The sequence below is a fragment of the Paraburkholderia sp. EB58 genome (genome assembly GCF_050436665.1).
Lineage (GTDB): Bacteria > Pseudomonadota > Gammaproteobacteria > Burkholderiales > Burkholderiaceae > Paraburkholderia.
This window is the reverse complement of sequence record NZ_JBNDMQ010000030.1, coordinates 1-112,944: the sequence shown is the minus strand read 5'-3', so window position 1 is coordinate 112,944 and position 112,944 is coordinate 1. Positions and strand designations below refer to the sequence as shown.

Genomic DNA, 112,944 nt, shown 5'->3' with positions numbered 1-112,944 from the left:
GGGGCGTGGAAGAGACCAACCAGGCCAACCAGGCCAACCAGGCCAACCAGACCGAAGCTGAGGCGCCGCGAACGCGCGCGCCTCGTTCACGCGAGCGCTGCCCGCATGCACGTCATCGGTGCGTGAGGCGTGGACTCAGGTGACCGGGGCCACCATCATGATGGCGATGACTTCGCCGGCCGTGGCAATCGCCACGGCGGACTCGACCGGGTTGGTGTTGAGGAACGTCCACAGGTCGATATCGTCGCGGAACTGACTCCAGGTGCCGAAAAAACCCAGCGACAGAATCAGTCCGAACAGCAGGCTAAAGCCGAGCGTCACGGATAGCCATTTGTCGTGGGTCAGGAGATTGGCTGCGAACGAAAAGGCGGCGAGGCAGACGACCTGGGCGGCCAGAACGATGAGCATGCCGGGATGGTACTGAATGCCTTTATAAGTGAACGAACGCGACAGGCGTGAGCGTTCATAGCGGTTGCCCATGGTCTTTCCTTGCGAGTCCAGGCTCGGCAAACGTGCGGTGGTTCTGTTTACGGTACGCCCAAATCCAATGAAGTCAAGGCACACCGGGTAAGGGTAAGCGAGTGATGGCAGGCTATGGTTCGGCGCAGGCAAAACTGCTCGCGTGGTTGACATTGCCTTTGCCGAGATAGCGCGGAAACATCGGATACCTGCACAACGGTCGGGTGCGTCCATTCGTGGGTAAGGCGATATCGGTTGCGGTCAACGTCTCTGGGGATACGCCGTGCGTGACCCAGTTATCGAGCGCGCTCAGCAGATCGACCGAGGGAATGAATACGCCATTGCCGTGCTGATAGCCTGGCACCATGTAAAGCCGCATGAACGAATCGACCTTGTCGTTGCCGTAACGCGCGATTAGCCCGTCATGGTACGCAATGGTCTGATTCGGGCTGATGACTTCGTCCGCGAGTCCCTGCAGCGTGATCAGTTTGCCGCCGTGCGCGATGTAGCGGGACAGGTTGGTGTCCAGCGCGCCGATCGTCTGGGATAGCGCGAACAGTTGCCGCAGGTAATGGCCCGGATGCATCAGGTTGAAGTTGATCGAATTGAACGTCCCGTCCTGCGTGACGAAATAACGGAGGTAGCTGTCGCCCTGGGTGAACAGGTAGCCGTTCGCCACGAAGGTCGGCGCCGGCGCGCGCACCGGATCGTGCGCAAGGCCGAGCATCCCGGTCAGGCGCGTGCCCTCGAATACGTTGTAGCCGGCATAGCGGTTCGCGTTCCATGCGAGCGGGTAGGGTAGCGAGAGGCCGTCGCGCAGGACGAGCAGCGTCGCAATCTGCGGCTCCGTGAGGCACTCGTCGTTTCTGGCGGACGGCGCGGTTGGCGCGCTTGCCATGTCCGCCGGACAGCGCAGCGAGTCGATCACTTCCTGCTCGTGCTGGCGGCATCCTTCCACGTCACTCACGATACCGTCGGCCACGCCGTCCAGTTTGTCGCAGACTTCCTGGGTGCGTTGATAGACCCGCTCGAGCAGTGCCGGCGGCACGTAACCGCCAGGCACGCCATACTCGGCGTGGCCCAGGGCGACGCCGAGCAGGCGCACGCCCGAGAAGTTGAGGGCGGGCGAGTTCGCGATCACGCCGTCATAGTCGTCGCCAAAACGCTGCATGACCGTGTAGCCTTCGCGGCCCCCGGTCGAGCCGCCGGCAAAGTACATCTTCTCGGGTGGCCGCCCGTACACCTGCTCGATCAGTGCGAGCACGGCGTCGTGGGTTTTCTTCAGATGCGCGTAGCCGAAATTGATCACCGCTTCGTTGACGAGACCGAACTCGGCGAAGGCGGAATTGCCTGTATGGCCGGAGTCGTCGCCGAATGTCGCATACCCTTCGGCGAGCGGTGCGTGGACCGGCGAAAATGGCATGACGCCGAGGCCGCTGACCACCACGCCGTCGTACCCGCCGCCACCCAGTTGCAGCGCCCGGCCGTTCCAGCGCACCGGCAGGTTCAGGTCGAAGTGGATATCGGGCGTGCTGGGCTCGACAGCTTTGATGCTGCCGGTGATGCGGCAAAATTCGCCGCTCTGGTTACCGCTTGCAGTGGCGGGAATCATCGTCGCGCTGTCGATATGCGCGCCGCGGGTCGGCAAGGCGATGAGCTGGGGCGCAAGCAGGGTGCCGGCAAGCGGCGCGCATTGGGCGGCGAGCGGCGCCGCTTCTTTCGACAGCGCCATCGCACCGATAGGCGCAAGCAGCAGCGCTGCGCCTAGCAGCGCGCACGTCATGCGCGAGCGCCGGCGTGTTGCGGCGCTCGCGACCTCCGCCGCCCTCGCGCTCATCCGCACCCGGCGCCGTTGACCGCGGCGCGTGACGACTCTCCTTTCCAGCCGCTCCAGCCGCGTGCAATCACCAGCATCGCGGTGATGGCGACAAGATCGCCGCTCAGCGCCACGAGCACGCCGGATACGCCGTGAAAGGCGCGCGGTGTGGCCGTATCGACGAGCAGCGATACGAGCGTGCCGGTCACGAAGCAGACGAGACCGGTGCGCCCGACTCGCACGACGGCCGGCAGGCGCTGGGCGAGCCAGGCGACGCTGCCGAGGCGCACCAGCCTGGCGGTGACGCAGAGAATGGCGAGGAAGTTGATCACGCGATCCACCGAGAGATTCTGTTTAAGTGTGCCGGGCAGCGGCTGGGTTAGCACGAAAAGTTTAAGCACCGCGAAGGCGAGCACGGCAGCGAGAGCGGCACGCACCAGCCAGCGCGCCGTATTCGACGCATAGACGTCCTCGCTCACCGGACGCACGCGGCACACGATACCGAGCACGAACATCAGCTGCCATGCAAACGGATTGAAAGCCCAATCGCGCACGTCGTCAATACTGAATAGGCCTGCCAGCGGGCGCGCGGCGGCCCAGATCGCGACACTCATGATCAAGGCGGCCGCCGCAGAACGCCGCGCGAGCGGCACGGCGAGCGGCACGCATAGCGCGAAGATCACGTACATTGGCAGGACGCTCGACAAGTAAGGCTGACGGCGCAAGACGAGAATATCTAGCGCTTCGCGCAACGGTTGACTGGCGAATGGTGGCCAGCCGGTGATCTCGACCATCGGCTGGTTGAGATGGAAAAGGGCAAGCAGCGCGCCCGATACCAGCGTCAGCAGGGCGGTCAGCAGATACGCGCGATAGATCTCCCAGCAGCGTTTGATAAAACGCAGTTGCGCGGCCCCTGGGCCGCGTTTGGCGAGCACCGCCGTATAGGCTGCGGCCGACGCGTAACCGCCAAGAAACACGAACACTTCGGCCGAGTCGCAGAACGCATACGCGTGCAGCATCAGATGCGACAGCGCGCTGCCGGGGATGTGATCAAGCACGATGACAATCAGCACGATCCCGCGGAAGAAGTCCACTTCGATCGAGCGTCCTCCGCGTGATTCCATGCTGATCCTCGAGAGATGCCAGGTATGCGCAGATGTGCGCGGGCAGGTGTCGTACGGGCAACGCGCAACAGGTGGGCCTGATCGCGGCGTTTGCTTTGACGCGGGCCAATGCGGGCTGACGCCTGCGCAGTTGCACCGCGGCAATCGGGTCTTCCTCATAGGAGAGGCGCCACAGCGGAATGTTCCCACCGAAATGTCGTGCAACGCCGCACGGATTCGCAAAACTGAATTTGGCTTTTCGAGGGAGCGCTGGCGCCTGCTGCACGGCGTTGGCTGGACCGACTGGCCCGCAATTTGCTCGGACAGTGGCGCCGGTGGGTAAACGAGTGGAATTTTTGACTCGTCACGGCCGGACCATTTCCACTATTTACGTCAATTCATGACGTCACATCATGTTTGAAAATATAGCGAAGCAGCGTGCGGGGCGTCTTTCTTCGGGGATCGATGGGATCGACGACATTCTGGGCGGCGGTTTGACGCCGCAACGCATGTACCTCGTCGAAGGCGCGCCTGGCACTGGCAAAACGACCCTGGCGTTGCAGTTTTTACTGAAAGGCGCATCTGAAGAGCAGGCTGGCCTATACATCACGCTCTCCGAAACCAAAGCGGAATTGATTTCGGTTGCGGCCAGTCACGGCTGGGACGTCAGCAAGTTCAGGATCGTCGAATTGCTCTCAGACGAAGGGCTCGATCCGCGCTACGAGCAGACTGTCCTGCAGCCCGCTGAAGTCGAGCTGGGCGAGACCGTGCGCGACGTCATCCAGCAGGTCGACGAACTCAAGCCGGTGCGGATCGTACTCGACAGTCTGTCCGAATTGCGGCTGCTCTCGCAGAATCCGCTGCGCTACCGGCGCCAGATTCTCGCCTTGAAGCGCTATCTGGCGACGCGCGAATGCACCGTGCTGCTGCTTGACGACAACTCGTCGGAACCGGGCGACCTGCAACTGCATAGCATTGCGCATGGGGTGATCAGCCTCGACAGCCTCGCCCACGACTATGGCGGCAACCGGCGCCGCCTGCGGATCGCCAAGATGCGGGGCATCAAGTTTCGCGAGGGCTTTCACGACTTCACGCTGGATACAGGCGGCATCAACGTCTACCCACGTCTGGTGGCGGCCGAGCACCATACGGAGTTCGATTCGCGGCCGCGCAGCACGGGCACCGCGCGCCTCGACACGCTGCTCGGCGGCGGCCTGATTCCGGGCACCAGTGCGCTGATGATTGGGCCTTCGGGCGTCGGCAAGACCACCACGGTGGTGTCGTGCCTCCTCGCTGCGCTCAAGCGCGGCGAGCGCTGTATTTACTACCTGTTCGACGAAACGCTCAATACGCTGTTGCTGCGCTCCGTGAATCTCGGTATGGATCTCTCGCCGCATATCGAAGCAGGACTGCTAACCGTGCGCCAGATCGATCCGGCGGAAATGTCGCCGGGCGAATTCGCCAGCGACGTGCGAGATGCCGTCGAAAACCGGCACATGAAGTATGTCGCGATCGACAGTCTGAACGCTTACCTGCAGGCAATGCCCGGCGAGCGCTACCTGCTGCTGCAAATGCACGAACTGTTGGGATATCTGAACCAGCAGGGCGCCATCACGATGCTGGTGCTCGGCCAGCACGGCATCATCGGCGAAGTGCAGAACGATATCGACATCAGTTACCTGAGCGATGTGGTGGTGCTGTTCCGCTACTTCGAACACCGCGGCGAAGTGTTGACCGCGATCGCCGCCGTCAAGAGCCGGGCGAACGCCCATGAGCGCTCGATTCGCCAGTTCCGCCTCGGCAACGACGGCGTGGAAGTGGGCGAGGCCTTGCGCGATTTCGAAGGTGTACTGACCGGTTTGCCGTCTTATAAGGGCAATGCCGCGATGCTCTCTCCTGTGGAGGGTGTGATTGCTCGTGCAGGCTAACCGGTCCATGGAACGCCGCATCCTGATTCTGGCGCCGTTTGGCCGCGATGCCGACGTGATTGCCGAGGTGCTCAACAACGACGGCCGCGAGTGCGAGCGTTGCGGTGATACGCATGCCTTGACCGCGGAGTTGAGCAGTGGGGCGGCCGCCGCGCTGATCACCGAAGAGGCGCTTGCCGATGACCGGTCGGCGCCACTGTTCGCCTGGCTCGAAGGCCAGCCCGCGTGGTCCGATTTTCCCATCATCCTGCTGGCGGGCGACCGCGCGAGGCGTTCTGCGCGCAGTCTCGAGGTACTCGAGCGGCTCGGCAACGTTGTCGTACTCGAGCGGCCGCTGAGTTCCGAAACGCTGCGCCGCGCCGTCACGTCGTCGCTACGCGCACGGATCAGGCAGTACGATTCGCGGCAGCACCTGGACGTATCGCGCCAGCATCTCGCGCAACGCATCGAGGCCCAGGCGGCGCTCGTGCAGCTCAACGATTCGCTCGAAAGCCGGATTGCCGAGCGCACGCACGAACTCGCGTCCGCCAATGACCGCCTGATGAAGGAGATTCACGAGCGCGCCAAGGTGCAGGCGGTGCTCGTGCAGTCGCAAAAGATGGAAGCGCTCGGCCAGTTGACGGGCGGAATCGCGCACGATTTCAATAACCTGCTCAATGTCATCATGGTCAACGCGGAGCTGATCGCGCGCATCAGTGACGACGAGCGCGTGCGGACCATGGCCGCTACCGCGAAGCGGGCCACCGAGCGGGGTGCGAAACTGACCGGCCAGTTGCTGACCTTCTCGCGTACCAGCAATTTCGATCTGAAAGCGGTGGACGTGGTGGCGTTGCTGCAGGGCATGCGCGACATCATCACCGTCTCGCTCGGCTCGACGATCCAGTTCATCACGCAGTTCGATGCCGAGGAACTATGGACCGAGGCGGACGCCAATCAGCTTGAACTGGCGATTCTGAATCTCGCCATCAATGCGCGCGACGCCATGCCTGGCGGCGGCTCGCTCACGGTGCGCGTCGGCCGGCGCATGGCGCCGGATCCCACGCTCGCAGACGGCCAGTACGTCGTGGCCGAATTCAGCGACACCGGCTCAGGCATTCCGGCCGACGTGATTTCGCGTGTGTTCGATCCGTTCTTTACCACCAAGCCGATCGGCAAGGGCACCGGACTCGGCTTGAGCCAGGTGTATGGCATCGCGCGCCAGACCGGCGGCGCGGCGCGGGTCGAGAGCGAAGAAGGGCACGGCACCACGGTACGGTTGTGGTTGCCGATGCGCGAACCCGTCGTATCGGAGTCCGAATCGGTGTCGACAGTCGAGCAGAAGGTGGAGGGCATCAAACGGATTCTGGTCGTCGAAGACGACAATGAAGTGCGCAGCATGCTCGTCGATTCGCTCAAGATGCTCGGCTACGTGGTGACGGAAGCGCATGATGGCAAAACGGGCTTGGGACGGCTCACGGACGACCGGCCCGATCTGATGATGGTCGACTTCGCGATGCCGGGCATGAACGGCATCGATGTGATCGCAGCGGCGCGCAAGGTGCGAGATGACCTTCCGGTCATCCTCGCGACAGGTTACGCTGATGTCGATATTTCGCGTCTGGCGGTGCGGCGTTGCAGCATTCTGCGCAAGCCGTTCCAGCTCGACGAACTGGCGCGAACGGTGCGGTTGAGTCTGATCGGATAGCGCGCGCGGACGACAGGAAAGCCCTCGCGCGTACGCGTCCTCACCATCTGCTGGCGACACACAGGAGCCATGGCGATGAGTAACGGTAGCGGAAACGGTAGCGGAAACGGACCCCGAAGCCACGGCGGCTTCGACCGGCGCAGTTTTCTTGCAGGCGTTGCCGCCGCAGCCGGCAGCCTCGCGCTGCCCAGTTGTGGCGGCGGTGGCCCCGATGTGCCGAACGGCAGTGCCGCGGCGCCATCGATCCTAAACGTGCCGTCGCCCGACGGCGGCAACCGCTACAGCTTGCCGCGGCCGGCCTTGCCCGATCCGGCCAGCTCCGGCATCGACTTTATCGTGCTGGTGACGATGGAGAATCGCTCGTTCGACCATTTCCTGAGCTGGGTGCCAGGCGCCGAGGGGCGGCCTGCCAACCAGCAGTTCACCGACGCCTTCGGCACCGTGCAAACGCCGTTTCTGCTGTCGGCGAACCCGTCCTACGGTTACCAGGCGTGCGCGTATCAGGACCCCAATCATAGCTATCAGGGCGCACGTACCCAGCTCGCCTCCGGTGCCATGAACGGCTGGCTGCTGACGCCCGATACCAGCGAGGTACGCGGCGACCTGCTGCCGATCGGCTACTACGCGCAAGCCGACCTCGATTTCTTTAGCGGTGTCGCAAGCAACTATACGATCGGCGATTTCTATTTCAGCGGTGTGCTGACCAGCACGTACCCTAACCGCATCTATCTGCACAGCGGCGCGACGGATCGGCTCGACGACAGCCTCGATACGTCGACGCTACCCACGATCTGGGATCACCTGAGCGCGGCCAATGTGGGCTGCAATTACTACTATCACGACGTGCCGTTCACGGCGCTTTACGGCACGCGGTATCTCGGCATCTCCCATCTGTTTGCCGATTTTCTCTCGAATGCCGCAGCCGGCACGCTGCCGCCGTTTTGCATGGTCGATCCGAGTTTTACCGGGGAATCGCAAGGCATTTCTACCGACGATCACCCGCACGCCGATATCCGCAACGGCGAAGTGCTGCTCGGGCAGATTTACAACGCGCTCTCCAGTGGTCCTAACTGGAACCGCACGTTGATGATCGTCGTCTATGACGAGTGGGGCGGTTTCCTCGAACATGACGTGCCGCCGATCCGGCCGATCAGCAATAACGAACTGGCGCTCGGCAACGATGGGCGGCTCGGTTTCCGTGTGCCGTGTGCGCTGCTCGGCCCGCGTGTGGCCGCGGCGAATGTGACACGCTATCCGTTCGATCCGAGTTCAATTCATCAACTGTTGCAATGGCGTTTCGGCCTTGCGCCGCTTGGCGTGCGCGGCAGCGATCCCGCCACCGTCAACCTTGCCTATGCGCTCAATCTCAGTGGCGCTGCGCGTACGGACGTGCCGGCCATTTCGGTTGCGCAAGGGCCGTTCGGCGGCCTATGTGCAGGAGCCACGGCTCCGACGCCATCCAGTTCCGTGTCGGGCGTGGACAACTCGCAGGTCGCGCCGGTGCCGTCCGACCGCTTTGCGGATCTTCGAGCGAAGGCCGATGCATTGGGGTTTCCACGCCCCGCTGGCTAATGCGCTGGTGCTGCGTGGAGCGCGTGCAATACTCGGTAAACAGAAATACAGAAATCACTTTGCCGCTAGCGTTCGGACGACTACTCTTTGGCTACCTGAGCGAATTGCCGCTCAAGCGTCGATGATCCGCATTGACCCGTATAGGGTTACTCGTTAAGGGGAGCGTTCATGGAGATTGAGACCCGTACTCTGGCACGTGTGACGACAAGGCTCGTCCCGTTCCTGGTTGTCTGTTATTTCGTGGCTTATCTGGACCGCGTCAACGTAGGTTTTGCCGCCTTGCAAATGAACAAGGATCTAGGGCTGTCCGCGAGTGCATTCGGCTTCGGCGCTGGGATATTTTTCATTGCGTACTTTTTCTTCGAGGTGCCGTCTAACCTGCTGCTGGAGAAGTTCGGCGCGCGGCGCTGGATTGCGCGGATCATGTTCACGTGGGGCTTGCTTGCTGGCGCGATGGCGTTCATTCCCGATATCGCGAGATATACGGGCATGTCGGCCGCGCACGTGTTCTATACGTTGCGGGTGCTGCTGGGCATTGCCGAGGCCGGGTTTTTCCCAGGCATCATCTTCCTGCTGACGCTGTGGTTTCCGGCTACGTACCGCGCGCGCGTGGTCGGCTATTTCATGGCCGCCATTCCACTTTCCACCGTGATCGGCTCGCCGATCTCGGGCGCCTTGCTCGGCCTGAATGGAATGGGCGGCATGGCGGGATGGCAGTGGGTGTATCTGCTCGAGGCAGCGCCTGCGCTGGTGTTGTCGATCGTGGTGTTCTTCTATCTGACCGACCAGCCCGCCCATGCGACGTGGCTGAAGGCGGAGGAGCGCGACTGGCTCGTGAGCCGGCTCGCCCAGGAGCGCGCCAAGCGCGAATCCGTGCGCAAATTCAGCGTGCGTGAGGCTTTGTTCAACCCGCGTGTGCTCGCCATCGCCCTGATCTATTTTGGTGCAAACGCAACCAATTACGGCCTGAGCTTTTTCTTGCCGCAGATCGTCAAGGGGTTTGGTCTCACCAACCTGCAGACCGGTTTTGTGACCTCGCTGCCGTATATCGTCGGTGTGATCAGCATGGTGGTATGGGGACGGCACTCGGATCGCAAGCTCGAACGCAAGTGGCATGTGGCGATTGCGCTGCTGGTTGCGGCGGGTGGGATCGGCGCAGCGGCAGGGCTGGATAACCCGGTGCTGAAGATGGCGGCGCTGTCGATTGCAGGCTTTGGCATCTTCGGCTGTCTGCCGATTATCTGGACGTTGCCGGCGGCGTTTCTGTCTGGCGCGGCGGCCGCGTGCGGCATTGCCGCGGTGAATTCGCTGGGTAATCTGGCAGGGTTCTTCGGTCCGTTTGCAATGGGCTGGATCAAGGATAGTACCGGCGGCTTCGGCGCCGGCCTGCTGTGTCTCGCTGGAGCTGGACTGGTGGGTGTCGCGGCGGTGTTGCTGCTGCATCACGACACGGCGTTGGAAAACGCGCCCGACACGTTAACGGATTCGATGGGGACGGGTGGCGAGGTGGGGCACGTGTGAGCGATTCGTTTGGTTGTGGGTGAGTGGCTCACGCCGCCAGCCATCGCGGCGCAACCCAGGACGGGCGACACAAGACATGGCCATTCGCATCGTGCAGCTCGGATCGAAGCGGGCGGAAGGAGAGGGGCTGCGCATCGGCACGGTGCGCCGGCCTCCGCGTGGCGTACCGAAGGCGGAGTTCGGCACGCGCGACTACTACGATGTCTGGTTGCCCAATCTCTCGCCGAGCGCGCCGCTGGTCACACTAGCCAAAGAAGCGCAACAAACTGGTAGCAAGGCGGAGTGGAACAAATTCGCACGCAGCTACCGCGCGGAGATGAACGATAGCGACGCCAGCAAAGTGCTGGATCTGCTCGCCGCGTTGTCACACACCACGAATTTTTCGGTCGGTTGTTATTGCGAGGACGAAAGCCGCTGCCATCGCAGCATTCTGCGCCAGCTACTCAGCGAGCGCGGCGCATTGATCAAATAACGCGGCCGAGCTGTGGCTTAATTTGCAACCCAGTTGGCAACCTGATTTTGCAGCCTGAGCGCGTGTTATGCTTGAACGAGCCCCCACACGCTATAACGAGCCGGGCAAGGTACGTCGCGGCAATGGGGCAGGGGTAGTTCTCAAGCGCTGAATCGGTCGCGTCACGACTGAAGCGTTCACAGTCCGCGATCTCTTCATATGGATTATCGTCATCTTCAACAACGCAAGAGCCTGCACGGACGTATCGTGCAGGAACTCGGCATGGATATCGTCAGCGGCAAGGTTCAACCGGGCCAGCGCCTGCCTGCCGAAACCGACCTGTGCGAGCGCTATGGCGTGAGCCGCCCAGTCCTGCGCGAGGCGACGCGCGTACTGGTCGCCAAGGGACTGGTGGTGTCGAAGCCGCGGGTGGGCAGCGTCGTGAGGCCGCGTGAAGACTGGCACATGCTCGATCCCGACGTGCTGTACTGGACGCTGAGCAGCGTGCCGGAAGGCGAGTTTTTCCGCTCGCTGCTTACGGTGCGCCGCGTCATCGAGCCGGCCGCGGCCGCGCTCGCCGCGACTGCGGCGACCAGCGAAGACCTCGCCCGCATCGCGTCTGCCTACGAGCGCATGGCGCACGCGCCCACCGCCAGCGCGCTGCTCGAACCGGACCTCGATTTTCACCGCGCCATCATGGCGGCCACGCACAACGATCTGCTCGCGCATATCGGCAATATGCTATCGCTCGCGCTCTCGGAGTCGATCAAGCTGACGAGCCGTCATCCGGACACGCATGCGCTGTCGTTGCCGCGTCACAAGGCGATTCTTACCGCGATCCAGAGCCGCGATGCGCTCGGGGCGCGCCAGGCCAGCCTGGTTCAACTCGAAAACGCGAGCGCCGACGCCGAGAGCATTCTCGAAGTCGTGCGCAGCCATCCGGCCTGAGCCGGTTAAGCGGTGGCGCCCGGCTGGCGTTTGACCCCGGTCAGTGCGAATGGCGTGGCACTTCTGCGCCCCGGCAGCCCACGAGGAAATCGAAGTCGCATCCCTGGTCCGCCTGCAACACGTGTTCGACGTAGAGGTTGCGGTAGCCGCTTGCATCCGCCGGCACCGGTTGTTTCGCCTGTTCCCATTCGGCGAGACGTGCCGCCAGTTCGGCCTCGCTGACGTCGAGGTGCAGCCGTCCGCCGTGACAGTCCATTTCGATCCAGTCGCCGTCGCGCACCACCGCGAGCGGGCCGCCAGCGCGTGCCTCGGGCGCGATATGCAACACCACGGTGCCGTAAGCGGTGCCACTCATGCGGGCATCGGACAGGCGCACCATGTCCGTCACGCCTTGCGCGAGTAATTTCGGCGGCAAGCCCATGTTGCCGACCTCGGCCATACCTGGATAACCCTTCGGCCCGCAATTCTTCATCACGAGCACGGAGTCGGCCGTTACGTCGAGGTCGGGGTCGCCGATGCGCGCCTTGTAGTCGTCGAAGTTCTCGAACACCACGGCGCGGCCGCGGTGCTTGAGCAAGGCGGGCGTGGCGGCAGAGGGCTTGAGCACCGCGCCATTCGGCGCGAGGTTGCCGCGCAGCACGCATAGGCCGCCGTCGGCGACGAGCGGCTTGTCGAGCGGCCGAATCACTTCGTCGTTATACAGCGGGGCTTCTTTACAGTTGTCCCACAGCGTCTTGCCGTTTGCGGTCAGCGCCGCAGGGTGAGGCAGCAGGGCGGCCTCGCCGAGGCGCCGGATGACGGCCGGCAAGCCGCCGGCGTAATAGAACTCCTCCATCAGGTAGCGGCCCGAGGGTTGCAGGTCGACGAGCGTGGGCGTGCCGCGGCCTACGCGCGTCCAGTCGTCCAGTTCCAGCTGAACGCCAATGCGCCCCGCAATCGCCTTCAGGTGGATCGCCGCATTGGTCGAGCCCCCGATTGCTGCATTCACGCGGATGGCGTTCTCGAACGCCTCGCGCGTCAACAGCTTCGACAAACGCAGGTCTTCGAGTGCCATCTCGACGATGCGCATGCCAGACATATGAGCAAGCACGTAGCGGCGCGCGTCAACGGCGGGAATCGCCGCGTTGTGCGGCAACGTGACGCCCAGGGCTTCGGCCATGCAGGCCATCGTCGAGGCGGTGCCCATCGTGTTGCAGGTCCCAGCCGAACGCGACATGCCAGCTTCCGCGGACATGAATTCATGCAGCGAAATCTTGCCGGCCTTCACCTGTTCGCTAAGCTGCCAGACGACCGTGCCCGAGCCGATATCGTGGCCGTGATGCTTGCCGTTGAGCATCGGACCGCCGCTTACCGCGATGGCGGGCACGTCGCAACTCGCGGCGCCCATCAGGAGCGCCGGGGTGGTCTTGTCGCAGCCGACGAGGAGGACCACTGCGTCGATCGGATTGCCGCGGATCGACTCCTCCACATCCATGCTCGCGAGGTTGCGCGTAAACATGGCAGTGGGGCGCAGATTCGATTCGCCGTTCGAGAAGACCGGGAACTCGACCGGAAAACCACCCGCTTCGAATACCCCGCGTTTGACGTGCTCGGCGATCTTGCGGAAGTGCGCGTTGCACGGCGTCAACTCCGACCACGTGTTACAGATTCCGATGATGGGTTTGCCGTGGAACTCGTGATCGGGAATGCCCTGATTCTTCATCCAGCTGCGGTACATGAAGCCGTTCTTGTCGGCGCTGCCGAACCATTGGGCTGAACGTAGCGGTCGTTTGGCGTCCTTCATGGGGCTGTCTCCTTGGGCTTTAATGATAGTAATACTATTTGTGCGAGGTGGAGTGCCGATATAGGTCTGGAGTGTGGGACGTACAAGCGCTGAGCCATTTGCGCGTGTCGCGTCTCGTGATTTTGCTGCATTGCAAGACGTCGGATGGTTCGAACGAAATGCCGAAACATGTCACGTGTTCGCCATGCGGTGCGCTCAATCTGAAAGGTCAACTGAACAATGCAGCTGGATAGGAATGCATGGCGCAAGAAATAGTCCGACTAGTTAAGGGTATACATCGATTATTCGGCGTAGGTGCCTGATATAGCATTTTCGGTGGATTGTCATACGGGTGCGCGTGCGTTTGAGAAAGCGCGTCCGTCGGACGCGGTAATGCCCGGCAACGGCGCTTTCCCGGCCTATGCCGTCATGAGCAGTGAGTTCGAACAACTGACATACGGGAGAATGACATGGCCGAGGAACGGGAAGACAAGCAGGACGAAGGACGCGGTGAAGTGCAGGGCATGCGGCGCGGTTTGCTGCAAGGTGCGGGCCTCGCGGCAGCGATGGCCATGCTAGGTGGTGTGTCGACACCGGCATTCGCGGCTGATGCGGCGCCATTCCCCTCGCACAAGAAGTGGAAGATCGTTTTCGTCAACCACGTCACGACCAATCCTTTCTTTGTACCCACGCAATACGGTATTGAGGATGCCTGTGGATTGCTCGGCATGGATTACCAGTGGACGGGATCCGCGAACGCCGACGTCGGCGAGATGGTCAATGCGCTGAACGCAGCGATTGCCGCAAAGGCCGACGCTATCGCGGTGCCGATCGTCGATCCCAAGGCGTTTGATGGGCCGATCCAGAAAGCGCTGGACGCAGGCATTCCCGTGTTTGCCTACAACGCGGATGCACCACGCGGCAGCACCAACCCACGGCTCGCATACATCGGCCAGGACCTGTACCTGTCGGGTTATCAGATGGGCGAGCGCATCGCCAGTCTGGTCGACAGCGGGACCGTCGCACTCTTTATCGCCACACCAGGGCAGCTCAATATCCAGCCGCGGCTGGACGGCGCGGCAGACGCGATCAAGAAGTCCGGCAAGAAGATCGATGTGCAGACGATTGCAACGGGCGCCACCGTCAACGAAGAGCTCTCAAAGATCAAGTCGTTCTATCTTGGACACCAGGATGTGAAGGGCATGTTCGCGGTCGATGCCGGCAGCACGCAAGGGGTGGCCGAAGTGATGAAGGAATCGAACCTGCCGGCCAAGGGCGTGCATGGCGGCGGCTTTGACCTGCTGCCGCGCACGGTGCAGTTGATTCATGACGGCTTCCTCGACTTCACGATTGATCAGCAACCCTACGTGCAAGGCTTTTATACCGTGGTGGAAGCGTTCACGTTCCTCGCCTCGGGTGGCCTGGTGGGGCCGGCCAACGTCAACTCCGGCTTGAAGTTCGTCACCAAGGGCTCGGTCGATCCGTACCTGAACACCGAAACGCGTTACGAAGGCAAGAGCACCAAGCCGCAAATCGTGCCGCGTAACGGTGGGATCAAGTCGTAATGTCATCCGTGACGGATACGACGAAATCCGCCGATCGCGCCAGGCGCTGGCCTGGCGCGATCGGACGCTCCAGTGAGATTCGCATTCTGGCGGTCGCGCTGATTCTGGCCGCCTACTTCGAAATCGCCAATCACGATTTTCTGCTCACTAGCGCCAGCCTGGAAAACCTGTCGCAGTTCATCGCGCCGGTGGCGATCATCGCGTGTGGCGAAATCATGTTGATGATCGGCGGCGAGATTGATCTCTCCGCCGGCATGGTGTTCGCGTTTGCACCGTTCATCATGCATTTTGCGCACGAGGCGGGGGCGCCCACATGGATTGCGCTGATCGCGGGCGTGGTGGCGGCGGGCGTGGTGGGGTTGATCAATGGCGCGGTGACGGTGTACCTGCGTATTCCCTCGTTTGTGACGACGCTCGGCACGCTGTTCTTCATCAACGGTCTTACGTTGACCATCTCGCGCGGCACGCCGGTGTCCACACCGGAAGGCAATGATTTTGCTGCATTCATGGGTGCCTGGGGGTACAGCGAAATCATCTGGACGATCGCGATTGCGGTGGTCATGCACGTGCTATTGCGGAATACGCGCTGGGGCTTGCATACGATTGCGTCCGGGGCGAATCCATTGGGTTCGAGCGAAGCGGGTATCAACGTGAAGCGGCTGAAGCTCGGCAACTTCATTATCGCGGCAGTGCTTGCTGGCTTTACGGGCATTCTCGAAGGCTTTCGCATTACCTCGATCGATCCACAAGCCGGTGGCAACCAGATCATGTTCCTCGCCGTGGCCGCAGCCGTGATTGGCGGGACGCCGCTTGCGGGCGGGTCGGGCACGATCATCGGCGGCCTGATCGGCGCGGCGGTGCTGGGCATTCTGAACGATGGCTTCACGCTGATCGGTATCAACGCCTTCACGTTCAACATGATTCTCGGCGCTGCGATTCTCGGCGCGATGATCTTCAACATCCACGTCGTGCGTCTCGCGCGTAAGTAAGGGGGAGTCGTGATGTCCGAAGTGGCGTATGCGCTGCGCGGCGAAGAGATAGTCAAGCGCTTCGGTGCGGTTACCGCGCTGGATGGTGTGTCGTTGACCCTTAAGCAGGGCGAAATTCTCGGCGTGCTGGGTGATAACGGCGCGGGCAAATCGACACTGATCAAGATACTCACCGGCTTTCATCAGCAGACCGGCGGCAAGCTCTTTATTGGCGGCGAGGAAACGATGCTGCGCTCGGTCGACCACGCCCGTGCGCTAGGTATCGAATGCGTCTATCAGGACCTGGCGCTGGCGAATTCGCTGAGCATCTATCACAACATGTTCCTGAACCGCGAGATCATTTATCCGGGCCCATTCCGCCTGTTGAATAACCGGGCAATGCGCACTCGCGCGGCGGAATGTCTCGAAGAGATCGGCGTGCGGATACCTTCGGTCGACCTGCCGGTCGAGCAGCTCTCCGGTGGACAACGGCAGGCTATCGCGGTGGCGCGCGCGGTCAATTCTAATGCGAAGATCCTGCTGCTCGACGAACCGCTGGCCGCCATGGGGGCGCGCGAAGCTGGCCTGATTATCGACCTGATTCTGCGTCTGAAGGAGAAAGGCGGCCTGTCGATCGTGATGATCATGCACAACTATGCGCAGACGCTCGACATTGCGGATCGCGTCATGCTGATGCAGCGCGGCCGCGTCACCTATGAGAAGGAAGCCGCCAGCACGTCGGTGGCGGAGTTGATGGACATCGTGCGGCGCGAATACCGGGCCATGCGCGAGGCGGCGAACTGAGCTTCGTGAGCAACTAGCCGGACCGGCTGATGCATTAACGATGGAAGAACGAGATGCCCCGTGTAAGGCATATCGTTCGGTATGCAAAACATTGACTTGAGCGCTTGCTTAAACGGTGTCGGGCTATTGCGTGTCTGCAGGCAAAGTGTTGCTGAAGAACGCGAGCGCCTGTTCGACGGCCTGCGCATGAACGGTATCGCGGTCTACGCCGGGACCATCCTTGCAGTTGCCGGGAATTCGATCCGCCATGCCTGGCAAGCAGGTATCGAGGAAGGTGTAATGCGAGGCGCCCGGCACCATATGGACCGTCGCGTTGGGCAGCAGGCCGGCGATGCGCTGGATGTTGGTTTGAACCGGCGCGGTTGCATCTGCCGTGCCGGCCATCAGCGACACGGGAATATGCACGTCGGTGAACGAGGCTTGATTGAATGCCTCGCCCAATGCGGGAGCGATGGCGAACACAGCCTTGATGCGTGGGTCGCGATAGGAGTCGCTTGAGCGCGCCATCGATGCGGTCGTCGCCGGCGGTAGGTGGGCCGGCATATGTGGGCCGCCTGGAAGACCGTTCATCTCCGGTGGCCGGCAAATTGCGTCGGCCGCGGACGACGCACAGAAGTCCAGGAATTGCTTCTGGTCGGTTCGCGCGCCCGCCAGTTCGAGCACCGTATAACCACCGAGCGAGAACCCCACCGCGCCGATGCGGTTCGTGTCGATACGGGCACCGAGCGTCGGATCGGCGAGCAGGCTATCGAGCACTTCACTGACATCAGTGGCACGCTCCCACCAGAGGACGAAGCCCTCAAAAGTCACCGGTTCCATTGCGTTATTGCCCGGATGATTCACACCGGCCACGATATACCCATTCGCGGCGAGCGCAGACGCCAACCAGTCGAGACTCCCGGCGCTGCCGCCGGTGCCGTGCGACAACACAAGCAAGGGATACTTTGCGTGAGCGGGCGACAGCGGCGCGTCGACTGCGCGCGGATGCCCTATAAAAACAGGGTTGCCGGGAGCGCCGATATCATGCGCGGCCTCTGGAACAGCGGGTTCGACCGGATACCAGATGTTCGTCACGAGCGCTTCGGTCTGCGCACCGCGCCAATTGCGGGCGACAGGCGGGTGAATGACGCGCCTGGCCACGCCGACATGGTAGGGCGCTACGCTGCCGGTGTCCGCGGCAAGGGCGGCGCCGGTGCAACACGCAGCGAGTACCGCAAAGGCGGCGAGGAAACGACGCAACATACTCACTCCTTTCGAATGGGAATCATGAGGTCGGTGATGCATTCGTGTTGCCTGTCGGGCGCAGCCCGGTTCCGATAGAACTCGAGTGCGGGCCGGTCGTCGGGCTCATAGCCGCTTTGCGGCAGCCAGCCACCGAATAACGCCGTGAACGTGGGCGCAATCAGCGCATAAGGACCAACGAGGCGGTGCGCTGCGTACAGACCGCCTTCCACCCGCACGGCTTCGAGCGGACCCGTCGCCTCGACTGGCGCGGCCGGAAAGACGCCGGCGAGATAACGAAAATTGCCCCGCTCGTCGTCAGGATCGCCTGAAATGATGCCGATCCTGCCTTGGACCTGCCTGGACTTCGCACCGGAACGGAGCGTCTGCCAAAGCGTCCTGAACGTCTGGGTGATGGTAGCGGTAGGTCCTTCGTGGCGCAGGCAAAGGACGTCGAGCGGCGCGAGTTCGATGAGTTCGACGCACGGCATCTCCGCGTCGGCGGCGTTGGCGTCGATATTGGCGCCGACATCGCCATGTCTGCCTCGAAGACCCTCGGCGCCCGGCGTGGTGAGGCGTCTCTGCCGCGTCTGGAAGGCGCTTGGACTGACGCCCGTAAATCCGCGAAAGGCTCTTGAGAAGGCTTGCGGACTGTCGTAGCCCACATTGCCTGCGACGGTGGTGACCGAATCGCCCGCGACCGTCAGACGATAGGCGGCCTGGGCGAGCCGCAGGCGCTGCACGGTTTCGGCAATGCTTTCGCCGGTCATGGCGCGGTAGATGCGGTGGAAGTGGTACGGCGAGAGATGCGCGACCGAGGCGAGGCTATCCACCGTGTGAGGCGCGCCTGGGTCTGCGAGTATCGCCTCGATGACGCGGGCGATCCGTCGATGATAATCGCGTTCGGTGTTGGCTTTCATGATGGCCGTAGCATAGTCCGATCGCCGCCCGAGGGCAGTGCAGAGCTTGCTGAATTTTGACCAACGTGGCGCAATCTACCGAGGCGAGTTCGAGCCGTTCGACGGGCGCTTTGCGCACTGCATCAGAAGTGCCATCCTGCGGTTCCGGCCTCGGAGTTGTCCACATAATCTGTTCGCAAGGCTGTGGACAATTCCCGGGCAAACCACGCAAGTGGCTGAAACGATTGAATTTGTGCAGTGCGCGACGGGAGTGTGCATTTGACCTGTCGGCGACGCAGGACGGGGGGCTACGAAGTAAGTAACCACTGGATCGGCACCCGCACGGCGCGAAGATCTGGCCGTCGCGCGGGTGCGGATACGATGCGAATAACGCGTCGGTCGGTCAGCCTGGACAGACGATGTCGCGCTCGCGTGTGGCCGGTTCAGCAGTCGTTGCATGCGAGACCGCTGGCGTCGTGTAACGGGGCAACTCCATGAACAGCGTGACCCGGCGCACGATCTGCCAGAAGACCTTTTCGAACGAGCGGCCGCGCTCGTCCGGCGTCATGCCTTCCGCGAGCGGATCGGCGAAATCCCATTGAACGAACAGGGGTTTGCCCGGGAAGTCCGGCGCATGGTATTCGGCCACGCGCGCATCGAGCGCAACGATCAAGTCCATGTGCGGGGCCCATTCGCCCGTGAATTCCAGCCAGCTTTTGGGAGCCAGCAAGCCCAGGTCCGAGATGCCGGGCCGCAATTGCGCAAGGGCGAGTGCATGAACCCGTGCGGCCGGATCGGAGCCCGCGCTGAAGACTTCGAAGCGGTGGCCCGCCAGCTCGCGCAGGAGTGCTTCTGCAATGATGCTGCGTGCTGAGTTCTCACGGCAGAGAAACAGCACCTTATATTTACTGGTCACGCTCTTGCCCCGTTGCTTATATTTTCATTGTGATCGGGATTCTGACGATCCAGTCTTGCACTGACGTGACAGTACAATGTCTGGGTGCTCAGATGCGCTTCGACCGTCGTTCAACCGAAGTGCTTTCCCGCCCTTCCGATCTTGTCGCAAGTTCGAACGTTTCCTGCACATGCTGTGGTTGGGCAACAGTCGGAGACGTCCTGAAACGTGTTCGGGGATCCCAACATGCCAGATACCACGGCAAAACCGGCGCGTACGCCGGAGGCAATCGACAAGGACTTCACTGACCTGATGGCCTCGAGCCTACCCGTTACCCTAGCACGCGAAAAATTCGAGCGGCTATGGGATGAGACCAATACGGTCGCCGCGCAACTTGTCGGCACGGAACCGGGCAGGCCTTACCTCGCGCTACTCAAACGCATGCACGAAACTTTCGAGAACCATTATCGCGGTGCGTCGCAGCGCAATGCGGCGGGCGACCGACTTCATTGATACGCTGGCGTTGCGGGGGTTTTCCGTTCAGCGGTCGCAACATGCTGCACTTTGCCAGCAAGCAATCGTAAGGTTGGCTAACGTCCTCTAGAGAGGGTAACGGCAAACTTTGCAATACCTTTAGCTGTAAGCGGACTGTTGTTGCGCGGCATGTTGTTCGCCATCCGGAACAAAGACGTAGCCACGACCACGCACCGTCTGGATCAGTCGCGGGGCGGAGGGATTGCTCTCGAGCACTTGCCGCAGACGCCAGACCTGCACGTCGACCCCGCGGTCGGTGCGCTCGCCTTCCGGGCCGTACAGAAGTTCGATCAGGCGATCGCGGGTCAGGGTGCGCATCGAATGATTGATAAAGACTTTGAGCAGGGCGAATTCGGTCGCGGACAGCATCAGCGTGCGGTTTTCGACGCTCAACATGCGGGACTGGAAGTCCAGCCTGAAGCGGCCGAACGCGAACGGCTTGCGTTGTTCTGGCGCCGCGGGTGATGGCACGGCACGGCGGCGGCGCAAGATGGCCTCGACGCGTGCGACCAGTTCGCGCGGATTGAACGGCTTGCTGATGTAGTCGTCTGCGCCCATTTCAAGCCCGACGATGCGATCCACGTCATCGGAGCGACCCGTCAGCAGGATCACGGGGATTTCGTCGCCCGAAGTGCGTAACCGCCCCAGCGCGGTGAGTCCATCGACGCCCGGCATCAACACATCGAGGACGACCACGTCCGGACGCTCGCGTTCGAGTCGCTGTTGCAGCGTGCCCGCATCATGCAACGTCGAGACCTCGATGCCTTGGCGTCCCAGGTAATCGCACAGGAGCGTGCGTAGTTCCAGGTCGTCGTCAACGAGAAGGATTCGAGTAGTCATGGCCTCCAGATTCATGCGAAGAACAGGTTGCTAACGCAGGCGGTCGGGTCGGGTCGGCCGAGCGCCGGCGAAGTCGTCGGCGTGGCTGACTCCTTGAGTCGCACGCGCGCCGTTGTTGTCTTTAACGGAGCGGAAGACTGGAATCCGTCGCTGTAGAGGGAATTTTTTAGCGCAGGCGTAGAGGAGGCATGTCAGAGTTGCCAGGAGAGTTTCTGACAAAAACCTTTCTCTCGCGGGCTAGTCTGCACATGTGAGAGATTGAGCGTTGGCTGCGAACCGTCAAACCGTATATTTGGATTCCGAACGGTCTTGCTCGAGGATGAAGTCCACAAACGCGCGCAGCGGGCCGGGCATATGCGTCCGGCTGGGATAGTACAGAAACGGTCCACTGAATGACTGCCACCACCCGTCGAGCACCGGCACGAGTTTGCCGCTCTCGATTGCTGGCCGCAGAAATTCGTCGAATGTATAGATGATGCCGAGGCCGGCGATAGCCGCGCCCTTTTCCAGCTCGATCTCCGATGCGATCAGCGGTCCGTTCGGCTCGATCCGTATCACTTCATCGCCTCGGTTGAATTCCCATGTCGCCAGCACGCCGCTGACGAAGCGGTGTCCGATACATGCGTGGTTCACCAGTTCGCGCGGATGCTGCGGTGTGCCGCGAGTCGCGAGGTATGACGGCGCGGCCGCAGCGACGAAGCGTTGCATGCGCGGGCCGATCGGCACGGCGATCATGTCCCGCTCGAGGCGCTCGTCGTAGCGAATGCCGGCGTCGAAGCCCGCCGCAAGGATATCGATGAAGGTATCGTTGCTGCCGACATCCACCGTGATGCCCGGATGGGCGGCGAGGAAACGCGAGAGCAGGGCGGGCAGGATTTCCCGCGCCGCGATTGACGGCACGTTCAGGCGTAGCGTGCCAGTAGGGCTCTCGCGGAACAGGTTGACGGCATCGAGCGCGGTAGCGATTTCGCCGAACGCCGGCGCGAGTCGTTCGAAAAGCCGTTGCCCGGCTTCGGTGGGCGTGACGCTGCGCGTCGTGCGATTGAGCAACCTGACGCCCAGTTGGGCCTCGAGCCGGCGAATCGCTTCGCTGAGCGACGAGGCCGAAACCCCGCGGGTCGAGGCTGCATGGCGGAACCCGCGCGCCTGCGTGACGGCGATAAAAGCTTTCAGATCGGAAAGGTCGGGCTCCGGCATTGTTCGCATTTCCGCACGGGCTATTCGAATTGGGGGGGATTATCGCACGCCGAAAATGGATCGATACTTTGGGTCAAGCGCCTCCCATGTGGCGCACCTACCGAGGATTACCATGAAGCAACTTCAACTGGGTAAAACCGGCCCGCAAAGCTCGGCGCTGGGTCTGGGCTGTATGGGCATGTCGGGCATGTACGGTCCGTCGGATCGCGCCGAAAGCATCGCCACGATCCACGCCGCGCTCGAAGCGGGCATTACGCTGCTGGATACGGGGGATTTCTACGGCTCGGGTCACAACGAAATTCTGATCGGCGAGGCGCTGAAAAGTGCGCCGCCGTCGCGGCGCGACGCGGCCATCATCAGCGTGAAATTTGGCGCGATGCGCGATCCCGCGGGCGGCTGGTCGCTTTACGATGCGCGTCCAGCGGCGGTGAAAAACTTTCTCGCGTATTCGCTGCAGCGTCTGGGCGTCGATCACATCGACATTTACCGGCCCGCACGGCTGGACCCTAACGTGCCGATCGAAGACACGGTCGGTGCGATCGCCGACATGATCAAGGCTGGCTACGTGCGCCACGTGGGCCTGTCCGAGGTGGGTGCAGCGACTATCCGCCGTGCGGCAGCGGTGCATCCGGTGAGCGACCTGCAGATCGAATACTCGCTGATTTCGCGTGGCATTGAAGATGAGATCTTGCCGGCTTGCCGTGAACTGGGGCTTGGCGTGACGGCGTATGGGGTGCTGTCGCGCGGTCTGATCAGTGGGCACTGGACCAAAGAGTCAGCTGGGAAGGGCGATTTCCGCGCAGTGAGCCCGCGCTTTCAGGGCGATAACGTCGACCACAACCTCGCGCTTGTCGATGCGCTTCGCAAGGTGGCGGAAGGCAAAGGCGTGACGGTCGCGCAGATCGCGATTGCGTGGGTTGCCGCGCAAGGCAGCGATATCGTGCCGCTGGTCGGCGCGCGTACGCGTGGCCGGTTGGCGGAGGCGCTGGGTGCCGCAGACGTGCAGCTGAGCAAGGATGATCTTGCTGCGATTGCCGAAGCCGTGCCGAATGGTGCTGCGGCGGGTGAGCGCTACGCCGCCGCACAGATGGCGCATCTGGATAGTGAGAAGAGGAGTCATGGTCACGCGAGGTAAGCTTCGCTAACCTGATTTTCTAGCAGAATGTGGGCCGCCCGGCAGAACAGAATCTGTTCTGCCGGGCGGCCTTTTTCGTTTTCGACGCGTTACTCAAGTCACGATTGTATGTATCACAGCATGATATATAATGAAATCGAAGTCACGTTAGTGACCGGCAATACTGATCGAACCGCGCAGCGGAAGTCGGCCGCAAATCCGTTCGTCGGATGAATCGATCTGTTCGTCGTTAGTAGGCCTTAGCTGGAAGCGGCAGCTAGGAGAGCAACTAGCGGCAGAAGGAGGCATCATGTCTTTCGAATACGATTTTTCAACGGGATTCATGGTGGCAATCATGGCCATTCTCGGGATGGTTCTGATCGGCAATCTGGGGGCAGTCCTGAGGCTCGACCGCTGGCACCCCGCGCTAATCGGTGCGGCAGTCGGAGTATTGATGGGCGTTGCGCTGATCGAAGCGGTGCCGATGATTGTCTGAATGGCAGCCCCACCACCAACGCGGCTTCTTTGCGCGCCGGTGGACCGCAGAAAAGCATGCACGACTTTATATCACAATGAAATATAATCATGACAACACGTTCTTTCGCTTCGAGAGGGTTTGACCTTAAGGTGTGGTGCCGTGCCGCGTCATGCTATTCACCCACACTCCTGGCCCGATCTTGTCCTCCCATGCGGTTATTCGCTGGTTTTCCAGCTTCATTCCCAGTCCTATCGCCGTCCGCTGGCCGGAGCGCCTGAGGTCGTGTCTCGGCGCGTTGCTTGGGATCGCGTTTACTGGCGGGACAATGCACGTCCTGCTCGGACCAGCGGCGAACATCCCGCTGCTCGTCGCGCCGATGGGCGCGTCGGCCGTGCTGCTGTTTGCCATACCTGCTAGTCCACTTGCGCAACCGTGGTCCATCATTGGCGGCAATCTCGTTTCTGCGACCGTCGGCGTTGCGTGTGCTGGCTGGATTGCTGATCCGGTCGGCGCCGCCGCGCTCGCGGTCGCGCTGGCCGTCTGTCTGATGTTTGCGCTGCGCTGTGTTCACCCGCCGTCAGGCGCGGTCGCGTTGACAGCGGTCCTCGGTGGTCCGACCGTTCACGCTCTGGGCTACCATTTTGTCGCTGAGCCGATTGCCATGCAGTCTGCGGCGCTTCTGGTCGCGGCGATCGTGTATCACGCGGTCACCGGGCATCACTATCCGCACGTTGCACATCAGAGTCAGGCCAAGCGTGCAGCAGGATCTCCGGCCACGCCCAAGGAGGCTTTTACGCGCGCGGACCTCGAGGCGGTACTGAACCGGCGCGGTGAATTGCTGGACATCGACCTCGACGATCTGGAGTCGCTGTTACGCGATATCCAGCTGCAGGCGTATGCCCGTCAGTTCAACCAATTGATCTGCGCAGACATCATGTCGAGTCCTGTGGTCAGCGTATCGGTGACTGCCAAGGCGTCGGAAGCATGGGGTCTGTTGAAAAAGCACGATATCAAGGCGCTCCCGGTTACTGATGCGAGCCGGCGCGTCATCGGCATCGTGACCCGTGCAGATCTCGCCGATAAACAGGGCTTCAGGAGTGTGCCGGTTATGCCGCGCGTCCTGCAACGCTGGTTCAAGCCAGCGACGGATTCGCTACCGGCCGTCGGCGCATTGATGAGCCCCGACGTCCAGACTGTCGCGATGACGACGTCCTTCGTGGAACTGTTGCCTCTCTTCGCAAACGACGGACATCACCACATTCCGGTGCTGGATGCCGAGGAGCGGCTCGCCGGGATGATCACGGAGGCGGATCTGATTGCGGGCCTGTACCGGGAAGCCTATACCGGGCAGCGACGAGCGGCATAGTCGCTGTCTATGTTGCCAAGGCTGAGCGCAGGCAAAAAATATCATAAAGTGATACAGTTTGGTTTTTGCCCATCTCAGCGGAGTCCCGATGAAAACCCTCGCTCGCGGCTTGACCAAGGCGGACTTTGAGCAGCTATCCGAGTTTCGCTATCAGATGCGGCGCTTTGAGCGCTTTTCCGAACAGGCCGCCCAAGGCGAGGGCATTACGCCGTTGCAGTATCTGTTGCTGCTGCACATCAAAGGTTATCCGGATCGCGACTGGGCGACCATCGGCGAGCTCGCTGAACGGCTTCAGGCGCAGCATCATGGCGTGGTCGCGCTCGTATCCCGCTGCGAGGCGCTTGATCTGGTTCGGCGCAAGATCAGTGAGACGGATCGCCGCCAGGTTGAGGTCCATCTGCTGAAAGCGGGCGAGCAGGTGCTGTCCCGCCTCGCGGAAATGCACCGCGCCGAATTGAAATCGCTCAAGGGCGCCTTTAACGTTCCCCAGATTGATGTTGAGTAACCATGACGCACGACACTCACAAGCGTGACTTCTCGTCCAACGCTCGGCTTCCAGGTATTTCTGCGCTCGCGGCCGGAATCGGTGCGCTCAGCACGCTTGCGGCGTTTGTGCTGCTCGGTCTGATTCACCTGTTCACGAATCTGTTTTTCTTCGGCGCATTTTCTTTCGCGGATCGCTCGCCGGCACACAATACGCTCGGCGTCTGGGTGATCCTGATACCCGTTGCGGGTGGCCTGATTGTGGGCCTCATGGCGCGCTATGGTTCCGAAAAAATCCGCGGGCACGGAATTCCGGAAGCGATCGAAGCTATCCTGTTCGGCAAGAGCCGCATGTCGCCCAAAGTCGCGATCCTCAAACCGCTGTCGTCCGGCGTTGTGATTGGCAGCGGCGGACCGTTCGGCGCTGAAGGCCCGATCATCATGACCGGGGGCGCGCTGGGTTCGCTGATTGCCCAGTGCGTGAAGGTGACTTCGGCAGAGCGCAAGACACTGCTGGTCGCCGGGGCGGCAGCGGGGATGACGGCGGTGTTCGGCACGCCCGTGGCGGCTGTGCTGCTGGCCGTGGAGTTGTTGCTATTCGAATGGCGGCCACGTAGTTTTCTGCCGGTCGCCTTGGCCTGTGCGGTTGCCGGTTTTGCGCGCGCGGCGTTCTTTGGCGCCGGCCCGCTGTTTCCGCTCGAAACCGCGGCTCCCGATGCGCTGTCCCTTGTGTCGTGCGTCATTGCTGGTCTGTTGAGCGGGGCGCTGGCTTCGGGCCTTTCGGCAGCGTTGTACAAGACAGAAGATCTGTTCGGCAAATTGCCGATTCACTGGATGTGGTGGCCGGCCCTTGGCGGGCTTGTCGTCGGCATTGGCGGATTCATCGAACCTCGTGCGCTCGGGGTGGGCTACGACGTCATTGGGGATTTGCTGCACCAGCACATCGTGCTGCAGATCGCTGTCGCAATCCTGGTTGTGAAGGCGATTATCTGGGTGGTCGCGCTAGGCTCCGGCACCTCAGGCGGGGTGCTCGCGCCGTTGCTTATGCTGGGCGCAGGGCTTGGAACTGTGCTCAGCCACGTGCTGCCCGGCGGCGAACCGGCGCTGTGGCCGCTTGTCTGCATGGCCGCAACGCTGGGTGCGACGCTCGGCGCGCCGCTCACGGCAATCGTCTTTGCTTTTGGACTCACGCACGACAGCAACGCCTTGTTGCCGCTCCTCGCCGCCACGCTGGTGGCGCATGGCTTCGCGACGGTCGTCATGCGGCGCTCCATCATGACGGAGAAGATCGCCCGGCGTGGATATCACATTTACCGCGAGTATGGTGTCGATCCGTTGGAGCGCCACTATATCGACGAGGTGATGTCGTCTTCTGTTGAGACCATTGACGCGGACCTCTCCGTCCAGGATGCGCTAGTGACTTTCTTCGGCGTCACACAAACTCACCGCGCCTATCCCGCTGTGATCGGTGGGGCGGTGGCTGGCATGGTCGACCGGGGCGCGCTCGAACGTTTTCGTGACGACAGGGCTAGCCGGTCACCCGACGCGCGCATCGCCGATGTGTTGCGCGGCAACGCGCCGGTGGTGGCGTTACCCGATGAGACTTGCCGGCTGGTTGCCACGCGGCTTGCGGTTCATGGTCTGGAACGGTTGCCTGTTGTCGCCGACCGGGAAAGCCTGCGTCTGATCGGCATCGTCTCGCGTAGCGATCTGGTCAAGCCATCGCTCGCGCACTTTGAAGACGAGCACAAGAAAGAGCGGTTCCGGCGCGTGACTTTCAGCCGGAGCGCAAAGCGTTTCCCGCCGGTGCGGCGGGCGGGATAAGCGAAGTGGCGCCACTGTCGAGTAGCGCCCGGTTCCATAGCTGCTGGAATCGTGCATATATCACAAGTTGACATATACTGAATGTGAGGATCTGTTGACCCTGAAGCAAGTCCGTAGCGCACCCACGACGTATTGGTTGTAGCGGTCGCTCTTCTGCTGAATCACGTGTAAGCCGGCAGAGGCTATCGCCGTGCGTGCTTGAGGATATGGTTCCGATGCCGAATCTACGTGCGATCTGGCAAGGTGGAGTTGAGCATGGATGCTGACGATGCCTGGATGTGGCTGATTGCGATATTGGCGGTGTGGTGTGTGCTGGGCGCCGCTCTGTTCGACCTCCTCCACGACACCGATACCGATATCGATGGCGAACCTGTTTCGCGTTACCGCGAGCCAGGTTCGCCGGATACGCTTTATGGTACGACTGCGAGCATGACCGCGAAGGGCGTATCAAGCCGTCAGGCGCCGGCACTTCCATGGCGCAGATGTATCCGATCGCCCAAGGCACGACGCAGAATTCGCCATGCGAACCGGTTGCGCCGGTGACGGTGTGGCTGAACGCTACATCAGCACAATATCGTACTGCTCCTGGCTCAAATTCGACTCCACCTGCAACGACACCGGCTTGCCGATAAAGTCGATCAGCATCGCCAGATGCTGGGATTCTTCCTCGAGAAAAAGATCGATCACCTGCTGCGAAGCCACCACGCGGAACTCGCGCGGATTGAACTGGCGCGACTCGCGCAGAATCTCGCGCAGCACGTCGTAACACACGGTGCGCGGCGTCTTCACCTGCCCCTTACCTTGGCACACCGGGCAAGGTTCGCACAGCACATGCGCCAGCGACTCGCGCGTGCGCTTGCGCGTCATCTCCACCAGCCCAAGCTGCGAGAAGCCATTGACGGTGACCCGCGTGCGATCGCGTGACAGCGCCTTCTTCAACTCGCCGAGCACCTGGTCGCGATGCTCGGTGTTCTCCATGTCGATGAAGTCGATGATGATCACGCCGCCCAGATTACGCAGCCGCAATTGCCGCGCGATCGTATGCGCGGCTTCGAGGTTGGTCTTGAAGATCGTATCGTCGAAGTTGCGGGCGCCGACATAACCGCCGGTGTTCACGTCGATCGTCGTCATCGCTTCGGTCTGGTCGATTACGAGGTAGCCGCCCGACTTCAGATCGACGCGCCGCGACAAGGCCCGCTGGATCTCCGCCTCAATGTTGTACAGATCGAAGAGCGGCCGCTCGCCTGTGTAGTGATGCAGCTTCGACGAAACCGCCGGCGTGAACTCCGCCGCGAAATCGGACAGCATCTGGAAGGTCTCGCGTGAATCGACCTGGATGCGCGAGGTCTCGTCATTGACGAAGTCGCGCAGCACGCGCTGGGCGAGATTCAGGTCTTGATACAGCAGGCTCGTCGGCGGCATGCGCTGGCCTTGCGAGAGGATCGTCGCCCAGGTCTTGCGCAGGTATGCCACGTCGCCGGCCAGCTCCTCGCTGGTGGCGTCCTCTGCAATCGTCCGCACAATGTAGCCGCCTTTCTCGTCAGCAGGCAGCACGGCAGTCAGGCGCGCGCGAATCGCTTCGCGCTCGGCCTCGCTTTCGATCTTTTGCGAAATGCCGATGTGCGGTTCCTGCGGCAGATAGACCAGCGTGCGGCCGGCGATACTGACCTGAGTGGACAGGCGCGCGCCCTTGGTACCGATCGGATCTTTGACCACCTGGACCATCAGCGTCTGGCCTTCGAAGACGATCTTTTCGATTGGCTGATGCGCGACCTGATGCTGCGGTTCTCCCGCGATGCGCGGATGCCAGATATCGGCTACGTGCAGGAACGCTGCGCGCTCGAGGCCGATATCGATAAAAGCGGATTGCATCCCGGGCAACACGCGAACCACCTTGCCGAGATAGACGTTGCCGACGCGCCCGCGCGACAGTGTGCGTTCAACGTGAAGTTCCTGGACGGCGCCTTGCTGGACCAGCGCGACGCGCGTTTCCTGCGGCGTGACATTGATCAGGATTTCTTCATTCATGGTGTTGTTCTAGAAGTCGATGCGCGCCGCACGCAGGAGTGCAGCCGTTTCAAAAAGAGGCAAACCCATGATACCTGAATAGGACCCCTCGATACGCTCGATAAACTCCGCCGCACGCCCTTGTACGCCGTAAGCGCCCGCCTTGCCGAACGGCTCGCCGCTCGCCACGTAGCGTCGCAGCGCGTCGGCTTGCACTGCAGCAAAACTCACGCGCGAGACGGAGAGCGCCGCAGGCAGCAGCGCTCCGTCCGCAGCGACGACGGCGAGCGCGGTCAGCACTTCGTGCTCGCGTCCGACGAGACGCGTGAGCATGGCCACGGCATCGTCGGCGTCGACAGGTTTGCCGAGGATCGCGTCATCGATCGTGACCGTTGTGTCCGCAACCAGAATCGGAGCTTGAGCATGGCCGCCGGCGACGAGCCGTGCGCGCGCCGCGATGGCCTTGGCCTTGCACACCCGCACGACGTAATTGTGCGCCTGCTCGCCGGGCAACTCGGTTTCGAGCGCCTCGGCGTCTTCATCGGGGCGCGGCAGAAGTAGCTCGTAGCGCACGCCGAGCTGCTGCAGCAGTTCCTGACGGCGCGGGCTTTGGGATGCAAGATAGACGAATGGATGCAGTGCGGCAGCGGGCGTGGCCATAAAGAATCTCAGTGAAGCGTTTTGCGTGAAAGAGACGCGCGAATGACGCGCGTGAAAGGCGCACATCAAGGGCACATTTTGGGAAATCGCGTGCGAGCGCCGCGATAGCAGGCGCCATTTACGCAAGACGCGAGGCGCTAAACGAAACGCGCACCCGGACGTCCAGACAGTCCTGGGCGCTCGCTCCGTCCGGCGCCCAGCGGCCGTGGGCGCTTGGCTTCCGCTTAGGTATTCAGCGTCGTCGCGCGCTCACACGCGGTGATAGGGGTGATTTTGCGTGATGGTCCACGCGCGGTAAAGCTGTTCGGCGAGCAGCACGCGGACCATGGCGTGCGGCAGCGTCAGGCTGGAGACGCGCAGCAGCATGTCGGCGCGCGCCTTGAGGTCGGGATCGAGCCCGTCTGCGCCGCCGATCAGGAACGCGACGTCGCGTCCGTCCTGTTGCCAGCCGGGCAGGGCGGTGGCGAGCTGCATGGTGGTCCAGTCCTTGCCGCGTTCATCGAGCGCGACGATGCGCGCGTTCTTCGGCAACGCGGCTTCGATCTTCTGCCGCTCCGCAGCCATCACGCTCTCTGCTGGACGCCCCGACGAACGCTGCTCGGGCTTGATCTCGCGCAGCTCGATACGCAGCTCGGGTGGCATGCGTTTCGCGTACTCGTCGAAGCCGGTGGCGATCCAGTCCGGCATTTTGTGGCCGACGGCGAGGATGTGCAGTTTCATTCTGAGCGTTTGGACGGCGTTGCGTACGGCAAACCTGCGTTCCGCTTAACGACGACGTGCCGGCGTCTTGCGTGCCGGCTTGGCGGCCGGTTCGTCGTCCTCTTCGTCCTCATCAAGAGGTTCGCTGGCGCGGGCGCCGCCGAACGGGCTCGAACTCGTCAGCTTGATGCGCACTGGCTTGTCGCCCCAGATTTCTTCGAGGTTGTAGTACTGGCGCAGGGCCGGTTGCAGGATGTGCACGACCGCGTCGCCGCAATCGACCAGCACCCATTCGCCGACGTCTTCACCTTCGGTGCTGATGATCTCGCCGCCATTTTCCTTGACCTTCTCGCGCACGCTGGAGGCAAGCGCTTTGGTCTGACGGTTCGAGGTGCCGGAGGCGACGATCACGCGGTCGAACAGTCCGGTCAGGTGGCTGGTGTTGAACACCTTGATGTCTTGCGCTTTCACGTCTTCGAGGGCGTCGACGATCGCGCGTTGCAGTTTGCGAATATCCATAGGGTTACCGGTGGTACAGATGGTGTTGAAGAATATAGTCCCACACCGCGGTGGGGACATGGCTCGCGGCCTCGTTCTGTTGCTGGCCGCCGGCATGCTGGGCAAGACGTTCGCGCAGATTCCCGCGGATATCGGTGGCTGAAACGTCGAAGGCCAGCGTGGTATCGATCAGCAGATGACCACAGGGTGTTGCTTGCAATACCTCCGCGCTTGCCTCGCGTGCGGCGATCTCGGCGGCGACGGCCGGCGCGATCGAGGCGAGGTCGAAGCCGGGACGGGTCGACGCGCAGATATGCGCGAACTCGAACAAACGGCGCCAGTCGCGCCACGTGTCGAGCCGCACCAGCTGGTCGGCGCCGATCAGCATCGACAGCGAGGCCTGCGGGCCCTCGCGTTCGCGCCAGCGCTGCAGCGTCTCGACTGTGTAAGTCGGGCCGTCGTGTTCGATCTCGTCGGTGGCGACACTCACCTTGACGCCGGGCAGCACCAGCGAACTGGCGGCGACACGGGTCATGGCGAGCCGGTCGGCCGCCGGCGAGACGTCCGGCTTTTGCCACGGCTGGCCGGCTGGCAGCAGCACCAGTTCGGTCAGTTGCAGGACCTCGGCGAACCTTTGCGCAAGCGCGAGGTGGCCGTCGTGGATCGGATCGAAGGTGCCGCCCAAGAGGCCAATCCGGCGGGGCAGGGCAACGGGGTGAGCGTTCGGCTTCAGGTGAGAGTCCTTTGTCGTGACGGCGCGGGCAGGTCTGGGGTCTGGCTGGTGGCCAAACCCGTCAGACCCACTCGCGCGGCACGAGGAAGTCGCTGTAAAGGCGCGCTTCCGGCGTGCCGGGTTCCGGCTGCCAGTTGTAGCGCCAGTTCACCACAGGCGGCATCGACATCAGGATCGATTCGGTGCGTCCGCCGCTCTGCAGCCCAAACAGTGTGCCACGGTCGAAGACCAGGTTGAACTCGACGTAACGGCCACGCCGGTACGCCTGGAAATCGCGTTCAGCCTCGCCGTACGGCAGATTGCGGCGTTTCTCGATGATCGGCAGGTACGCTTTCAGGAATCCATCGCCGACGCTTTGGAGCATCGCAAACGATTGTTCGAAGCCGGGCTCCGAGAAATCGTCGAAGAAAATCCCTCCAATGCCGCGCGGTTCATTGCGGTGCTTGAGGAAGAAATATTCGTCACACCAGCGCTTGAAGCGCGGATACAGGTCGGCACCGTAAGGCGCCAGCGCATCGCGGCAGACGCGGTGGAAATGCTGCGCGTCTTCCTCGAAGCCGTAGTAGGGCGTCAGATCCATGCCGCCGCCGAACCAGAACACCGGCGCCTCGCCCGGCTTGGTGGCGATCAGCAGGCGCACATTCATATGCACGGTCGGGCAGTACGGATTGTGCGGGTGCAGCACGAGCGATACGCCCATTGCCTCGAAGCCGCGTCCGGCGAGCTGCGGGCGGGCGGCGCTGGCCGAGCCCGGCAGCGCATCGCCGGCAACGTCGGAAAAGCCGACTCCCGCGCGCTCGAAGAACTGGCCGCCTTCCAGAATCCGCGTCGTGCCGCCGCCGCGCAGCTTCTCGCCGGGCGCGCGTTGCCAGGAGTCGGTGGCGAACGCAGTGCCGTCGAACGCGCCGAGCGTGTCGGCGATGTCCGTCTGCAGGCCTTGCAGCCAGCTACGTACAGCCTGTACGTCGTAGTTCGAATCGGTCATGAATGCAGGTGCTGGGGGCGGCACGTCAGGCGCGCCGCGGGTTCATCGGTTTAGGGGTGCTCAGCTTCGGTTAATGTTTGCGGTTCAGCGCACGATAACCGATGTCGTGGCGATATTGCATGCCGTCGAACGAGATCTGGTTGATGGTCTCATAGGCCACCGATTGCGCGCTGCGCACCGAATCCGCCAACCCTACCACGCACAGCACGCGGCCGCCCGAAGTGGTCAGCTTGCCGTCGGTCAACGTGGTGCCGGCGTGGAAGGTCACCGAATCGTCGGCCTCGGCCGGGATATCGCTGATCCGGTCGCCCTTGCGCGGGCTGTCCGGATAGTTGTGCGCCGCGAGCACTACGCCGAGCGCGGTGCGGCGATCCCATTCCAGTTCGACCGTGTCGAGCGTGCCGGCGATCGCCTGCTCCACCACCTTCGAGTAGTCGCCCTTCAGCCGCGCCATGATCGGCTGCGTTTCGGGGTCGCCCATGCGGCAGTTGAACTCGAGCGTCTTCGGGTTGCCTTGCGCGTCGATCATCAGGCCCGCATACAGGAAACCGGTGAAGCGGATGCCTTCTTTCTCCATACCGTGCACGGTGGGCAGGATGATTTCGCGCATTACGCGGGCATGCAGTTGCGGCGTGACGATCGGCGCGGGCGAATACGCGCCCATACCGCCCGTGTTCGGGCCGTGATCGCCGTCGAGCAGCCGTTTGTGATCCTGGCTTGAGGCGAGCGGCAGCACATGCTTGCCGTCCACCATCACGATGAAGCTCGCCTCTTCGCCGGCGAGGAATTCCTCGATTACGACGCGCGCGCCGGCATCGCCGAGCTTGTTGTCCGACAGCATCATGTCGACCGCCGCATGCGCTTCTTCGAGCGTTTGCGCGACCACCACGCCCTTGCCGGCGGCGAGACCGTCAGCCTTGATTACGATGGGCGCGCCCTTGGCGTCGAGGTACGCGTGCGCTGCGGCGACGTCGGAGAAGGTTTCGTATTCGGCCGTCGGGATCGCATGACGCTTCATGAACGCCTTGGCGAAGTCTTTCGAGCTTTCGAGCTGCGCGGCTTCCTTCGTGGGCCCGAAAATCTTCAGACCACGCGAGCGGAACAGATTGACGATGCCGGCGGCGAGCGGGCCTTCCGGACCGACCAGCGTGAAGGCGATCTGTTCTTTCTCGACGAAATCGGCAAGCGCAGCCGGCTCGGTGATGTCGACGTTGCGCAGACGCTCGTCCTGGGCGGTGCCGCCATTGCCAGGAGCCACGTAGACGAGCTGGACCCGCGGCGATTGCGCGAGCTTCCATGCAAGCGCGTGTTCGCGACCGCCGGACCCGACGACGAGTAACTTCATGTGATTCCCCGAAGACTTAAAAACCATGAACGGCTGGCGCGTTGGCGCGAGCCGTGGATATCCACAACAAGGTTCGCCCAAGGCGACCAGCTAACCAAATGTTCTGACCATATAAAACGGCAGCCAGGCACTTGGTTTGCAAAAAAGGCTTTGCAAAAAATCAATCGCACAAGGACGGCACCCCAAACCAGTGCCATCCGCCGCGAACCGCCCGCGGGCGCCGCTTTTGGCGCGCCCGTGCGGGGCTTATTCGTCCGCGATCGCAGCGTTTGTATAGACTTCCTGCACGTCGTCCAGATTTTCGAGTGCGTCGAGCAGCTTCTGCATCTTCACCGCGTCGTCGCCGGTGAACTCCACTTCCGTCTGAGGTTTCATCGTCACCTCAGCCAGTTCCGCCTTGAAACCAGCGGCTTCCAGCGCGGTCTTCACCTTCGGGAAATCGTTCGGCGGGCAGAGCACTTCGATACTGCCGTCCTCGTTCGTCACCACGTCGTCGGCGCCGGCTTCGAGGGCCGCTTCCATCAGCTTGTCTTCAGCCGTGCCGGGCGCAAACAGGAACTGGCCGACGTGGTCGAACATGAACGCCACCGAGCCGTCCGTGCCCATGTTGCCGCCGTTCTTCGAGAACGCGTGACGCACTTCCGCCACGGTACGGATGCGATTGTCCGTCATGGTGTCGACGATCACTGCCGCGCCGCCGATGCCGTAGCCTTCGTAGCGGATTTCTTCGTAGCTTGCGCCATCGACGCCGCCGACACCACGCTGAATCGCGCGGTTGACGTTGTCCTTCGGCATGTTGGCGTCATACGCCTTTTCGACGGCGAGCCGCAGGCGCGGGTTCGAGTCGATGTCGCCCCCACCCATGCGGGCGGCAACCTGAATTTCCTTGATGAGCCGCGTCCAGACCTTGCCGCGCTTGGCATCGGCCGCTGCTTTTTTATGCTTGATGTTGGCCCATTTCGAATGACCCGCCATACCTTTCTCCATCGCGCGCGCCAGCCGGGCGCACGCATAGTGCAATTGTCGTTGCGATGTCGGGCGCTTGCGAAGGCGCGCCTCGATGTCAGACCGGTCCCACTGCCCGCAAAGGCGCGATGCGCCGGGCGATTGTGCAAGTTGGGGCGCTCGATGAGCGGATCCGAATTTTATCATGCCGCGGGGCGGCGGCAGTGGGGGAGCGCAGGGAAAGGCCGCGTCTGCGGGCGGCGCGGCGCCGTTTTTGTCGTCATGCGGCGCCCCCGCCCGCACCGCAATCTCAGTTCTTCGTCCCAAACAGCCGGTCGCCGGCGTCGCCCAGACCAGGGACGATATACGCGTGCTCGTTCAGATGCGAATCGAGCGACGCCACGTACAGCTTCACGTCCGCATGCGCGTCCTGGAACACCTGGACGCCCTCCGGCGCTGCCACCAGCGCGAGGAACATGATGTTTTCGCCCGGCACGCCGCGGCGCTTCAGCACGTCCACTGCGTGCACGGCCGAGTAGCCGGTCGCCACCATCGGATCGCAGAGGATGAAGGTCCGGTCTTCCAGATCCGGCAGCCGTACCAGATACTCGACCGGCCGATGGTCATCCGCGCGGTACACGCCGATATGCCCGACGCGTGCCGATGGAATCAGTTCCAGCAAGCCGTCCGACATGCCAACGCCGGCCCGCAGCACCGGCACGATCGCCAGTTTCTTGCCAGCAATCACCGGTGCGTCGAGTTCGACGAGCGGGGTGGTGACGCGGCGCGTGGTCATCGGCAGGTTGCGGGTGATCTCATAGCCCATCAGCAGCGTGATCTCGCGCAGCAGCTCGCGGAAGGTGCGCGTCGAGGTATCGCGGTCGCGCATATGCGAGAGCTTGTGCTGGATCAGCGGGTGATCGAGGATGAAAAGATTCGGGAAACGGCTGTCCTGTGTCATGGCGAGGGCGCTAGCGCGGCAAGAGGAATCGGTCGGCGGCCAGAATGACCGGAAGAACCGGCAGGCGGGCGCGCCACGGCTGCAAGTTTACCGAAAGTACCGCCTGAAGATACCGGAGATTGTGGCGGGTCCTCCGGCAGTCGGGCACTGATTCTTCTAGAATCGGGGGAAACTGCCCGCGCAGGCCGGCATTCGTCGTCACAGAAAAGGACCAAGACATGGACATGGGAATCGCAGGACGTACCGCGCTCGTTTGCGCGGCGAGCAAAGGTCTGGGGCGCGGCTGCGCCGAGGCGCTCGCCGCCGAGGGCGTGAATCTGGTGATCGTTGCCCGCACGGCCGAGACGCTCGAGGCCACCGCCGCCGAGATCCGCGCGCAAAGCGGCGTCGAGGTCAAGACGGTGGCCTGCGACATCACTACGCCGGAAGGCCGCGCGGCGGCGCTGGCCGCCTGTCCGGACCCGGACATCCTCGTCAACAACGCGGGTGGCCCGCCGCCGGGCGACTTCCGCAAGTTCACGCACGACGACTGGATCCGCGCGCTCGAAGCCAACATGCTGACGCCGATCGAACTGATCCGCGCCACCATCGATCACATGAGCGCACGCGGCTTCGGCCGGATCGTCAACATCACGAGTTCGGCGGTCAAGGCGCCGATCGATGTGCTGGGCCTGTCCAACGGCGCGCGCTCCGGGCTGACCGGGTTTGTGGCGGGCGTGGCGCGCAGCAAGGTGGCGCGCGACGGCGTGACGATCAACAGCCTGCTGCCTGGACTGTTCGATACGGATCGCATCGCCACCACCTTCGACGCCCAGGCCAAGGCGCAGCACATTTCCGTCGACGAAGCGCGCAAGCAGCGCATGACGACGATTCCGGCGGGCCGCTTCGGTAATCGCGACGAGTTCGGCCGGGCCTGTGCGTTTCTTTGCAGCGTGCACGCGGGCTACATCACCGGGCAGAACTGGTTGCTCGACGGCGGCGCCTATCCGGGTACTTTCTGAGCGGCCGCTTGCGGAGCCGTCTCGGCTGCTAATGCAGTCAAGGCCGGATTTTGCACTTTGCGCCGTCCGGCCACGGCGTCACCCCATAACCACAACAACACATCAAGATCTGGAGTCTTACGTCATGACCACCCGCATCGCACTGATTGCGCACGACCACAAGAAAGACGCCATCGTCGAACTCGCCGGCGAGTATGTCGACACGCTGCGCCGCTGCGACATCGTCGCCACCGGCACGACCGGCTCGCGGATTGCGGACGCGCATGGGCTGAACGTCGAGAGAATGCTGTCGGGTCCGCACGGCGGCGACCTGCAGATCGGCTCGCAACTGGCGGAAGGCCGCGTCGATATGGTGATTTTCTTGCGCGATCCGATGACGCCGCAGCCGCACGAACCGGACATCAACGCACTGGTGCGCGCGTGCGACGTGCACAACGTGCCGTGCGCCACCAACATTTCGACCGCACGGATGATTCTCGATGTGTTGACCTTGCGGCTCGCGGAAAAGGTCTGAGCTGATCGCCGCGCCGGTTTGGGCACGCCCTATCCAGGCTAACCAACCATTCAGGTATCAACTGGGAGACATGATGACCAAGGCAATTCGTTTCGATAAGGCAGGCGGCCCCGAAGTGATGAAGTGGGTCGACGTCGAGGTGGGCGAACCGGGTAACGGCGAGATCCGCATCAATCAGCATGCGGTTGGCCTCAACTATATCGACGTCTATTTCCGCACGGGCCTGTACCCGCTGCCGCTGCCGGGAGGCCTCGGCATGGAAGCCGCCGGCGAGGTCACGGTGGTGGGCGCCGGTGTCACGGATCTGAAGGTTGGCGACCGGGTCGCGTATGTAGCACGTCCACCCGGCGCCTACGCTCAGGAGCGGGTATTGCCGGCGGTTCAGGTGGTCAAGCTGCCGGATGCATTGAGCTACGAACAGGCCGCTTCAGTGATGCTGCAGGGCCTGACCGCGCAGTACCTGCTGCGCCGGACCTATCCGGTGAAGGCGGGCGACACGATCCTGATCCAGGCGGCCGCGGGCGGTGTCGGCCTGCTGGTGTGCCAATGGGCGAAGGCGCTAGGGGCGACAGTGATCGGCACGGTCGGCTCGGACGAAAAGGCGGAGATGGCCAAGGCCCACGGCTGCGACTATCCGATCGTCTACACGCGCGAGAACTTCACCAGGCGCGTGCGCGAGATCACCAACGGCGCGGGCGTGCCGGTGGTCTACGACTCGATCGGCAAGGACACGTTTACGGCTTCGCTCGACTGCCTCGCGCCGCTTGGCATGTTCATCAGCTTCGGCAATGCGTCGGGTCCGCTGCCGCCGATCGATTCCTCCGAATTCGCCGGACGCGGCTCGCTGTTCTTCACCCGGCCAACGCTGTTTACGTACATCGGCAAACGCAGCGATTACGACGCAATGGCGGCCGAGCTGTTCGACGTGTTGGTGTCGGGCAAGGTCAAGACCAGCATCAACCAGCGCTACCCTTTGTCCGACGTCGCGCAGGCGCATACCGAACTCGAAAGTCGCCGTACTACCGGTTCGACGGTTCTGCTGCCGTAAGCGCACCCAAGCCGTACAAAGGCCGCACAAAGGCGCAATAGTCACGCCATAAAAATTCCGCGCTGCAGCAGAGCCCGCGCGAGACCCGTCAATTCCCGCAACGCCAGCCTCCATGGGCCTCAGGCCGTTCCGCACCGCGCCGAACGGCCTTTTTCGTTTACGCGCTTTTTACACCACTCCTGCCATCTTTGACCAGGCCTTTACGCGGATCGGCATAACGTTCTACCCATCCAAAGTCCGCTACTGGAGAACACAAAATGGATGTGCTGTACGTCGGGGGGATGGTGCTATTTGCAGCGCTGACCTTTGCTTTGATTGCCGGCTGCGAGAAGTTGATGCAGTTCCGGCGTGGCCAGGGAGCACGCTCATGACCTGGATCCTGTGGTTATCGGGCGCTGCCACTGCGCTGCTATTCGTATACCTCGTCTATGCGCTGCTGCGCGCGGAGGACATTGAATGAACTCCAACAATGTCCTGCAAACGGTCATTTATCTGGTCGTGCTGCTTGCACTCGCCGTGCCGGTCTCGCGCTATATCACGCGCGTGATGGATGGCACTTCTCGTGTGGTCCGCTTCGGCGGCCCGCTCGAGCGCCTGCTGTATCGCATTGCGGGCGTCGATTCGTCGGCCGAGATGGGCTGGAAGCACTACGCGATCGCTACGATCGCGTTGAACGTGCTTGGCACGCTGTTCCTGTACGTGATACTGCGCGTGCAGGGCTGGCTGCCGGGCAATCCGCAAAGCTTCGGTCCGATGTCGGTGGACAGCGCCTTCAACACGGCTGTGAGCTTCGTCACCAACACGAACTGGCAGGATTACACGCCTGAACAGACCACCGGCTATCTGACGCAGATGCTCGGCTTCACGGTGCAGAACTTCCTGTCCGCAGCCACTGCCATCGCCGTGGTGATCGCGCTGATTCGTGGCTTTGCACGCCATTCGGCGCAGACCATCGGCAACTTCTGGGTCGACATCACGCGCGCAACGCTGTACGTGCTTATGCCGATGGCGGCCATCATTGCTGCATTGCTGATGAGCCAGGGCGTGATCCAGAACTTCAAGGCATATCAGGACGTGCCGACCTTGCAGACCACCACCTATGCCGCACCGAAGCTCGATGCGCAAGGCAACCCGGTGAAGGACGCGAAGGGTAACGCGGTGACGGTCGACACCAAGGTGACGACGCAGTCCGTCGCAATGGGTCCGGTGGCGTCGCAGGAAGCGATCAAGATGCTCGGCACCAACGGTGGCGGCTTCTTCAACGCGAACTCGGCACACCCGTATGAAAACCCGACGCCGTTCAGCAACTTCCTGCAGATCGTCGCGATCCTGATCATTCCCGCGGCACTGGCCCTGGTGTTCGGGCGGATGATCGCGGACCGCAGGCAGGGTATCGCCGTACTTGCCGTAATGACGATTGCGTTCACCGCCTGCGTGGTGGGTGAAATCAGCGCCGAGCAGGCAGGCAATCCCGCCTTCACCGCGCTGCACGTCGACCAGTCCGCTAGCGACCTGCAGTCGGGCGGCAACATGGAAGGCAAGGAAACGCGTTTCGGTATCGCTCAGTCGGGCATCTTCACGGTCGCCACGACGGCGGCATCGTGCGGTGCAGTCGACAACACGCACGACTCGCTGACCCCGCTCGGTGGCCTCTACCCGATGCTGCTGATCCAATTGGGCGAAGTGATCTTCGGCGGTGTGGGCTCCGGTATGTACGGGATGCTCGTGTTCGCGTTGCTCGCCGTGTTCGTGGCAGGCCTCATGATTGGCCGTACGCCTGAATATGTCGGCAAGAAGATTGAAGCGTATGAGATGAAGATGGTGTCGATCGTCGTGCTGCTCACGCCGCTGCTGGTGCTCGTGGGGACCTCAATCGCAGTGCTGAGCGATGCGGGCAAGGCGGGTATCGCCAACCCCGGGCCGCACGGCTTCTCGGAAATTCTCTATGCGTTCAGCTCGGCGGCGAACAACAACGGTAGCGCGTTCGCGGGTCTGTCGGTGAATACGCCGTTCTACAACTGGCTGACCGCCATTGCGATGTGGTTTGGCCGCTTCGGCACGATCGTGCCGGTGCTGGCGATCGCCGGCTCGCTGGCGGCCAAGAAACGCCTGGCCGTCACTGGTGGCACGCTGCCCACGCATGGTCCGCTGTTTGTTGTGCTGCTGCTTGGCACCGTGGTGCTCGTCGGCGCACTGACTTACGTGCCTGCGCTCGCTCTCGGCCCCGGCGTCGAACATCTGATGATGATCGCCGGCCATTGATACGGGCAAATAGGGAAAAACGAGGCTTCAATGACTGAACATAATGCAACGCGGTCCATGTTCGATCCGGCGCTAGTGCGCCCGGCGATCGTGGACTCATTCAAGAAACTCACGCCACGCACGCAGTTCCGTAACCCGGTGATGTTCTGCGTGTACGTCGGTAGCATCCTGACGACGATCCTCTGGATCGCCGCGCTGGGCGGTCAGGCCGAAGCGCCTGCGGGGTTCATCCTCGCGGTCACGCTGTGGCTGTGGTTCACGGTGCTATTCGCCAACTTCGCGGAAGCGCTCGCTGAAGGCCGTTCCAAGGCCCAGGCTGCGTCGCTGCGCAGTGCGAAGAAAGACGTGATGGCCAAGAAGCTCAACGAGCCGCATCCGAAGGCGCCGATCCGCATCACGACGGCAACCGATCTGCGCAAGGGTGATGTCGTGCTGGTGGAAACCGGCGACGTGATCCCGGCGGACGGCGAAGTGATCGAAGGCGTGGCCTCGGTGGACGAGTCGGCGATCACCGGCGAATCCGCACCGGTGATCCGCGAATCGGGCGGCGACTTTTCGTCGGTGACGGGCGGCACGCGTGTGCTGTCAGACTGGATCGTCGTGCGTGTGACGGCGAATCCGGGCGAAGCGTTCCTCGACCGCATGATTGCGATGGTCGAAGGCGCCAAGCGTCAAAAGACGCCGAACGAAATCGCGCTGACGATTCTGCTGGTTGCGCTGACGATTGTGATGCTGCTCGCAACCGCGACGCTGCTGCCGTTCTCGATCTTCTCCGTGGAAGCCGCCAAGGCTGGCCATGTGGTGAGCGTCACCGCGCTCGTGGCACTGCTGGTGTGTCTGATTCCGACCACGATCGGCGGCCTGCTGTCCGCCATTGGTGTGGCCGGTATGAGCCGCATGATGCAGGCCAACGTGATTGCTACGTCGGGCCGTGCTGTGGAAGCTGCAGGTGACGTCGACGTGCTGCTGCTCGACAAGACCGGCACGATCACGCTCGGTAACCGTCAGGCTTCGACCTTTGTGCCGGCGCCGGGCGTGACCGAAGAAACGCTCGCCGATGCTGCACAACTGTCGTCGCTGTCGGACGAAACGCCGGAAGGCCGCAGTATCGTGGTGCTCGCCAAGCAGCGCTTTAACATCCGTGCTCGCGACATGGCTTCGTTGCACGCTGTGTTCCTCGCCTTCACCGCCCAAACGCGGATGAGCGGTGTGGACCTGCCGGGCCGCGAGATCCGTAAGGGCGCAGCCGATGCCGTCAAAAACTACGTCGAAGCGAACGGCGGCCGTTATCCGGCTGAAGTGAACAACGCCGTAGCGGAAGTGGCACGTCGCGGCAGCACGCCGCTGGTGGTGGCCGAGAAGGGCGAGCACGGCGCACGCGTACTGGGTGTGATCGAGCTGAAGGACATCGTCAAGGGCGGCATCAAGGAGCGTTTCGCCGAACTGCGCAAGATGGGTATCAAGACCATCATGGTGACGGGCGACAACCGCCTGACGGCAGCCGCGATTGCAGCTGAAGCAGGCGTGGATGACTTCCTCGCGGAAGCCACCCCGGAAGCCAAGCTGACGACGATCCGTGCGCATCAGGCCGAAGGCAAGCTGGTGGCGATGACCGGTGACGGTACCAACGACGCTCCTGCGCTGGCGCAAGCCGACGTGGCAGTGGCGATGAACACCGGCACGCAGGCGGCGAAGGAAGCCGGCAACATGGTCGACCTCGATTCGAATCCGACCAAGCTGATCGAGATCGTCGAAATCGGCAAGCAGATGCTGATGACACGCGGATCGCTGACGACGTTCTCGATTGCCAACGACGTCGCCAAGTACTTCGCCATCATCCCGGCTGCGTTTGCGACGACCTATCCGGCACTGAATGCGCTGAACGTCATGCATCTGGCCACACCGGCCTCGGCGATCATGTCGGCGGTGATTTTCAATGCACTGGTCATCGTCGCGCTGATCCCGCTGGCGCTGAAGGGTGTGAAGTACCGGCCGCTCGGCGCCTCAATCCTGCTGCGCCGCAATCTGCTGGTGTATGGCCTGGGCGGGATCATCGTGCCGTTTATCGGCATCAAGCTGATCGACATGGTGCTGGCCGCGTTCGGCTGGGTTTAACAGGCTGCGGTCGGCAAACCTTGTCTGCCGGCCGCGTCTAAAAGGATTGCCAATCATGAAACTTTTTCGTCCGCTTATCGTGATCTTTGTCGTCCTGGCGGCGATCACGGGCCTCGCTTACCCGGCCGTGATGACCGCCATCGGCCAGACCGCGTTCAACGATCAGGCCAACGGCAGCATGATCGAACAGAACGGCAAGGTGGTCGGCTCGAAGCTGATCGGCCAGCAGTTCGACGCGCCGCAGTACTTCTGGGGCCGTTTGTCGGCCATTAGCCCGAAGCCGTACGACCCGACGAGCTCGGGTGGCTCGAACCTCGGCCCGACCAACCCGGCATTGTCCGATGAAGTCAAGGGCCGTCTGGACGCGTTGAAGGCGGCGGGTACCGACATGTCGAAGCCGGTTCCGGTCGACCTCGTGACTTCGTCGGGTAGCGGCCTCGATCCGGAAATCAGCCCGGCTGCGGCGGCTTACCAGGTCGCCCGGGTTGCCGCGGCGCGCAAGATGTCGCCGAGCGACGTGCAGGCGCTGGTCGACCGCTACACGAGCGGCCGCCAGTTCGGCGTGCTCGGTGAAGCCCGCGTCAACGTGCTGCAGCTGAATCTCGCACTCGACGCCGCGCATCAAGGCTAAGTGGTGCAGATGACAAAGACGGCGCCCGGTGTGGCGCCGTCTTTGCCTTTTGTGGCGCGGCGTTTTGTGGCGGCCATTTGCCGTGAAGCGGCTACCGTGCCACCATCTACCTGATGCGTCCCCGCGGACCCACGGTGGCTAGCATCGAACAGAACCATAAACAGAAAGCATGAACCGACCCGATCCAGACGAGTTGCTCGACAAGCTGCAACGCGACGAAGAAAAACGCCAGCGTGGCAAGCTGAAGGTATTTTTCGGCGCGTCGGCCGGGGTGGGCAAGACGTATGCGATGTTGCAGGCCGCCAAACGACGCAAAGACGACGGCGTGGATGTCGTGGTCGGCATCGCCGAGACGCATGGCCGCAGCGAAACAGCGGCCTTGCTCGAAGGCCTCGAGGTATTGCCGCTCGCGCATATCGAATACCGCGGCCGCAAGCTCGGCGAGTTCGATCTCGACGCCGCGCTGGCGCGCAAGCCGCAACTGATCCTGGTCGACGAACTCGCGCATTCGAACGTGCAGGGCGCGCGCCATCTGAAGCGCTGGCAGGACGTCTACGAACTGCTCGATGCGGGCGTCGACGTCTACACGACGGTCAACGTCCAGCACCTCGAAAGCCTTAACGACATAGTCGGGCAGATCACCGGCATCCGCGTGTGGGAGACGGTGCCCGACCGCGTATTCGATCGCGCCGATGAAGTCACGCTGGTCGACCTGCCGGCCGAGGAGCTGCTCGACCGCATGCGCGACGGCAAGGTCTACATGGCGCAGCAGGCCGAGCGCGCCGTGCGCAACTTCTTTCGCAAAGGCAACCTGATTGCGCTGCGCGAACTGGCGCTGCGCCGCACGGCGGACCGCGTCGATGCGCAGATGCGCGAGTACCGTGCAGACCGTTCGATCCAGCGTATCTGGCAGACGCGCGAGCGGCTGCTGGTATGCGTGGGCCCCGGTCCGGAAGCGCCCATTCTGGTGCGCGCAGCGGCGCGGCTTGCGTCGGCCCTGAAGGCCGACTGGCTCGCGGTGTATGTCGAGACGCCGAAACTGCAACGCTTGCCGGATGCGCGCCGCGAGCGCACGTTGAACGCTTTGAAACTCGCCGCCGAGCTCGGCGCGGAAACGGCCACGCTCGCGGGCACGGACGCGGTCGCGGCGCTGATCGGTTATGCGCGGGTGCGCAACGTCTCCAAACTGGTGGCGGGCGCCTCGTCGCGCATCGGCCTCGCGCGCTGGCTGCGCCGGCCGCTCGGCGACCGTATCGCGGAGCGCGCGGGCGACCTCGATCTGACCTTGATCCGCGCGTCTTCGGAGCGCGACGGCATCGAGCGCCGCACGACCCTCGACGAAGGCGTGAACGCTTGGCGCGAGGCACTTCAGGCGGCGCGCGAGCGACGTTCGCCGCCGCGTGCCTATGCCTGGGCGCTGACGATCTGCATCGGCATCACGGTGGTTGCGAGCCAGTTGTTCGCCCACATCGATCTGACCAACCTCGTGATGCTGTATCTGCTCGGGGTGATTTTCACCGCGGTGAGGCTGGGGCGTGGGCCGGGCGTGGTGCAGTCCTTTGTCAGCGTGGCGGCGTTCGACTACTTTTTCGTGCCGCCGCGCATGTCGTTCTCGGTGTCCGACACGCAGTACCTGCTGACTTTCTTCAGCATGTTGCTCACGTCGCTGGTGATCAGCCATCTGACTTCGAGCCTGCGCCGCGAGGCGAGCGTCGCGCGGCGCCGCGAGCAACGTACCGGAGCGATGTACGCCATGGCGCGCGAACTGGCCGCGGCGCTGACGATGGAGCAGATCGTCGGCATCGGCAGCCGGCATGTGAGCGAAGTGTTCGGCGCGCGCGTGGCGATCCTGTTGCCGGATAGCGTGGACCAGGTAAAGCAGAAGATCGAAGACCCCGATGCCGCAGTGACCCTCGAAGGTGAGGCGCTCGATATCGACGTCGGCCAGTGGGTGTACGACCAGCAAAAGCCGGCTGGGCACGGTACAGACACGCTGCCCGCAGCCGCCGCGCTGTATCTGCCGCTGAAGGCGCCGATGCGCACGCGCGGCGTGCTGGCGGTGGTAATGCGCGACGAGCGCGAACTCGACGTACCCGAGCAGCAGCGCATGCTCGACGCGTTTGCCGCACAGATTGCGCTGGCGCTGGAACGGGTGCACTACGTCGACATCGCTCGCGATGCGCTCGTCAACATGGAATCGGAGCGCTTGCGCAATTCGCTGCTGTCGGCGATTTCGCATGACCTGCGTACGCCGCTCACGACGATCGTCGGCTTTTCGTCGATGCTCGCCCAGACCCGCGAAGGACAAGCGGTCAAGCAACCCGGCGACGATCTCGTGGAGGCGATTCACGAAGAGGCGTTGCGCATGACCGGCATCGTCACCAACCTGCTCGACATGGCGCGGCTGCAGGCGGGCGGCTTGCAACTGAACCGTCAGTGGTCGCTGCTCGAAGAGACGGTCGGCGCTGCGCTTCGCGCGTGCAAACGTGTGTTGACGCGACATTCTGTGCAGACGAGACTGCCGGCCGATTTGCCGCTGCTGCAGCTCGACGCGGTACTAATGGAGCGACTGTTCTCGAACCTGTTCGAGAATGCCGCCAAATACACGCCGGCCGACACGCCGCTCGTCATCGGCGCGGACGTGATAGAAGAAGACGGCAAGCCGTTCGTCCGCGTGACCGTCGACGATACCGGCCCTGGACTGCCGGTCGGCATGGAAGCGCGGGTGTTCGAGAAATTCACTCGCGGCGAGAAAGAGTCGGCCAAGCCTGGCATCGGTTTGGGCCTGGCGATTTGCCGGGCCATTGTTGAAGCGCATGGCGGTACCATCGGCGCACTGAACCGGGTGGCGCGCGATGGCCATATCGAAGGCGCGCGTTTCTGGTTCAATTTACCCGTGGAGACGCCTCCGCCCGCGCCGGACGTGCTGGAAGACGACGAAGCGGCGATGAGCGATGCAGCCGGCCGGTTGCCGGACGTAGCGGCAGGCGAGGTGTTGCCCTTGTTGCCCCCCGAGTCGTCTCCCGAGCCGTCAACTGAGCTGTCCCCCGAGTCTTACCCTAAGCAGACTTTGAAGCCCACCCATGAGTGACCCGAGCATTACCGTCGTCCTGATTGAAGACGAAAAACAGATTCGCCGTTTCGTGCGTGCCTCGCTGGAAGGCGAGGGCATCGTCGTCCACGATGCCGAGACCGGCAAGCAGGGGCTCGTCGAAGCCGCGACGCGCAAACCTGACCTCGTGATCGTCGATCTGGGTCTGCCCGATACCGACGGGCTCGACGTGATCCGCGAACTGCGCGGCTGGAGCGACCTGCCAGTGATCGTGCTGTCGGCCCGCACCCAGGAAGCCGAGAAGGTGGCCGCGCTCGACGCCGGCGCCGACGACTACCTGACCAAGCCGTTTGGCGTGTCCGAATTGCTGGCGCGGATCCGCGCCCATATGCGCCGGCGCAACCAGGGCGGCGCGAACGAATCGCCGCAGGTGCATTTCGGCGCGGTGACGGTCGACCTGGCGTTGCGCCAGGTGACGCGCGACGGCGCGGCGATCCATCTGACGCCGATCGAATACCGGTTGCTCGCCACCCTGGTGCGGCACGCCGGCCGTGTGCTGACGCACCGCCAGTTGCTGCGCGACGTGTGGGGCCCATCGCATGTGGAGAGCCACCACTATCTGCGTATCTACATGGCACACTTGCGGCAGAAGCTCGAGCGCGATCCGGCGCAGCCGGAGCATATCGTGACGGAAACAGGGGTCGGCTACCGGCTGGTGGGAGCGGTCTGAGGTACCTTGGCCTAATCTTGATATAATTACAGTTCGTAAGGACGACCTTACGCATTCGCATCGAACGGGGACTGCCCCATCTCAACAATGGAGTCGTCTCATGTCCTGGATTCTTCTGCTGATTGCCGGTTTGCTCGAAGTCGCGTGGGCGGCCGGTCTCAAGACCTCCGAAGGCTTTACCCGGCTGTGGCCGTCCGTGTTCACGGTGGTGACGGCGCTCGGCAGCTTTGTGCTGCTCGCCATGGCGATGCGCCAGTTGCCGCTCGGCACCGCGTATGCCGTGTGGACCGGGATCGGCGCCGTGGGCGCGTTTATTTTTGGCATCGTCATAATGGGTGAGGCACTGACGGTGGCACGGGTGGCGAGCGCGGCACTGATCGTGGTCGGCCTGATCGGGCTCAAACTGTCTTCCGGCCATTGACCGCGCGATAGGGCGGAATCCGTTGTCTGCAGGGCTTGCAGCGCAATTGAAGGCCGCCTGCGCAGCCAACTGCACCGCAACGGTGCGGCTCCTTTTAGAGCCTCAAATTGCACTCCGCTCTGCGGTCTGCGAATTAACGTGGCTATAATGAAGTCGATCTCAATTTGAACTTGTCCCGCGTCCGGCTTGGCGCGGGTCTGGCGGCTTTGCTGCGGTGGGCATCTGCTGCAGCACAAACCGCCCGGCACGCGCAGCGCGCCTGGAGGCGGCCATGCTTGAACCACTTTCGCTTGCAGCGGGCCTGTCCTGGGGCAGTGGCTTGCGCCTCTATCTCACGGTACTGTTAGCCGGCGTGTTCGCGCGTTTCGGCCTCGTCCACCTGCCCGACACCTTGTCCGCGCTGGCTTCGCCATGGGTGATCGGCGTGGCGGCGGTCCTCACGGTCACCGAGTTTCTGGCCGACAAGATCCCCGCATTCGACTCGCTCTGGGATGCCATCCACACCTTTATCCGTATCCCGGCCGGCGCTGTACTTGCTGCTGGCGCGCTCGGCCACGCCGATCCGGCCTTCCTGACCGTAGCGGCGCTGGCCGGCGGCACATTGGCCGGTACCGCGCATCTGGCGAAAGCGGGCACACGCGCGCTGATCAATCTCTCCCCTGAGCCGGTGTCGAATGTCGTGACGTCGATCGCCGAGGATGGACTGGTGTTCGGCGGACTGTTACTGGCGCTGTTCGTGCCGGTACTGTTCCTGCTGCTGATGATAGGTTTTCTGATGCTGGCGGCATGGGCCTTACCCCGTCTGTGGCGCGGCGTGCAGGGCGGTTTTCGCGGCATGGCGACGCATATGGTGTCGCGTTTCGCGAGGAGTCGGCACGATTGAGCGATTCGGCAGGGGTTTCGTCGGCGCCGGCCGTGCCAGCCGCGCGCGTTGCACCGGGGCGTCGTTTTAGCGGGGCCGATCTGTTGCGCCAGTCGGTGCGGATGGCGGCGCGCGACTGGCGTGCGGGCGAGTTGACGATGCTGCTGCTCGCGCTGGTGCTGGCCGTGGCCGCGCTGTCGAGCGTCGGTTTTCTGGCCGACCGTCTGCATCAAGGGCTCGAACGCGATGCGCGGCGCATGATTGGCGCCGACTTCATCGTGCGGGCCGATCATCCCGTCGATCCCCAATTTAGCAACGAGGCCAAGGCGCTTGGCCTGCAGATGGCGAGCACAGCCATTTTTCCCAGCATGATCAGTTCGACGACTGATCAGCCCGTGTCGCGGCTCGCGGCGCTCAAGGCGGTGTCGGCGTTGTATCCGCTGCGTGGCGCGCTACGCATCGCGACGGCGCCAGGCGCGCCGGATCATCCGGCGCAGGGGATTCCCGCGCCTGGTACGGTCTGGGTCGACCAGGCGCTGCTCGACGCGCTGAAAGTGCGTGTCGGCGATACGGTGAGAGTCGGCAGCCGCACCTTCAAGATTGGCGCGATCATCACGCGCGAACTGGACCGTGGCTTCGGCTTCGTCAATTTCTCGCCCCGTCTGATGCTGCGCGACGATGAAGTCGCGTCCACCGGCCTGATCGTGTTCGGCAGCCGCGTGACGTACCGGCTGCTGGTGGCCGGCGGGCGCGCGCCGGTCGAGAAGTTCGCGGCGTTTGCCCACGCTCGTGTCGACGACGGCAAGATGCGCGGCGTCGCCCTCGAGTCGCTGAAGGACGGTCAGCCGCAGGTACGCGAGACGCTCGATCGCGCGGGTCATTTTCTGACCCTCGTGTCGCTGCTGACGGCGATGCTGGCGGCGGTCGCCATTGCGATGGCCGCGCACCGCTACATGCGCCGCCATCTCGACGGTTGCGCGGCGATGCGCTGTCTCGGCGTCAGCCAGCGCACGCTTCGTTCGTTGTTCCTGCTGGAGTTTCTTGGGCTGGGCCTGATCGGCGGGGCGGTCGGCGTGCTGCTCGGCTATGCCGGACATCTGGCGTTGCTGAGTTGGCTCGGCAGCCTGATCGATGTGGTGCTGCCGTATCCCACCGCATGGCCCGCGCTCGAAGGGATTGCCGCGGGTCTCGTGCTCTTGCTCGGCTTTGCATTGCCGCCGCTGTTGCCGCTGACCCGGGTGCCGCCGGTGCGCGTGCTACGCCGCGAGTGGGGCGAGGAAGCGCGTACGGCCTGGGCCGCTTATGCCCTGGGGATTGTGCTGTTCGCCGCGCTGCTGGTTGTAGCGGCGGGTGAGGTGAAGTTGGGCGGCATCGTCGCCGGTGGTTTTGCTGCCGGTTTGTTGGTGTTTGCTGTGATCGCCCGGTTCGCGCTATGGGGCGCCGCGCGCATCGTGCGCAGCGAGCGCTTCAATGTGGGTATCGGCTGGCGCTACGCGCTGGCTTCGCTCGAGCGGCGCAGCAGCACCAGCGCGTTGCAGATCACGGCGCTTGGAATCGGCTTGATGTGTCTGTTGCTGATCGCGATGACGCGCAACGACCTGGTGGACGGCTGGCGTAAATCGACGCCGCCGGACGCGCCGAACCAGTTCATTATCGACATCCAACCCGAGCAACGCGCGGGTGTCACGCAGTACCTCACGACCCACGGCGTGCCCGACGCTGTGCTTGAACCGATGGTGCGCGGGCGTCTGATCGCGATCAACGGCAAGCCGGTCAACCCGGACCAGTACAAGAGCGACGAAGCCAAGCGTCTCGTCGACCGCGAATTCAACCTGTCCTACACGACGAGCCTGCCCGACGACAACCGGGTCGTCGCGGGCGACTGGTACGGCGATACCAAGCAGCCGCAGATTTCCATCGAACAGGGGCTTGCGAAAACGATCCACGTGAAGACCGGCGACACGCTGCGTTTCGACGTGACCGGTTTGCAGATCGATGCACCGGTGACGAGCGTGCGCAAGCTCGACTGGGGTTCGTTCAAGGTCAACTTTTTTGTGCTGATGCCGCCTGCCGCGCTGCAGGACTTCCCGGCGAGCTTCATTACGAGTTTCCATTTGCCGCCCGAGAAAAGCGCGACGATCGACGGCCTGATTGCCGCCTATCCGAACCTGACGGTGATCGATGTCGGCCCGATTCTCGCGCAGATGCAACGCATGCTGGAGCAGGTGATCGGCGCGGTGCAGTTCCTGTTTGCCTTCACACTCGCGGCGGGCGTGCTGGTGCTGTATGCGGCGCTTGCCGGCACGCGTGACGAGCGTATGCGAGAATCCGCGCTGCTGCGCGCGCTCGGCGCGTCGCACCAGCAGGTGCGTGCGGTGCAGGTGGCGGAGTTCGTTGCAGTCGGCGCGCTCGCGGGGCTGATGGCAGCGATCGGGGCTCAGGTGGTGGGCTGGCAGCTCGCTACGCGCGTGTTTTTCTTCTACCTGAACTTCGACCCTTGGCTGCTGCCCGCCGGCATCGTGGCAGGCATCGCCTGCGCGGGTGTGGGTGGCTGGATAAGCCTGCGCCATGTGCTTTCGCGGCCCGCGCTGCAATCGCTGCGCGATGCCTGAGCGGTAGGCGGGCGTTGCACTTGCGGATAGCTCCCCGCGGCGTGAACGAGACCTGCCGGCACTGTGCCTGGCGACAAGATACCCGGGCGTTCGTCCCTTCGATTCCTTTTGCAGATTGCAGTTGACCGTATGACCGATCCAAACGATGAAGCGCCCGCCCAACCGACGGCGTTCGAACTGGTGGGCGGCGAGGCGCGCGTGCGCGAACTCATCGACCGTTTTTATGACCTGATGGACCTCGAGCCCGAATTCGCGGGCATCCGCGCATTGCACCCGCCGACCCTCGAAGGCTCGCGCGACAAGTTCTTCTGGTTCCTGTGCGGCTGGCTGGGCGGCCCGGATCACTACATCAGCCGCTTTGGGCATCCGCGCCTGCGTGCCCGTCATCTGCCGTTTACGATTGCTTCGAGTGAGCGCGATCAGTGGCTGCGCTGCATGGCGTGGGCGATGGAAGACGTCGGGCTGTCCGAGCCGCTGCGTGAACGCCTGCTGCATTCGTTCTTCGAGACGGCTGACTGGATGGTCAACCGACCGGGTTGATGGCGGGGCGCGGCGGTGCTGCTTGTGGTGGTCCCGCTCGGCGAGTCAATTGGCCCGGCGGCCCGGCCAATACAGTGACGCCTACGGGCTGTCCGATTGGCCGCTCGGCCAGCTTCCTGACAGCGGTGCGCGTCGGCATAATGACTCTCTACAGCAGGACTGGATAGGAGCCCCAACGATGACCACGCGCGCACTGTTCCGCGACGACGCTTATCTGACGCACTGCGAAGCCACGATTACCGCAATCGACGAGCAGGGCGTCCATCTCGACCAGACCGTGTTCTATCCGCTCGGCGGCGGCCAGGCGGGCGATGCCGGCGCGCTGAGCCTGCCCGATGGCACCCGTATCGAGATTGCGGATACCCGCAAGGCCAAATTCGAAGGCGCGACCCCCGACGATGCGGTGCACCTGCCTGCAGCCGGGCAGGAAGCGCTGTTGGCGCGTCTTGCGCCCGGCACACGCGTCACGGCGGAGATCGACTGGGCGCGCCGCTACCGCCATATGCGCCTGCACACGGCGAGCCACCTGATGTGCGCCGTGCTGCCTTATGCGGTCGACGGTTGCAGCATCACCAGCGACTACGCGCGCCTCGATTTCGCAACTGTCGAGCCAATTGAGCGCGAGCAGGTCGACGCGCGGCTCGCGGAACTGGTCGGCGGCGCGCACGGCGTCGTCACGGAATGGATCACCGACGAACAGATGGCCGAGCGTCCCGAACTGGTGCGCACGATGAGCGTGAAGCCGCCGATGGGGCTCGGCCGCGTGCGTCTGTTACGTATCGAAGGCATCGATTTGCAGCCATGCGGTGGCACGCACGTGCGCAACACGCGCGAGATTGGCGCGGTACGCGTGGCCAAGCTCGAGAAAAAGAGTGCGCGCACGCGCCGGCTGGTGCTCGAGTTCGCATGAACGGGTCGTCTGGGTCGTCCGGTTTTTCGGCCTATGACGCGGACGCGGATTACGCCGCGCTCGACGAGCATGCGCGAGCGATGCTCGACTGCTGGTTCGGCGCACCGGGTTCCGCGACATTCGGGAAGGACAGAAAACTCTGGTTTGCGCGCGATGCGGCGTTCGACGCCATGTTGCGCGAGCGCTTCGGCGGGTTACTCGAAGCCGCAGGGCAGGGCGCGCTGGATGCCTGGGCGCACACGCCGCTGGGTGCGTTGGCGCTGGTGCTCCTGCTCGATCAATTTTCGCGCAACATACATCGCGGCACGGCGCATGCGTTCGCGACCGACGATCATGCGCTGAGGATTGCCAGGCAAATGGTGGCAAACGGTTCCGATCTGCGCTTGCCAGGCCTGTTTCATCGAGCGTTCGCGTATATGCCGTTCGAGCATGACGAATCGTTCGATAGCCAGCGCGAATCACTGCGGCTTTTCGAACCGTTTCAAGGGCAGCCGGGGGCCGCGAGTTATTACCGCTCGGCGCTTCGGCATGCGGAGGTTATCGAGCGGTTTGGGCGGTTTCCGCATCGCAACGCACTGCTCGGGCGAGCGTCCACGGAAGAAGAGGTAGCGTTCCTGCGCGAGCCGGGCTCGTCGTTCTGATTGCGCGTGGCGCCTTAGCGCGCCGGTGGCAAAAGCAGAGAGCCGTACCGCTCCCGCTGCTTACGTGTCGGCGTAGCGCCAGACCGTCGGTCGGGTGAGGCGAAGGGCATCAGCGCCCGCCGCTCACATCAAGCAGCGCACCGGTCACATACGACGCGCCATCGCTCAGCAGCCAGACAATGGTCTCGGCGACTTCATCCGCGCTGCCGGGACGGCCCAGCGGCGTCTGCGTGCCGAGCACAGCGGCGCGGTCCGGACGGCCGCCGCTCGCGTGGATCTCAGTGTCGATCAGGCCGGGCCGCACCGCATTCACGCGCACGCCCTGCGGGCCGAGTTCCTTGGCGAGACCGATGGTCAGCGAGTCGACGGCGCCCTTCGAGCCGGCATAGTCGACATACTCGTTGGGCGAGCCGAGGCGCGAGGCCGCCGACGAAACATTGACGATCACACCGCCTTCGCCGCCGCGGTCTTTCGACATCCGGCGGGCGGCTTCGCGGGCGCACAGATAGGCGCCCAGCACGTTGACATCGAATATGCGCTGCAAACGCGCCACATCCATGTCGGCGAGTTGCATCGAAGGTGCGACGATGCCGGCGTTGTTCACCAGCGCGTCGATCCGGCCGAAGGCATGCGTCACGGCATCGAACATGGCGATCACGTCGGCTTCCTGCGAGACGTCGCCCGGGATCACGCGGGCATGGCCGCCGGCGCGGCCGACTTCGGCGGCGGTTTTCTGCGCGGCGGCTTCGTTGTGCGCGTAGTTCACGCCGACCGACCAGCCGCGTGCACCCAGCAAACGCGCCGTCGCGCGGCCAATGCCGCGGCTCGCGCCCGTAATCAGAACGACTTTCGTCATGGCTGCCTCGTCGATCAAACCGCTTCGCGGTTATCGGCCCACTTGTCTTGCTGCGGCGGGTGGTAAGCCTGGAGCCGCGCGATCAGCGCCGCCGGATCGGCATCCACTTGCAGGATGTCGAAGTAGGTCTGGCGCATGAAGCCTTCCTCAACCGTATGGGCCAGCATCGCGATCAGCGGATCGTAGTAGCCGTCGATGTTGAGCAGCGCCACCGGTTTCTGGTGATAGCCGAGCTGCGCCCACGTATAGACCTCGAATAGCTCCTCGAAGGTGCCCGCACCGCCTGGCATGGCAACGAACGCGTCCGAGAGGTCCGCCATCATCTTCTTGCGCTGATGCATGTCGGGCACCACGTGCAATTCGGTCAGACCGTTATGGCCGACTTCCTTGTTGACGAGCAACTCGGGAATCACGCCGATGGCACGGCCGCCGGCCTCCATCACCGCGTCGGCGATCACGCCCATCAGGCCGACCTTGCCGCCGCCGTAGACGAGTGCAATGCCGGCGTCGACCAGCGCCCGCCCGAAGCCGCGGGCGGCTTCGGCGTAGACCGGTTTGGCTCCGTAGGACGAGCCGCAGTACACACACACCGACTTCATGTTCAGGCGTCCTTCGTTTCGTTGCGTGGCGCAGCGCCTTCCTTGGGCGGCAGGTAGTCGTAGAACTCGCGCTTGGGCAGCTTGCCGGAGATCAGGTCGTCGAACAGTTCCCGCGAGCGGCCGCGCAGATACGGCGCCATCAGCGAGACGATCTGTACGCTGACCTGATGCAGTTCCGTGCGGATCGCTTCCTGTTCGTTGTACTTGCGCGGATTCATCACGAACTGGTACGACAGCCAGTAGGTACCGATCACGCCCACGTTAGTGGCAATCACATGCAGTTCGTCAGGCGTCGCCACCATTTCGCCGTCCGCGACGAGCTGGTCGCAGAACTGGCTGGCAAAGCGCACCTTGTGGCTGATGATCTGCTTGAAGTGCGTCTCCAGCGTGCGGTTGCGCGCCAGCAGATCGTTCAGGTCGCGATACAGGAAACGGTAGCGCCACGTGAAATCGACCATGTACTGCAGGTAGGACCACATTTCGTCGATCGTGGCGCGATGATCGTCCGGAAAACGCAGACGCTTTTCGATCTCCTGCTCGAACTGGCTGAAGATGCTGTTGATGATGTCGTCTTTGTTGCGGAAGTGGTAGTACAGGTTGCCCGGACTGATTTCCATTTCCTCGGCGATCGTCGTTGTCGTGACGTTCGGCTCGCCGATTTCGTTGAAAAGTTTCAACGACAGTTCGAGAATCCGTTCGCGGGTGCGGCGGGGAGGTTTGGCTTCCATGTCGTCCGGCCCAGGTAACGCCGGGCTGGCCGCGCGGCGGCGTGCCGCTGCTGCGTGATCCACCCTGGCGGTTGGTATTTTTGAGAGACTATCGGACGATTATAAACCGACCGTTCTCATACCAAGGCCGAAGTCAGGGTTTTCACGCCATAGCGGGGTGCAAGTACGTCGCCAGACGGCTATAGCTGCAGCCAGCCTCTGACCCAATGCACCACAAGCGGGCCGACGATCAGCACCCACGTCATCAGACACATGCCCAACGCCACCATCACCGCGGCGCTGCCGAGGTCCTTGGCGCGGCGCGACAACTCATGGCGCTCGAGCGAGATCCGGTCGATCGCCGCTTCCACGCTCGAATTCAACAGTTCGACGATCAGCACCAGCAGCACGGAACCGAGCAGCAGCACCCGGCTCACCGGATCGACTGGAACGATCACGCCGCAGGGCACGAGAATTGCCGCGAGCGTCAACTCCTGGCGAAATGCGCTTTCTTCGCGAATGGCGACCTGAAAGCCCGCCAGCGAATTTTTCAGCGCATGCCAGGCGCGCGTGATGCCGCGATTGCCCTTGTAGGGATTGAACGGCAGCGGCGCCAAGGGATCGTCGGGGCCGAGCGGCTCGTGGGCGTCGGCGGATGAATTCGCCGGCGCGCCAGCGGACGCGCTGTGGCGGGAAGACGGTACGGCCTGCGGTTGCCGCGCCGCGCCGTTCGCCCGCGCATCGGGCATGCCGTCCGCCGGCGGCGGCCCACCGGCTTCGTGCATATCGTCGAACGGCTCGATGCTGCTGGCGTCCGTCTCCACTGAATGCAGCGTGCCGCGCGGTGCACGCCGGACGCTGGAGGTTCTCGCTCGCATGGGCGGATTGGCGCGGCGCGTCACGCGGCCGCGCTCTCCTCGCTAAAGGAAGAGGGCCGTGGCAGCGGCTTCAGATGCGCGGCGAACTGCTCAGACGCGGCGGTCCACGAGAAGCGCTCAGCCCACGCGCGAGCGTGGTTGCGGTCGATTTTCAGCGCTTCGAGGCAGGCTTCGCGCAGGTCTTCGTGCATGGCGCCCGCGCCGCCGTCGCCCAGCACGTCGATCGGGCCGGTGACCGGATACGCCGCGACCGGCGTGCCGCAGGCAAGCGCCTCGAGCAGCACGAGGCCAAACGTGTCGGTGCGGCTCGGGAATACGAATACGTCAGCAGCGGCGTACACCTTGGCCAGTTCGGCCTGGGTCAGCACGCCCAGATAGTTCACCTGCGGATAGCGCGACTTCAGCTCGGCAAGCGCCGGGCCTTCGCCGGCGACCCACTTCGAACCGGGCAGATCCAGCTTCAGAAACGCCTCGACGTTCTTCTCCACCGCCACGCGTCCGACGTAGAGGAAGATTGGCCGCGCCGTGTTGAGGACCTTGGAATCCATCTGGTGGAAGATATCAAGGTCGACGCCACGCGTCCACAACACCACATTCGTGAAGCCGAATTTTTCGAGGTCAGTCTTGACGACCGGCGTCGGCGCCATCACGGCGAGCGAGGCCTTGTGAAACCAGTGCAGGAACTTGTAGGTAGCGGCGAGCGGAATGCCGAAGCGCGCCTGCACATATTCGGGAAAGCGCGTGTGATAGGCGGTGGTGAACGGCAGCTTGTGCTTGATCGCGTAGGCGCGCGCGGCCATGCCGAGCGGCCCTTCGGTGGCGATATGCAGCGCGTCCGGCGCGAACGTGTCGATGCGCCCGTGCAGCTTGCGCTTCGGAAACAGCGACAGCCGGATTTCGGGGTAGGTCGGGCACGGAATCGTCTTGAATTCGAGCGGCGTCAACAGGTCGACACGGTGGCCAAGTGCGGTCAGCTCGCGGGTCGTGTTCTTCAGCGTGCGGACCACGCCGTTGACCTGCGGCTCCCATGCATCGGTGACGATCATGATCTTCATCGGTTTTGGCCCAATAGAAGTTAAAAGGGATGACGCGGGAAGTTAAAAGGGATGACGCGGGAATACGTGACCAGCGAGCATGGTCATCAGGCAGTCGCCCGGGCCTTTTGCGCGCTGACTTCAGGCGAGCGCATCACGGTCCAGTAGATCACCTTGAGTTCACCTTCAAAGGTTTCGACGAGCGCCGACAGGCTTTCGACCCAGTCGCCGTCGTTGCAATACAGCACGCCGTCGATATCGCGAATCTCTGCTTTGTGGATGTGGCCGCAGACCACGCCGTCGCAACCGCGGCGGCGCGCTTCGTCGGTCATCACGCGTTCGAACGAGGAGATGAAATTCACCGCGTTCTTCACCTGATGCTTGAGGTACTGCGACAGCGACCAGTACTGGAAGCCGAGACGGCTGCGGATCCGGTTGAACCAGCGGTTCAGCACGAGGATCAGCGTGTAGAGGCTGTCGCCGAGGTAGGCGAGCCATTTGGCGTGCTGGATCACGCCGTCGAACAGGTCGCCGTGCACGATCCACAGGCGCTTGCCGGCGAGCGTAGTGTGGAAGGCTTCGCCGCGCACGTGGATGTCGCCGAAGGCGAGATCGCAGAACTGGCGCGCCGCTTCGTCGTGATTGCCGGGGATGTAGACGACCTGGGTGCCTTTGCGAGCCTTGCGCAGGATCTTCTGCACCACGTCGTTGTGCGCCTGCGGCCAGTACCAGCCTTTCTTCAACTGCCAGCCGTCGATGATGTCGCCGACCAGGTAGAGATACTCCGAGTCGTTGTGGCGCAGGAAGTCGAGCAGATACGGCGCCTGGCAGCCGCTCGAACCCAGATGGATATCGGACAGCCAGATCGTGCGGTAGCGATGCGGCTCCTCATGGTCGTCATCAGGACGGCCGCCGGGTTGGGTATCAGAGGAGAGCGGTGGCAGTGGCAGCGGCAGACCGTTGCCGAAGGGAGCGGAGTCCGGCCGGAAAGCGACGGGGTCGACGCTCGGGCCAGTCTGGCGGAACAAGGAAGTCGCGGACGTGTTGGGGTCCATGGCTCACGCGTCGAGTTGCAGTGAGCGTATTGCGCCATCCGCACATGACTGTGCCGTGACAGTCACAAGAAGTTCTTATTACGCGGGCTCCATTTGGACCGCGATCCTCAGGCCGCTACTGCTACCACCCGTGTCCCGGCAAGCCGGTCATGCAGAAACTGACGGTTGGCGTCGAAGCGGCTCGTGGCGGCCCACAGCACGAACCAGACGGCGGCAAGCACGAGCGTGTGCGGCACCGAGAGCCCAAGCAGCGGATGCAGCGCTAGCGGTGGCAGAAACCACAGCCACGCGAGCACATAGCGCGCGATGGCCCGCGGCGCGGAGAGCGGCGAGCCGTCTGTTGCGACGACTCGCAGCCGCCAGGTTTTCATCGGCAGGGTCTGGCCGCTGTGGGTCCAAAACCACACGAAATACAGGCCGACCACGAAGCCGATCCAGGCGGCCAGAATATTGTGGTGCGTCAGACCGCTGCGCTGCTGCGTCAGCGTGCTGAACAGGTAGCCGGCGAGGAACACCACACCGAACAGGATCACGCCCTCATAGAGCATGGTCGCCAGGCGGCGCCGGATTGACGGCGTCGCGGGGAGGGCGGTAGCGGATGGTTGCGGCGGGGTAAGCGGATTGGGCACGTTGGGCGCGGTAGGCACGTTCATGGGGAAGGTGGGCCGGGCGCGCCGTGCTCAGGAGCCGTTGTAGATCGACGGCGCTGCTTGCGGCGAGGCGGGAGTCGGCGTGGCAGGCATCATGTTGCCGGAGGCGGGAATGCCCGGTGCAACCGGCAGCGCCGCGCCAGTACCCGACGCACTCGCCGTGGCGACGACGCCGCTTGACGCACGTTCGCGTCCGTTGACGAGACGTTCGATGTCTTTTAGCTCAGTTCTGCCGGACGGCGGCGCGCTGACAACCGTGGGTCGCCGCTTGCGTTCGCTCGCGGCGAGCCGCTCCTTCTGCTCTTCCGGTAGTTGCTGATAGGCCTTCCAGGCCTTCTGGCGCGCTTCGCGCGGCAGTTCCTTCGAGACCTGATAGTTCTCACGGGCAACGCGACGCTGTTCCGGGGTCAGGTGGACCCATTCGGCCATGCGATCGTGCAGGCCTTTTTGCTGTTCAGGCGTCAACTTCGAATAACGTGACGCGATCTTGATCCATTTTCGCTTACGTTCGTCGCTGAAGGTATCCCACACGCTCGCAAACGGCGCGAGCGCGATGTGCTCGGCGTCCGTGAGGTGCGACCAGGAGAGGGGACTGGTGCTCGGCAGCCCCGGCAGTTCGACGTTGAGCGCCGGCGCGGCGGGCTTGGCGGGCGCGCCGTTAGCGGGGGCCGCGACCGATGGGGCGCTCGGGTAGAAGCGCGGATACGTTGCGGCAAACGACACGAGGGCCGCGATTGCGCATCCGAAAACAACGGCGAGGCCGCGCTTGTAACTCACCCGAAGAGCCTCCCGCTCAGTGCGCGCGCGAAAGATACGCGTTGAAGCCGTGATCGAGATAGGCGGTGAGCGGCAGATCGTCGCTCAGCATCGCGGCATCAATATCGGCGAGCTCAGCGGTGCGTTGCTGGTCTTCCCAGTAGGCGATCGCCACCAGGCTGATCACCAGCGCTGCCAACGGCCAGGCGAGCGCAAAGCGGCGCAGCGGCGAGCGGCGGCGGTGCGGGGCTTCGGCTTGCGGCATGCCTGACGGCGCTCCAGCGGCGCCGGCAAAGGCCGGCACGAACACGGACGCAGCCACCGTCTCGGGCTTTTTGCGGGCGAGCGCGGCGCGGCGTGCCGCGGCGAGCCGATCGACCGTGGCAGGAGAAATGCTGGCGGCGTTTTCGTCGAGCGCGCGGCGGACTTGCCTCGCGAATTCGAGTTCTTTCGTATCGAGAGAGGAGCTCATAGCGTGATTCCTTTGGCCTTGAGCGCGTGTGCCAGCGTATGAGTGGCCCGCGAGCAGTGTGTCTTCACACTGCCTTCGGAGCAACCCATCGCAGCAGCAGTCTCGGCGACATCCATATCTTCCCAATAACGCATGAGAAACGCCTCCCGTTGACGTGCCGGTAATTTTTGGATCTCGTCGTCAATCAACTGTAAGACTTGTTCCCGCTCCAGCTTCTGCTCGCTGCTCTCGGCACCGACCGAGCCTTCTTGTGCTTCGAATGTCTCCAGCGGGTCGAATTCGTCGTCCTCGGAGTTGCCGAGCGAGGAGAACAGGCTAACCCAAGTATTGCGCACTTTCTGCCGACGAAAATAGTCGTGCATTGCATTCTGCAGAATACGCTGAAACAGCAGCGGCAGTTCGGCCGCTGGACGGTCGCCGTATTTTTCGGCGAGCTTGATCATCGCGTCTTGCACGATGTCGAGCGAGGCGTCGTCGTCCCGCACGGCGTAGACCGTCTGCTTGAACGCGCGCCTTTCGACGCCCGCCAGAAAATCGGCGAGTTCCTTGTCTGATGCCATCCGTTGGGGGTCGGCGCAGCGAGCGTGCGCGTAATCGATCGAAATTGTCGTAAAACTGGCGGATGCTAACAAACTTTCGCCCCGCTGGGGAAAAACACGAAGCCGCATCGACACTTATGGCAACTTTTCTCGCCGTTGCGCGGGTTGCTACCGATGGCGCGGAAATATTTTCTTGACCATCGGAGCGTCAGCAGATATCTTCGACGGTTCGCAACATAAGTGACTTGTCTCATTTGAGGTGTGGCCCAAGAAGCTCACCTGTCAAAGTGGACGCGCCGCTTGAACCCGAGCCACAAGCCCGGCAGAGAGCACCCGATCAATTTTTTGCCGAAAATTCGAAAGGTGAATGAATGAATATGCCCAGCGCGGAATTCTCCACGTCGGATACGACTTCCCATCGCGAAACTGAATCAATCGGCGCCACCGTGCTCATGCGCGCATTGGCCGACGAAGACGTTGAGTTTGTGTGGGGCTATCCCGGCGGCTCGGTACTCTACATCTACGACGAGCTGTACAAGCAGGACAAGTTCCAGCACATCCTCGTGCGCCACGAACAAGCCGCAGTCCATGCCGCTGACGCCTATGCGCGTTCAACGGGCAAGGTCGGCGTGTGTCTCGTGACCTCCGGCCCCGGCGTCACCAATGCGGTGACCGGCATCGCTACGGCCTACATGGATTCGATTCCTCTGGTGGTGATCAGCGGCCAGGTGCCTACGGCCGCCATCGGCCAGGATGCGTTCCAGGAGTGCGATACGGTCGGCATCACGCGTCCCTGCGTGAAGCACAACTTCCTCGTGAAGGACGTGCGCGACCTCGCCGCTACCGTCAAGAAAGCCTTCTTCATTGCCCGTACTGGCCGGCCTGGTCCGGTGCTGATCGACATTCCGAAAGACGTGTCGAAGATGCCTTGCCAATACGAGCCGTTGAAGAGCGTTTCGCTGCGCTCTTACAACCCGGTGACGAAGGGCCACTCCGGTCAGATTCGCAAGGCGGTGTCCTTGCTGCTCGGCGCTAAGCGTCCGTATATCTACACCGGCGGCGGCATCATCCTCGCGGATGCAGCGCGTGAGCTGAACCAGTTCGCCGATCTGCTCGGCTACCCCGTCACGAATACGCTGATGGGGTTGGGCGGCTATCGCGCGAGCGACAAGAAATTCCTCGGCATGCTCGGCATGCACGGTACGTACGAAGCCAACATGGCCATGCAGAACTGCGATGTTCTGATTGCCATCGGTGCGCGCTTCGACGACCGCGTGATCGGCGACCCGGCGCATTTTTCATCCGTGCCGCGCAAGATCATCCATATCGACATCGATCCTTCTTCCATTTCCAAGCGCGTCAAGGTCGATATTCCGATCGTCGGCGACGTCAAGGAAGTGCTGAAAGAGCTGATCGAGCAGTTGCAGACGGCCGAGCATGGCCCCGACACCGCGGCGCTCGCCGACTGGTGGAAGGACATCGAAGCCTGGCGCGCCAAAGACTGCCTGAAGTACGACCGCAAGAGCGACATCATCAAGCCGCAGTACGTGGTGGAAAAGGCGTATGAACTGACCGACGGCAATGCCTTCGTGTGTTCGGACGTCGGCCAGCACCAGATGTGGGCGGCGCAGTTCTATCGCTTCAACAAGCCGCGCCGCTGGATCAACTCCGGTGGCCTCGGCACGATGGGCTTCGGCCTGCCGGCGGCGATGGGCGTGAAGATGGCGCACCCGGACGACGACGTGCTCTGCATCACGGGCGAAGGCTCGATCCAGATGTGCATTCAGGAACTGTCGACCTGCAAGCAGTACGAAACGCCGATCAAGATCATTTCGCTGAACAACCGCTATCTGGGCATGGTGCGCCAGTGGCAGCAGATCGAATACAGCAAGCGCTATTCGCATTCGTATATGGATGCGCTGCCGGATTTCGTAAAGCTCGCCGAGGCTTATGGCCATGTCGGCATGCGGATTGAGAAGACGGCGGACGTCGAGCCGGCGCTGAAAGAAGCGCTGCGCCTGAAGGATCGCACGGTGTTTCTCGACTTTCAGACCGATCCGACCGAAAACGTCTGGCCGATGGTTCAGGCCGGCAAGGGCATCACGGAGATGCTGCTCGGTTCGGAAGATCTATAACGACGGTTTTTAGCGCTGGCTTGGTCCTGCACGCCTCCACAAAAGGCGAGGGCGGACGAAGCGGCGCAAACCGGCTCGCATACATCACACATCTGGAAGAAGCGAAACATGAGACACATTATTTCCGTCCTGCTGGAAAACGAACCGGGCGCGCTCTCGCGCGTGGTCGGCCTCTTTTCCGCACGCGGGTACAACATTGAAACCTTGACGGTGGCCCCGACCGAAGACCATTCGCTGTCGCGCATGACCATCGTTTCCATTGGCTCGGACGACGTGATCGAACAGATCACGAAGCATTTGAATCGCCTGATCGAGGTGGTGAAAGTGGTCGACCTTACCGAGGGCGCCCATATCGAGCGCGAGCTGATGTTGATCAAGGTAAGGGCGGTCGGCAAGGAGCGTGAGGAGATGAAACGGATGTCGGATATCTTCCGCGGCCGCATCATCGACGTCACCGAAAAGACCTATACGATCGAACTGACGGGCGCGAGCGACAAGCTCGATGCCTTCATTGAAGGGCTCGACGCCACCGCGATTCTCGAAACGGTCCGCACGGGCAGCTCGGGGATCGGTCGCGGCGAACGCATTCTGAAGGTTTGACGCCATCGATCGAAGGCCGGGCAGTGCCTGCACCCACCCGGCCATGCAATACCCACGCACTATTTGAATTTCACCGATTTCACTGAATTTAGCCAAGGAACTGACATGAAAGTTTTCTACGACAAGGACGCCGACCTCTCCCTCATCAAGGGCAAGCAAGTCACCATCATCGGCTATGGCTCGCAAGGCCATGCTCACGCGCTGAACCTGAAGGAAAGCGGCGTGAACGTGACGGTCGGCCTGCGTAAGGGCGGTGCTTCGTGGAGCAAGGCTGAGAACGCCGGCCTCGCGGTCAAGGAAGTGGCTGAAGCCGTGAAGGGCGCAGACGTCGTCATGATGCTGCTGCCGGACGAGCAGATCGCCGAAGTCTATGCCAAGGAAGTGCATGGCAACGCCAAGGAAGGTGCAGCGCTCGCCTTCGCGCACGGCTTCAACGTGCACTACGGTCAAGTCATTCCGCGTGCTGACCTTGACGTCATCATGATCGCCCCGAAGGCTCCGGGCCACACGGTGCGCGGTACGTACACGCAAGGTGGCGGCGTGCCCCACCTGATCGCCGTGGCGCAAGACAAGTCGGGCGCAGCACGTGACATCGCGCTGTCGTACGCAGCCGCGAACGGCGGTGGCCGTGCCGGCATCATCGAAACCAACTTCCGCGAAGAAACGGAAACCGACCTGTTCGGCGAGCAAGCCGTGCTGTGCGGCGGTACGGTCGACCTGATCAAGGCTGGCTTCGAAACGCTGGTGGAAGCGGGCTACGCGCCGGAAATGGCGTACTTCGAGTGCCTGCACGAACTGAAGCTGATCGTCGACCTGATCTATGAAGGCGGCATCGCCAACATGAACTACTCGATCTCGAACAACGCTGAATACGGCGAGTACGTGACGGGTCCGAAGATCGTGACGGCTGAAACGAAGAAGGCGATGAAGCAAGTGCTGACCGACATTCAGACCGGCGAGTACGCCAAGAGCTTCATCATCGAAAACAAGGCTGGCGCACCGACCCTGCAATCGCGCCGCCGCCTGACGGCTGAACACCAGATCGAAACGGTCGGCGCGAAGCTGCGTGCGATGATGCCGTGGATCGCCAAGAACAAGCTGGTCGACCAGTCGAAGAACTAAGCGAGTTGCGTCGCTCATGACCGTCGCGGCGCTTCGGCGCAGGCGCCGGTAATGCAAAAAGCCGCCCAAGGGTGCTGAACCCTGGGCGGCTTTTGCTATCCTACGGTTTTACAAAAATACAGAAGCCAATCCATCCATGAATTACCCTCATCCGATCATCGCGCGCGAAGGCTGGCCGTTTATCGCCATCGCGGCCGTCGTTGCGTTGTTGATCCAAGCCTTCGCGGGATTCGGCTTTGCCTGGCTGTTCTGGCTGCTGCTCATCTTCGTCGTGCAGTTCTTCCGCGATCCGGCGCGTCCCATCCCCACACAAGCCAATGCCGTGCTGTGTCCGGCTGACGGCCGCATTGTCGCCGTTGAAACCACGCATGATCCGTACGCCAATCGTGAAGCGCTGAAAATCAGCGTGTTCATGAACGTGTTCAATGTTCACTCGCAACGCTCGCCGGTGGACGGCGCGATTTCGAAGGTCGAATATTTTCCCGGCGCGTACCTGAACGCCGCGGTGGACAAGGCCTCGACCGAAAACGAACGTAACGCGCTGGTGATCGAAACGGCCAGCGGTCATACCGTGACGTCGGTGCAGATCGCCGGGCTGATCGCGCGGCGCATTCTTTGCTACGTGCGTTCCGGCGAGCCGCTCACGCGCGGCCAGCGCTATGGTTTCATTCGCTTCGGTTCGCGCGTCGATGTGTATCTGCCGGTGGGCAGCCGTCCGCGCGTGTCGATCGGCGAGAAGGTTTCGGCCTCGTCGACCATTCTGGCTGAACTCGAACTATAAAGCGGCACGAAGGAGGTTTATCCGATGGCCGCATTCAAGCGTCGTCCCCGTAACACCGCTGCAGCGCAGCCGCGGCCGTTTCGCCGCAACAAGCCGATGGTGCAGGAAGCGGGGCCGATCGACAGCCGGCGCGCTGCGCGCCAGCAGTTTCTGAGGAAGCGCGGCATTTATCTGCTGCCCAACGCGTTCACGACCGCCGCGCTCTTCTGCGGCTTCTTCGCGGTGGTGCAGGCCATGAACGTGCGCTTCGAGGTCGCCGCAATTGCGATTTTCGTCGCCATGGTGCTCGACGGCATGGACGGCCGCGTCGCGCGGATGACACATACGCAAAGCGCGTTCGGCGAACAGTTCGATAGCCTCTCTGACATGGTCTCGTTCGGCGTGGCACCGGCGCTCGTCATGTACGAATGGGTGCTGAAGGACCTCGGGCGCTGGGGCTGGCTTGCGGCGTTCGTCTATTGCTCGGGCGCTGCGCTGCGGCTCGCGCGCTTCAATACGAACATCGGCGTGGTCGACAAGCGCTTCTTCCAGGGCATGCCGAGCCCGGCCGCAGCGGCGTTGATCGCCGGTTTCGTGTGGCTTGCTACCGACAACCGTGTGCCGGTCAAGCTGGTTTGGCTACCGTGGGTAGCGTTTGTGCTGACCATCTATGCCGGCGTGACCATGGTGTCGAATGCGCCGTTCTACAGCGGCAAGGCGCTCGACGTGCGGCACCGGGTGCCGTTCGGCGTGATCCTGCTGGTGGTGATGGCGTTCGTGCTGGTGTCGTCCGATCCGCCGCTGATGCTGTTCGGCCTGTTCGTCCTCTACGGCCTGTCGGGCTACGTGTTTTGGGGCTACCAGGCGCTGCGGGGCCGGGCCAATCCGGCTCGTTCGGTGCAGCGCGAGCGCTGACGCGCTGAGCGGCCAGCTTGCTGGCCCCGGCGCTCCCAGTCTCACGACGATCAAAACGGCAGCCTTCGGGTTGCCGTTCTTCTTTGGTGCGGCGCGCCGCCCGGGTTGGTTTGGGCGCGCGCAGTGGATGGCCGTAGCCGCGCCCGCACCGCCAATTGCACGATTTCCGGAATGCCGCTATAGTCGTTGAATGGTTACTTTTCAGTTCCCCTTCCAATCTCTTCAAGCCGGCGCGCCGTTATGCGTGCTAGCGCTAGCGCGCCTAACGCGCTGATCGTTTTCGCCCTCCGTCTGCCTCGTTCGTTGTTTGGCGTCGCCTGCGGTGGCGCAAACACCCGAATTTCGTTTTTCGATCCCCGTATTTGACCGAATCCTCCGAGGAGACCCGAGATGGCAGACAAACTGATCATTTTCGACACGACATTGCGCGATGGCGAGCAATCGCCCGGTGCGTCGATGACGAAGGAAGAGAAAATCCGCATCGCCAAGCAGTTGGAGCGGATGAAGGTGGACATCATCGAAGCCGGCTTTGCGGCCAGCTCGAACGGCGACTTCGACGCGATTCACACGATCGCCTCGATGATCAAGGACAGCACGGTCTGTTCGCTCGCCCGCGCCAACGACAAGGACATCCAGCGCGCCGCCGATGCGTTGAAACCCGCCGATCATTTCCGTATCCACACGTTCATCGCAACCTCGCCGCTGCACATGGAGAAGAAGCTGCGCATGACGCCGGATCAGGTGTTCGAGCAGGCGAAGCTCGCTGTGCGGTTCGCGCGCAAGTTCACCAACGACGTGGAGTTTTCGCCGGAAGACGGCAGCCGCTCGGACATGGATTTCCTGTGCCGCGTGCTGGAAGCGGTGATCGCCGAAGGTGCGACGACCATCAATATCGCGGATACGGTCGGCTATGGCGTGCCGGAACTGTACGGCCAGCTTGTGAAGACGCTGCGCGAACGGATTCCGAATTCGGACAAGGCGGTGTTCTCCGTGCACTGCCACAACGACCTGGGCATGGCGGTGGCGAATTCGCTTGCCGGGGTGCAGATTGGCGGTGCGCGTCAGGTGGAGTGCACGATCAACGGTCTCGGCGAGCGCGCGGGCAATACCTCGCTCGAAGAAATCGTGATGGCTGTGAAGACCCGCAAGGATTACTTCGGCCTTGATCTCGGCATCGACACGACGCAGATCGTGCCGGCCTCGAAGCTCGTCTCACAGATCACGGGTTTCGTGGTGCAGCCGAACAAGGCGGTGGTCGGTGCAAACGCCTTTGCGCACGCCTCGGGCATCCACCAGGACGGCGTGCTGAAGGCGCGCGATACCTACGAAATCATGCGTGCCGAAGATGTGGGCTGGAGTGCGAACAAGATCGTGCTCGGCAAGCTCTCGGGCCGCAACGCGTTCAAGCAGCGTCTGCAGGAGCTCGGCGTTTCGCTGGAAAGCGAAGCTGAGTTGAACACCGCGTTCGCACGCTTCAAGGAACTGGCCGATCGCAAGTCGGAGATTTTCGACGAAGACATCATCGCGATCGTTACCGAAGAATCGGCAGAAGCGCAGCAGAAGGAGCACTACCAGTTCCTGTCGCTCGCCCAGCACTCGGAAACGGGTGAGCAGCCGCATGCGCGCGTCGTGTTCACGGTCGAAGGCAAGGAAGTGACCGGCGAAGCACGCGGCAATGGCCCGGTGGATGCCACGCTGAACGCGATCGAAACGGAAGTCGGCAGCGGCTCCGAGCTGCTGCTGTACTCGGTAAACGCGATTACGACCGGCACCCAGGCGCAGGGCGAAGTGACCGTGCGGCTGTCGAAGAGCGGGCGCATCGTGAACGGCGTGGGCACCGATCCGGATATCGTCGCGGCGTCCGCGAAGGCGTATATCTCGGCGCTCAACAAACTGCATTCGAACGTGGAAAAGGTCAATCCGCAGCGTTCGGAAGGCGTGTAAGGCCAGCGGCGCGATCCGCGCCGCGGCACACAAAAAAGGCCCTCGCCACACAATGGCGAGGGCCTTATCACATCAGGCCTGAAAACGCGCGCCGGGCCTAGAAGAAGTTGCTGCGGCGGTCCGGATCGTGCAGCGGATCAGGCGTTTTCTGGGTGGTTCGCAGTATGCCCTGATCGTCGAAATAAAAGCTGTACATCATGTACCAGACGTTGTCTTCCAGGTAGCGATAGGTCCAGACCTCGCGCTTCATCAGCGGGTAATAGGAGGTCTCGACCGGACGGCCGAAATTGACCAGCACATCGCTCTTGGTCCACGTGCCGATTTGAGCCTTATAGAACTCGTTGGGCTGCAACACCTGGCGCACGTTGACGATCTTGCCGGAGCCGTCGATGTCGGCTGCGGTAGTGGTTTCACCCATTGGCTGGGTGGGCCACATCAGACGTTTGCCGCCGTTGGGTAGATCGTAGACTTCGCGCGGCGTGCCGAGCTTCGCGACGATGGTGGACTCGTCCTCGCCCTGCTGGAACTGCTGCCACGGCTGGGCGCAGCCCGCGAGCAGCAGCGCGCCGATGCCGGCGAGCGCGGCGTGCCGCAGATTCCCACGCCGCCGTGCCGATGCAACGGTCGAGGCGAACGCGGATGTGAGGCGGGTAAACATGACTTCCTCCGATGGCATTTGATGGCGGTTTTTATCATCGAAACACAATATTTTGACACGCGGGGCGGCAAAAGATTGTGCAACCACGATTACTTAACGCCGCAGGCGGCTTGCTTATTCCACACCGGCCGCCCTATGATCCGCGCTTCGGACGATTCAGAGGAGCTGCGCATGGCGGCGAAGTGGGGGCGCGTCGTGGCGGCGGCGCTGGCAGCGGTTGTGATGACGGGCACGTATGCGGCGGGCGAGACGGGCGCATCGTCCTCGAGTGCGGCACCGGGCGGCAAACCGATCCAGCTCGCGCTGATCGAAGGCATGTCGGGTCCGTTCGCGAACGCCGGAGCGGCGGTGGAGCGCAATCTGCGTTTTGGCGTCGAGACGGTGAATGCGCACGGTGGCGTGAAGCTGGCTGATGGCGAGCATCCTTTAGAACTCGTCGTGCTGGACAGCAAGGGCAGCCCCGAGCAGGCGCTGTTGCAACTGCGGGCGGCGGCGGACCGGCATATCGGCTACATCCTGCAGGGCAACAGTTCGGCCGTGGCGGCGGCGTTGATCGGCGCGATTGAAAAGCAGAACAGCCGCGAGCCCGACAACCGCGAGCTGTTCCTCAACTATTCCGCCGACGATCCCGCGCTGACCAACGCGGCCTGCAGCTTCTGGCATTTCCGTTTCGACGCGCATGCCGGCATGCGCATGGAGGCGCTGGCTGATGTGATCCAGCACGACCCGTCGGTCAAGAAGGTCTACCTGCTGAACCAGGACTACAGCTTCGGCCACGACGTCAGCGCCTTGGCACGCTCGGCGCTGGCGGCCAAGCGCCCGGACATCGCGATCGTCGGCGACGAGTTTCACCCGATTGGCCGCGTGAAGGATTTCGCACCCTACGTCGCGAAGATCCGCGCGAGCGGGGCGGATGCGGTCGTGACGGGCAACTGGGGCAATGACCTGACGCTTCTCGTCAAGGCCGCGCGTGAGCAAGGCCTCGACACCAAGTTCTACACGTTCTACGGCAACAGCCTCGGCGCGCCGGCTGCGCTCGGCGACGCCGGTGTCAAGCGGGTGGTCGCGGTGGCCGACTGGCATCCTAATGCGGGCGGCGCCGCCTCGGACGCCTGGTACAAGGCGTTCCGCGCCCGTTACCCGGCCGCTCAGGATGACTACCCCGTGCTGCGCATGGAACTGATGATCGAAATGCTCGCCGCGGCCATGAACAAGGCCGGCAGCGCGGAGCCGGAGGCGGTCGCCAAGACGCTGGAGGGGATGAAGTTCGACAACGGCTTCCACCCATTGTGGATGCGTGCCGACGATCATCAAATGATCCAGCCCCTTTATGTGATGGAGATGGACAAGGCCGGCACGCCGGGCGTGCGCTTTGATAACGAGGGTTCGGGTTACGGCTTCCGCACGGTGCTGGCGCTGCCGCCCGAGCGCACCGTCTTGCCGACGACCTGCCGGATGACGCGGCCCTGACGCGCTTTGAAAGGGGCAGGGCGCTACCCGGCAAGCCTTGGGCGCTCACAGCAACCGGTGGCTCAGGCTATCCGCGAATCCAGGCCGAATCGCGGCCCGAATCCCGGCCATAAGACCCGGGTTCGCGGGCTCGGCAGGCTGTGCTACAATACGCGCCTCGTTGTAACCCACGGCACGGCCTTTCTTCCGTGACCGCCTGTCTAGTTCCTAAGGAAATCGATATGACCGCAGTTGAAACAAGCAAGAAGTCCGAAGTCGTTGCGCAATTCGCACGCGCTGCTAACGACACCGGCTCCCCCGAAGTTCAGGTCGCTCTGCTGACGACCCGTATCAACGAACTGACCGTTCACTTCAAGGCCCACACGAAGGATCACCACAGCCGCCGCGGTTTGCTGCGCATGGTGAGCCGCCGTCGTAAGCTGCTCGACTACCTGAAGGGTAAGGACGCGGACCGTTACCGCGCACTGATCGAGAAGCTGGGTCTGCGTAAGTAATTGGGCGCGCAGTAAGGCGCTCTCAGCAAGATGCCTGTGTCAGTTTCACTGATACAGGCATTTTGTTTTTGAACGGTGCGCTTCATGTGAGGTGCGCCGATAGTTGTCCGCAGTAGCGTGACGGTTCATGCAGCGGGCAACACCCAACACAGCCGGGCTTCAGGGCAGAGCTTTGTGTCATTCCAGCGGTTCGCGCATCAGCGTGGTTCTCTGGAATGGCATAACACTCCTCTTCCCATGGGGCACCGGTCCTGGCGTTGCCGCGCCGCTTCTGGTCCGCGCGGCATAACGATGGAGCGAAAAAATGACTATGTTCAATAAAATCGTCAAAGAATTTAAGTGGGGCCAACATAACGTTCGCCTCGAAACGGGCGAAGTCGCTCGTCAGGCAAGCGGTGCTGTGATTGTCGACGTCGAAGATACCGTTGTGCTGGCCACTGTGGTCGGTGCCAAGACCGCCAAGCCGGGCCAGGATTTCTTTCCGCTGACCGTCGACTACCTCGAAAAGACCTACGCCGCCGGCAAGATCCCTGGTGGTTTCTTCCGTCGCGAAGGCCGTCCGTCGGAAGGCGAAACGCTGATCTCGCGCCTGATCGACCGTCCGCTGCGCCCGCTGTTCCCCGAAGGCTTCTACAACGAAGTCCAGGTGGTGATCCACGTCCTGTCGCTGAACCCCGAAATCCCCGCTGACATCCCCGCGCTGATCGGCGCGTCGGCGGCGCTTGCTGTGTCCGGTCTGCCGTTCAACGGCCCGGTCGGCGCTGCACGCGTGGCTTACATCAACAACGAATACGTGTTGAACCCGACGCGTCCGCAAATGAAGGAATCGGCGCTCGACCTGATCGTCGCCGGTACCGAACGCGCGGTGCTGATGGTGGAATCGGAAGCGCAACAACTGAGCGAAGAAGTGATGCTCGGCGCAGTGGTGTTCGGTCACGAGCAAATGCAGATCGCGATCGACGCGATCCATGAGCTGGTCCGTGAAGGCGGCAAGCCGGAATGGGACTGGAAGCCGGCTGCCAAGAACGAGCCGCTGATCGCTCGCGTGTCGGAACTGGCGCAAGCCGACCTGCTCGCGGCCTATCAGATCCGCGACAAGCAAGCGCGTTCGACCAAGTTGAAGGAAGTCTACGCAGCGACGTCGGCGAAGCTGGAAGAAGAAGCGGCTGCAGCCGGTACGATTGCAGCAGACAAGGCCAGCGTCGGCAACGTGCTGTTCGACATCGAAGCGAAGATCGTCCGTACACAGATTCTGGACGGCGAACCGCGTATCGACGGCCGCGACACGCGCACCGTGCGCCCGATCGAAATCCGTACCGGCGTGCTGCCGCGTACCCACGGTTCGGCGCTGTTCACACGCGGCGAAACGCAGGCACTGGTGGTCGCAACGCTCGGCACCAAGGGCGATGAGCAGAACATCGACGCGCTCGAAGGAGAGTACCGCGAACGCTTCATGCTCCACTACAACATGCCTCCGTTCGCGACCGGCGAAACGGGCCGCGTCGGTTCGCCGAAGCGCCGTGAAATCGGTCACGGCCGTCTGGCGAAGCGCGCACTGGCTGCCTGCCTGCCGAGCGCCGACGAATTCGGCTACTCGATCCGCGTCGTGTCGGAAATCACCGAATCGAACGGTTCGTCGTCGATGGCCTCGGTTTGTGGCGGCTGCCTCGCACTGATGGACGCCGGCGTGCCGATGAAGGCGCACGTCGCCGGTATCGCGATGGGCCTGATCCTCGAAGGCAACAAGTTTGCCGTCCTGACTGACATCCTCGGCGACGAAGATCACCTCGGCGACATGGACTTCAAGGTAGCGGGCACCGAGAACGGCGTGACCGCCCTGCAGATGGACATCAAGATCCAGGGCATCACCAAGGAAATTATGCAGGTCGCCCTCGCGCAAGCGAAGGAAGGCCGTCTGCACATCCTCGGCAAGATGACGGCGGCTGTGTCCGGCGCGAACACGCAACTGTCGGAGTTCGCACCGCGCATGATCACCATCAAGATCAACCCGGAAAAGATCCGCGACGTGATCGGCAAGGGTGGTTCGGTGATCCGCGCGCTGACCGAAGAAACCGGCACGACGATCGATATTTCGGACGACGGCATCGTCACTATCGCCAGCACCAGCAGCGAAGGCATGGCCGAAGCGAAGAAGCGTATCGAGAACATCACGCTGGAAGTCGAAGTGGGCCAGGTCTACGAAGGCACCGTGCTCAAGCTGCTCGATTTCGGCGCGATCGTGAACATCCTGCCGGGCAAGGACGGTCTGTTGCACATCTCCGAAATCGCCAACGAGCGTATCAAGGACATCAACGACTACCTCAAAGACGGTCAGCAGGTGAAGGTCAAGGTCATCCAGACGGACGAGAAGGGCCGCGTGCGCTTGTCGGCGAAGGCGTTGCTAAACGACGCAGCGTCGGGTGCACCGCAAAGCGAACCGACTCCGCAGTAATGCGGTAAGGTAGGAAACGGCCGGCAGCGTGAATGCGCGCCGGCCGTTTTTCATGCAGGGTGGATCGCATTGCAAACAGGGCTAAGGTCGGGTTTGCAGTCCAATCCAAACCTTGGAGGTGACGCAGATGAAAGCGATCGAAATTACCGAATTCGGAGCGCCGGAAGTCCTGAAGCTCGCGGAGCGGCCCACGCCGCAGTTGAAAGCGGGTGAGGTGCTGATCAAGGTGGCGGCCTCGGGCGTGAATCGCCCGGACGTGTTCCAGCGCAAGGGCGGCTACGCGCCGCCGCCGGGCGCGTCGGATCTGCCGGGGCTGGAAGTGGCGGGTGAAATCGTCGGTGGGACGATCGACGAGAAGCACAACCCGTTCGGCCTGAAGATGGGTGATCGTGTCTGTGCGTTGCTGGCGGGCGGCGGTTACGCGGAGTATGCGGCCGCGCCGCTCGCGCAATGTCTGCCGGTGCCGCAGGGGCTGTCGGATATTGAGGCGGCGTCGTTGCCGGAAACGTTTTTCACCGTCTGGAGCAATGTGTTCGAACGCGCGCAACTCGGCGCGGGCGAGGGCGCCCCGAACGAAACGCTGCTAGTGCAGGGCGGTTCTAGCGGTATTGGCGTGACGGCGATCCAGATCGCCCATGCGTTGGGTTTTCGCGTTTTTGCGACTGCGGGGTCGGACGACAAGTGCCGCGCCTGCGAGCAACTCGGCGCGGAGCGTGGGATCAACTATAAAACCGAGGATTTCGTCGAAGTCCTCAAGTCGCTGACGAACGATCGCGGTGTCGACGTAATTCTCGACATGGTTGCCGGCAGCTACGTACCGCGCGAGTTGACCGCGCTCGCCGATGGTGGCCGGATCGTGCTGATCGCGACGTTGGGCGGTGCGAAGGCGGAGCTGAGTCTGCACGAGATCCTGCGCCGTCGTCTGACGATAACCGGCTCGACATTGCGTCCGCGCCCTGTCGAATTCAAGGCGAAGATCGCGGCCCAGCTCAAGGCCAGGGTGTGGCCGCACCTCGAGGACGGCCGGATCAAGCCGGTGATCTACAAGGTGTTCCCGGCTGCGCAAGCCGCCGAAGCGCACGCGTTAATGGAAAGCAGCACGCATGTCGGCAAGATCATGTTGGATTGGGCCGGCGCGTAACTGGCCGGCTAACGGTGTGGGCGGTGGGCAGCATGGGTGTTGCAGGGCAGAGCAAGTCGTAAGTGGTTACGCGTGCTGGCCACGGACGGGTTGACACGGCCGGGTTGACACGGCCGGTTTGACCCGGTCCGTCTGCTCACAGTAAAATTGCGTGTTTTGCGTGCGCCGCATGATTCTGGAAGGCGGAGAGTAACGTTGCAAATGAGAGGTGCAAACCCGGCGCAAACCGGGTCCGCCGCCACTGCAAGACGAAACGGCAAAACGAGACGATGTCGAAACAACGAGCGAAGCTGGTAGTCGGTAACTGGAAGATGCACGGGCGGCTTGCCGGGAACGCGGTTCTCCTCCGGGGCGTCGCGCAGGGAGCCGATGCACTGCCGGACAACGTGCGGGTTGGAGTCTGTGTGCCGAGTCCGTATCTCGCGCAGGCGCAGGCACTGCTGGAAGGCAGTCGCGTTGTGTGGGGCGTGCAGGATGTTTCGGCCTACACCGAGGGCGCCTACACTGGCGAAGTGGCCGCGCCAATGGCAGTGGACTTCGGTTCGTCGCTGGCGATCGTCGGGCACTCGGAGCGTCGGGCGTATCACCGCGAAAGCGCGGAACTGGTGGCCGTCAAGACGCAGCGTGTGCTCGAAGCGGGTTTGACGCCAATCGTCTGCGTTGGTGAAACGCTCGAAGAGCGTGACACCGGCAAGACCCAGCAGGTGGTCGGCCTGCAACTGGATGAAGTGCTGGCGAAGTTGTCGTCCGAAGAGGCAGCGCGCCTTATCGTTGCGTACGAGCCTGTTTGGGCAATCGGCACCGGTAAGAGCGCCACGTCGCAACAGGCGCAGGATGTTCATGCGTTTCTGCGTGCGCGTCTCGTCGCGAAGGGTGCGCCAGACGTAGCACTTTTGTATGGCGGTAGCGTGAAGCCGGAGAACGCGGAAGAGTTGTTCCGTCAGCCGGATATCGACGGTGGCCTGATTGGCGGCGCGTCGTTGAAAGACCAGGATTTCCTGGCAATCTGCAGGGCGGCAGGCGCGGTGAGCGTCACGCAGTAAGCAGGGTGCCCGGGTGAGGAAGACCCATTGCGCGCGGTGCGCTTTGTACCGCGCGATTAAATAAAGACTCAGGTGAGTGTGATGCTGGTTTTGAAAACATTGATTATCGTCGTTCAGTTGTTGTCGGCGCTTGGGGTCATCGGCCTCGTGTTGCTGCAGCACGGTAAGGGCGCAGATATGGGCGCTGCTTTCGGCAGCGGCGCATCGGGCAGTCTGTTCGGTGCGACGGGTTCGGCGAACTTCCTTTCACGTACCACCGCAGTGCTCGCAGCGATCTTTTTTATCAGCACGCTGACCCTTACGTACCTCGGCTCGTATCACGCCAAGCCTTCTGCAGGCTTGCTCGGCACGGTAGCGACCGCTCCGGTTGCAGCGTCGTCCGCAGCAGCGCCGGCCGGTGCATCGGGTGCGGTGCCGGCAGCGCCCGCATCGACGCCGGGCCAGGACGTGCCGAAATAATTTTCGGAAAAAGTGGCTGTGGTGCGTTGAACAAACTGCTTAAACCAGTTACAATTCAAGTCTTGAAGCGATTCGCGGGTTTTACAAGTTGATTTCCCGGATTGCAGTAGTGCCGACGTGGTGAAATTGGTAGACACGCTATCTTGAGGGGGTAGTGGCGAAAGCTGTGCGAGTTCGAGTCTCGCCGTCGGCACCAATGTTATCTAAAAATGCCAGCCGCTTGCTTCGCTTCGGCTGGCATTTTCGCTTCTGCTTGGTGTTTGCGTTAAGCTTGCGGCGTCAAGCGCGCCGAAGTGATTTCGTGCCGGGTGATCCTGTCCCTGGCGGCACTCAGAACCAACCGATTGAGGATAGTCTTGAACCTCGCAGCCTATTACCCCGTCTTGTTGTTCCTCCTGGTGGGCACTGGTTTAGGCGTAGCACTGGTCAGTATTGGCAAGATCCTCGGTCCGAGCAAGCCCGATACCGAGAAGAACGCACCGTACGAGTGCGGCTTCGAAGCATTCGAAGATGCGCGCATGAAATTCGATGTGCGCTACTATCTCGTCGCCATTCTCTTCATCATTTTCGATCTTGAAACCGCGTTCCTGTTTCCTTGGGGCGTAGCCCTTCGCGACATCGGTTGGCCCGGCTTCATGGCAATGATGATTTTCCTGCTCGAATTCCTGCTGGGCTTCGCCTATATCTGGAAGAAGGGCGGCCTCGACTGGGAATGATGGATTAATCGCCGGTTTGCGTGGGTGGCGAGTGCTAGCCGCCCCGTCTGGAGTGGAAAGCAAATGAGTATCGAAGGGGTCTTGAAGGAAGGGTTTGTCACCACGACGGCTGACAAGCTGATCAACTGGACGCGCACCGGCTCCCTGTGGCCGATGACGTTCGGCCTTGCGTGTTGCGCGGTCGAGATGATGCATGCGGGTGCAGCCCGTTATGACCTCGACCGTTTCGGCGTGGTGTTTCGTCCGAGTCCGCGTCAGTCGGATGTGATGATCGTCGCCGGCACGCTGTGCAACAAGATGGCGCCCGCTCTGCGCAAGGTGTACGACCAGATGGCCGAACCGCGCTGGGTGATCTCGATGGGTTCGTGCGCGAACGGCGGCGGCTACTATCACTATTCGTATTCAGTGGTTCGTGGTTGCGATCGAATCGTTCCGGTCGACGTCTATGTGCCGGGTTGCCCGCCGACTGCGGAAGCGCTGGTCTACGGCGTGATCCAGCTACAGGCGAAGATCCGTCGCACCAACACTATCGCCCGTCAATAAGGCAGAACCTCCCCACAATATGGCAAGCAAACTCGAGACCCTGAAAGCGAACCTCGAGGCGGCCTTTGGCGGCCGCCTGCTGAGCATCACCGAAGCAATCGGCGAGCTCACGATCGTCGTGAGTGCTAGAGAATATCAAGATATTGCGACGCGGCTCCGCGACGATTTGTCGCTGCGCTTCGAGCAACTGGTTGACCTGTGCGGCGTCGACTACCAGACCTACGGCGACGGCGCGTACGACGGTCCGCGTTTCGCTGCGGTATTGCATCTGCTGTCGGTGTCGAACAACTGGCGTCTGCGTGTGCGCGTGTTCGCGCAGGACGACGACGTGCCGCTGATTCCGTCGATCGTCGATGTCTGGAATTCGGCCAACTGGTACGAGCGCGAAGCATTCGACCTGTACGGCATTGTCTTCGAGGGTCACCCGGACCTGCGCCGTATCCTCACCGACTACGGTTTCATTGGTCACCCGTTCCGTAAGGATTTCCCGATCTCCGGCTATGTCGAAATGCGTTACGACCCGGAAGAGAAGCGCGTCGTCTATCAGCCTGTGACGATCGAGCCGCGGGAAATCACGCCGCGCGTGATTCGCGAGGATCGCTATGGCGGTCTGAAACACTAAGAGAACGCCATGGCAGAGATCAAAAACTACACGCTCAACTTCGGCCCGCAGCACCCGGCCGCGCACGGTGTGCTGCGCCTTGTGCTCGAACTCGACGGCGAAGTGATCCAGCGCGCCGACCCGCATATCGGCCTCTTGCACCGCGCGACTGAAAAGCTCGCGGAAACCAAGACCTTCATCCAGTCCGTGCCGTACATGGACCGTCTCGACTACGTGTCGATGATGGTCAACGAGCACGGCTACGTCATGGCCATTGAAAAGCTGCTCGGCATCGACGTGCCGGTGCGTGCTAAATACATCCGCGTGCTGTTCGACGAAATCACGCGTGTGCTGAACCACCTGATGTGGATCGGCTCGCACGCACTCGACGTTGGCGCGATGGCGGTATTTCTGTATGCGTTCCGCGAGCGCGAGGACCTGATGGACGTGTACGAAGCGGTGTCCGGTGCGCGGATGCACGCGGCCTACTATCGTCCGGGCGGCGTGTATCGCGATCTGCCGGAAGCCATGCCGCAGTACAAGGCGTCGAAGATTCGCAACGCGAAGGCGCTGTCGAAGATGAACGAGACCCGCCAGGGTTCGTTGCTCGACTTCATCGACGACTTCTTCACGCGTTTCCCGCATTGTGTCGACGAATACGAAACGCTCCTTACCGACAACCGGATCTGGAAACAGCGTCTGGTCGGTATCGGCGTGGTGAGTCCGGAGCGTGCGTTGCAACTCGGCATGACCGGCGCGATGCTGCGCGGCTCGGGCATCGAGTGGGATCTGCGCAAGAAGCAGCCGTATGAAGTGTATGACAAGCTGGATTTCGACATTCCGGTGGGCGTGAACGGCGATTGTTACGATCGCTACCTGGTTCGCGTCGAAGAAATGCGTCAATCAACACGGATTGCGAAACAATGCATTGAGTGGTTGCGCAACAATCCGGGCCCCGTAATGATCGACAATCATAAGATTGCGCCGCCGTCGCGCGTCGGGATGAAGTCGAACATGGAAGAGCTGATTCACCATTTCAAGCTCTTTACGGAAGGCTTCCACGTGCCGGAAGGCGAGGCGTACGCGGCTGTCGAACACCCGAAGGGCGAGTTCGGCATCTATCTGATCTCGGACGGCGCTAACAAGCCGTATCGCCTGAAGATTCGCGCGCCGGGTTATGCGCATCTGGCCGCGCTCGACGAAATGGCGCGCGGTCACATGATCGCCGACGCCGTGACCATCATCGGCACGCAGGACATCGTGTTCGGCGAAATCGATCGTTGAGAGCGGTTTTCATCGTGTCGTGCGCGTCACAGTGGTTGTGAGCGCGCGTCAACAAAGGAACGCCGGGTCTGTCGCAACATGTAGCATGCGGCAGGTTTTCGTTCGGTAGGAATTGAAAGAGTCGTGTCTGAAAATGATCTCAGCTGAAGGCCTGAAAGAAATCGATCGTGCGATCGCGAAGTATCCCGCCGGTCTGCAACAGTCCGCCGTCATGGCGGCGTTGGCCGTTGCTCAGGAAGAGCATGGCTGGCTGACGCCCGACCTGATGCAGTACGTCGCGGACTATCTCGGCATGCCCGCCGTTGCCGTGCAGGAGGTCGCGACCTTTTACACGATGTTCGAGACGTCGCCGGTCGGCAAGTACAAGATCACGCTCTGCACGAACCTGCCGTGCCAGCTCGGTCCGGACGGCGGCTCGGAAAACGCTGCCGAATACCTGAAGCAGAAGCTCGGCATCGACTTCGGCGAAACCACGGCCGACGGCAAGTTCACCTTGAAAGAAGGTGAGTGCATGGGCTCGTGCGGCGACGCGCCGGTGATGCTGGTGAACAACCATCGCATGTGCAGCTTCATGAGCCGCGCGAAGATCGACCAGCTGCTCGAGGAGCTCTCGAAATGACGTCTCTCCACGATCGTCACATCAAACCGCTGATTCTTGCCGGCCTGAACGGCGACAACTGGCATCTCGAAGACTACGTGTCGCGCGGCGGTTACGCCCAGCTGCGCCGTATTCTGGAAGAGAAAATTCCGCCCGAGCAGGTGATTGCCGACGTCAAGGCGTCGGGTCTGCGCGGCCGCGGCGGTGCAGGCTTCCCGACCGGGCTGAAGTGGAGCTTCATGCCGCGTCAGTTCCCGGGGCAAAAGTACCTCGTCTGCAATTCGGACGAAGGCGAACCAGGCACGTTCAAGGATCGCGACATCCTGCGCTGGAACCCGCACGCGCTGATCGAAGGCATGGCTATCGGTGCGTACGCGATGGGCATCACGGTCGGCTACAACTATATCCACGGCGAGATTTTCGCTGAGTACCGACGCTTCGAAGAGGCGCTGGAAGAAGCGCGCCGCGCCGGTTTTCTCGGCGACAACATCATGGGCTCGGGCTTCTCGTTCCAGCTTCATGCGCACCACGGTTACGGCGCCTATATCTGCGGCGAAGAAACTGCGCTGCTCGAGTCGCTGGAAGGCAAGAAGGGCCAGCCGCGCTTCAAGCCGCCGTTCCCGGCGAGCTTCGGCGTGTACGGCAAGCCGACCACGATCAACAACACCGAGACGTTCGCAGCCGTGCCGTTCCTGTTGACGGTCGGCCCGCAGGCTTACCTGGAACTGGGCAAGCCGAACAACGGCGGCACGAAGATCTTCTCGGTCTCGGGCGACGTCGAACGGCCGGGCAACTACGAAGTCCCGCTCGGCACGCCGTTCGCGACGCTGCTGGATCTCGCGGGCGGCATGCGCGGTGGCAAGAAGATCAAGGCCGTGATTCCGGGCGGTTCGTCCGCACCGGTCATTCCGGGCGAGATGATGATGCATACCGACATGGACTACGACTCGATCGCCAAGGCGGGGTCGATGCTCGGTTCAGGCGCGGTAATCGTGATGGACGAGACCCGTTGCATGGTCCGTTCGCTGCTGCGTCTGTCGTACTTCTATTACGAAGAATCCTGCGGTCAGTGCACGCCCTGCCGTGAAGGCACGGGCTGGCTGTATCGCGTCGTGCATCGTATCGAGCACGGCCTCGGCCGCAAGGAAGATCTGGATCTGCTGAACTCAGTGGCCGGTAACATCATGGGCCGCACGATTTGCGCGCTCGGCGATGCAGCAGCCATGCCGGTGCGCGGCATGCTCAAGCACTACTGGGACGAGTTCGAATATCACGTCGAGCACAAGCACTGCCTCGTGGGCGGTCATGCCGGCGCAGCGCATGCTTCGGAAACGGTGGCGGCTTAAAAGTAACAAGCCAGCAATAAGCGGCCGATACACCAGAAGCGTCAACCGCGGGGTTCTTCGTCGTGTGACGAAGGAACGGGCGAACGATTGAGCGGTAACAGGTTAAGGAAGATTGACCATCATGGTTGAACTTGAAATAGACGGCAAGAAAGTAGAGGTGCCTGAAGGCAGCATGGTGATCCAGGCTGCGCATAAGGTCGACACGTACATTCCTCACTTCTGCTATCACAAGAAGCTGTCGATTGCGGCCAACTGCCGGATGTGCCTGGTCGACGTCGAAAAGATGCCGAAGGCCGTCCCCGCATGCGCCACGCCGGTGTCGGCGGGCATGATCGTGCGTACGAAGTCCGAGAAGGCCGTGCAGGGTCAGCAAGCCGTGATGGAATTCCTGCTGATCAACCACCCGCTCGATTGCCCGATCTGCGACCAGGGCGGCGAATGCCAGTTGCAGGATCTGGCGGTGGGCTACGGTAAGTCCGCGTCGCGCTATAGCGAAGAAAAGCGCGTGGTGTTCCACAAGAACGTCGGCCCGCTGATCTCGATGGAAGAAATGTCGCGTTGCATTCACTGCACGCGCTGTGTCCGTTTCGGCCAGGAAATTGCCGGCGTGATGGAACTGGGCATGCTCGGCCGCGGCGAGCATTCGGAAATCACGTCGTTCGTCGGCAAGACGGTTGACTCCGAGCTGTCGGGCAACATGATCGATCTGTGCCCGGTCGGCGCGCTCACGAGCAAGCCGTTCCGCTACAGCGCCCGTACGTGGGAACTGTCGCGCCGCAAGTCGGTGAGCCCGCACGATTCCGTCGGCGCAAACCTGGTGGTGCAGGTCAAGAACAATCGCGTGATGCGCGTGCTGCCGTTCGAGAACGAAGCCATCAACGAATGCTGGATCTCGGACAAGGACCGCTTCTCGTACGAAGGCCTGAATAGCCCGGAACGCCTTACGCAGCCTATGCTCAAGCAAGGCGGCAAGTGGGTCGAAACCGACTGGCAGACGGCGCTTGATTACGTCGTCAAGGGTCTGAAGGGCATCAAGGGCGATCACGGCGCAGACGCGCTGGCCGCACTCGGTAGCGCCCACAGCACCGTCGAAGAACTGTTCCTGTTGAAGCAACTCGCGCAAGCGGTCGGCACGCCGAACGTCGACTTCCGTCTGCGCCAGGCGGACTTCTCGGCGCCGGTCAACGGTACGCCGTGGCTCGGCGCGAAGGTCGCCGATCTGTCGAACGTCGATGCGGCGTTCATCATCGGCTCGGATCTGCGCCGCGATCACCCGCTGCTGGCCGCGCGTCTGCGCCAGGCCGCAAAGGGTGGCGCGCAACTGACTCTGCTGCAAGCGACGAGCGACAACGCGCTGATCCCGGAAGCAAAACGCGTGGCGGCAGCGCCGTCCGCTTGGCTTGCCGAGCTCGCTGGTGTCGCCGGCGCGGTTGCCGAAGCTCGCGGTGCGACCTTGCCGGAAGCATTCGCCGGCACGCAGCCGACCGACGCGCACAAGCAGGCAGCCGCATCGCTCGCAGCTGGCGAACTGCGTCTCGTACTGCTCGGCAACGCCGCGGTCCGTCACCCGGACTTCGCCCGTATTCACGCCGCGGCCCAATGGATCGCGGACACCACCGGTGCCACGCTCGGCTTCCTCACTGAAGCGGCGAACACGGTGGGCGCTCACCTCGCCGGCGCCTTGCCGGGCGAGGGCGGTCTGAACGCTCGCGAAGTGTTCGAACAACCGCGCAAGGGATACGTGCTGCTCAACGTCGAACCGGAGTTCGATACGGCCAACCCGACGCAGGCACTGGCCGCGTTGAACCAGGCCGAAATGGTGGTCGTGCTGTCGCCGTTCCAGACCGGTGCTGAGTACGCTGATGTGCTGTTGCCGATCGCTCCGTTCACGGAAACGGCAGGCACGTTTGTCAGTGCAGAAGGCACGGTTCAGACGTTCAACGGAGTGGTGCGCCCGCTCGGCGACACGCGTCCGGCATGGAAGGTGTTGCGCGTGCTGGGTAGCCTGCTGGGCCTGCCCGGTTTCGAATTCGATACCTCGGAAGAAGTGCGCACGGCAGCGCTCGGCGACGGTGACCTGAGCACGCGTCTGTCGAACAAGACCGGCGTCGCAGTGGCACGCGGTACAGCGTCCAAGGCGGCTGACGGTGCGTTCGAGCGCATCGCCGATGTACCGATCTACCACGCCGACCCGCTGGTGCGCCGTGCGGAATCGCTGCATCTGACGGCGGCTGCACGTGCGGCGAACACGGTCGGCTTGCCGGCTGCGCTGTTCGACAAGCTGGGTCTGAAAGACGGCGACGCAGTGCGCGTGCGCCAGGGTGAGCGCTCGGTCCAGTTGCCGGCCGTGCGCGATGCAAATCTTGCGGAGACAGTCGTCCGCGTATCGGCGGCCACGCCTGCCGGTGCAGCGCTGGGCAGCCTGTTCGGTGAACTGCTGGTGGAGAAGGCGTAAATGTTCGAATCGATCAACTCGGGCGGCACTCAACTCCTCGGTGTGGCATGGCCTACGGTGTGGGCACTCGTGCGCATCCTGGTCGTGGCCGTCGTCATCCTGCTGTGCGTGGCTTACCTGATCCTTTGGGAACGTAAGCTGATCGGCTGGATGCACGTGCGTCTCGGTCCGAACCGTGTCGGCCCGGCTGGTTTGCTGCAGCCAATCGCCGACGTGCTGAAACTGCTGCTGAAAGAAGTGATTCAGCCGGCGCAAGCCAGCCGCTGGATCTACCTGATCGCGCCGATCATGGTGGTGGTACCGGCCTTCGCGGTCTGGGCGGTGATCCCGTTCCAGGCGGGCGCGGTGCTCGGTGACATCAACGCGGGTCTGCTGTACGCGATCGCGATTTCTTCGATCGGCGTGTACGGCGTGATTCTGGCCGGCTGGGCCTCGAACTCGAAGTACGCGTTCCTCGGCGCCATGCGCGCCGCGGCCCAGATGGTGTCGTACGAAATCTCGATGGGTTTCGCGCTCGTCGTCGTGCTGATGACCTCCGGCAGCCTGAACCTGTCGGATATCGTTACGTCGCAAGAGCGGGGCATCTTCGCCGGCTACGGCCTGAACTTCCTGTCGTGGAACTGGCTGCCGCTGTTGCCGATGTTCGTCGTCTACTTCATTTCGGGCATCGCCGAAACGAACCGCCATCCGTTCGACGTGGTGGAAGGGGAGTCGGAAATCGTTGCGGGCCACATGATTGATTACTCGGGGATGGCGTTCGCGCTGTTCTTCCTCGCCGAGTACATCAACATGATCGTGATCTCGGCCTTGGCAGCGACGTTTTTCCTTGGCGGCTGGAGCGCGCCGTTCGGCTTCCTGTCGTTTATTCCGGGCATTTTCTGGCTGGTACTGAAAGTGTTCTTGCTGCTGTCGGTATTCATCTGGGCGCGTGCCACGTTCCCGCGCTACCGCTATGACCAGATCATGCGTCTGGGCTGGAAGGTGTTTATTCCGGTCAGCGTGGTGTGGCTGGTGGTGGTCGGCTTCTGGATCATGTCGCCGTTGAATATCTGGAAATAAAGGGCGGATGAACCTATGACCGCAATCCAAAACTTCTTCAAGACCTTCTTCTTGACGGAGCTGCTCAAAGGCCTCGCGCTGACCGGACGTTACGCGTTCCAGCGCAAGATCACGGTGCAGTTTCCGGAAGAGAAGACCCCGATTTCACCGCGTTTCCGCGGGCTGCACGCGCTGCGCCGCTATGAGAACGGCGAAGAGCGCTGCATCGCCTGCAAGCTGTGCGAAGCAGTGTGTCCGGCACTTGCCATTACGATCGAATCCGAAACGCGCGCGGACAATACTCGCCGCACGACGCGTTACGACATCGATCTGACCAAGTGTATCTTCTGCGGTTTCTGCGAAGAAAGCTGCCCGGTCGATTCGATCGTCGAGACGCACATTCTCGAATATCACGGCGAAAAGCGTGGCGACCTGTATTTCACGAAGGACATGCTGCTGGCCGTGGGCGATCGCTACGAAACGGAAATCGCTGCGAACAAGGCAGCGGATGCACCGTATCGTTGATCGAAACGCTTTTGTTTGACGTATCACGTTGTACCGGCCTGCAGTCAGGCCGTAGGCTGCTGCTTCACCGCTGTAGCGTGGCGCGCTTGCGCCAAAGAACAATGCCTGACGATGGCCTAACGATGAACCGGTAATCATGGAATTCACGACCGTACTGTTCTACATCTTCGCTCTGCTCCTGGTGGTGTCAGGGCTGAAGGTGATCACCTCCCGTAACCCGGTGGCGTCCGCGCTGTTCCTGGTGCTCGCGTTCTTCAACGCGGCGGCCATCTGGATGCTGCTGCAGGCGGAGTTCCTCGCGATCCTGCTGGTGCTCGTCTACGTCGGCGCGGTGATGGTGCTGTTCCTGTTCGTGGTGATGATGCTGGATATCAACATCGACGTGCTGCGGCGCGACTTCAAACGCTTCGTGCCGATGGCCACGATCGTGGGTGCGATCATCGTGATCGAAACCGCGCTGATCCTGTGGCACGGTTTCGGCGCGACGATCACGCCGCTGCGCGACTCCACGGTGGCAGCGGGTAGCGCCATGGCGGGCTGGTCCAATACGCGCGTGATCGGTAAAGTGATCTACACCGACTACATCTTCGCGTTCGAAGTGGCGGGTCTGGTGCTGCTGGTGGCAATCATCGCCGCCATCGCGCTGACCACGCGCCACGCGAAGGACAGCAAGCGCCAGAACGTGAGCGATCAGGTCAAGGTGCGTGCGCAGGACCGTGTGCGTATTGTGAAGATGCCTTCGGAAAAGACCGCGGCTACGATCGCGGCGGAAGAAGCAGCGGCTGCGGCTGCAGCGGCCGCCGCTGCGGATCCGGCAACTGCTAAAAATAGCTGAGAGGAGACAGGAGAAAAATTATGTTGACCCTTGCTCATTACCTTGTGCTCGGCGCGATCCTGTTTGCGATCAGCGTTGTGGGCATCTTCCTGAACCGCCGCAACGTCATCATTATCCTGATGGCCATCGAGCTGATGCTGCTGGCGGTGAACACCAATTTCGTCGCGTTTTCGCACTACCTCGGCGACGTCCATGGCCAGATCTTCGTCTTCTTCGTGCTGACGGTTGCAGCAGCGGAAGCGGCAATCGGGCTGGCGATTCTGGTGACCCTGTTCCGTAGTCTCGACACGATCAATGTCGAGGATCTCGATCAGCTCAAAGGTTAATTGGGGCAAGACATGTCAACCACACTCAACGAAAACCTGTTGCTGGCAGTTCCGCTTGCACCGCTGGCCGGCTCTCTGATTGCCGGGCTGTTCGGCAAAGCGGTAGGGCGCGCAGGGGCCCATACAGTCACGATCCTTGGCGTCGCGATTTCCTTCATCCTTTCGGCCATCGTCTTCTTCGACGTGATGAACGGCGCGAGCTTCAACGCGACGATCTACGAATGGATGTCGGTCGGCAAGCTGAAGTTCGAAATCGGCTTCCTCGTCGACTCGCTCACGGCGCTGATGATGTGCGTTGTGACTTTCGTGTCGCTGATGGTGCACATCTACACGATCGGCTACATGGCCGACGACGACGGCTACCAGCGCTTCTTTTCGTACATCGCGCTGTTCACGTTCTCGATGCTGATGCTCGTGATGGCCAACAACCTGCTGCAGCTGTTCTTCGGCTGGGAAGCGGTGGGTCTGGTGTCGTACCTGCTGATCGGCTTCTACTTCACCCGCGAAAGCGCGATCTACGCGAACATGAAAGCGTTCATCGTGAACCGCGTGGGCGACTTTGGTTTCCTGCTGGGCATTGGCCTGCTGCTCGCGTATGCGGGCTCGCTGAACTACGGTGACATCTTCGCGAAGAGCCATGAACTCGCCGCGCTGAACTTTCCGGGCACCAGCTGGGGCCTGCTGACGGTCGCGTGTATTTGCCTCTTCATCGGCGCCATGGGTAAGTCGGCGCAGTTCCCGCTGCACGTCTGGTTGCCGGATTCGATGGAAGGCCCGACGCCGATCTCCGCACTGATTCACGCGGCAACCATGGTGACGGCCGGTATCTTCATGGTCACGCGCATGTCGCCGCTGTTCGAACTGTCGGATACGGCGCTGTCGTTCGTGACGATCATCGGCGCGATTACCGCCCTGTTCATGGGCTTCCTCGGGATTGTCCAGAACGACATCAAGCGGGTGGTGGCGTATTCCACGCTGTCGCAGCTCGGTTACATGACGGTGGCGCTCGGCGTGTCGGCTTACCCGGTCGCCATGTTCCACCTGATGACGCACGCGTTCTTCAAGGCGCTGCTGTTCCTCGGCGCGGGCTCGGTGATCATCGGCATGCACCACGATCAGGACATGCGCAACATGGGCGGCCTGCGTAAGTACATGCCGATCACATGGATCACGTCGCTGATCGGTTCGCTGGCGCTGATTGGTACGCCGTTCTTTTCGGGTTTCTACTCGAAAGACTCGATCATCGATGCAGTGAAGTTCTCGCATCTGCCGGGTTCGGGTTTCGCGTACTTCGCGGTGGTGGCGAGCGTGTTCGTCACGGCGCTGTACTCGTTCCGTATGTACTTCCTGGTGTTCCATGGCGAGGAGCGCTTCCGCAAGCCGAAGCATCCGGATTCGCCGATGGGCATCGAAGCGGCAGCGCACGCCGCGCACGGTCACGCTCATGACGACAATGAGCATGGCCATGGTCACACTGCTCACGGTCATGACGATCACGGTCACGCGCATGAGCCGCATGAAAGCCCGTGGGTGGTATGGGTGCCGCTGGTGCTGCTGGCCATTCCGTCGGTCATCATCGGCGCAATCGCGATCGGCCCGCTTCTGTTCGGCGATTTCTTCTCGCACGGCGTGGTGTTCGACAAGGTGATCTACATCGGTGCGAACCACCCGGCCGTGTCTGAAATGGCCGAAGAGTTCCAGGGTTGGGCGTTGATGGGCCTGCACTCGGTGTCGGGCATTCCGGTCTGGCTGGCGCTGGCCGGTGTCGTGGTCTCATGGTTCCTGTACCTGAAGCGCCCGGATCTGCCGCCGGTGATCCGCCGCGCGTTCGGCCCGATCTACACGCTGTTGGATAACAAGTACTACCTCGACAAGATCAACGAGGTGGTGTTTGCACGCGGCGCGGTGGCAATCGGCCGTGGTCTGTGGAAGGAAGGCGACGTGGTGGTTATCGACGGTATCGTCAACGGCAGTGCCCGCTTTATCGGCTGGTTCGCCGGAGTGATCCGTTTCCTCCAATCGGGTTACATCTACCACTACGCGTTTGCCATGATCATTGGCATGCTGGGGCTCCTGACCCTGTTTGTAACGCTCGGCGGCAAATAAGGCTAGGGGACACCACACAATGCAAACGTATCCGATTTTAAGTATCGCGATCTGGTTGCCGGTTCTGTTCGGCCTCCTGATCCTTGCTATCGGTTCTGACAAAAATCCCGGTCCGGCTCGCTGGCTGGCGCTGATCGGTTCGGTTCTCAGCTTTATCGTTACGATTCCGCTGTTCACGAACTTCGATTCGAGCACGGCCGATCTGCAGTTCGTCGAAAAGGCGACCTGGATCGAGCGCTTCAACATTACGTACCACCTCGGTGTCGATGGCATCTCGATGTGGTTCGTGGTGCTGACGGCGCTGATCACCGTGATTGTTGTGATTGCAGGGTGGCAGGTCATTACGAAGAATGTGGCCCAGTATTTCGCCTCGTTCCTGATCCTGTCCGGCATCATGGTCGGCGTGTTCAGCGCGGCGGACGGGATGCTGTTTTACGTGTTCTTCGAAGCGACGCTGATCCCGATGTACATCATCATCGGCGTGTGGGGTGGCCCGAACCGCGTGTATGCGGCGTTCAAGTTCTTCCTGTACACGCTGATGGGCTCGCTGCTGATGCTGGTCGCGTTGCTGTATCTGTACACGCAGACGGGCACCTTCGATCTGGCGACGTGGCAAACCACGAAGATCGGCATGACCCCGCAGGTGTTGCTCTTCATAGCGTTCTTCCTGGCGTTCGCGGTGAAAGTGCCGATGTGGCCGGTCCACACCTGGTTGCCTGACGCCCACGTGGAAGCGCCGACCGGCGGTTCGGTGGTGCTGGCTGCGATCATGCTGAAGCTGGGCGCGTATGGTTTCCTGCGCTTCTCGCTGCCGATCACGCCGGACGCGAGTCACTTCCTCGCACCGGTCGTCATCACGCTGTCGCTGATTGCTGTCATCTATATCGGTCTCGTCGCGATGGTGCAGACGGACATGAAGAAGCTGGTCGCGTATTCGTCGATTGCGCACATGGGCTTCGTGACGCTCGGCTTCTTCATCTTCAACCAGCTCGGCGCGGAAGGCGCGATCGTGCAGATGATTTCGCACGGTTTTGTTTCGGGCGCGATGTTCCTTTGCATCGGCGTGCTGTATGACCGCATGCACTCGCGTCAGATCTCCGATTACGGCGGCGTCGTCAATACCATGCCGAAGTTCGCGGCGCTGGTGATGCTGTTTGCGATGGCCAACTGCGGCCTGCCGGGTACGTCCGGGTTCGTCGGCGAATTCATGGTGATTCTGGCTGCGGTTCAGTACAACTTCTGGATTGCAGGCGGCGCCGCGGTCACGCTGATTCTCGGCGCGGCCTACACGCTGTGGATGTACAAGCGCGTGTACTTTGGCGCGGTGGCAAACGACCACGTGAAGAAACTCCTCGATATCAACCATCGCGAGTTCTTCATGCTGATCGTGCTGGCTGCACTGACGCTGTTCATGGGCCTGTATCCGAAGCCCTTTACCGATGTGATGCACGTATCCGTGGAAAACCTCCTCTCCCACGTTGCGCAATCGAAACTGCCGTTGCCACAGTAACGCAGAGCGGAGGAATTAAAAGATCATGCAAAACGCACCTATGACTGCCCTGGCGCCTGACTCACTGTTGATGCTCGCCGTTGTTGTCGCGTGGCTCAACGACACGTTCTTCGGCCAGGCTGCTCGACGCACCACGTATCTGATCGCGCTGTTCTCGACGCTGATTGCTGGCGTCTGGTTCGCCGTGAACGCTTTCGACCCGCAAACGCATTACTTCTTCGGGCACATGTACGTGGTGGACGCCTTCGGCAGCATGATGAAGGCGGTGGTGTCGCTCGGTTACGCCGTGTCGATCATCTACTCGCGCAAGTATCTGGAAGATCGCGATCTATTCCGCGGCGACTTCTTCCTGCTCGGGATGTTCTCGCTGCTTGGCCAGTTGGTGATGATTTCCGGCAACAACTTCCTGACGCTGTATCTCGGTCTGGAACTGATGTCGCTGTCGCTGTATGCGGTGATTGCGCTGCGTCGCGATGTGGCGCAGTCGAACGAAGCCGCCATGAAGTACTACGTGCTGGGTGCACTGGCCTCGGGTTTCCTGCTGTACGGCATCTCCATGCTCTATGGCGCAACCGGCTCGCTGGACCTGAACGAAGTGTTCAAGGCGGTGGCATCGGGTCGCATCAACGACGTCGTGCTGCTGTTCGGCGTGATCTTCATCGTGGCGGGTGTGGCGTTCAAGATGGGCGCGGTGCCGTTCCACATGTGGGTGCCTGACGTGTACCAGGGTGCGCCGACCGCAATGACGCTGCTCACGGGCGGTGGCCCTAAGGTTGCCGCCTTCGCGTGGGGCCTGCGCTTCCTCGTGATGGGTCTGCTGCCGCTGGCAGTCGACTGGCAGGAGATGCTGGTGATCTTCGCGGCGCTGTCGCTGATCGTCGGCAACATCACCGGTATCGTGCAGCGTAACGTCAAGCGGATGCTTGCTTACTCGGCGATCTCCAATATGGGTTTCGTGCTGCTCGGCCTGGTCTCCGGCGTGGTTGACGGCAAAACGAGTATGGCTGCAAGCGCCTACGGTTCGGCCATGTTCTACAGCATCGTCTACCTGGTGACGACGCTCGGCACGTTCGGCATCGTCATGCTGCTGGCACGCCGCGATTTCGAAGCAGAGACGCTCGACGACTTCAAGGGCCTGAATCAGCGCAGCCCGGTGTTCGCGTTTGTGATGATGATCATGATGTTCTCGCTCGCAGGCGTTCCACCGGCGGTTGGCTTCTACGCCAAGCTCGCCGTGCTGCAAGCGACGATGAACGCGGGTCTCACATGGCTGGCCGTGCTGGCGGTGATCACCTCGCTGTTCGGTGCGTTCTACTACCTGCGTATCGTCAAGCTGATGTACTTCGACGAGCCGCTCGACACCAACCCGATCAAGGCGGACGTGTGCAACCGCGCGCTGCTGGCGTTCAACGGCGTGGCGGTGCTGGTGCTCGGTATTGTTCCGGGACATCTGTTGAGTGCTTGCCTGCAAGCGATCACCCATACGCTCACGCTCTGATGTCGGCTGCTGGCTGGTTTATTGTGTTGTTGGCGCTAGCTGGCGCCAACCTGCCGTTCCTGAATCAACGCCTCTTCGCCGTCATGCCGCTCAAGGCGGTGAAGAAGAGCACCTGGCTGCGCATCGCCGAGCTGATCGTGCTGTATTTCGTGGTGGGCGCCTTCGGCTTTATGCTCGAGGCGCGCGCGGGTAACCGCTTCGAGCAGGGCTGGCAGTTCTACGCGATCACCTTCAGTCTGTTTCTGGTGTTTGCGTTTCCCGGCTTCGCCTTCCAGTATCTCGTCAAACGCCGCTGACGGCTCAAGCCGTCGCGCACCACGCTGTCCTGAGGTTGCACATGGCTGAACTTCCCGATCACGACGCTGCGCTCACCGAGACCTGCCTCGAAAGCAAAACGATCCACCAGGGCCCGTTCCTGACGCTCAAGTGCGATACCGTGCGTCTGCCCGACGGCAAGAGCGCGACGCGCGAGTACGTCAAACATCCAGGCGCCGTGATGGTGATCCCGCTGCTCGACGACGGCCGCGTGCTGCTGGAATGCCAGTACCGCTATCCAATCGGCAAGGTGATGTACGAGTATCCAGCCGGCAAGCTCGATCCGAACGAAGACCCGCTTGTCTGCGCGAAGCGCGAGCTGCAGGAAGAGACCGGTTATACGGCGCGCGAATACGTCTACCTGACGCGTATCCATCCGATCATTTCGTACTCGACCGAATTCATCGACATTTACCTCGCGCGCGGCTTGACCGCCGGTGAGCGCAAGCTCGATGACGGCGAATTTCTCGAACTGTTCACGGCAACGGTTCCTGAGGTGTCGGAATGGGTGCGCACCGGCAAGATCAGCGATGTGAAGACCATCATCGGAACGTTTTGGCTGGAGAAAATGCTGTCCGGCACATGGCCGAGCGCTGAGCCCGAGCCGAACTGATACGGCGCCATTCGCGGCGCGGCGCAGTTGTAGCGCGCCACGTCACGGCACACGACACAAAACGGCAGCCCATTTGGCTGCCGTTGCCCTTTATGGCGTCCTGCGGGATCCACGGCCTTAACAAGCCCGTTGAGGCCCTTTATGGCACTTCGGCGGGTATCGGCGCGACGGGTTAGAATCGCGCACGCACGCTCGTTTGTTCCCGAACACGAAAATGTGCCAAAGTCGCCCACAGCAAAATTTACGAACGACCGTTCACAAATTTCTATTTTGCGCTAAACTCATACGCAAGCCCTGATTCCACATGAAGGTCCTCGATTTACAGTGCCCGCACGGCCATCGGTTTGAAGGCTGGTTCGCTTCCGCCGAAGAATTTGAGTCGCAGTTGTCCCGCAAGCTGGTCGAATGTCCGGTTTGCAGCGCGACCGAAGTGAGCCGCTTGCCGTCGGCGCCGCGGCTGAATCTATCCGGTGCGACCGCGACGCAAGCCCCTGCGGGCGCCGGTGAGATGCAGGCGCGCGTCATGCGCGCGCTGCGCGAGGTACTGGAAAAGACCGAGAACGTGGGCGACCGCTTCGCCGAGGAGGCACGGCGCATTCACTACAACGAAGCGCCTGCACGCAACATTCGCGGTGTTACGACACCCGAAGATGCGAAAGCCTTGGTCGAGGAAGGCATTGAAGTGATGCCGTTGCCGATTCCGGCCGCTTTGAAGGAACCGCTGCAATAGTGCAGTGGCTCACTGGCGGCGGGGCAGCCGCGGCCAGGAGACACTGCGCATGAATTTGGATTATTCCCCCGCTGACGACGCGTTCCGCGCCGACATCCGCGCCTGGCTCGAGGCGAATCTACCTCGCGAGCTGAGCGACAAAGTACTCAATCACAAGCGTCTGAATCGCGAAGACTTCGCGAACTGGCACAAGCTGCTCGGCACGCGCGGCTGGTCGGTGATCGCCTGGCCGACCGAATACGGCGGCCCGGGCTGGGACGCCACGCAACGGCACATCTGGGACGAAGAGTGCGCGCGTCTCGGTGCACCTTCGGTGCTGCCGTTCGGCGTCTCGATGGTCGCGCCCGTGCTGATGAAATACGGCAGCGAAGTGCAGAAGCGCCACTACTTGCCGCGCATTCTGGATGGCACGGACTGGTGGTGCCAGGGCTATTCGGAACCGGGTTCGGGCTCGGATCTGGCGTCGCTGCGCACGCGCGCCGAGCGGGTGGGCGGTCACTACGTCGTGAACGGCCAGAAGACCTGGACCACGCTCGGCCAGTACGCGGACATGATGTTCTGCCTCGTGCGTACCGACAGCGGCGCGAAAAAGCAGGAAGGCATTTCGTTCCTGCTGATCGACATGAAGACGCCCGGCATCACCGTGCGCCCGATCATCACGCTCGACGAAGATCACGAAGTCAATGAAGTGTTCTTCGAGGACGTGAAGGTGCCGCTCGAGAATCTGGTCGGCGAAGAAAATCGCGGCTGGACCTACGCGAAATATCTGCTCGGCCACGAACGCACCGGTATTGCGCGCGTCGGGCAGTCGAAGCGTGAACTGGTGTTCCTGAAGCGCCTCGCGCTCGAACAGAAGAAGCACGGCAAGCCGTTGCTGCACGACCCGGTTTTTGCCACCAAGGTGGCGAGCCTCGAAATCGAATTGATGGCGCTTGAAGTGACGGTGCAACGCGTGGTGGCCAACGAGACCGGTGGACGCGGGCCGGGACCGGAAGCGTCGATGCTGAAGATCAAGGGCACGGAAGTCCAGCAGGGGCTGACTGAGTTGATGGTCGAAGCCATCGGTCCGATGGCCGCGCCGTTCGATGTGCCGTTCCTCGAAGGCGAACGCGCACACAGCATTGCCAGCGACGACGATGCCGCGCCGCTGGCCGCATACTACTTCAACTTCCGCAAGACGTCGATTTACGGCGGCTCGAACGAAATTCAAAAGAACATCATCGCGCAGATGATTCTCGGACTCTGAGGAGCGGCGCATGGACTTCACTTTTACCGACGAACAACAGCAATTCGCCGACGCACTGCGCCGTTACCTGGACAAGAGTTACGGTTTCGAGGCGCGTCAGGCCATCGTGTATTCGGACGCAGGGGTATCGGCTACCCACTGGGCGGCGTTCGCCGAACTCGGGTTGACCGCGTTGCCGGTGCCTGAAGAGCAGGGCGGCTTCAACGGCACTCCGGTCGACATGCTGGTGGTGATGCAGGAACTGGGGCGCGCGCTGGTGGTTGAGCCTTACTGGGCGACGGCGGTCGGTATCGAGGCTTTGCGCATTGCTGGCTCGGCAGCCTCGGGCCATGTCGAAGACGCCGCGTTGCTCGAACGCGCCGCGCAAGGCGAGATCAAGCTCGCGGTTGCGTTCCATGAGCCGCATGCCCGTTACGATCTGTTCTCCGTAGAAACCACGGCGACGCAGCAAGGCGAGCATTACGTGCTCTCCGGCAAGAAATCCGTTGTGCTGCATGGTGCGCAGGCGGACCACTGGATCGTGCCCGCACGTCTGAACGGCGAGATCGCGTTGTTCATCGTGGCACGCGATGCCGCCGGCACGCAGGTCACCGACTACCGTACGATCGACGGCCAGCGCGCCGCGTCGCTGTCATTCGAAGGGACGACCGCGCGGCGTTTGGGCGGTCAGCACGCCGGTGCGGCGGCGCTCGAACAGATCGCCGACTACGGCACCGTGCTGTTGTGCGCCGAAGCCGTCGGCGCGCTCGACGCGCTGAATCACGCCACCGCCGAGTACACAAAGACACGTCAGCAGTTCGGCCAGCCGATCGCACGCTTTCAGGCGTTGCAGCACCGGATGGTCGAGATGTTGATTCACGCGGAACAGGCACGCTCGCTGACGTACCTCGCTACGGTGCGCTACGCTAGCACCAATGCAGACGAACGGCGCCACGCTGTCTCGGCAGCGAAGGTGCGGGTTGGCCAGGCCGCGCGTTTCGTTGGTCAGCAGGCTGTGCAGTTGCACGGTGGCATGGGTGTCACGAACGAAGTGGCGGCCGCGCATCTGTTCAAGCGTCTCGCGATCATCGAGACCACGCTGGGCGATGTCGATCATCATCTTGAGCGCTTTGCCACGCTGCCCGGTTTTGCTACCGCCGAAGTCTGATCGTACGGCTGCCCGAACGAGTGAGGTGTCACGATGGGATTGAGTTTCGAAGATATGGAAGTCGGCTCGGTCATGGAATGCGGCGAACATACGTTCACGCATGACGAGATCGTCGAGTTTGCCGAGCGGTTTGATCCACAGCCGTTTCATGTGGATGATGCCGCGGCGGCTGCCTCGCCCTTCGGTGGCCTGATCGCGAGCGGCTGGCATACCTGTTCGGTACTGATGGGACTGCTGGTACGCAACGCGCTGGCAGGGTCGACTTCGATGGGCTCGCCAGGTGTCGACGAAATCCGTTGGTTCAAGCCGGTGCGGGTCGGCGACACGATCCGCATGACGAGCTCGGTTCTCGACAAGCGCGTGTCGTCCAGCAAGCCGGACCGCGGCATCGTCTCAACCGAATGGGCAGGCATCAACCAGCACGGCGAGACGGTGATCATCGTGCGTTCGAAAGCGCTGTTCGGGTTGCGTCATCCGGGAGCGGCTGCATGAAGCGCGACGGGGTGGGGCTCGATGCTCAGGCGCTGCGTTCGCTGGCGGGCGGCGAGCCGCTCATCAGCGAATGGCTGACGATCGATCAGGCGAGCGTGAACGGCTTTGCCGCGGCGACGGGCGATCATCAATGGATTCACGTCGACCCGGAGCGTGCGCGGCGCGAATCGCCGTTCGGCGGCCCGATCGCGCATGGTTTTTTGACGTTGTCGCTGATTCCCGCTTTGCTCGGAAAGACCGTGATACTCAAGCAGCGGATGGGTGTGAACTACGGCTTGAATCGGGTGCGGTTCACTGCACCAGTGCCGGTTGATTCGCAAGTGCGCGCGCGTTTCGCGGTAGCGAGCGTGGACGATGTGGATGATGCCGGCGTGCAGGTGGTCTGGAACGTGACGCTTGAGCGGCAGGGCAGTGAGCGACCGGTGTGCGTGGCGGAATTCATCACGCGGCACTATTTCTAGCCCAGGCTGGACAAGCGATCGTTTCGTCAGCACTTCGACGCTGCGCGTCACAACTGGACGCGTAGCGCGGATTTCTCCGTGCCAGCGTTTCACATTCTTGCGTGAAAACACCGCCGCATCACGAGCGCGTAACCGGCATCTCCACCCGCGAAGCCGCACCGGCATCCATATGCCGCGCCAGTTCGAGCTTCGCGATGGCGTTGCGATGCACTTCATCCGGGCCATCGGCAAAACGCAGCGTACGTGCGGACGTGTAGGCATAAGCGAGCGGGAAGTCTTCGCTAAGGCCGGCCGCGCCGTGAGCCTGCATCGCCCAGTCGATCACCTGGCACGCCATATTCGGCGCGACCACCTTGATCATCGCGATCTCGCCACGCGCGCCCTTGTTGCCGACGGTGTCCATCATGTAAGCCGTCTTGAGCGTCAGCAGCCGCGCCTGTTCGATCATGCAACGCGCCTCGGCGATACGTTCCTGCGTGACGCCCTGTGCCGCCACCGGCTTGCCGAATGCGACGCGTTGCAGTGTCCGCTTCGCCATCAACTCGAGCGCGCGTTCGGCAAGGCCGATCAGGCGCATGCAGTGGTGAATCCGGCCCGGTCCAAGCCGCCCTTGCGCGATCTCGAACCCTCGGCCCTCGCCGAGCAGCATGTTCGAGGCCGGCACACGGACATTCTCGAGCGTGATTTCCATGTGGCCGTGCGGCGCGTCGTCATAGCCGAATACGGTCAGCGGGCGGTGCACGGTGATGCCGGTAGCGTCGGCCGGCACAAGAATCATCGATTGCTGCTGATGACGCGGCGCATCGGGATCGGTCTTGCCCATCACGATGTAGACCTTGCAGCGCGGATCGCCCGCGCCTGACGACCACCACTTGTGGCCGTTGATCACATAGTCTTCGCCATCGCGCACGATGCTCGTCTGGATGTTCGTCGCATCCGATGACGCCACTTCCGGCTCGGTCATCAGGAAGGCAGAACGGATCTGCCCCTGCAGCAGCGGCTCGAGCCACTGGCGTTTGTTGTCTGGGCTGCCGTAGCGCTCGATGGTCTCCATGTTGCCGGTGTCGGGCGCATTGCAATTGAACACCTCCGGCGCCCAGGGCACGCGTCCCATGATTTCGCACAACGGCGCGTATTCGAGGTTCGTCAGCCCGGCGCCGCGTTCGGAGTCCGGCAGGAACAGATTCCACAAGCCGGCGTCGCGCGCTTTCTGCTTGAGCTGCTCGATTAGTTCCGTCGGCAGCCAGGCATTGCCGTTTGCGCGGTTACGCGCAATCTCGTCCGAGAACGCGCGTTCGTTCGGGTAAATGTGTTCGTCGAAGAAGGCGAGCAATTTCTCACGCAGTGCCTGAACCTTCGGGGTGTAATCGAAATTCATGTAATACCTCGCGAATGACAGGAGTGTCGGTTAGCGTACTTTCTGCGCGTAGCGCCAGGCGAGTTCCGCCATGGGCTTGGCGCGCCGGCCAGCGTCGAGCGCTTGTGCGCTCGCTGCGGTGCCGTCGACGACGCGTTTCATGATGCCTTGCAGGATCGCGGCAATCCGGAACATGTTGTACGCCAGGTAGAAGTTCCAGTCGCCGTGGATTTCGAAGCCGGTGCGCTTGCAATAGCGTTCGACGTAATGCGCTTCGTCCGGGATGCCGAGCGCAGCCCAGTCGAGCCCCGCGATGCCGCGGAACTGCGCCGGGTCGACGTGCCAGGCCATGCAGTGATAGGCGAAGTCGGCGAGCGGATCACCGAGCGTCGACAGTTCCCAGTCGAGCACGGCGAGCACGCGCGGCTCATGTGGATGGAAGATCAGGTTGTCGAGCCGGTAGTCGCCATGAACGATCGAGACGCGTTCGCCGGTTTCGTCCGGCATATGCTGCGGCAGCCATTCGATGAGCCGATGCATCGCATCGATATGCTCGGTTTCCGAGGCGAGATATTGCTTGCTCCAGCGGCCGATTTGCCGCGCGAAGTAGTTGCCGGGCTTGCCGTAGTCGGTTAGGCCGATGCTCGCGACATCGACGCTATGCAGTGCCGCGATCACGCGATTCATTTCGTCGTAAATTGCAGCGCGTTCATCGGGTGTCATGCCGGGCAGCGACTGATCCCACAACACGCGTCCCTCGACGAACTCCATCACATAGAACGCGCGGCCGATCACGCTTTCGTCCTCGCACAGCGCGAGCATCTGCGCGACCGGCACGTCGGTGCCGGCGAGTGCATGCATGACGCGATACTCGCGCTCGATCGCATGCGCCGACGGCAGCAGCTTCGCCGTAGGCCCGGGTTTCGCGCGCATCACATAGGTGCGTGACGGCGTAATCAGCTTGAAGGTGGGATTCGACTGGCCACCGGCGAACTGCTCGATGGTGAGCGGCCCGGCGAAGCCGTCGACATGTTGCGCAAGCCAGGCGCCGAGCGCGTCGCTGTCAAAGCGTTGTCGTTCAGTGACCGGACGTGTGCCTTCGAATGCAGAGTAGTCCGGCTTCTGTTCAGGTTCGCCCGTCTGCGTGGCTTTGCCCATTGTCTCCTCCAGTTCAGTATTGGCTACGCCTCACGCTTGTATTGAATGAATTGGGCGTAGAGCATTTCCATTGTCGTATTCCGCACGTCGCGATGCAGCGGTGACGGCGGCGAGTAGTTGAGCGTGCGCAGCACCCAGTCGCGCGGCGCGGGGCCGACATCTAACGCGTTGATGCAGCCGGTGGCCTGCGACAGATGCCCGAAGAACGTGCGGCCGCCTGCCGTGATGGCGTGCGACAGGATGGCGCGATTCACGCCGCCATGTAGAACCAGCAACACGGTGTCCCACGAGTCATCTGCGCGCAGTGCTGCGACAGCCGGCAGCACGCGGTCGAACAGCTCGCCGATCGTCTCGCCGCCGAGAAAGCGTGTGCTGTCCGGGACCACGCCGTCGAACACGCTGAGGAACGCTGCTTCGATATCGGCGGCCGGGATATTGCTCAGCTTGCCGCCGCGAATTTCCTGTAGCGCCGGTTCAATCTCGAGTTCGATATGCTGATGAGTCTCGGCCAGCACGCGCTGTGCAGTTTCAACCGTGCGTGGCAAACCACTCACGATGACCCGGTCGAAACGGATCTGTTGCAGAGCGAACACCTGGCCCGCCGCGCTGGCCTGTTCACGGCCGTTGGCATTCAGCGGCACCGTTTCCGGATCGATGGCCCGGCCGGTGGCGTCGAAGTACGTCACGTCGCCATGACGCATCAGGTAGATGCGGCGGCGCTTCGGCAATTGGAATTCAGGCATGGCGGGCTCGCTCACTGGCTCGGTGTGTTGCTCATTTGTATTTCGGAGCGCGCTTTTCGAGGAACGCGGTGATCCCTTCGAGCGCGTCGCCGTGATGCAACGAGGCGACGAAGTTGTCGCGCTCGGCCACCAGATGATCGGCGAGCGGCTGCGCGCCGGCGGCGGCGATCAACGTCTTGATGCGGGCTGTAGCGTTTGGCGAGATTTTGCCAAGCTCTTCCGCCCATGCAATCGCACTGTCGCGCACCGCGCCCGGTTTCGCGAGACGATTCACGACGCCGAGTTCATGCAGACGCGTGGCGCCGATCAGCTTACCTTCCAGCAGTACTTCAGTGGCGAGCTGGCGGGGCAAGGCCTGCGCGAGGAACCATGAACCGCCGCCATCCGGCGTGAGACCGACGCGCGCATACGACATGACGAACTTCGCGTCGTCGGCCGCGACGAGCAGGTCGCACGCGAGCGCCAGCGAAAAGCCTGCGCCGGCGGCTGCGCCTTCGACGGCTGCGATCACCGGCTTCGACGAGGAACGCAGCGCGGCGATCCATTCGCCGAGCATGTCGATGCTTTGCGCCTGCACAGACGGATCCTTCGCGCGGTTCTCGAGCAGCCGGTTGAGGTTGCCACCGGCGCAGAAGAACTGATCTGCACCGGTGAGCACGATGGCGCGGACCGACGGGTCGCGCTCGGCGCTGTCGAGCGCCTCGATGCCCGCTGCGTACATGTCGGGATGCAAGGCGTTGCGCGCGCCGGGGTTCGACAGCGTGAGGACGAGGGTCGATTCGCTTTCGTCCGGGCGTGAGGTGAGCAGTTCGGCGCTCATGACTGGCTTCCCGGCTGTGCATCGACTGCATCGGCGGCGTCGCCTTGCGTGAGCGACAGACCCAGTTGCGCACGCCGCGCAAGCCACGGCGACGGACGATAGCGCGGGTCGCCCAGTACGCTGAACATATTGCGCAGGATTGTGAGCAGCGTTTTTGCGCCGAGTGCGTCGCCGAGCGCAAGCGGACCGCGCGGATAGCCAAGACCCAGCGTCACGGCGAGGTCGATATCCTCGGGCGTAGCAATCTGCTTCTGCGCGATCTCGCAGCCGATATTGACGATCGTCGCCACCACGCGTTGTGCCACGAAGCCGGTCGAATCGCGGATCACCGTAACGGGGATGCCGTCGGCGGCAAACAACGCGTGCGCGGTGTCGCGTGCGGCGCGTGTTGTGGCCGGCGTCGTCATCAATGTGCGGCGTTGCGCGGCGACGAGCGGGAACAGCGCATCCACAGCGACCACGCGGCTCGCATCGAGCGCTTCGTCCACCGCAGCGGTCGTGGCGTCGTGACCAAACGGCGTCACGATGATGAGCGAGTCCGCGGCGGGCGTGTCGCCTTCGTCGAGCGCCACGCCGGCCTTGGCGACGAGTTGCAGCACCGCCTCACGCGCTTCGGGATAGTGCTTGCTGACCCATACGCGCTTGGGCAACTCGGTCGGCGCGGGTGCTTCCTCGGGCACTTGCTGCTTGCCGTCGTCGTAGCGATAAAAACCTTCGCCTGTCTTGCGGCCGATCAGCCCACCCGCGAGGCGGGTACCGGTAATCGGCGACGGCGTGAAGCGCGGCTCTTCATAGAACTGGTGATAGATCGATTCCATCACCGGATGCGAGACGTCGAGCGCGGTCAGGTCGAGCAGTTCGAATGGCCCAAGGCGAAAGCCGGCCTGCTCGCGCATGATGCGGTCGATCTCGACAAAGCTGGCAACACCTTCACCCGCTACGCGCAGGCCCTCGGTATTCATGCCACGGCCGGCGTGATTGACGATGAAGCCCGGCATATCCTTCGCGCGTACCGGCGTGTGACCCATGCGGCGCGCGAGGTCCATCAGCGCGTCGCCGGCGGCGGGATCGCTGCGCAGGCCGTCGATCACTTCGACGACTTTCATCAGCGGCACGGGGTTGAAGAAGTGATAGCCGACCACGCGTGTTGGGTCGGTACAACCCGCGGCAATCGACGTGATCGATAGTGATGAAGTATTCGACGCCAGCACGCAGCGGCCGCTGACGACGGTCTCGAGTTCGCGAAAGAGGGCGCGCTTCACGTCGAGCTTTTCGACGATCGCTTCGATCACCAGATCGCAATCCGCGAGGTCTCCGACGGCTTGCGCACCGCTCACGAGAGCGAGCGCGGCAAGCGAGCGCGATTGCTCGAGCTTGCCTTTGGCAGTGAGCTTGGCGAAGGTGTCGGCGAGGTAGTCGCGCGCCGCGCCGACCGCAGCCGGATTGGTGTCGTACAGACGCACCGTCAGGCCCGCCAGCGCAGCGATCTGCGCAATGCCGCGCCCCATTGCGCCTGTTCCAACAATGCCGATAGTCTCGATGCTGTAATTGCGAGAGGTCATTGGGTTGCTCGACTCCATGGTTATTTTAGAATAGCACGATCGTACAATTTACTGGATGATTGATTCAAAGGCCGCCAGCGTGTTCCCGGTGAGCGGCTCCGACCACCCGTCAGAAGGAGACACCTGATGATCAAGCTGTGCGGCTTTGCACTGTCCAACTACTACAACAAGGTCAAGTTCGTGCTGCTCGAACACGGCATCCCGTTCGAGGAGGTGTTCGTGATGACGAGTCAGGAAGAGGCGCTGCTTGCGCACTCGCCGCTTGGCAAGGTGCCGTATATCCAGACCGAACACGGCGACCTGTGCGAGTCGCAGGCGATCGTCGAATACCTGCATGCGCGCTTTCCCGAGAAGGGGATTTTTTCCGCCGACCCGTGGGAAGCGGCGAAAGAGCGCGAACTGATCACCTTCGTCGACCTGCATCTGGAACTGGTGGTGCGCGATCTGTACAAGGAAGCCTTCTTCGGTGGCACCGTGACCGACGCGACCAAAGGGCGCGTCGAAAAGCTGCTGACGCGTCACATTGCCGGCTTCAGGCGGCTCGCGAAGTTCGACCCCTATCTGCGCGGCGCCCGCTTCGGGGCGGCGGATACGGCGGCATTCGTGAGCCTGCCACTCTTGGGCATGACGACGCAGATCATCTACGGGCGCGACTTTCTGCTCGACGCCGGCGTGGACTGGAAGCGTTATGTGAAGGTGGTGGGCGAGCGGCCGGCGGCACAGCGCGTGACGGCGGACCGCAAGGCGTGTATCGCGGCGACCAGCAAGCCTTGAGACGCCGCCGTGGCCCCAATGGCTTGCATAGCTTGAGCGGTCCAGGCAGCACGGCGCCGCGTCCGCGCACGCCGCTGCCCCATGCGATGGCGCAGAACGCGGACTCGTTCGCGGCATCGCGGGCGTCATCCTAGAGGCGCGCCAGCCGGTCGAGCGCGGTGGCGAGGGTGCTTTCCTGCTTGGCGAAGCAGAAGCGCACCACGCCCGATTCATGCGACTCGTGATAGAACGCCGAGACAGGAATGGCTGCGACGCCGATTTCGCCCGTCAGCCATTGCGCGAACTCCGCTTCCGGCAGATCGCTGATGGCCGAATAGTCGACGCACTGGAAGTAGGTGCCAGTGCACGGCAACAGCTTGAAGCGCGTATTCGCCAAGCCGGCACGGAAGAAATCGCGCTTCTGCTGATAGAACGCGGGCAGGTCCAGATAAGGCGCCGGGTCGCGCATGTACTCCGCGAGCCCGACCTGCATGGGCGTGTTCACCGTGAACACATTGAACTGGTGAACCTTGCGGAATTCGGCGGTGAGGGCAGCGGGTGCTGAGACATAGCCCACCTTCCAGCCCGTCACGTGATACGTCTTGCCGAAGCTCGACACCACAAAGCTGCGTTGCGCGAGTTCCGGATAACGGGCGACGCTCTCGTGCGGCGCGCCGTCGTACACCATGTGTTCGTACACTTCATCAGACAAAATCAACACGTTAGTGCCGCGCACGATTTCTTCGAGCTTGCGCATGTCCTCGGCGCGCCATACGGTGCCGGTCGGATTGTGGGGCGTATTGATCAGCAGCAGACGGGTCTTCGGCGTGATGGCCGCGGCCAGCTTGTCGAACGGGATTCGGTACTCAGGCGCGTCCAGCGTGACGAACACCGGCTTGCCGCCCGCGAGTTCGATGGACGGCAGGTAGCTGTCGTAGGTCGGCTCGACCACGACGACTTCATCGCCCGGATGCACCGCGCAAAGAATCGCGGTCAGCAGGGCCTGGGTAGCACCCGCCGTGACTGTGATCTCGCTGTTCGCGTCATAGCGGCGGCCGTACAGACTGGCGATCTTGTCGGCGATGGCCTGGCGTAGCGGCGCGGCGCCCGCCATCGGCGGGTACTGGTTGTGGCCGTCGCGCATGGCGTTGGACACCGCGTCGACGATACGCGGATCGCAACCGAAGTCCGGGAAGCCCTGGCCCAGGTTCACGGCCCCTTTTTCCGCGGCGAGCGCGCTCATCACGGTGAAAATGGTGGTGCCCACGTTCGGCAGACGGGACGGAAACGACGGGGTCATCGGCGTATCGTGCGGTGCATTCATGGCGCTATCGGTGCTTAGGCGGTGGTCTGGAAGACGGGAGTGAAGTTCGATTGTAGGGAATTGGGCCGCGGCGTGTGCATCAGGCGGGCGCAGGCTCCTCGGCTTGCAGCGCACAGGCGGCAACGAACGGCGCCGGCTGGGCGATCTGGAAACCGAAATCGCGAGCAATGCGGCGCGCGAGTTTCAGCACCGCGCGGTCCTTCGAGACCAGCCAGTCGGCCTTCGCGGCGTGCGCCAGTTCGAGGAATTTCTGGTCGTCGCGGTCCTTGCACTTCGGCAGCGGCCGCGCGTCTTCAGCGGGAGTGGGCGTCGGTCCGGGCGCCCCTTCGACGAGTTGCGCGAGGCGCGCAACCGTGGCGAGCGCCGCCGTCTTATCGATCTCGCGCTTCGCAAACTGCGGGTAATCGAGCACGTAGGTCAGTTCCGCGAGGCAGCGGGCGTCGATCAAGGCCTCGAGCGCGCCGCTTTCAAGGGCGGCGCGGATAGGACGCGTGTGCGGATCGTCGAACACGAGAATATCGATCCAGACGTTCGAATCGAGGACCACGCGCAGTGCGCGTGCGGCAGGGGAGGCGGGCATTCGTTACAATCTGGCTTTCGTCATTAACGCCAGGCACGGCGTGCCTGCAAGCCTCTATGATAATCGTTCTGTCGCCGGCGAAATCGCTCGACTACGAAACCCCTCCGCACGTCAAAAAGCACACGATCCCCGATTTTGTCGACGACGCTGCCGAATTGATCGGTGGATTGCGCCGTCTGTCGCCGCAGCAGATCAGTACGTTGATGGACATTTCCGATCCGCTCGCGCAGCTCAACTTCCAGCGCTACGCGGAGTGGTCCACGAAGTTCGACACCAGCAACGCCAAGCAGGCGGTGCTCGCATTCAACGGCGACGTGTACGAAGGGCTCGACGCAAAGACGTTGTCGTCGGCGGATCTGGACTTCGCGCAGAAGCACGTGCGCGTGCTGTCGGGGCTGTATGGTTTGCTGCGTCCGCTCGACCTGTTGCAGCCGTACCGGCTCGAGATGAAGACACGCTTTGCCAACGCACGCGGTAAGGATCTGTACGCGTTCTGGGGCGAACGCATCACGCAGGCCCTGAATGCGCAACTGAAGAAGAACGCTGGCGCGGCGCGAGTGCTGGTTAATTGCGCCTCGGGCGAATACTTTAAGTCCGTGAAGCCCAGGTTGCTGGATGCGCCGGTGATCACGCCCGTGTTCGAGGACTGGAAGGGCGGCCGCTACAAGATCATCAGCTTCCACGCGAAGCGTGCCCGCGGCCTGATGGCGCGTTTTGCCGTGGAGAACCGCCTTGACGTACCGGAGCAGCTCAAGGGCTTCGATACGGAAGGCTATGCGTTCGACGCCGAGGCATCGAACGATTCGACTTACGTGTTCCGCCGCCGTATCGCCGAGTAAGCGAGATAAGTAAGCGAGTTAACTGAGCGAGTTAAGTGATTTAAGCGTGCCGCACCGACTGCAACTGGCCAACAAGCCGGGAAAAACATCATGACACTATCCATTACCAGCAACTTCGACGCAGGCGCGATCGAAGTTCTGTCCTGCGAGCAGGCCGATAACATCCGTCTGCGTGTGCGCCGCGATAGCCACGCCGACTTTGCGCAATGGTTCTACTTTCGCCTCTCCGGTGCGCAAGGCGAGCGCTGCGTGATGACCTTCGAGAATGCCGCCGACTGCGCATTCGCCGAAGGGTGGCGCGACTATCAGGCAGCGGCGAGCTACGACCGCGTGAACTGGTTCCGCGTGCCGACCTCGTACGACGGCCGGGTGCTGACGATCGACCATACGCCCGACTTCGACCGTGTCTACTACGCGTACTTCGAGCCGTACGGCGAAGAGCGTCACTCGGAGTTTCTCGGTGCCGTGCAGCAAATGCCGCAGGCGACGCTGACCGAACTCGGCCTCACCGTCGAAGGCCGGCCAATGTCCTTGCTCACGCTCGGTACGCCGCAAACCGGCGCTACGCCGAAAAAGAAGATCTGGATCATCGCGCGCCAGCATCCGGGTGAAACGATGGCCGAATGGTTTGTCGAAGGCATGGTCAAGCGTCTGGCCGGCTGGGGCGATTGGGCGGGCGACCCGGTCGCGCGCAAGCTCTACGATCACGCGGTGTTCTATATCGTGCCGAACATGAATCCCGATGGCAGCGTGCACGGCAATCTGCGCACCAATGCGGCCGGCGCGAATCTGAATCGCGAGTGGATGGAGCCCGACGCGGCGCGCAGCCCGGAAGTGCTGCTGGTGCGCGACGCCATTCATGCGACCGGTTGCGATCTGTTCTTCGATATCCACGGCGACGAGGCGCTGCCATATGTGTTCGTGGCGGGCTCCGAAATGTTGCCGGGCTTCACCGAGCGCCAAGGCGAGGAGCAGAAGGCCTTTATCGAAGCGTTCAAGCATGCGAGCCCGGACTTCCAGGACAAATACGGCTACGCGGCGAGCAAATACCGTGAAGATGCGCTGAAGCTTGCGTCGAAGTACATCGGCAATAAATTCGGTTGCCTGTCGCTGACGCTGGAGATGCCGTTCAAGGACAACGCGAATCTGCCGGACGAACGGGTGGGCTGGAACGGCGAGCGTAGCGCGTCGCTCGGTGCTGCGATGCTGCAGGCGATCCTGCGCCACGTCGAGACGTTCGCCTAACGCGGGACTGGATGAGGTGCGGGATAAGTTGCCGCTACCACCGCCATTCGTCGCAGCAGCAAAAAAGCGAGGCATGCGCATTGAGCGTATGCCTCGCTTTGTTTTTGTTTTTGTTTGCCGGACGCTGCAATTGGCAGCCAAGTTCTCGTGCTAGTGCGTCATTGCTTCTTCTTGGCCGACGTTTTCTTGCTTCCTGATTTGCCGCTCGACTTACTCGAAGTGGATTTCTTCGAACTCTTGCCAGACGATTTGTTCGCCGACGACTTGTTGCCGGTTGAGTGCTTACCCTTGCCGCCTTTGTGTTTGCCGGAAGGCTTCGACACGCTCGGTCTGGCCGGCGGCACAGGATCATTCCAGCTGAACGCAAGCATCTGGTTGCCCACGTAGCCGCAGCGGAATTTCAGATCGGCAGGGTCGTTGCTGTCGCCATTCTGGCGGATGCCAAGGCCTTCCACCGTGACGATGTTGTCGACCTTGACGCGCTGCTTGCCCTCGTCGAACGAATCGTTCCACGGCGTGACCGACGCATGGGCGCTATCGAATGAGCTGGGCGGGAATTCGACGTGGTCGAAGGCGCTGGAGGTGCTGGCGACAAAATTGCCATGCGCTGCGCAGTCCGCCACGAGCGGATCGGCGTGCATGTCATTGACGAATTTATTGACGAGTTCGTTGTGCTGTTCGAGCTGATCGGCGAATGCGGGAGCGGTGCATATGAGCGAGACACTCGCTACACATGCCGCTAACCGGCCGACCACCCGCAGCAATCGGCGCGGTACGTTAGTGCGATCCATCTAGTTCGTTAGACGCTATTGAGACATCAGGCACGTAAGATGCCTGACGACTGGGAGGAGTTCAATCCTGACACAAATTATTTGCCTTGTCGCGGTTCGTGGTCTCGAATCGCGCACGCGTGATGGCGGCTGATTGCCGCGGTTCAGCAAGCAGGATGCGATGTATTGTCAGTGCTTTGAGTACTGAAACTGAAGCACTGAGTCTGATTGCTTCAGATGCGCGGGCCGCCTAGCCGATAGCGGCGTACATCGTACGTCGTGACCCACGCAGGCCGGTAGACCGCGATTAACGCTGTGGACATCCCGGTGAACCAGGCTTCGCCCGTTGCAAGCAGAAAGACGCTGAACGCGTAGCCAACGGGCACAACGGTCAGTGAGCCACCGGAGATCGCGATGTGGGTGCCCACCGCGGCGCCGGCTGTTAGCGCGACCGCAATAGCGGGCGACACGAAGCCCTGGCCAAAGATGAACATGAACAGGTTGCGCGGCAGCCACGCAATGCAGGCGCGCTGCAGCAACGCCGAGATGCCGACCGGCAATGCACCGTAGATAATGAACGTGAATGCGATGCCTTGCCATGGAGCATCGAAGACGACCGCCGCAAGCCCCGTGACCGCGGCCATTGCGACGAGCGCCAGCGCCCAGTCGAACAGCGTGACGACCAGTGTCGCACCAAGCAGATGCATCACGGTGCCGTCGTCGAGCCACGCGTTGCTGGCCCATAGCACCGAAACGGCAACGATGATGGCGAGCCAGACATGTTGAAGCGTCGCGTCTTGTAGTCTTTTGAAAGGATTTTTCCACAGCGCGAGCGCGAGCAGCAGCGCGGTGGCGATCCAGCCACCGACAGCGACCCATAGCGGAAGCGGTGTATAGAGGAAACCCATACGTCTCATATTACTCGTTGGACGGAAAAAGGTGTGAGCGGATTCCATGCCAGCATGCAACGGACGGGTGGGTTTCATGCCGGAGATGAAACACCGATAGCGAACGGGCCGGCGCGCCTTGGGCGGCTCGGCTTCGTCAGCTTGATTCCTCGGAACCGGGATCGCCAAATGGAACGGTAGGTTCGGCCGCCATCGGCAAATTCTCCGTGCTGTCGTTAGCCGGCAACGGGTACTTGAACGGCGGCGGGTTGCGGGGGCGCAACGGGACAGCTCCGGGCTGGCCCATGACCGGCCGCGGGGCGCTTTCATGGTCGCTGCGCAGCACTTCGAGATGGGCCGACAACCAGCCGTTGTAGAGCGCCACGGCGGCCGCCCGATTGGGAGCGCCCAGTTGCTGGAAGATGCTGGCCAGATGGATCTTGACGGTGCCCTCGCTGATACCGAGCGTGCGGGCAATCATCTTGTTGGTGCTGCCCATGTGGACGCAACGCATGATCTGCTCCTGACGCGGCGACAGGCCGCTCGCGAGCCGCGTGCGGCGGGGTGGCGGCTTGGTCGAGACCTCGGGTTGGCGAGGCGCGGGTTCGGGCTGCGGCGGTGGCGGAAGGGCCAACGCACCCGCCGGGACGTAGTGGCCGCCGAGCAGCACGATCTCGAGCGCCCGCACGATCAGGCGCGGATCAGTGTCCCGCAGAACCACTCCGAGCACGCCTTTATCCAGTAGATTGCGCACGCATTTCGGCGAGGTATCGTCGGTCAGTACGGCTACCCGCAGGCCGGGGTGCTCGGCCAACAGCCGGCGGATCTCCATGGGCGACATCCAGTCCTGCCAGTCGATAACCAGCAGATCAGGTAGTTGCCGGCGCAACGCGCGATCAACCTGGCGCCAGTCCTGTGCTTCGTTGAAACGTGCCTGACGGTCGATTTGCCGCAACAGCGCCTTGAGCCCGTCGCGTCGTTCCGCGTCGGAGTTGAGTACCGAGAAACGCATGCCTTGCCTCCAGATGAATCGGTCGTGGTGGTGCGATGCTCGCGAGCGGCAGATGAGGCCGGTTGCATTGCGATGCGCCACCGGCCCTAATGATGACAAATTCCAGGTGTCTTGACGGCCTGGCCGGAAGGCATAGGATGATTGGCATAGTCGGTGCCTCCCGGAAAAGCAAACGGCCCAATCAGCGTAAGCCGATCGGGCCGTTCCGTTTTGGCTGGTCAGCGCGCGGGGTCGCCCCTTGGGGCGGGGCCCGACGGCGGCCAGGCAGTGGCGGGTTGCGTCAGTGGAAATGCGGTTGCGCAGGTTCGGCGTCTTCCGGCATTTCGGCATGCACGATTTCGCCGAGCGGGTCGGCGTACAGCGGCACCCCGCAGTCATCGCAATATTCGGGCTCGAAGCGGCCCGCATGACGGCGGATGTCCATCACGCCGGTTTCCTTCAGCAGTGCGACGATTTCTTCGAGCGGGCCGTTAGAGGCCGCCGCTTCCTGCGGTTCCTCGTCGATGCCCGACTCGCCGTTTTCGCGGCCGTACAACGGCCAGACGACGCCATAGATCACATCGTTGCTGCCGCGGCGCGTGAACCCGACGCGATATTCGTCGATCCGGCGCTCGCCGAAGCCCGCGACCACGGCGCGCAGATCGGCCGGCGCCGCGCTGATGGTGTCGAACAGATAGCGTACGGCGGTGCGCACGGTGTGCGGGCGCACGCGTTCGTCGGCGTCGCGGCAAGCCGAGTAGTAGGCGTCCGGCAGTAGACACTCGAATTCACAGCCGGGCAATGCCAGAGACAGATTGGCGCCGCCTTGCGTGGCCCATTGTTCGAGGCACTGGCCGCGCTCGATGCGGTTGCCGTGTTCCTCTTCCTGCCAGCGGAACACCGGCGCGCCGACAGGCGCCGCGACCACGGCCAGCAGGAAGCGCGGATCGGCCAGAATCGGCGAGGTCTCGGGCAGTTCACCGAAGTTGATTTTCGCGGGGCCGCCGCCGAGCGCCGCCTGCGCGAGCTGTTGCGCGATGCGCCACGTTTCGACGTGATGGCGCGGCAACTGGTCGATGCTGTACAGGAACGGCGCCATCGCCACGCGGGTGCCGGCGGCGAGCACGTGCGCCTGCAGATGAGCGCGCAGCGCGTCCGCCGCGTCGCCCTTCAGCGGGCCCGACGGGATCGCGTAGCGGGTCCAGGCCAGCACGGGCGCGGCGATCAGCAATGCTTCATGCGGCACGCCGTCGTGCTCGACGATGAACGATTCGCTATGCGTTTCCGCCATGTCGGCGAGCGCCCCATAGGCGTCCGGATGATTCTGCTGCAGATGGTCGAGCGCGGCATCCAGAGTCGTCTGGTTGGCGTTGCGAACGATCTTGGCTAGCAGCGCATCGAGCTTCGCTTCCCAGAAGCGGTCCTCGGTGCGGCTGCCCGACGCGAATAGCGCGAGCGAGAGACCGACGAGCTTGTCGGCATCGGGGGGGAGACGTTTGGCGATTCGCGAGCGCATAAATCCAGGAGTGGGGTGCACAGAACCGTATATTCTAGTCTTTTCTGTGCCGTCCTATCATTTGCGCGTAATGCAGGATGGATCAGGCTGCGTGAGGGAGGGCGCAGGCGTGGTCGAAGGGGAGCCCCTTGACTGCATATTCGGCTCACCCAGCGAGTTGACCGGGACAGGTAGTTGACACAAGGTAAGGGCCGTTGCGCGACGGACTTTTATACTGACGGGTTTCGGCGTCGCGCCGATGAGCGTACGCCGTAGCGGCGCTGTGGTCTGACACAACGAGGGGGATTCATAGTGAAATCGGACCAACTGATCGAGCGGCTTGCCGCCGTGTTCGCATTGATTGTGCTGGTGGGTGGTTCGTTGCTGGTGCTGGCGCCGTTTACGACGGCGTTGCTGTGGGGCGCCATTCTTAGCTACAGCTCATGGGGCTTGTATCGCAAGCTCACCGCGGTGGTTGGCGGCCGGCGCAAGCTCGCGGCGCTACTGATCGTCCTGATTATCCTGATCGTGGTTCTTGGGCCGTTCGTTTATGCGGGATTCGCGTTCGGGGCCCATGTGCACCAGATCGTCGCGCTGGTGCAAAAGCTTTTTGAAGATGGGTTGCCTGATCTGCCGGACTGGGTTGTCCGCATACCGCTGGTCGGTCCCAATATCGAGGCTTTCTGGGCGCATTTAACCAGCGGCAATTCGGAGCTGATTGCGCAGATGCGCACCCTTGCGGCGCCCGCCGGCAAATGGATTCTGGCCGCGGCCATTGCCGTGACGCATGGATTGGGGCTGCTCGCGCTCAGTATTGTGCTGGCGTTCTTCTTCTACACCGGCGGCGAGGGTGCGGCGGCCTGGTTGAATGCGGGTATGCGCCGCGTTGCCGGTGAACGTGCCGAGTACCTGTTGGCGCTGGCAGGCAGCACGGTGCGCGGCGTCGTCTACGGCATTCTCGGTACGGCGCTGGTGCAGGGCGTGCTCGCCGGCTTCGGCTGCTGGATCGCCGGGGTGCCGGCCCCGGCGTTGCTTGGGTTGGCAACGTTCTTCTTGTCCGTCATCCCGGGCGGTCCAGTGATCGTCTGGTTACCTGCTGCAATCTGGCTCTACCACGGCGGTGCGACGGGCTGGGCGATTTTCCTCGTCATATGGGGCGTGGTCGCGGTGGGTATGTCGGATAACGTCATCAAGCCGATCCTGATTGGCAAGAGCAGCGATATGCCGTTGATTCTGGTGATGCTGGGCATTCTCGGCGGGGCATTTGCATTCGGCTTCCTGGGCGTATTTATTGGGCCCACGCTGCTGGCCGTGGCGTACACCGTATTGCATGACTGGACGATCGGCTCTTCTACTGCGCGGACCTTGGCGCCGGAGTCCGGGCCAGCACCGATTGACGAGGCGCGGCCGGTTCAGAAGGCCCCTTGAAATAAATTTCCGATAGAGCTTGCCAGGCCCGGTTGGGCTCGCTAGAATCTCGTTCTTTCGCGTTCCGGACACCGGAGCGCGGGAGACGGGAGAGCCAGCAGTGGCAAGGCTTTCGGCGAGGTGGGCGGGTTCAGGAAGTTAAAAAAACCTGTTGACGCTGTCGCGAAAGTTCTTCATAATCTCGTTTCTCTGCTGCTGATGCAGCGACGCAGAACGAAGCGGTGCCGGGTGGTTGTGATGTTGACAATGCGCGGTACGGTTTTG

At 62.4% G+C, this 112,944-nt stretch carries 109 protein-coding genes and 1 tRNA gene; 70 read left to right on the top strand and 40 right to left on the bottom strand.

All coding sequences use genetic code 11. The features are described 5' to 3' along the window. Positions 1-135 precede the first annotated feature (135 nt). From P3T40_RS33040 to P3T40_RS33030, 3 genes are all read right to left on the bottom strand, one after another. Positions 136-480, bottom strand: a complete 345-nt coding sequence (locus P3T40_RS33040; RefSeq protein ID WP_429271912.1) for a hypothetical protein — start codon at positions 478-480, stop codon at positions 136-138. A 112-nt stretch (positions 481-592) separates the two neighbouring features. Continuing rightward, the gene (locus tag P3T40_RS33035) at positions 593-2,242 is read right to left on the bottom strand and encodes a tannase/feruloyl esterase family alpha/beta hydrolase (protein ID WP_429271911.1); all 1,650 of its coding nucleotides are present in this window, start codon (positions 2,240-2,242) and stop codon (positions 593-595) included. Positions 2,243-2,292: 50 nt separating this feature from the next. After that, positions 2,293-3,399 (bottom strand): OpgC domain-containing protein, encoded by a 1,107-nt coding sequence (locus P3T40_RS33030; RefSeq protein WP_429271910.1) that lies wholly within the window; start codon positions 3,397-3,399, stop codon positions 2,293-2,295. A 392-nt stretch (positions 3,400-3,791) separates the two neighbouring features. Here P3T40_RS33030 and P3T40_RS33025 point away from each other — a divergent pair, with 392 nt between their 5' ends. The 6 genes from P3T40_RS33025 to P3T40_RS33000 all read left to right on the top strand — a co-directional run bounded on the left by P3T40_RS33025 (position 3,792) and on the right by P3T40_RS33000 (position 11,482). Further along, positions 3,792-5,306 carry an ATPase domain-containing protein gene (locus P3T40_RS33025; protein WP_429271909.1) on the top strand — a complete coding sequence of 505 codons (1,515 nt, stop codon included), beginning with the start codon at positions 3,792-3,794 and terminating at the stop codon, positions 5,304-5,306. Positions 5,307-5,313: 7 nt separating this feature from the next. Continuing rightward, entirely contained in the window at positions 5,314-6,990 is a 1,677-nt protein-coding gene (locus P3T40_RS33020) for an ATP-binding protein (RefSeq protein WP_429271908.1), read from the top strand. A 75-nt stretch (positions 6,991-7,065) separates the two neighbouring features. After that, entirely contained in the window at positions 7,066-8,562 is a 1,497-nt protein-coding gene (locus P3T40_RS33015; protein ID WP_429271907.1) for an alkaline phosphatase family protein, read from the top strand. 168 nt (positions 8,563-8,730) lie between these two features. Beyond that, positions 8,731-10,083, top strand: coding sequence for an MFS transporter (locus P3T40_RS33010; protein ID WP_429271906.1), 1,353 nt, complete (start codon positions 8,731-8,733; stop codon positions 10,081-10,083). A 76-nt stretch (positions 10,084-10,159) separates the two neighbouring features. Then, positions 10,160-10,555 (top strand): DUF488 domain-containing protein, encoded by a 396-nt coding sequence (locus tag P3T40_RS33005; RefSeq protein ID WP_429271905.1) that lies wholly within the window; start codon positions 10,160-10,162, stop codon positions 10,553-10,555. Positions 10,556-10,753: 198 nt separating this feature from the next. Then, positions 10,754-11,482 carry a FadR/GntR family transcriptional regulator gene (locus tag P3T40_RS33000; RefSeq protein ID WP_429271904.1) on the top strand — a complete coding sequence of 243 codons (729 nt, stop codon included), beginning with the start codon at positions 10,754-10,756 and terminating at the stop codon, positions 11,480-11,482. Positions 11,483-11,522: 40 nt separating this feature from the next. Here P3T40_RS33000 and P3T40_RS32995 read toward each other — a convergent pair whose 3' ends face one another. After that, complete coding sequence (locus P3T40_RS32995) at positions 11,523-13,265, bottom strand: IlvD/Edd family dehydratase (protein ID WP_429271903.1); 1,743 nt, start codon at positions 13,263-13,265, stop codon at positions 11,523-11,525. Positions 13,266-13,714: 449 nt separating this feature from the next. On the opposite strand from P3T40_RS32995, the gene P3T40_RS32990 reads away from it, so the two are divergent. Genes P3T40_RS32990 through P3T40_RS32980 form a run of 3 tightly spaced genes read left to right on the top strand, consistent with a single transcriptional unit; the run spans position 13,715 to position 16,581 of the window. Then, positions 13,715-14,809 carry a sugar ABC transporter substrate-binding protein gene (locus P3T40_RS32990; RefSeq protein ID WP_429271902.1) on the top strand — a complete coding sequence of 365 codons (1,095 nt, stop codon included), beginning with the start codon at positions 13,715-13,717 and terminating at the stop codon, positions 14,807-14,809. Continuing rightward, complete coding sequence (locus P3T40_RS32985; protein WP_429271901.1) at positions 14,809-15,798, top strand: ABC transporter permease; 990 nt, start codon at positions 14,809-14,811, stop codon at positions 15,796-15,798. Before P3T40_RS32990 ends, P3T40_RS32985 begins: the two co-directional genes overlap by 1 nt. Before the next feature lie 12 nt (positions 15,799-15,810). Further along, positions 15,811-16,581: an ATP-binding cassette domain-containing protein gene (locus P3T40_RS32980; protein ID WP_429271900.1), complete on the top strand. Its 771-nt coding sequence runs from the start codon at positions 15,811-15,813 to the stop codon at positions 16,579-16,581. Positions 16,582-16,704: 123 nt separating this feature from the next. Here the strand turns inward: P3T40_RS32980 and P3T40_RS32975 are convergent, their stop codons facing one another. From P3T40_RS32975 to P3T40_RS32965, 3 genes are all read right to left on the bottom strand, one after another. Further along, on the bottom strand, positions 16,705-17,823 hold the full coding sequence (locus P3T40_RS32975) for an alpha/beta hydrolase family protein (protein WP_429271899.1): 1,119 nt from the start codon (positions 17,821-17,823) through the stop codon (positions 16,705-16,707). 2 nt (positions 17,824-17,825) lie between these two features. Beyond that, positions 17,826-18,722: an AraC family transcriptional regulator gene (locus P3T40_RS32970; RefSeq protein WP_429271898.1), complete on the bottom strand. Its 897-nt coding sequence runs from the start codon at positions 18,720-18,722 to the stop codon at positions 17,826-17,828. 382 nt (positions 18,723-19,104) lie between these two features. Continuing rightward, positions 19,105-19,617: a low molecular weight phosphatase family protein gene (locus P3T40_RS32965; protein ID WP_429271897.1), complete on the bottom strand. Its 513-nt coding sequence runs from the start codon at positions 19,615-19,617 to the stop codon at positions 19,105-19,107. Positions 19,618-19,842: 225 nt separating this feature from the next. On the opposite strand from P3T40_RS32965, the gene P3T40_RS32960 reads away from it, so the two are divergent. Then, positions 19,843-20,109, top strand: a complete 267-nt coding sequence (locus P3T40_RS32960; protein ID WP_429271896.1) for a hypothetical protein — start codon at positions 19,843-19,845, stop codon at positions 20,107-20,109. Between the two features lie 120 nt (positions 20,110-20,229). On the opposite strand, the gene P3T40_RS32955 is transcribed toward P3T40_RS32960, so the two are convergent. Both P3T40_RS32955 and P3T40_RS32950 read right to left on the bottom strand, forming a co-directional pair. Beyond that, entirely contained in the window at positions 20,230-20,970 is a 741-nt protein-coding gene (locus P3T40_RS32955; RefSeq protein ID WP_429271895.1) for a response regulator, read from the bottom strand. A gap of 279 nt (positions 20,971-21,249) precedes the next feature. Continuing rightward, the gene (locus P3T40_RS32950; RefSeq protein ID WP_429271894.1) at positions 21,250-22,167 is read right to left on the bottom strand and encodes a LysR family transcriptional regulator; all 918 of its coding nucleotides are present in this window, start codon (positions 22,165-22,167) and stop codon (positions 21,250-21,252) included. Between the two features lie 112 nt (positions 22,168-22,279). Here P3T40_RS32950 and P3T40_RS32945 point away from each other — a divergent pair, with 112 nt between their 5' ends. From P3T40_RS32945 to P3T40_RS32920, 6 genes are all read left to right on the top strand, one after another. Continuing rightward, positions 22,280-23,302, top strand: coding sequence for an aldo/keto reductase (locus P3T40_RS32945; protein WP_429271893.1), 1,023 nt, complete (start codon positions 22,280-22,282; stop codon positions 23,300-23,302). A 289-nt stretch (positions 23,303-23,591) separates the two neighbouring features. Beyond that, positions 23,592-23,777 (top strand): hypothetical protein, encoded by a 186-nt coding sequence (locus P3T40_RS32940; protein ID WP_429271892.1) that lies wholly within the window; start codon positions 23,592-23,594, stop codon positions 23,775-23,777. A 181-nt stretch (positions 23,778-23,958) separates the two neighbouring features. Then, positions 23,959-25,125: an HPP family protein gene (locus tag P3T40_RS32935; RefSeq protein WP_429271923.1), complete on the top strand. Its 1,167-nt coding sequence runs from the start codon at positions 23,959-23,961 to the stop codon at positions 25,123-25,125. An 88-nt stretch (positions 25,126-25,213) separates the two neighbouring features. After that, positions 25,214-25,630 (top strand): MarR family winged helix-turn-helix transcriptional regulator, encoded by a 417-nt coding sequence (locus tag P3T40_RS32930; RefSeq protein WP_429271891.1) that lies wholly within the window; start codon positions 25,214-25,216, stop codon positions 25,628-25,630. Positions 25,631-25,632: 2 nt separating this feature from the next. Next, positions 25,633-27,432, top strand: coding sequence for a chloride channel protein (locus tag P3T40_RS32925; RefSeq protein ID WP_429271890.1), 1,800 nt, complete (start codon positions 25,633-25,635; stop codon positions 27,430-27,432). A gap of 255 nt (positions 27,433-27,687) precedes the next feature. After that, the gene (locus P3T40_RS32920) at positions 27,688-27,975 is read left to right on the top strand and encodes a hypothetical protein (RefSeq protein WP_429271889.1); all 288 of its coding nucleotides are present in this window, start codon (positions 27,688-27,690) and stop codon (positions 27,973-27,975) included. Between the two features lie 15 nt (positions 27,976-27,990). Here the strand turns inward: P3T40_RS32920 and rng are convergent, their stop codons facing one another. From rng to upp, 9 genes are all read right to left on the bottom strand, one after another. After that, positions 27,991-29,460, bottom strand: coding sequence for a ribonuclease G (rng, locus tag P3T40_RS32915; RefSeq protein WP_074301916.1), 1,470 nt, complete (start codon positions 29,458-29,460; stop codon positions 27,991-27,993). A gap of 9 nt (positions 29,461-29,469) precedes the next feature. Then, positions 29,470-30,099 (bottom strand): Maf family protein, encoded by a 630-nt coding sequence (locus P3T40_RS32910; protein WP_429271888.1) that lies wholly within the window; start codon positions 30,097-30,099, stop codon positions 29,470-29,472. Positions 30,100-30,348: 249 nt separating this feature from the next. Then, entirely contained in the window at positions 30,349-30,819 is a 471-nt protein-coding gene (gene rlmH / locus P3T40_RS32905; RefSeq protein WP_429271887.1) for a 23S rRNA (pseudouridine(1915)-N(3))-methyltransferase RlmH, read from the bottom strand. 45 nt (positions 30,820-30,864) lie between these two features. After that, positions 30,865-31,317: a ribosome silencing factor gene (gene rsfS, locus P3T40_RS32900; RefSeq protein ID WP_429271886.1), complete on the bottom strand. Its 453-nt coding sequence runs from the start codon at positions 31,315-31,317 to the stop codon at positions 30,865-30,867. 4 nt (positions 31,318-31,321) lie between these two features. Further along, positions 31,322-32,029 (bottom strand): nicotinate-nucleotide adenylyltransferase, encoded by a 708-nt coding sequence (locus tag P3T40_RS32895; protein WP_429271922.1) that lies wholly within the window; start codon positions 32,027-32,029, stop codon positions 31,322-31,324. A gap of 61 nt (positions 32,030-32,090) precedes the next feature. Continuing rightward, entirely contained in the window at positions 32,091-33,014 is a 924-nt protein-coding gene (gene hemF / locus P3T40_RS32890) for an oxygen-dependent coproporphyrinogen oxidase (protein WP_429271885.1), read from the bottom strand. A 70-nt stretch (positions 33,015-33,084) separates the two neighbouring features. Next, positions 33,085-34,359: a phosphoribosylamine--glycine ligase gene (purD, locus tag P3T40_RS32885; protein ID WP_429271884.1), complete on the bottom strand. Its 1,275-nt coding sequence runs from the start codon at positions 34,357-34,359 to the stop codon at positions 33,085-33,087. 246 nt (positions 34,360-34,605) lie between these two features. Further along, entirely contained in the window at positions 34,606-35,334 is a 729-nt protein-coding gene (locus P3T40_RS32880; RefSeq protein ID WP_074301909.1) for a YebC/PmpR family DNA-binding transcriptional regulator, read from the bottom strand. A gap of 280 nt (positions 35,335-35,614) precedes the next feature. Continuing rightward, entirely contained in the window at positions 35,615-36,265 is a 651-nt protein-coding gene (gene upp / locus P3T40_RS32875) for a uracil phosphoribosyltransferase (protein WP_429271883.1), read from the bottom strand. Positions 36,266-36,483: 218 nt separating this feature from the next. Between upp and P3T40_RS32870 the strand changes: the two genes are divergently transcribed. From P3T40_RS32870 to P3T40_RS32795, 16 genes are all read left to right on the top strand, one after another. Further along, positions 36,484-37,266, top strand: coding sequence for an SDR family oxidoreductase (locus P3T40_RS32870; protein ID WP_429271882.1), 783 nt, complete (start codon positions 36,484-36,486; stop codon positions 37,264-37,266). 124 nt (positions 37,267-37,390) lie between these two features. Further along, entirely contained in the window at positions 37,391-37,780 is a 390-nt protein-coding gene (locus P3T40_RS32865; RefSeq protein ID WP_429271881.1) for a methylglyoxal synthase, read from the top strand. A gap of 73 nt (positions 37,781-37,853) precedes the next feature. Next, positions 37,854-38,828, top strand: a complete 975-nt coding sequence (locus tag P3T40_RS32860; RefSeq protein ID WP_429271880.1) for a quinone oxidoreductase family protein — start codon at positions 37,854-37,856, stop codon at positions 38,826-38,828. Between the two features lie 257 nt (positions 38,829-39,085). Further along, positions 39,086-39,199: a hypothetical protein gene (locus tag P3T40_RS32855; RefSeq protein ID WP_063495261.1), complete on the top strand. Its 114-nt coding sequence runs from the start codon at positions 39,086-39,088 to the stop codon at positions 39,197-39,199. Beyond that, positions 39,196-39,288, top strand: a complete 93-nt coding sequence (gene kdpF / locus P3T40_RS32850; protein ID WP_007175651.1) for a K(+)-transporting ATPase subunit F — start codon at positions 39,196-39,198, stop codon at positions 39,286-39,288. Before P3T40_RS32855 ends, kdpF begins: the two co-directional genes overlap by 4 nt. Beyond that, positions 39,285-41,090 (top strand): potassium-transporting ATPase subunit KdpA, encoded by a 1,806-nt coding sequence (kdpA, locus tag P3T40_RS32845; RefSeq protein ID WP_429271879.1) that lies wholly within the window; start codon positions 39,285-39,287, stop codon positions 41,088-41,090. Before kdpF ends, kdpA begins: the two co-directional genes overlap by 4 nt. A gap of 30 nt (positions 41,091-41,120) precedes the next feature. Continuing rightward, entirely contained in the window at positions 41,121-43,205 is a 2,085-nt protein-coding gene (gene kdpB / locus P3T40_RS32840; protein WP_429271878.1) for a potassium-transporting ATPase subunit KdpB, read from the top strand. Between the two features lie 52 nt (positions 43,206-43,257). After that, on the top strand, positions 43,258-43,836 hold the full coding sequence (gene kdpC / locus P3T40_RS32835; protein WP_429271921.1) for a potassium-transporting ATPase subunit KdpC: 579 nt from the start codon (positions 43,258-43,260) through the stop codon (positions 43,834-43,836). Between the two features lie 169 nt (positions 43,837-44,005). Continuing rightward, positions 44,006-46,927 carry a DUF4118 domain-containing protein gene (locus P3T40_RS32830; RefSeq protein WP_429271877.1) on the top strand — a complete coding sequence of 974 codons (2,922 nt, stop codon included), beginning with the start codon at positions 44,006-44,008 and terminating at the stop codon, positions 46,925-46,927. Beyond that, positions 46,920-47,618, top strand: coding sequence for a two-component system response regulator KdpE (gene kdpE, locus P3T40_RS32825; protein ID WP_429271876.1), 699 nt, complete (start codon positions 46,920-46,922; stop codon positions 47,616-47,618). Before P3T40_RS32830 ends, kdpE begins: the two co-directional genes overlap by 8 nt. Positions 47,619-47,718: 100 nt before the next feature. Continuing rightward, a complete protein-coding gene (gene sugE, locus P3T40_RS32820; RefSeq protein ID WP_090688075.1) occupies positions 47,719-48,039 on the top strand; it encodes a quaternary ammonium compound efflux SMR transporter SugE in 321 nt (106 codons plus the stop codon). A 271-nt stretch (positions 48,040-48,310) separates the two neighbouring features. Next, a complete protein-coding gene (locus P3T40_RS32815) occupies positions 48,311-48,922 on the top strand; it encodes a DUF4126 domain-containing protein (protein ID WP_429271875.1) in 612 nt (203 codons plus the stop codon). Beyond that, positions 48,919-51,513 (top strand): ABC transporter permease, encoded by a 2,595-nt coding sequence (locus P3T40_RS32810; protein WP_429271874.1) that lies wholly within the window; start codon positions 48,919-48,921, stop codon positions 51,511-51,513. The genes P3T40_RS32815 and P3T40_RS32810 overlap by 4 nt, the downstream gene beginning before the upstream one ends. A 129-nt stretch (positions 51,514-51,642) precedes the next feature. Next, a complete protein-coding gene (locus tag P3T40_RS32805; RefSeq protein ID WP_429271873.1) occupies positions 51,643-52,053 on the top strand; it encodes a group II truncated hemoglobin in 411 nt (136 codons plus the stop codon). 178 nt (positions 52,054-52,231) lie between these two features. Then, positions 52,232-52,963, top strand: coding sequence for an alanyl-tRNA editing protein (locus tag P3T40_RS32800; protein WP_429271872.1), 732 nt, complete (start codon positions 52,232-52,234; stop codon positions 52,961-52,963). Further along, on the top strand, positions 52,960-53,604 hold the full coding sequence (locus P3T40_RS32795) for a DUF924 family protein (RefSeq protein ID WP_429271871.1): 645 nt from the start codon (positions 52,960-52,962) through the stop codon (positions 53,602-53,604). Before P3T40_RS32800 ends, P3T40_RS32795 begins: the two co-directional genes overlap by 4 nt. 109 nt (positions 53,605-53,713) lie before the next feature. On the opposite strand, the gene P3T40_RS32790 is transcribed toward P3T40_RS32795, so the two are convergent. From P3T40_RS32790 to P3T40_RS32745, 10 genes are all read right to left on the bottom strand, one after another. Then, a complete protein-coding gene (locus P3T40_RS32790; protein ID WP_429271870.1) occupies positions 53,714-54,460 on the bottom strand; it encodes an SDR family oxidoreductase in 747 nt (248 codons plus the stop codon). Positions 54,461-54,474: 14 nt separating this feature from the next. Further along, positions 54,475-55,059 carry a TIGR00730 family Rossman fold protein gene (locus tag P3T40_RS32785; RefSeq protein ID WP_429271869.1) on the bottom strand — a complete coding sequence of 195 codons (585 nt, stop codon included), beginning with the start codon at positions 55,057-55,059 and terminating at the stop codon, positions 54,475-54,477. A gap of 2 nt (positions 55,060-55,061) precedes the next feature. Continuing rightward, positions 55,062-55,787: a TetR/AcrR family transcriptional regulator gene (locus P3T40_RS32780; protein WP_429271868.1), complete on the bottom strand. Its 726-nt coding sequence runs from the start codon at positions 55,785-55,787 to the stop codon at positions 55,062-55,064. A 179-nt stretch (positions 55,788-55,966) separates the two neighbouring features. Beyond that, positions 55,967-56,644, bottom strand: a complete 678-nt coding sequence (locus P3T40_RS32775) for a diacylglycerol kinase (RefSeq protein ID WP_429271867.1) — start codon at positions 56,642-56,644, stop codon at positions 55,967-55,969. Positions 56,645-56,664: 20 nt separating this feature from the next. Beyond that, complete coding sequence (locus P3T40_RS32770; protein WP_429271866.1) at positions 56,665-57,699, bottom strand: glycosyltransferase family 4 protein; 1,035 nt, start codon at positions 57,697-57,699, stop codon at positions 56,665-56,667. Between the two features lie 86 nt (positions 57,700-57,785). Beyond that, positions 57,786-58,733, bottom strand: coding sequence for a UDP-2,3-diacylglucosamine diphosphatase (locus P3T40_RS32765; RefSeq protein WP_429271865.1), 948 nt, complete (start codon positions 58,731-58,733; stop codon positions 57,786-57,788). A 107-nt stretch (positions 58,734-58,840) separates the two neighbouring features. Next, on the bottom strand, positions 58,841-59,362 hold the full coding sequence (locus tag P3T40_RS32760; RefSeq protein ID WP_429271920.1) for an RDD family protein: 522 nt from the start codon (positions 59,360-59,362) through the stop codon (positions 58,841-58,843). Between the two features lie 51 nt (positions 59,363-59,413). Next, on the bottom strand, positions 59,414-60,160 hold the full coding sequence (locus P3T40_RS32755) for a DUF3106 domain-containing protein (protein WP_429271864.1): 747 nt from the start codon (positions 60,158-60,160) through the stop codon (positions 59,414-59,416). A gap of 16 nt (positions 60,161-60,176) precedes the next feature. Further along, the gene (locus P3T40_RS32750) at positions 60,177-60,611 is read right to left on the bottom strand and encodes a DUF3619 family protein (protein WP_429271863.1); all 435 of its coding nucleotides are present in this window, start codon (positions 60,609-60,611) and stop codon (positions 60,177-60,179) included. Continuing rightward, positions 60,608-61,171 carry an RNA polymerase sigma factor gene (locus P3T40_RS32745; RefSeq protein ID WP_429271919.1) on the bottom strand — a complete coding sequence of 188 codons (564 nt, stop codon included), beginning with the start codon at positions 61,169-61,171 and terminating at the stop codon, positions 60,608-60,610. Before P3T40_RS32745 ends, P3T40_RS32750 begins: the two co-directional genes overlap by 4 nt. A 350-nt stretch (positions 61,172-61,521) precedes the next feature. Here P3T40_RS32745 and P3T40_RS32740 point away from each other — a divergent pair, with 350 nt between their 5' ends. The 6 genes from P3T40_RS32740 (at position 61,522) to P3T40_RS32715 (ending at position 68,626) form a co-directional block, all read left to right on the top strand. Then, on the top strand, positions 61,522-63,285 hold the full coding sequence (locus P3T40_RS32740) for an acetolactate synthase 3 catalytic subunit (protein ID WP_429271862.1): 1,764 nt from the start codon (positions 61,522-61,524) through the stop codon (positions 63,283-63,285). Between the two features lie 108 nt (positions 63,286-63,393). Continuing rightward, positions 63,394-63,885 (top strand): acetolactate synthase small subunit, encoded by a 492-nt coding sequence (ilvN, locus tag P3T40_RS32735; RefSeq protein ID WP_074301882.1) that lies wholly within the window; start codon positions 63,394-63,396, stop codon positions 63,883-63,885. 105 nt (positions 63,886-63,990) lie between these two features. After that, positions 63,991-65,007: a ketol-acid reductoisomerase gene (gene ilvC, locus P3T40_RS32730; protein ID WP_429271861.1), complete on the top strand. Its 1,017-nt coding sequence runs from the start codon at positions 63,991-63,993 to the stop codon at positions 65,005-65,007. A 136-nt stretch (positions 65,008-65,143) separates the two neighbouring features. Next, on the top strand, positions 65,144-65,788 hold the full coding sequence (locus P3T40_RS32725) for a phosphatidylserine decarboxylase (protein ID WP_144155799.1): 645 nt from the start codon (positions 65,144-65,146) through the stop codon (positions 65,786-65,788). 24 nt (positions 65,789-65,812) lie between these two features. Next, entirely contained in the window at positions 65,813-66,682 is an 870-nt protein-coding gene (pssA, locus tag P3T40_RS32720; RefSeq protein ID WP_429271860.1) for a CDP-diacylglycerol--serine O-phosphatidyltransferase, read from the top strand. Positions 66,683-67,072: 390 nt separating this feature from the next. Beyond that, positions 67,073-68,626 (top strand): 2-isopropylmalate synthase, encoded by a 1,554-nt coding sequence (locus P3T40_RS32715; RefSeq protein WP_429271859.1) that lies wholly within the window; start codon positions 67,073-67,075, stop codon positions 68,624-68,626. A gap of 97 nt (positions 68,627-68,723) precedes the next feature. On the opposite strand, the gene P3T40_RS32710 is transcribed toward P3T40_RS32715, so the two are convergent. Then, the gene (locus P3T40_RS32710; RefSeq protein WP_429271858.1) at positions 68,724-69,284 is read right to left on the bottom strand and encodes a hypothetical protein; all 561 of its coding nucleotides are present in this window, start codon (positions 69,282-69,284) and stop codon (positions 68,724-68,726) included. A gap of 171 nt (positions 69,285-69,455) precedes the next feature. Between P3T40_RS32710 and P3T40_RS32705 the strand changes: the two genes are divergently transcribed. The 28 genes from P3T40_RS32705 (at position 69,456) to P3T40_RS32570 (ending at position 96,728) form a co-directional block, all read left to right on the top strand. Next, positions 69,456-70,754, top strand: a complete 1,299-nt coding sequence (locus tag P3T40_RS32705; RefSeq protein ID WP_429271857.1) for a branched-chain amino acid ABC transporter substrate-binding protein — start codon at positions 69,456-69,458, stop codon at positions 70,752-70,754. A gap of 221 nt (positions 70,755-70,975) precedes the next feature. Further along, on the top strand, positions 70,976-71,248 hold the full coding sequence (rpsO, locus tag P3T40_RS32700) for a 30S ribosomal protein S15 (protein WP_074265315.1): 273 nt from the start codon (positions 70,976-70,978) through the stop codon (positions 71,246-71,248). A 304-nt stretch (positions 71,249-71,552) separates the two neighbouring features. Further along, complete coding sequence (gene pnp, locus P3T40_RS32695; protein WP_429271856.1) at positions 71,553-73,700, top strand: polyribonucleotide nucleotidyltransferase; 2,148 nt, start codon at positions 71,553-71,555, stop codon at positions 73,698-73,700. A gap of 127 nt (positions 73,701-73,827) precedes the next feature. After that, the gene (locus P3T40_RS32690; RefSeq protein ID WP_429271855.1) at positions 73,828-74,841 is read left to right on the top strand and encodes an NAD(P)H-quinone oxidoreductase; all 1,014 of its coding nucleotides are present in this window, start codon (positions 73,828-73,830) and stop codon (positions 74,839-74,841) included. 269 nt (positions 74,842-75,110) lie between these two features. After that, positions 75,111-75,884: a triose-phosphate isomerase gene (tpiA, locus tag P3T40_RS32685; protein WP_429271854.1), complete on the top strand. Its 774-nt coding sequence runs from the start codon at positions 75,111-75,113 to the stop codon at positions 75,882-75,884. Between the two features lie 81 nt (positions 75,885-75,965). After that, entirely contained in the window at positions 75,966-76,343 is a 378-nt protein-coding gene (gene secG, locus P3T40_RS32680; RefSeq protein ID WP_429271853.1) for a preprotein translocase subunit SecG, read from the top strand. Positions 76,344-76,454: 111 nt separating this feature from the next. Next, positions 76,455-76,539: transfer RNA gene (locus P3T40_RS32675), tRNA-Leu, on the top strand. A gap of 160 nt (positions 76,540-76,699) precedes the next feature. Then, positions 76,700-77,059 (top strand): NADH-quinone oxidoreductase subunit A, encoded by a 360-nt coding sequence (locus P3T40_RS32670; RefSeq protein WP_137954531.1) that lies wholly within the window; start codon positions 76,700-76,702, stop codon positions 77,057-77,059. 63 nt (positions 77,060-77,122) lie between these two features. Beyond that, positions 77,123-77,602, top strand: coding sequence for a NuoB/complex I 20 kDa subunit family protein (locus P3T40_RS32665; RefSeq protein WP_006052903.1), 480 nt, complete (start codon positions 77,123-77,125; stop codon positions 77,600-77,602). A 19-nt stretch (positions 77,603-77,621) separates the two neighbouring features. After that, positions 77,622-78,224 carry an NADH-quinone oxidoreductase subunit C gene (locus P3T40_RS32660; protein WP_429271852.1) on the top strand — a complete coding sequence of 201 codons (603 nt, stop codon included), beginning with the start codon at positions 77,622-77,624 and terminating at the stop codon, positions 78,222-78,224. Between the two features lie 9 nt (positions 78,225-78,233). Further along, positions 78,234-79,487: an NADH-quinone oxidoreductase subunit D gene (locus P3T40_RS32655; RefSeq protein WP_429271851.1), complete on the top strand. Its 1,254-nt coding sequence runs from the start codon at positions 78,234-78,236 to the stop codon at positions 79,485-79,487. Between the two features lie 133 nt (positions 79,488-79,620). Continuing rightward, on the top strand, positions 79,621-80,106 hold the full coding sequence (nuoE, locus tag P3T40_RS32650; protein ID WP_429271850.1) for an NADH-quinone oxidoreductase subunit NuoE: 486 nt from the start codon (positions 79,621-79,623) through the stop codon (positions 80,104-80,106). Next, a complete protein-coding gene (gene nuoF, locus P3T40_RS32645) occupies positions 80,103-81,431 on the top strand; it encodes an NADH-quinone oxidoreductase subunit NuoF (protein WP_429271849.1) in 1,329 nt (442 codons plus the stop codon). Before nuoE ends, nuoF begins: the two co-directional genes overlap by 4 nt. A 121-nt stretch (positions 81,432-81,552) precedes the next feature. After that, complete coding sequence (gene nuoG / locus P3T40_RS32640; protein WP_429271848.1) at positions 81,553-83,886, top strand: NADH-quinone oxidoreductase subunit NuoG; 2,334 nt, start codon at positions 81,553-81,555, stop codon at positions 83,884-83,886. Then, complete coding sequence (gene nuoH, locus P3T40_RS32635) at positions 83,887-84,945, top strand: NADH-quinone oxidoreductase subunit NuoH (protein ID WP_429271847.1); 1,059 nt, start codon at positions 83,887-83,889, stop codon at positions 84,943-84,945. A gap of 15 nt (positions 84,946-84,960) precedes the next feature. Next, positions 84,961-85,449, top strand: a complete 489-nt coding sequence (gene nuoI, locus P3T40_RS32630) for an NADH-quinone oxidoreductase subunit NuoI (protein ID WP_429271846.1) — start codon at positions 84,961-84,963, stop codon at positions 85,447-85,449. 136 nt (positions 85,450-85,585) lie between these two features. Then, positions 85,586-86,284, top strand: coding sequence for an NADH-quinone oxidoreductase subunit J (locus tag P3T40_RS32625; RefSeq protein WP_429271845.1), 699 nt, complete (start codon positions 85,586-85,588; stop codon positions 86,282-86,284). 20 nt (positions 86,285-86,304) lie between these two features. Next, positions 86,305-86,610, top strand: a complete 306-nt coding sequence (gene nuoK, locus P3T40_RS32620) for an NADH-quinone oxidoreductase subunit NuoK (protein WP_013339863.1) — start codon at positions 86,305-86,307, stop codon at positions 86,608-86,610. Positions 86,611-86,622: 12 nt separating this feature from the next. Beyond that, positions 86,623-88,716: an NADH-quinone oxidoreductase subunit L gene (gene nuoL, locus P3T40_RS32615; RefSeq protein WP_429271844.1), complete on the top strand. Its 2,094-nt coding sequence runs from the start codon at positions 86,623-86,625 to the stop codon at positions 88,714-88,716. 19 nt (positions 88,717-88,735) lie between these two features. After that, the gene (locus P3T40_RS32610; protein ID WP_429271843.1) at positions 88,736-90,226 is read left to right on the top strand and encodes an NADH-quinone oxidoreductase subunit M; all 1,491 of its coding nucleotides are present in this window, start codon (positions 88,736-88,738) and stop codon (positions 90,224-90,226) included. A gap of 25 nt (positions 90,227-90,251) precedes the next feature. Beyond that, positions 90,252-91,724, top strand: coding sequence for an NADH-quinone oxidoreductase subunit NuoN (gene nuoN, locus P3T40_RS32605; protein WP_429271842.1), 1,473 nt, complete (start codon positions 90,252-90,254; stop codon positions 91,722-91,724). Beyond that, entirely contained in the window at positions 91,724-92,020 is a 297-nt protein-coding gene (locus P3T40_RS32600) for a DUF2818 family protein (RefSeq protein ID WP_429271841.1), read from the top strand. The genes nuoN and P3T40_RS32600 overlap by 1 nt, the downstream gene beginning before the upstream one ends. Positions 92,021-92,061: 41 nt before the next feature. Continuing rightward, a complete protein-coding gene (locus tag P3T40_RS32595; RefSeq protein ID WP_429271840.1) occupies positions 92,062-92,652 on the top strand; it encodes an NUDIX domain-containing protein in 591 nt (196 codons plus the stop codon). A gap of 304 nt (positions 92,653-92,956) precedes the next feature. Then, positions 92,957-93,382 carry a DUF1178 family protein gene (locus tag P3T40_RS32590; RefSeq protein WP_429271839.1) on the top strand — a complete coding sequence of 142 codons (426 nt, stop codon included), beginning with the start codon at positions 92,957-92,959 and terminating at the stop codon, positions 93,380-93,382. Positions 93,383-93,431: 49 nt separating this feature from the next. Further along, on the top strand, positions 93,432-94,628 hold the full coding sequence (locus P3T40_RS32585; RefSeq protein ID WP_429271838.1) for an acyl-CoA dehydrogenase family protein: 1,197 nt from the start codon (positions 93,432-93,434) through the stop codon (positions 94,626-94,628). 10 nt (positions 94,629-94,638) lie between these two features. Then, a complete protein-coding gene (locus P3T40_RS32580; protein WP_429271837.1) occupies positions 94,639-95,775 on the top strand; it encodes an acyl-CoA dehydrogenase family protein in 1,137 nt (378 codons plus the stop codon). Between the two features lie 33 nt (positions 95,776-95,808). Beyond that, positions 95,809-96,267, top strand: coding sequence for a MaoC family dehydratase (locus tag P3T40_RS32575; protein ID WP_429271836.1), 459 nt, complete (start codon positions 95,809-95,811; stop codon positions 96,265-96,267). After that, positions 96,264-96,728 carry a MaoC family dehydratase gene (locus tag P3T40_RS32570; protein WP_429271835.1) on the top strand — a complete coding sequence of 155 codons (465 nt, stop codon included), beginning with the start codon at positions 96,264-96,266 and terminating at the stop codon, positions 96,726-96,728. The genes P3T40_RS32575 and P3T40_RS32570 overlap by 4 nt, the downstream gene beginning before the upstream one ends. A 118-nt stretch (positions 96,729-96,846) precedes the next feature. Here P3T40_RS32570 and P3T40_RS32565 read toward each other — a convergent pair whose 3' ends face one another. Genes P3T40_RS32565 through P3T40_RS32545 form a run of 5 tightly spaced genes read right to left on the bottom strand, consistent with a single transcriptional unit; the run spans position 96,847 to position 102,368 of the window. Continuing rightward, on the bottom strand, positions 96,847-98,106 hold the full coding sequence (locus tag P3T40_RS32565) for an acyl-CoA dehydrogenase family protein (RefSeq protein ID WP_429271834.1): 1,260 nt from the start codon (positions 98,104-98,106) through the stop codon (positions 96,847-96,849). Positions 98,107-98,136: 30 nt separating this feature from the next. Then, entirely contained in the window at positions 98,137-99,243 is a 1,107-nt protein-coding gene (locus P3T40_RS32560) for a phosphotransferase (protein WP_429271833.1), read from the bottom strand. Between the two features lie 23 nt (positions 99,244-99,266). After that, on the bottom strand, positions 99,267-99,986 hold the full coding sequence (locus P3T40_RS32555) for a histidine phosphatase family protein (protein ID WP_429271832.1): 720 nt from the start codon (positions 99,984-99,986) through the stop codon (positions 99,267-99,269). A gap of 31 nt (positions 99,987-100,017) precedes the next feature. Then, entirely contained in the window at positions 100,018-100,806 is a 789-nt protein-coding gene (locus P3T40_RS32550; RefSeq protein WP_429271831.1) for an oxepin-CoA hydrolase, alternative type, read from the bottom strand. Beyond that, positions 100,803-102,368, bottom strand: a complete 1,566-nt coding sequence (locus tag P3T40_RS32545; protein ID WP_429271830.1) for a 3-hydroxyacyl-CoA dehydrogenase — start codon at positions 102,366-102,368, stop codon at positions 100,803-100,805. Before P3T40_RS32545 ends, P3T40_RS32550 begins: the two co-directional genes overlap by 4 nt. 126 nt (positions 102,369-102,494) lie before the next feature. On the opposite strand from P3T40_RS32545, the gene P3T40_RS32540 reads away from it, so the two are divergent. After that, positions 102,495-103,142 carry a glutathione S-transferase gene (locus P3T40_RS32540; RefSeq protein ID WP_429271829.1) on the top strand — a complete coding sequence of 216 codons (648 nt, stop codon included), beginning with the start codon at positions 102,495-102,497 and terminating at the stop codon, positions 103,140-103,142. A gap of 130 nt (positions 103,143-103,272) precedes the next feature. Here the strand turns inward: P3T40_RS32540 and P3T40_RS32535 are convergent, their stop codons facing one another. Further along, positions 103,273-104,445: a pyridoxal phosphate-dependent aminotransferase gene (locus P3T40_RS32535; protein ID WP_429271828.1), complete on the bottom strand. Its 1,173-nt coding sequence runs from the start codon at positions 104,443-104,445 to the stop codon at positions 103,273-103,275. A gap of 79 nt (positions 104,446-104,524) precedes the next feature. Further along, positions 104,525-105,025, bottom strand: a complete 501-nt coding sequence (locus P3T40_RS32530) for a putative toxin-antitoxin system toxin component, PIN family (protein ID WP_429271827.1) — start codon at positions 105,023-105,025, stop codon at positions 104,525-104,527. A gap of 56 nt (positions 105,026-105,081) precedes the next feature. Between P3T40_RS32530 and yaaA the strand changes: the two genes are divergently transcribed. Together yaaA and P3T40_RS32520 are read left to right on the top strand one after the other, a co-directional pair. Next, entirely contained in the window at positions 105,082-105,864 is a 783-nt protein-coding gene (gene yaaA / locus P3T40_RS32525) for a peroxide stress protein YaaA (RefSeq protein ID WP_429271826.1), read from the top strand. Between the two features lie 90 nt (positions 105,865-105,954). Further along, a complete protein-coding gene (locus tag P3T40_RS32520; RefSeq protein WP_429271825.1) occupies positions 105,955-107,109 on the top strand; it encodes a M14 family metallopeptidase in 1,155 nt (384 codons plus the stop codon). Between the two features lie 158 nt (positions 107,110-107,267). On the opposite strand, the gene P3T40_RS32515 is transcribed toward P3T40_RS32520, so the two are convergent. The 4 genes from P3T40_RS32515 to P3T40_RS32500 form a co-directional block, all read right to left on the bottom strand. Further along, on the bottom strand, positions 107,268-107,900 hold the full coding sequence (locus P3T40_RS32515) for a BspC domain-containing protein (protein WP_429271824.1): 633 nt from the start codon (positions 107,898-107,900) through the stop codon (positions 107,268-107,270). Positions 107,901-108,112: 212 nt separating this feature from the next. Continuing rightward, the gene (locus tag P3T40_RS32510; RefSeq protein ID WP_429271823.1) at positions 108,113-108,787 is read right to left on the bottom strand and encodes an energy-coupling factor ABC transporter permease; all 675 of its coding nucleotides are present in this window, start codon (positions 108,785-108,787) and stop codon (positions 108,113-108,115) included. Positions 108,788-108,923: 136 nt separating this feature from the next. Then, on the bottom strand, positions 108,924-109,778 hold the full coding sequence (locus tag P3T40_RS32505) for a LuxR C-terminal-related transcriptional regulator (protein ID WP_429271822.1): 855 nt from the start codon (positions 109,776-109,778) through the stop codon (positions 108,924-108,926). 280 nt (positions 109,779-110,058) lie between these two features. Beyond that, positions 110,059-111,273: a DUF2863 family protein gene (locus P3T40_RS32500; RefSeq protein WP_429271821.1), complete on the bottom strand. Its 1,215-nt coding sequence runs from the start codon at positions 111,271-111,273 to the stop codon at positions 110,059-110,061. Between the two features lie 291 nt (positions 111,274-111,564). Between P3T40_RS32500 and P3T40_RS32495 the strand changes: the two genes are divergently transcribed. After that, on the top strand, positions 111,565-112,680 hold the full coding sequence (locus P3T40_RS32495) for an AI-2E family transporter (RefSeq protein ID WP_429271820.1): 1,116 nt from the start codon (positions 111,565-111,567) through the stop codon (positions 112,678-112,680). Positions 112,681-112,944 lie beyond the last annotated feature (264 nt).

Coding starts and splice junctions, on each gene's coding strand:
- P3T40_RS32705 (WP_429271857.1), top strand. CDS start 69,456: ATGGCGGCGAAGTGGGGGCGCGTCGTGGCGGCGGCGCTGGCAGCGGTT.
- P3T40_RS32660 (WP_429271852.1), top strand. CDS start 77,622: ATGGCAAGCAAACTCGAGACCCTGAAAGCGAACCTCGAGGCGGCCTTT.
- P3T40_RS32770 (WP_429271866.1), bottom strand. CDS start 57,699: ATGAAGATCATGATCGTCACCGATGCATGGGAGCCGCAGGTCAACGGC.
- kdpA (WP_429271879.1), top strand. CDS start 39,285: ATGAACTCCAACAATGTCCTGCAAACGGTCATTTATCTGGTCGTGCTG.
- P3T40_RS33005 (WP_429271905.1), top strand. CDS start 10,160: ATGGCCATTCGCATCGTGCAGCTCGGATCGAAGCGGGCGGAAGGAGAG.
- P3T40_RS32865 (WP_429271881.1), top strand. CDS start 37,391: ATGACCACCCGCATCGCACTGATTGCGCACGACCACAAGAAAGACGCC.
- P3T40_RS32505 (WP_429271822.1), bottom strand. CDS start 109,778: ATGCGTTTCTCGGTACTCAACTCCGACGCGGAACGACGCGACGGGCTC.
- P3T40_RS33000 (WP_429271904.1), top strand. CDS start 10,754: ATGGATTATCGTCATCTTCAACAACGCAAGAGCCTGCACGGACGTATC.
- P3T40_RS32535 (WP_429271828.1), bottom strand. CDS start 104,445: ATGAATGCACCGCACGATACGCCGATGACCCCGTCGTTTCCGTCCCGT.
- upp (WP_429271883.1), bottom strand. CDS start 36,265: ATGACACAGGACAGCCGTTTCCCGAATCTTTTCATCCTCGATCACCCG.
- secG (WP_429271853.1), top strand. CDS start 75,966: ATGCTGGTTTTGAAAACATTGATTATCGTCGTTCAGTTGTTGTCGGCG.
- P3T40_RS32585 (WP_429271838.1), top strand. CDS start 93,432: ATGAATTTGGATTATTCCCCCGCTGACGACGCGTTCCGCGCCGACATC.
- P3T40_RS32625 (WP_429271845.1), top strand. CDS start 85,586: ATGGAATTCACGACCGTACTGTTCTACATCTTCGCTCTGCTCCTGGTG.
- nuoI (WP_429271846.1), top strand. CDS start 84,961: ATGACCGCAATCCAAAACTTCTTCAAGACCTTCTTCTTGACGGAGCTG.
- P3T40_RS32990 (WP_429271902.1), top strand. CDS start 13,715: ATGGCCGAGGAACGGGAAGACAAGCAGGACGAAGGACGCGGTGAAGTG.
- P3T40_RS32945 (WP_429271893.1), top strand. CDS start 22,280: ATGAAGCAACTTCAACTGGGTAAAACCGGCCCGCAAAGCTCGGCGCTG.
- P3T40_RS32565 (WP_429271834.1), bottom strand. CDS start 98,106: ATGAATTTCGATTACACCCCGAAGGTTCAGGCACTGCGTGAGAAATTG.
- P3T40_RS32500 (WP_429271821.1), bottom strand. CDS start 111,273: ATGCGCTCGCGAATCGCCAAACGTCTCCCCCCCGATGCCGACAAGCTC.
- P3T40_RS32995 (WP_429271903.1), bottom strand. CDS start 13,265: ATGAAGGACGCCAAACGACCGCTACGTTCAGCCCAATGGTTCGGCAGC.
- P3T40_RS32600 (WP_429271841.1), top strand. CDS start 91,724: ATGTCGGCTGCTGGCTGGTTTATTGTGTTGTTGGCGCTAGCTGGCGCC.
- P3T40_RS33020 (WP_429271908.1), top strand. CDS start 5,314: ATGGAACGCCGCATCCTGATTCTGGCGCCGTTTGGCCGCGATGCCGAC.
- nuoN (WP_429271842.1), top strand. CDS start 90,252: ATGCAAAACGCACCTATGACTGCCCTGGCGCCTGACTCACTGTTGATG.
- P3T40_RS32610 (WP_429271843.1), top strand. CDS start 88,736: ATGCAAACGTATCCGATTTTAAGTATCGCGATCTGGTTGCCGGTTCTG.
- P3T40_RS32955 (WP_429271895.1), bottom strand. CDS start 20,970: ATGACTACTCGAATCCTTCTCGTTGACGACGACCTGGAACTACGCACG.
- P3T40_RS32740 (WP_429271862.1), top strand. CDS start 61,522: ATGAATATGCCCAGCGCGGAATTCTCCACGTCGGATACGACTTCCCAT.
- P3T40_RS32855 (WP_063495261.1), top strand. CDS start 39,086: ATGGATGTGCTGTACGTCGGGGGGATGGTGCTATTTGCAGCGCTGACC.
- P3T40_RS32745 (WP_429271919.1), bottom strand. CDS start 61,171: ATGGCATCAGACAAGGAACTCGCCGATTTTCTGGCGGGCGTCGAAAGG.
- rlmH (WP_429271887.1), bottom strand. CDS start 30,819: ATGAAACTGCACATCCTCGCCGTCGGCCACAAAATGCCGGACTGGATC.
- P3T40_RS33025 (WP_429271909.1), top strand. CDS start 3,792: ATGTTTGAAAATATAGCGAAGCAGCGTGCGGGGCGTCTTTCTTCGGGG.
- P3T40_RS32710 (WP_429271858.1), bottom strand. CDS start 69,284: ATGTTTACCCGCCTCACATCCGCGTTCGCCTCGACCGTTGCATCGGCA.
- nuoH (WP_429271847.1), top strand. CDS start 83,887: ATGTTCGAATCGATCAACTCGGGCGGCACTCAACTCCTCGGTGTGGCA.
- P3T40_RS32880 (WP_074301909.1), bottom strand. CDS start 35,334: ATGGCGGGTCATTCGAAATGGGCCAACATCAAGCATAAAAAAGCAGCG.
- pnp (WP_429271856.1), top strand. CDS start 71,553: ATGACTATGTTCAATAAAATCGTCAAAGAATTTAAGTGGGGCCAACAT.
- P3T40_RS32550 (WP_429271831.1), bottom strand. CDS start 100,806: ATGAGCGCCGAACTGCTCACCTCACGCCCGGACGAAAGCGAATCGACC.
- nuoF (WP_429271849.1), top strand. CDS start 80,103: ATGACGTCTCTCCACGATCGTCACATCAAACCGCTGATTCTTGCCGGC.
- P3T40_RS32515 (WP_429271824.1), bottom strand. CDS start 107,900: ATGGATCGCACTAACGTACCGCGCCGATTGCTGCGGGTGGTCGGCCGG.
- P3T40_RS32540 (WP_429271829.1), top strand. CDS start 102,495: ATGATCAAGCTGTGCGGCTTTGCACTGTCCAACTACTACAACAAGGTC.
- P3T40_RS32925 (WP_429271890.1), top strand. CDS start 25,633: ATGACGCACGACACTCACAAGCGTGACTTCTCGTCCAACGCTCGGCTT.
- kdpE (WP_429271876.1), top strand. CDS start 46,920: ATGAGTGACCCGAGCATTACCGTCGTCCTGATTGAAGACGAAAAACAG.
- P3T40_RS32520 (WP_429271825.1), top strand. CDS start 105,955: ATGACACTATCCATTACCAGCAACTTCGACGCAGGCGCGATCGAAGTT.
- nuoK (WP_013339863.1), top strand. CDS start 86,305: ATGTTGACCCTTGCTCATTACCTTGTGCTCGGCGCGATCCTGTTTGCG.
- P3T40_RS32830 (WP_429271877.1), top strand. CDS start 44,006: ATGAACCGACCCGATCCAGACGAGTTGCTCGACAAGCTGCAACGCGAC.
- P3T40_RS33035 (WP_429271911.1), bottom strand. CDS start 2,242: ATGACGTGCGCGCTGCTAGGCGCAGCGCTGCTGCTTGCGCCTATCGGT.
- sugE (WP_090688075.1), top strand. CDS start 47,719: ATGTCCTGGATTCTTCTGCTGATTGCCGGTTTGCTCGAAGTCGCGTGG.
- P3T40_RS32545 (WP_429271830.1), bottom strand. CDS start 102,368: ATGACCTCTCGCAATTACAGCATCGAGACTATCGGCATTGTTGGAACA.
- P3T40_RS32665 (WP_006052903.1), top strand. CDS start 77,123: ATGAGTATCGAAGGGGTCTTGAAGGAAGGGTTTGTCACCACGACGGCT.
- rng (WP_074301916.1), bottom strand. CDS start 29,460: ATGAATGAAGAAATCCTGATCAATGTCACGCCGCAGGAAACGCGCGTC.
- P3T40_RS32510 (WP_429271823.1), bottom strand. CDS start 108,787: ATGGGTTTCCTCTATACACCGCTTCCGCTATGGGTCGCTGTCGGTGGC.
- nuoG (WP_429271848.1), top strand. CDS start 81,553: ATGGTTGAACTTGAAATAGACGGCAAGAAAGTAGAGGTGCCTGAAGGC.
- P3T40_RS32785 (WP_429271869.1), bottom strand. CDS start 55,059: ATGAAGTCGGTGTGTGTGTACTGCGGCTCGTCCTACGGAGCCAAACCG.
- P3T40_RS32765 (WP_429271865.1), bottom strand. CDS start 58,733: ATGGACCCCAACACGTCCGCGACTTCCTTGTTCCGCCAGACTGGCCCG.
- P3T40_RS32960 (WP_429271896.1), top strand. CDS start 19,843: ATGCCAGATACCACGGCAAAACCGGCGCGTACGCCGGAGGCAATCGAC.
- P3T40_RS32790 (WP_429271870.1), bottom strand. CDS start 54,460: ATGACGAAAGTCGTTCTGATTACGGGCGCGAGCCGCGGCATTGGCCGC.
- P3T40_RS32590 (WP_429271839.1), top strand. CDS start 92,957: ATGAAGGTCCTCGATTTACAGTGCCCGCACGGCCATCGGTTTGAAGGC.
- ilvC (WP_429271861.1), top strand. CDS start 63,991: ATGAAAGTTTTCTACGACAAGGACGCCGACCTCTCCCTCATCAAGGGC.
- kdpB (WP_429271878.1), top strand. CDS start 41,121: ATGACTGAACATAATGCAACGCGGTCCATGTTCGATCCGGCGCTAGTG.
- nuoE (WP_429271850.1), top strand. CDS start 79,621: ATGATCTCAGCTGAAGGCCTGAAAGAAATCGATCGTGCGATCGCGAAG.
- P3T40_RS32920 (WP_429271889.1), top strand. CDS start 27,688: ATGGATGCTGACGATGCCTGGATGTGGCTGATTGCGATATTGGCGGTG.
- P3T40_RS32775 (WP_429271867.1), bottom strand. CDS start 56,644: ATGCGAGCGAGAACCTCCAGCGTCCGGCGTGCACCGCGCGGCACGCTG.
- P3T40_RS32795 (WP_429271871.1), top strand. CDS start 52,960: ATGAACGGGTCGTCTGGGTCGTCCGGTTTTTCGGCCTATGACGCGGAC.
- P3T40_RS33040 (WP_429271912.1), bottom strand. CDS start 480: ATGGGCAACCGCTATGAACGCTCACGCCTGTCGCGTTCGTTCACTTAT.
- rpsO (WP_074265315.1), top strand. CDS start 70,976: ATGACCGCAGTTGAAACAAGCAAGAAGTCCGAAGTCGTTGCGCAATTC.
- P3T40_RS32580 (WP_429271837.1), top strand. CDS start 94,639: ATGGACTTCACTTTTACCGACGAACAACAGCAATTCGCCGACGCACTG.
- P3T40_RS32975 (WP_429271899.1), bottom strand. CDS start 17,823: ATGTTGCGTCGTTTCCTCGCCGCCTTTGCGGTACTCGCTGCGTGTTGC.
- P3T40_RS32870 (WP_429271882.1), top strand. CDS start 36,484: ATGGACATGGGAATCGCAGGACGTACCGCGCTCGTTTGCGCGGCGAGC.
- hemF (WP_429271885.1), bottom strand. CDS start 33,014: ATGACCGATTCGAACTACGACGTACAGGCTGTACGTAGCTGGCTGCAA.
- P3T40_RS33015 (WP_429271907.1), top strand. CDS start 7,066: ATGAGTAACGGTAGCGGAAACGGTAGCGGAAACGGACCCCGAAGCCAC.
- P3T40_RS32780 (WP_429271868.1), bottom strand. CDS start 55,787: ATGGAAGCCAAACCTCCCCGCCGCACCCGCGAACGGATTCTCGAACTG.
- P3T40_RS32805 (WP_429271873.1), top strand. CDS start 51,643: ATGACCGATCCAAACGATGAAGCGCCCGCCCAACCGACGGCGTTCGAA.
- P3T40_RS32930 (WP_429271891.1), top strand. CDS start 25,214: ATGAAAACCCTCGCTCGCGGCTTGACCAAGGCGGACTTTGAGCAGCTA.
- P3T40_RS33010 (WP_429271906.1), top strand. CDS start 8,731: ATGGAGATTGAGACCCGTACTCTGGCACGTGTGACGACAAGGCTCGTC.
- P3T40_RS32575 (WP_429271836.1), top strand. CDS start 95,809: ATGGGATTGAGTTTCGAAGATATGGAAGTCGGCTCGGTCATGGAATGC.
- ilvN (WP_074301882.1), top strand. CDS start 63,394: ATGAGACACATTATTTCCGTCCTGCTGGAAAACGAACCGGGCGCGCTC.
- P3T40_RS32530 (WP_429271827.1), bottom strand. CDS start 105,025: ATGCCCGCCTCCCCTGCCGCACGCGCACTGCGCGTGGTCCTCGATTCG.
- pssA (WP_429271860.1), top strand. CDS start 65,813: ATGGCCGCATTCAAGCGTCGTCCCCGTAACACCGCTGCAGCGCAGCCG.
- P3T40_RS32725 (WP_144155799.1), top strand. CDS start 65,144: ATGAATTACCCTCATCCGATCATCGCGCGCGAAGGCTGGCCGTTTATC.
- P3T40_RS32950 (WP_429271894.1), bottom strand. CDS start 22,167: ATGCCGGAGCCCGACCTTTCCGATCTGAAAGCTTTTATCGCCGTCACG.
- P3T40_RS32560 (WP_429271833.1), bottom strand. CDS start 99,243: ATGGGCAAAGCCACGCAGACGGGCGAACCTGAACAGAAGCCGGACTAC.
- P3T40_RS32940 (WP_429271892.1), top strand. CDS start 23,592: ATGTCTTTCGAATACGATTTTTCAACGGGATTCATGGTGGCAATCATG.
- purD (WP_429271884.1), bottom strand. CDS start 34,359: ATGAAGTTACTCGTCGTCGGGTCCGGCGGTCGCGAACACGCGCTTGCA.
- P3T40_RS32555 (WP_429271832.1), bottom strand. CDS start 99,986: ATGCCTGAATTCCAATTGCCGAAGCGCCGCCGCATCTACCTGATGCGT.
- P3T40_RS32570 (WP_429271835.1), top strand. CDS start 96,264: ATGAAGCGCGACGGGGTGGGGCTCGATGCTCAGGCGCTGCGTTCGCTG.
- nuoL (WP_429271844.1), top strand. CDS start 86,623: ATGTCAACCACACTCAACGAAAACCTGTTGCTGGCAGTTCCGCTTGCA.
- rsfS (WP_429271886.1), bottom strand. CDS start 31,317: ATGGATATTCGCAAACTGCAACGCGCGATCGTCGACGCCCTCGAAGAC.
- P3T40_RS32860 (WP_429271880.1), top strand. CDS start 37,854: ATGACCAAGGCAATTCGTTTCGATAAGGCAGGCGGCCCCGAAGTGATG.
- P3T40_RS32980 (WP_429271900.1), top strand. CDS start 15,811: ATGTCCGAAGTGGCGTATGCGCTGCGCGGCGAAGAGATAGTCAAGCGC.
- P3T40_RS32715 (WP_429271859.1), top strand. CDS start 67,073: ATGGCAGACAAACTGATCATTTTCGACACGACATTGCGCGATGGCGAG.
- P3T40_RS32910 (WP_429271888.1), bottom strand. CDS start 30,099: ATGGCCACGCCCGCTGCCGCACTGCATCCATTCGTCTATCTTGCATCC.
- P3T40_RS32750 (WP_429271863.1), bottom strand. CDS start 60,611: ATGAGCTCCTCTCTCGATACGAAAGAACTCGAATTCGCGAGGCAAGTC.
- P3T40_RS32815 (WP_429271875.1), top strand. CDS start 48,311: ATGCTTGAACCACTTTCGCTTGCAGCGGGCCTGTCCTGGGGCAGTGGC.
- P3T40_RS32595 (WP_429271840.1), top strand. CDS start 92,062: ATGGCTGAACTTCCCGATCACGACGCTGCGCTCACCGAGACCTGCCTC.
- P3T40_RS32800 (WP_429271872.1), top strand. CDS start 52,232: ATGACCACGCGCGCACTGTTCCGCGACGACGCTTATCTGACGCACTGC.
- P3T40_RS32690 (WP_429271855.1), top strand. CDS start 73,828: ATGAAAGCGATCGAAATTACCGAATTCGGAGCGCCGGAAGTCCTGAAG.
- P3T40_RS33030 (WP_429271910.1), bottom strand. CDS start 3,399: ATGGAATCACGCGGAGGACGCTCGATCGAAGTGGACTTCTTCCGCGGG.
- P3T40_RS32970 (WP_429271898.1), bottom strand. CDS start 18,722: ATGAAAGCCAACACCGAACGCGATTATCATCGACGGATCGCCCGCGTC.
- yaaA (WP_429271826.1), top strand. CDS start 105,082: ATGATAATCGTTCTGTCGCCGGCGAAATCGCTCGACTACGAAACCCCT.
- kdpF (WP_007175651.1), top strand. CDS start 39,196: ATGACCTGGATCCTGTGGTTATCGGGCGCTGCCACTGCGCTGCTATTC.
- P3T40_RS32655 (WP_429271851.1), top strand. CDS start 78,234: ATGGCAGAGATCAAAAACTACACGCTCAACTTCGGCCCGCAGCACCCG.
- P3T40_RS32985 (WP_429271901.1), top strand. CDS start 14,809: ATGTCATCCGTGACGGATACGACGAAATCCGCCGATCGCGCCAGGCGC.
- tpiA (WP_429271854.1), top strand. CDS start 75,111: ATGTCGAAACAACGAGCGAAGCTGGTAGTCGGTAACTGGAAGATGCAC.